Origin of the sequence: uncultured Dysgonomonas sp. (genome assembly GCF_900079725.1) — a bacterium.
Classification (GTDB): domain Bacteria; phylum Bacteroidota; class Bacteroidia; order Bacteroidales; family Dysgonomonadaceae; genus Dysgonomonas.
On sequence record NZ_LT599032.1, the window covers coordinates 2,305,944 to 2,421,286 of the forward strand.

The window sequence follows — 115,343 nt, forward strand, 5'->3', positions numbered from 1 at the left end:
TGAAAAAGTATGTAGAGATCAATCGTCCTTTCTATCCTGCCTTTAGTCAGGAGCAACTGGATAAAAATCTGGAGTGCTTCGAAATGGAGGCCGATGTGCATCTGAACGAACTTTCTCTTGGTCAAAAGAAAAAGGTCTTTATGAGCTTTGCTTTGGCCGCAAATACTCCCCTACTGCTGATGGATGAGCCTACAAACGGACTCGATATACCCGGTAAAAGCCAGTTTCGCAAATTTATAGCATCGGGAATGACCGATGAAAAAACGATCCTGATATCGACACATCAGGTACAGGATGTGGACAAGCTATTGGAACAAGTGATTATTCTCGATAATAACAAAGTGCTGATGAATGCTTCAGTATCGAGGATTTGTGAAAAACTCCGCTTTATGGAAAGCTTTAATGAAAAGGACGTGGCAAGAGCTTTATACGCTTCACCGTCCATACAGGGATATAAGTTAATCCTTGAGAACGAAAATAATGAAGAGACTTCCCTGAATCTGGAAACATTGTTCAATGCAACGCTAAGCAATACGGAAAAGATAACAGCAATACTACAATAAAATCTGATAAATTATGAATAATACATTTGATATAAACCGATTTGTCTTGCTGTTAAGGAAAGACATACAGGAAAACTGGAAAAAGTATCTTATCCGCATCCTTACAATTTATGGGGCACTCACACTTGTTACTACATGGAATTCTTTTCTTACATATTCCGAATTGGAACAGGGATTTGATCGTTTAAAATACCTGAATAGGGATTTGATCGTCTTCACGGCCTTCGTCTTTTTCATATTTGGTTGTATCAGCGCTTCCTTGACAATGGAGCCGATCAATAGTAAAACAAAACGACTCACATATTTAATGAATCCCTCATCATCTTTTGAAAAATACGTTTCCCGCTGGCTTATTATGACAATCGGCTACATCGTTGTTTTCTTCATCCTGTTCTGGTTGTCAGACGCTACGCGGGTAATGATATGTTCTATCCGTTTCCCTGACGTAGATGTGCAATTTATCCACTTCGATAAATTTATAGGAAAGGACAACTACGACTATGTTTTTAATAACATGACCAGGTTTACATTTTCAGTCGGCCTTTTCTTCTTTATCCAATCCCTGTTTATTCTGGGGTCGACATTCTGGCCGAAAAACTCGCTGGTAAAAACATTTTCGGCAGGCATCATCACCTTTATCACTTTTCTTCTGGTGTGCTGGTGCACAATCTCTCTTTTTTTCGAAAACGGCATGGATAATTTTGGAAATGCATTACAACAGAAAACATTTGGTGTTGAGGATTCTACTATAGTGGGATATATGGCAGTTGTCTTCATCATCTTCGCTGTGGTAAACTGGATATTAGCATTTTTCAGATTCAGGGAATCTGAGGTAATTAAACGACTCTAGCTTATGAATTTTAAAGAAAATAAAGCAATCTATCTGCAGATAGCCGACCGCATCTGTGATGAGATATTACTCGACAAATATAAGGAAGAAGAAAGGGTTCCGTCTGTACGCGAATATGCAGCTATTGTGGAAGTCAATTTCAATACCGTTATGCGTACCTTCGATTACCTCCAATCGATGGAGATTATCTACAACAAGAGAGGGATCGGGTATTTTGTAGCTCCTAAGGCGAAAAACCTGATACTCAAACTGCGTAAAGATACCTTTATGAAGGAAGAAGCTGAGGACTTTTTTAAACAAATATATACACTGGATATTCCGATAGAGGATATAGTGGAAATGTATAAAGACTATATTAAGAAACAATAATAATAAAAGATATGAGACTTACAACCAAAATAGTATTGGGTATTATAGCCGCGGTATTCTTATCTGCCATAGGTTATATATGCTATCTTTCGTTAAGTTATGACGGAGAGAAGAAAACCGGGCTTATACTAAAGGAAGAAACTGCTGGCATAGATATATCAGGGCAAAAAGTGATCGAGATATATGCAGATACAATACCCATGAAAGATGGCCGGGGGAATAAGGATAGGTATTATGTTATCTTCGATGGGCATATCAATATACAACCCGTGACGAACGAAGGAGAAAAAGGTAAACTGGAGATACCGGAACAATTGAAAGAATATCTGGAGATATCCACATTACATGATAAAACTATACTACGTGTGAAAACCGCAGAATTATTGGCGGATCACTACAAAAACGAAATTCCTTATCCTGCAGCAATAAGGGGGCTAAACATCACTGTATATGCAGATTCCTGTGTAGATATAAGAAGCAGGGTAGATGGATTAAGAGCTAATGTGCAAGGATTGAAAGCCGGATCTATCAATATAGATATACTGCGTGGAGATTTGAATATAGAGAATTGTGAAGCCGATATAATCACTCCTATAATTAGGGATTGGGGGAGCTTTGTAATGAAGAACTCCAAGACAAAGGTATTTAATGCCGATCTCGACTACCTGCAAAACTGGAGAATAGAACAATGTGATATAGATACTGAAAACCTGACAGGAAGTGGAAACCATAATATAATATTACCGGCCAGCGAATGCAGGGTAATGAACTGGAATCCAAAGAATGAAAAGGCCTCTCTAAATGTATCATTAGGGTCTGATACGGCAAGAGTAGTATTTCCATAGTGAAAGTAAAAGGAAGAGGCTACGCAATAGTAATCTCTTCCTTTATTATTTTTATCCTATGCTAAGACCGGGGGAAGTCCGGCTATCCAAAACAAAAGAATAGTGTCAGGGTTTATTGCGCCCTTCCAAAAAATCGGATGGTAATACTCCATACTGCTTCTGGAAACATTTGGCAAAATACGACGGGTTATTAAATCCGACCATATAGCAGACCTCGTTTACGCGGTATTTATTTTCATTCAATAGCTCTGTAGCCCTTTTCAGCCTTACCATCAGCAACAGCTTGTTCGGGGTGATGCCCGACAGGTTTTTAATCTTGGCAAATAAGCCGGAACTGCTGATATGAAGCTCTTCTGCTAAATGCTCAATAGTGAAATCAACATTGGCAATATTCTTTTCTATAATATCGTTTACCTTTGCAAGGAATTCTTCGTCTCCCCTGTTTCCTGCAATGCTTTTCAAAGAGGCAAATGGTGTCTCCGTAAATTTCTTCAGAAGGTTTCGCCTCGATTCGAGAAGGTTTCTTATCTGCACCGAAAGAAATGAGATCGAAAATGGTTTCTCTACATACGCATCCGCCCCTATCTCCAGCGCCTCAATCTTGGATGCAATATTGGTCTTGGCGGTCAGCATTATCAAAGGGATATGGTTCCAGAGTAAACTACTCTTTACCTTATTACAGAATTCTATCCCATCCATATTAGGCATCATTATGTCGCTTATGATCAGGTCCACTTCCTCCTTTTCCAATAATTTTATTCCTTCCATGCCATCATTTGCCAGAAGTACATTATATACTAGAACCAGATTCTTTTTGATAAACTCCTGCATATCAGGATTATCTTCTACAATCAGGATAGTTTGCCTGTCCTCTTCATGTAAAGACTCCTTTAAGTTAATATTTGGCAGAGAGGTATTCAGGTCATTTTTCAATACCTCTTCATGCGACTCTCTTTCGGGTTCAATCGTCTGGCCCATGCTTATCGTATTCATTGGAAGTGTAATAGACACAGAAAGACCTTTACCCGGTTCGCTTTCTATATCTATACTCCCGTTACAAGCATCTACAATCGTTTTTACCAGATAAAGCCCCAGTCCTGTTCCGGCTTTGTGGCTACCCGAAATCTGATAGAATGGTTTGAAAATCTTCTCCCTCTCGTTTTCGGATATACCATCTCCATTATCTTTTACGCATATGATATATTTATTACCTTCTACATCTGAGCGTAGTGTAAGCTCTATGTAGTCTCTCGTATATTTCGATGCGTTGTTGAGCAGATTACTGACCACCTTTGTAAGATTCTCTACATCTATTGCAGTACGAAAGTCCTTATTATCGTATGTATACAGGAATTTAATATGCTTATGCTCTACATAAGATTTGAAGCGGTCGTACATGTTCAATAAGAATTCATATACATTCTGATCCGATAAAGTAATCTGTATCGTCTCTCTTTCTATCTTCCTGAAATCGAGTAGTTGGTTTACCAGATTAAGGAGCCTTTGGCTATTACGGTCTATAATATTCAGATCTCCCTTTATATTTTCGGGCAAAGTATCCGAGGTTTCTATAATTTGTTCCAAAGGCCCTATTATAAGGCTCACAGGGGTGCGTATCTCGTGAGCAATGGAAGTAAAGAAGTTTATTTTAGAATCATAGGCTTCTTTTTCCTGCTCATTCCTGATTTTCTCTATTCTATCCTTATTCCTTTTTTCATCCCGGTTCCTTATATAAGTGAGAAAAGCTATCAATGCAGCCATAGCCAGCAATATATAAAAGCTGACAGACCATTTATTCCACCAGAACGGAGGAGTAATTACCAGTTTAATCTTCAGCCCCGTATCGTTCCATATACCATCATTATTTGATGCTTTGACCTTAAAGTAATATTCGCCCGGAGGTATATTCGTATAAGCTGCCTTACGCACTTTACCTACATAGTTCCAGTGCTTATCGAAACCTTCGAGCATAAAAGCATATTCATTTTTTTCAGGGGCAAAATAGCTTAGTGCTGTATATTCGAAACTAAAGCCATTTTTATTATAGGGCAATGTTATCTGACGGATACTATCTTCGCCATATGATAGGTAATCGTAAAAATTCACAGACTTATTAAACAACTGAAAATCCGTAACCTCTATTAATGGTATAGACCTGTTTATTACAATCTGCTTAGGATAAAAAGCATTGAATCCGGTTGCTGTTCCCAAATATATTCTGCCGGAAGATGTCTTTATCCCGGACTTTCCTGTAAACTGATCACTCAATAATCCATCACCTTTTGTAAAAATACGGTATTGGTTGGTTTTAGGATCGAAACTTACCAGCCCTCGGGTAGTGGCTATCCACAAGAAACCATTATCACTGAATATACTACAAATTGCATTACTCTGAAAGTTAACCGATACTTGTATAAAAGACTGAGTTACGGCATCATACCGGCACAAACCGCTATTTGTTCCTATCCATAACTGACCGGACTCATCGAGACAAAGACAAATAACATCGTTACTTATCAAAGAAGACTTATCCTCCGGATCAAACTGGTATGCATGCCATTGTTTTGTATCCAGATTGTAGGTATGAATCCCATCCCCAATAGTTGCTATCCAAATGGTATTGCCTACCTGAAGTATATCGAGAATTAAAGTATTCAATTTTTTCATACGTATGAAAGTATCTGATTTTTTCTCATAGATACTTACCCCCGTTGTAGTCCCAATCCAGAGATTATCACGGGAATCCTTATATAAAGCATATACATTATTAGCATCCAGAGAGGTCGAATCTGACGGATTGTTATAATAGCACTTAAACTTCTTTGTACGCAGGTCCATCACATTCAGCCCTCCCGAATATGTACCTATCCATAAATTATCATCGTATATACACAGAGCATGTACATTGTGATAAGAAAGACTGTTCCTGTTCTTATCGGGCTTATAAGAAATAAAGTTTTCTGTTTTTGTATTGAAGAAGTTCAGTCCCCCGTCATCCGTCCCTATCCATAGGTTACCGGATATGTCTTCACAAAATGTACTCACAACATTACCACTTATCGAATTTTCGTACCTGTCGTGCGTGTAACTTGTAAAATAGTTTCTGTTAGGAGATGCATAATTGATCCCGCCATAATAAGTACCTATCCAAAGCCCGCCTTCCCTATCCTTATATATAGGGTAAACAAAGCGATTCGATAATACCGGCTCCTTGATATGAGACTCCCTCTTATTACCGATAACAGGCGATATGCTGAAAGAAGTCAATCCGTCATTCGAACCTATCAACAGCTTCCCCGGCTCATATTCCATCAGGGAATGAATATGGAGTATTTTGTCTACATTCTCAGTGTTCAGATAGTTACCTTTAATTCCGGTTTTCTTATCTATTTCGAAAAGACCATTAGTCCATGTTCCCAGCCATAGCATACCGAAGGTATCTTCCAACAGTGTATAGCCTCGGAGTTGGCACAACAGATCGGAGTTGGTATCAGGAAATGCAGGAACAAACTCATCTTTCTTCTTATCTAATTTATATAACTGATATATCGTATTATTAACTAATGCCCATATCGTATTATCGCGGTCTTTATAAACACAGGTCGTAAAAACCGGCTCCTGTTTGTTTTTCACATATTTATCAAAAGAGTACAACTTTAACATATCTGTATGTCTGTTATAAAAAAACACTCCCTGCTTAAATGAACTTATCCATATATTCTCATTCTCATCGGATAGAATATTCTGTATCTTATCGTTGAGCGGAATATTCTCCTTCGTTCTCTTTGTAAAAGGACAAAAGCGGTCGCTTTGGTAATCATAAATAGAGATTCCGGTCTCAGTCCCTACCCACAGTTTTCTGTTTATATCTTCATAAAGACTGTAGATATAATTGTTCACAATAGATGTGCTATCCCTTGGTATATTCCTGTATGAATGAAAATTATATCCATCGAAACGGTTGAGTCCATCTTCTGTTCCTATCCAGATATAACCTCTCGAATCCTGCTCAATAGCGTATACAGTATTCGACGACAGTCCGTTCTCTACAAAGTAATATTTAAAATTCAGCTCAATTCCTGCAAGCGGAGAAGTAAAAAGAAAAAAACATACTATCACCAGGAATGTCTTTAATATCCGTGTTTTCATATAGTATAAAGGTTTTAAGTGTAAATATCGCACTTTTTCCGATAACACAAAATTTCAAAAAGATAGCACAATCCTACAAATGAATATCCAAACAACTGGTTTACTGAAATTTAATCTCAATTATTGCATCATAGTTAAAATATTAATTTGGATAAATTTCGCATTGTTCTGGAGATTCGTTGCATATGCCTTCAACATATTTTAACGTCTTTTGCAATAGAGGAATTGCCCGCTTCAATTCTTTGATTATTACCGGAATCTAAAACTTATTATAGTATGAAAAGCATTATCACATTCTTTTTATTATTTATAGGTATTTGTAATTTCTCCCTTGCCCAACAGGAATTCGGGAAACAAGACCAATCAGTCATTTCTGAATTTGACAAACTTGCCCAGACTCCCCCGATGGGATGGAACAGCTGGAATAAATTCGGTTGCAACGTCAGTGAAAGACTGATTAAAGAGATGGCCGATGCCATTGTTTCATCGGGAATGAAAGATGCCGGCTACGAATATGTGGTGATCGACGATTGCTGGCAAACCGGACGCGATGAGAACGGAAATATCATAGTAGATAAAGATCACTTTCCCAACGGAATGAAACCGGTTGCCGACTATGTCCACAGTTTAGGCCTCAAATTCGGGATATACTCCTGTGCAGGGAGCAAAACATGCCAGGGAAGGCCGGGCAGCCGTGGATACCAGTTTCAGGACGCACGCCAATATGCCGGATGGGGTGTCGACTACCTCAAATACGACTGGTGCTACAATGAAGGCCAGGATGCTAAAGCCGCCTATAAAACGATGAGCGACGCATTAAAGGCGTGTGGCAGACCTATCGTATTCAGCATATGCGAGTGGGGCGAAAACAAACCTTGGGAATGGGGTAAAGGCATAGGCCATCTATGGCGCATTACAGCCGATATACGCGACTGTTACGACTGCAAGTTCAACTGGGGTGGAGTAGGCGTCCTGCAAATACTGGACAAGGCTCTAACAATCACCCAATATTCCGGCCCGGGGCACTGGAACGACCTGGAAATGCTCGAAATCGGTAATGGAGGACAGACAGAGCATGAATATCGTTCACATTTTGCTATCTGGAGTATGATGTCTGCCCCCTTGATGGCAGGTAATGATATCCGCAATATGGACGCACTGACAAAGGAAATACTTCTCAACAAAGAGGCTATCGCAATCAATCAGGATAAGCGGGGAAAATCTGCATTCCGCTTTGTAGAGCTGAATGGAATAGACATACTAGTAAAAGCCCTGTCCGACGGTGATGTAGCATTCTTATTTATCAACCGCAACAATTTTAAGATAGATCTCAACTACAACTGGAACTTTGATACTGTATATGACCAAAGTCTCGAAAATGGCTCATTGTATATGAAACGCATGCCGAGAAGAATCAAAAATATATGGACACAGCAAGATATGGGTACTACTGATACCGCATTAAGCAAAGTATTGGAACCTCATGAAAGCCTGTTTCTAAGACTCAGGAAAATCTAATATAATACCAATGTATAACTTTAAAATTATGAAAACATGAAGATGAAGCATTATTTCCTTGCCATCTTGGCTCTTTTAATGAGCGCTTGCGGTGACCTCATGAACCCAATCCCCACAATTGACATAAATCCGGCATTTTCAAATTCCGGGTTTACAAATGCAACAATCATATCCCAGAACGAATCGGATACTTACAAAATGACTTATGCCAGAGTAAACGGGATATCCAGAGAACTTACAATGAATCTGACAGTTGACGAAAGTGCACTGAGCAAATACAATCAGGAAAATAATACGGATTATAAACTACTTCCTTCCGATTGTTACACAATGCCAGCAAATGCAAAGTTTGAAGTAAAATCGAAAAATGCAAACTTCGACGTCACCATTTATTCTAAAAAGCTATATGAAGCGGCCGGCTCCATTGATGCTGCGTCGAAATATGTTTTACCCATAAAAGGTATTACAGACGAAAAAGACGGAGTGGATGCAAATGAGAATAAAAACACAGTTCTGCTTCATATTAACATGCTTGCTTCAACTGTCACACCCAACATTCCTGAATCACCTGTAAATCTATATTTTGCAAAAGGAAGCGAAGCACAAGAGGAAATAACAATAGAGGCTGCGCTAAACTTTACAGGCATTGATGCAAACCTAATCTCGGTTAAGGTCGATGACAAAGCGCCATTACTCGAAAGCGGAGAATACAGCCTTCTGCCTGCGGCCAATTACAGCTTCGGGAAAGCTATAGTTGCTTCGGATGGTGGTATATCTATCAAAGGTAAAATAAATGCAATAGGCTTATCCGACGAGAATAAGTATATTTTACCATGTTATTTTTATTCTTCCGATCCTAAATATGCAATCAAACAAGACAGTCCTATATACTATTCTGTCAATGTTGCAGACCTTGAAGTTTCCATTACGGACGCAAGTGCTACAAAGGCTAAAGAAGCATATTCCAGCATCGCCAGCATTTCAGGCTCTGTAAATGTTACAATAAATACGATGATCGGCAGCGATCTCTCTATTAATTTCTCATACGACCCCTCTCTTATTTCGGCATTCAACACTAAAAACAATCAAAACTATCTGACCCTGCCGGAAGGCTCTGTTGAAATAACAAATGGCAAAATAGAAGCCGGAAACAAAGCAATAAATATTCCGTACAAACTAGATATTTCAAAATTGACACTGGCCGACGGCAAACATTATCTGGTGCCTTTGGTAATTCAGGAAGAAGACCTGGAAATGGGTGCTGTAACAGGATCAAAGGTTATCTATCTGGATGTAACAAAGACACTGGTAGGAGAATATAACCGGGAAGTCATAGTAAATCAAAGAACCCGTAACGTAGGAAATACCATTTGGGAAGCATCGAAATGCCAACGGGCAGGGGATGCTGCATGGGACGCTGTAATAGCAACAGCACAATACGGATTTGGCGGTGATGGCGACTGGTATGCCGTATTATTCTCTGTTACCGGCGAAGATATGACAGGAATGGCAAATTGTAAAAAGATAAAAATATTCACATTCTTAGAATTAATCGAAGGAGACGGAAGTAATAAGGTAACAGAGAATAAATCGTATTTCAATACCGTAACAGGAGAAGTATATATCGACTGCTATGTCTACGAAAGCTGGTTTGCCAAATCTTATAAAGAAACTTACTCCTTCAAGAGGAAATAATAGCTATGATTTATATATGGAAAAGAAAAACCTATAAAATATAAAAATGAAAAACATGAATAAACATCTAAAACTTCATCGAATATCACGTAAAGTTTTGTCTTACGCTTTATTCCTTTGTTTACTTCCGGTAGCAGCTTATCCGGTAAATACCAAGAACAATGTTTCTTCTCCGGACGAGATCTTGCAAAAGGGAACTGCAATAACCGGAACGGTACATGATTCAGGCGGTACGCCTCTTATTGGGGTTAGTGTAACAGAAAAAGGAACTACAAACGGGACATTGACAGACTTAGACGGTAAATTTTCCTTGACTCTGTCCCGTGACAATGCTGTACTCGTTATTTCATATGTGGGGTTCACTCCTGAAGAAATCGTGGTAGGCAATAACAAGCAGTTTTCAGTAATATTAAAAGAAAATATGACCGGGCTGGACGAAGTTATTGTTGTCGGTTACGGATCTCAGAAGAAAGCGACCCTTACCGGCTCTGTTTCACAAGTTGGAGGCGACGATTTAGTAAAAGTCGCAGCAGCGAACCTTACTAACACACTTGCCGGTAAAACAGCAGGCGTTATCGCCAATGTACGTTCCGGTGAGCCGGGAGAAGACAATGCCAGTATCCTGATTAGGGGAAAAGGGACTACCGGAAATACATCCCCTCTCATTATCGTCGACGGAATCGCCGACCGTGGATTTGCACGCCTCAATCCGGAAGATATAGAATCCATATCTGTATTGAAAGATGCTTCGGCTGCTATCTACGGAGCCCGTGCGGCAAATGGTGTTATCCTGGTAACTACCAAGCGCGGAAAAGAAGGGAAAATAAAAGTAAATTATAGCGGTAGCGTTTCTTTCTCTCAACCAACACGTATTCCTGAGATGCTCAATTCATATCAGTATGCTACGTATGTTAACGAATATGACCGCCGTCATGGGCTAACCGAAACTTATTCATCCGATGCCCTCCAGAAATTACAGGACGGTTCCGACCCTATGAATTATGCAAATACCGATTGGTGGGGATCCGTAGCTAAAGACTGGACTAACAGGACACAACACAGTATCGCCATCAGCGGAGGTTCGGATAAGGTATCTTTCTATACTTCGGCTCAATATATGTGGCAGGATGCCATATATAAAAACAGCGCACAGGATTACGGGCAATACCAGTTCACGACAAATCTGGATGCAAAAATATCAAGTAAGATACGTTTTAGTATGGATATACGCGGACGTAAAGAATCACGTCAACGCGGGGTATATGATACAGACTATCTGTTCGGTTACTTCCTTACTACCAATCCGATGGCTGCCCCATATTATCCTAACGGATTACCCCGTGTAGGATATGACGGAGTGACACGCAACGCGGCTGTAATGGTGACAGATGCTCCCGGAACAAATAAATACACATACAACATACTAAACATTAAACCTACACTGCATATCGATCTGGACATTATCACAAAAGGGCTTTATGCAGAGGGTTATGCCGCGCTGGACTATTCTTTCAATAACGGTAAAACAATAAATCACCCCTACGACCTGTTCGAATACGATCCGGCTACCGATAAATACAATAATATGAGATCGGCTACAGGAGCAATCTCCCTGAATTCGTGGGCCGACAACTCTGACAGAACAACTATAAACGCCCGTATAGGATACAAAAATACTTTCGGAGACCACAAGATAGATGCTTTTGCTGCTTACGAACAGTTTAAATATAACTACAACAATGTTTCTGCCTACAGAACCAACTATCTGTCGACAGCAATAATGGAGATATTCGCCGGAAGCGATAATCCCGAGGACATGAGTAATGGCGGATATGCAGGTGTAGACGCACGTCAAAACTTTTTCGGCCGTGTAAACTATGGTTATAAAGACAAGTATCTGGCAGAAGTGACGATGAGATATGATGGCTCTATGAATTTCGCACCGGGCAAACGGTGGGGCTTCTTCCCTGCATTTTCGGCAGGCTGGATAATCTCGGAAGAAAGTTTCTTCGAACCTATCAAATCTACTGTAAACTTCCTTAAGCTAAAGGGTTCATGGGGTATGATGGGAAATGACAATGTAGGCGCATTCCAATTCCTTTCGCGCTACAAATTCATTGCATCCGACGATGCAGTAGAGCACAAAGCGGGCGGCGTTATGTTTGGTGATAATGTATATAAGGGATTATTCGAAGCACTGACTAAAAATCCTGATATAACATGGGAAACAGCCAAAACTACGAATGTCGGTTTTTCTGCCCAGTTCCTGAATGGCAAATTCAATTTGGACTTCGATTATTTCTCATCTCGCAGAAGTGATATTTTACGTACACGTAATGCATCCATCCCTTCATACGCAGGACTAGTACTTCCTGCCGAAAATATCGGGAAGGTTAACAATCATGGTATTGAACTCGTTGCCGGATATAAAGGTTCTTCGGGAGACTTTACATGGGATGTAACAGGCAACTTTACTTATGCCGAAAACAAAGTGAAATATGTTGACGAAGCAGCTTCCACCCCGGCCTGGCAAAAGTGGACAGGTCACCCGATAGACGGTCTTGTTCTCTATGATGCCATAGGTATATACCAGACACAGGAAGAAATAGATAATACGCCCCATATTAAAGATGCAAAACCCGGTGACCTTATATATCGCGACACGAACGATGATGGTGAAATCACCTGGGATGATGCTATTCGCCTGAATGAATCCGCTACACCGAAGATCATATATGGATTTACGCTGAATGGCAGCTGGAAGGGACTGGATCTGAATATCTTCTTCCAGGGACAAGCCAAAGCCAAGATACTGGTACAGCCTACAATGAATATGATGACAGACTTCTACGAAGGAAGATGGATAGAATCGAATACTGCCGAACAAAACGCTCAGGCCAAATGGCCACGGGCATTTATCAAGCAGACCTATGGTGATGATTTCAATGGAAAGTCTTCTACCTGGTGGTTACGCGATGCTGCCTTCCTACGTCTGAAATCAGTTGAATTGGGCTATTCTATCCCTAAAAATATAATACGGAAAATCGGCCTTGAAAATGTAAGGATATATGTAAACGGAAACAACTTATTCACAATCGATAAGATCAAAATATTCGACCCGGAAATTTCCGTAAATGCAACTAATTATCAGGCTAACGGTATCACAGCTTACCCTCTGCAACGTACGATTACTACAGGCTTGAATGTTACTTTCTAATTCTAAAAAACTAAATCATTATCACTATGAAAATGAAGAAATATATAATATACGGACTAGCTGCAGTTATCACCTGCTTCGGTACTACATCATGTGATATTCTGGATGTAGATCCTGTAGATTCGTTTACGGATGCAGCTGTATGGAACGACCTGGCGCTGGCCGAGTCCTATCTGAACTCTTCTTATACAAGGATGAAAGCCGAAGCGGAGAAAGGTTCCCGCTTTGCCAGCTTAACCGACGAGATTTATCAAATGCATACTTACGGAACAGAAAACGTACGTCAGGGTTATTTGTCCAACGATAATTCCAGCTTCGGATGGGAGCAGGATATGTGGAATCCTTGGCATTATTACTACAGATCTATCAAAGAAGTAAACCTGTTTTTACAGAATATAGATGCAGTTCCTGCTCCTAATAACGGAGATGACAAGTGGAAAGACCAACTGAAAGGACAAGGCTATTTCCTCAGGGCATACTTCTACCATCAGCTGTATAGCATGTTTGGACGCATTCCTATCATCAAGCAAGTACATAGTCTCGATACAGAAGAATACACTGAAACAAGAGCCTCGGTAGAAGATGTTGCCGACTTCATTGCTGCCGATTGCGACGAAGCAGCCGCACTTCTCCCCGAAAAATACGCCGACGCCAACGATTATGGCAGGGCTACGAAAGGAGCTGCTCTTGCTCTGAAAGGACGCACACTTATGTTCGCAGCCAGCCCGCTGTACGACCCCAACTATCCTACAAGAGAAAAATGGGAAAGGGCAGCTAAAGCAAACAAAGACGTGATAGACCTGAATATATATTCTTTGAGTACTGTTTCTAACGCTGATGAATATGCCGCACTATTCTTTGATGCAAAGAATCCGGAAGTAATCCTTGTCAAACAGTTCGATTCGAAATGGGTAGCCGGAAACAACAGCACATTCCTGCATCAGGCTCCATGTGGAACCGGAAATGGATTTGGCGGTTGGGGAACATTGCAGCCAACTCACAACCTGGTATCCAAATTCCAGAAGAAGGATGGCAGTGCATACACACCGGGAGCCTCGAACGTAAATCCATGGACAAACAGGGATATACGCCTCTCTGCTACTATATTCGTGGACGGTGACAAATGGGGTTTCGGCGATGAAAACCGTACAGTAGAGTTTTTCGTAGCAGGAGAATCGGATGTCACAGCAGGCAAAGACAGCCGCGAAGGTCCAAGCTGGTGGAATGGCACACAAACAGGCTACCAACTTAAGAAATTCCTTGATCCCAGCTTCGATGCATACGGTACAACAGCAAATACAACTCCTTGGATATACATGCGTTTGGCTGAAGTATACCTGAATTATGCCGAATGTGAAATAGAATTGGGTAATAATGCAGAAGCACTGAAATACATCAATTATGTAAGAGAACGTGCCCTACAACCGGCAGCAAAAGGAACTAATATACGTGCAGAGTATGAATATGAGCGTCAGATAGAACTCGTATTCGAAGGGCAACGCTGGTTTGATATACGCAGATGGAAAAAAGCCGAAGATGTTTACAAAGAACCTATTCAGGGAATAAGTATAAAGATGTATAAAGATGGTTCCAAAACTTATGAAGTGAAAGCTGAACCAATAGAAACCCGTAAATTCTATGCACCGAAAAATTACTGGATGCCTATCCCACGCGATGAGTTGAGAAAAGCTCCGCAGCTGGATGCCCAGCCTTATGAATAAAATAACTTGCAGATCCGGGTATCCTAAAATATACCCGAATCTGCATTAAACAACAACTCTTTATTTATTGAAACAAATAAAAAGAAAATATGAAAATCAAGGAACTATTGATCATTCTTCTTCTAACCCCACTAATGCCCCTGTCGGCTTGCGGAGACTCTAATACTCCCGAGATAGAGGCCCCCGATCCGGGAGGCAAAGAAGATCCGGATCCAGATGACTCAAAGGAGATTTATTACCCTTCTTCAGTATGGAATGTGGCTGAAAACAACAATTATCAGAGTGAAAGCAGCCAATTCAGTATTCACAGGATGAGTAAAACGCCTAATCTGGTTGCTTTTTGGGAAAAGGGCTTCGGAAATGACCCATCTTCTACTAGTGATACGAAATTCCGCTTTCCGCTCAAAGATATGATGGAAGAAAGCGACAAAATGTTTATATTCTTTCGCGATAAATTAAAATTTGTAGAGAAAGGGAAATCTCTCACCGACAAATACAAAATGACATTATATATCTACTATAATGAAGATGGAACAGTATATGGAGGAGGTGCCGACAATAAAATCGGAGTTATGTGGTTATCACCGGGCAGAGTAAAAACCAAACCTTACGGCGCCATGGCGCACGAAATGGGGCATGCATTCCAGTATATGGTATCAGTTGATGGAGGATGGGGATATTCGAGCAGTCCTGCTGGAAGCAGAGGCCAGGCTATCTTTGAAATGACTTCACAGTATATGTTATGGCAATATTACCCAGACTGGATAACATTTGAGAACTACCATCTTGAAACATTCATGACCAATACACACAAAGCATTCCTGCACGAAGACAACCGATATTGTTCGCCGTTTGTTCTCGAATATTGGGCAGATAAGCACGGAGTCGACTTCATAGGGAAGCTATGGCGCGAATCGAAGCAGGGAGAAGACCCTGTAATGACCTATAAGCGCTTAACAGAAATCGATCAAGAGAAATTTAATGACGAGATACTCGATGCCGGACGCAAATTTATAACCTGGGATATGGAACGGGTAAAGGAAGCCTCTGCTGCTTATATAAATAAACATACATCAGCTTTCACCTCTGTAGGGAACGGCTGGTATCAGATCGCCGAAAAAAGATGTCCGCAAAACTATGGATACAACGGTGTTCAGCTCGAAGTACCAACCGCAGGCACAGAAGTTGTTTTGGACTTTAAGGGTGTCGCCGGAGCTTCCGGGTTCAGAGATGTAAATAAAGATAAGGCGGGTTGGAGATATGGATTTGTTGCATTGAAAGAAAATGGAGAACGCGTTTATGGAGATGTATACTCCAAAGCAACAGGACAAGCTAAATTTATAGTTCCGGAAAAAACAACTCACTTATGGTTAGTTGTAACGGGAGCCCCTACTCAACACTGGGAGCATATATGGGATGAGAATACAGGAAATGATGAGCAATGGCCATATCAAATAAAACTGACAGGAACCACTCTTCATAGTTCTGTACAGAAATAATAATTAATTGATTAGTAAAAGGTAAAATAATGATAAGGAAAATAAAGAATTTTTTATTATGTACAGCCATTCTAATAACGAGTGGATGTAATACTCTTCAGGAGGAACCTTCAGGAGTAAAACTGGGCGAAATTAAAGAAGTCCCGTTCACTGATGTTCACTTTACGGACGAATTTTGGTTACCACGAATGGAAATCAACAGGACTGTATCCATTCCATCTGCTTTTCACCAATGCGAGATCAATGGAAGGTTCGATAATTTTGCGCTGGCAGGGGGATTAATCAAAGGCGAACATAAGGGAGATTTCTCTTTCGACGACACTGACCCTTACAAAATTATAGAAGGAGCATCTTATTCTCTCGCTGTAAAATACGACCCTAAACTCGATGCATACCTCGATAGTGTAATCACCTTGATTGCAGCAGCACAGGAACCGGACGGCTATCTTACGACCTGCGTCACGAATAAATGTACGCGTCTTTCGGGCTGGTGGGGCAGCTCGCGCTGGGAGAAAATAAACAGTCACGAATTATATAACAGTGGCCATCTCTATGAAGCAGCCGTTGCTCATTATCAGGCTACACAAAAGAGGACATTACTGGATGTAGCGATCAAAAATGCCAACCTCGTGTGCCAGGTGTTCGGCCCCAACGAAGGGCAGAAACATGTGCCATCCGGCCATCCGATCGTAGAAATGGCATTAGTAAAACTATACAATGTAACCAACGATAAGAAGTATCTGGATATGGCTCGTTACTTTGTTGACGAAACCGGACGTGGTACCGACGGGCACAGGCTCAGTCCTTACAGCCAAGACCACATGCCGATACTCAAGCAAGACGAAATAGTAGGACATGCCGTTCGTGCAGGTTATCTCTATTCGGGAGTTACCGATGTAGCATCTATGCAGCACGACCACAATCTTTTCGAAGCTGTAGACCGTGTATGGGATAATATGGCAAGCAAAAAGCTATATATCATCGGCGGTATTGGTTCTCGGGCACAAGGTGAAGGCTTCGGACCAAACTATGAGCTGAACAATTTTAATAACTATTGCGAAACGTGTGCATCTATAGCCAATGTTTACTGGAATCAGCGCATGTTCCTTGCCACAGGAGAATCCAAATACGTAGATGTGCTGGAGAGAGCACTTTACAACGGGCTTATAGCCGGAGTTTCCCTGAGCGGGGATAAATTCTTCTATGGAAACCCGCTGGCGTCGGATGGTGGTTTCGAACGTGCACCATGGTTCGGTTGCGCATGCTGCCCGGGAAATGTTACCCGCTTTATGGCTTCCGTTCCGGGATATGCATATGCTGTAAACAAAAAAGATATCTATGTAAACTTATTTGTTGAAGGAAATTCTAAAGTAAAACTTGATAACAACGAAGTAGAATTGGTTCAAAAGACTAAATATCCGTGGGACGGGGATGTAAGTATAGAAGTTGTGCCTTCAGTATCTGAAAAGTTTGCTGTGCTTATCCGTATTCCCGGCTGGGCAAAAAACAAACCTGTACCTTCCGACTTATATCATTATGTAGACGGAGCAACTCCTGATGTAAAGATATTGGTAAACGGACAAGATGCTAAAAAGAAAATCAGAGGTGGATATGCCGTTGTAGAGCGTGAATGGAAGGCCGGAGATAAAATCTCGGTACACATGGATATGCCAGTGAGAAGAGTACAGGCACATAAAGAAGTGAAATATGACGAAGGCCTTTTATCTATGGAGCGTGGCCCTATTGTTTATGCCCTGGAAAGTATAGACCAAAAGAAAGATTATTTATTTGATGTGGTGATTCCACGCGATTCGAAAATAGAATCACATTTCGAAAAGAGCCTGCTGAACGGAGTAATGGTACTGGAAGGAAACGCCTATTCGGTAGAAACGGATTCTGTAAATGGCAAAACTGTAGAGAAACCGTTTACATTCAAAGCCATTCCTTATAGCACATGGAACAATCGCGGACAAGGCCAACTTGTGGTATGGACTCCCGAAACTTCAGAATATGCTATTCCGAAACCAGAACCAACCCTTGCGTCTCAGGCTTGGCCGGTGGACGGATGGGGCTTCAACGACCAGTTCGAACCAAAATCTTCGGCAGACATCAATACACCATATCATTATTGGTGGCTAAAGGCGGGAACCGAAGAATCTATCGGATATAAATTCAAAACACCGGAAAAGATATCCAGTTGCGAAGTTTACTGGCTGGCATTCGAGCACTACGATGTAATCTACAAAGCACCCGAATCGTGGAAGCTATTATACAAAGATGGCAATTCGTGGAAAGAAGTAAAAAATGCATCTTCATACGGTACAGAACTGGATAAATACAATAAAGTAACATTCGATCCGGTAACTACAACCGAACTGAAAATGGTAGTACAACTACAAAGACCTAAGGCAGAAAAAGCATCTGACGAAAACGGCCCTCAGGTCGTAGATGTTGGCCGCAGAGGTTATTCAGGCGGAGTTATAGAATGGAAGGTTTACTAAACTAAATGTTCAACAGTGCTTTGAGAATAGGAATTCCAAGCACTGTTGATATTAAATAAAAACAGATAATATGAGAATAAATAGGATTTATATTTTACTTTTCTGTCTTATCCTTATTTTGACAAAATCGGAAAATGTATTAGGGAATAAAAAGATTACAGCGAAATCCCCTGATAACAAGATAGAACTAAATATCTCTTTAGATAAAGACGTTAGTTACTCCATATGGCATATGGGACAAAAAGTTTTGGATGATTCTAAAATCGCGCTTATCCTTTCCGAGAATAATATATTGGGAAATGAGCCTAAACTCTTATCGAAGAAAGAAAAGGTATTTCATGAAAATATAACATCACCTTTTTATCGCACTCAATCATTTTCTGTTGACTATAGAGAGATCAACCTCAAATTTAAAGGAGAATACGGCATCATATTCCGCATCTATAACGAAGGGGTAGCCTATCGTTTCTACACAACACAAAATAAAGAAATAGAAATACAGAACGAGATTGCAGAATTTAATTTCGATAAAGATTACAAAACTTATCTCGCCCATACTACAAATAAGAAAGAGCCGTTCGCGATGGCTTTTCAAAATACATACGAAGTAAAAACATTATCCGCAGCCGATACCAGTTTGGTATTCCTACCTGCAACAATAGATCTGGGAAACAGCAAGAAACTGACAATATTAGAATCTGATCTGGAGACATATCCGGGAATGTTTATCCATTCGTCAAAAGGAGAAAATAGCCTCAAAGGCATATTCGCTCCATATCCTAAAAGCGTAGATTATAACGCGTGGAGGCATCAGGAATATATCACCGAACGAAGTTCTGTTATCGCTAAAACGAAAGGAAACAGAAGCTATCCTTGGCGAATATTAGCTATTACAGAAAAAGACATAGACATGCCTCTCAACAATCTGGTATATGCCTTGGCCTCCCCAAACAGAACGGGTGATTATTCATGGGTAAAACCCGGAAAATCGGCATGGGAATGGTGGAACGACTGGGGACTCTACAATGTAGATTTTAAGGCGGGAATCAATATGGAGACATATAAACATTATATAAATTTCGCCTCAAAATTCGGACTTCAATATATAATACTCGATGAGGGATGGTACGACCCCAAAAAGGGGGATATGATGACAACGATACCTGAAATAGACCTCCCTGAACTTGTATCTTATGCAAAAAATAAAAATGTAGGGATTATATTGTGGACTGTCTTCAATGTTCTCGATACACAATTGGAAGAAGCTTGTAAACATTATTCCGAACTGGGAATCAAAGGTTTCAAAATAGATTTTCTTGACCGCGACGATCAGAAAGCAGTGGAGATGACTTATCGCATAGCTGAAGCAGCCGCACGTCACAAATTGATTTTGGACTTGCATGGATATTATAAGCCGACGGGTATAAACAGAACATATCCTAACATTATTAATTTCGAGGGAGTATTCGGGATGGAAGAAGCGAAATGGAGTACGTTGGAAAAAGACATGCCCCTATATGACGTTACCTTCCCTTTTATTCGTATGATGGCAGGTCCTGTCGACTTTACGTCGGGAGCTATGCGCAATGCGTCAAAAAAAGACTTTCAGCCGATCTATTACAATCCGATGAGTCAAGGAACTCGCTGCCATCAGTTAGCCACCTATATCGTTTACGACTCTCCACTAACAATGTTGTGCGACTCTCCCACCCTTTACGAAAAAGAAGAGGAATACACGCACTTTATTTCATCCATGCCTGTAAATGTAGATGAAACAAAAATATTATCCGGCGAAATAGGAGAATACATCGTTACAGCCCGCAGAAAAGGTAACAATTGGTACATCGGAGGACTTACCAACTGGACTGCAAGAGATTTACAGATCGATTTGTCTTTCCTGAAAGAAGGAAAAAAATATAAAGCAATAATCTATAAAGACGGAGCAAACGCGGAGAAACAAGCGGCCGATTATATACATAAAAATGCAAATTTAGATACAAACACCCAACTTATGTTGCATTTGGCTTCAGGCGGAGGTTTTGCTATAAGTCTCGAAGAAGAGACAGACTTTAATGTAAAACCTACGGCTGTTCCGCCAACCTTAGGTCTCGATGCATTCTATAAAAAATATGTGGATGCGGATGGGATTCCCATAGTATCATCGGATAAGGTAAATGACGTGGCACTCAATAGAGCCGCAAAAGTAATCTCGCAAGTATTATCTAAGCGGGAAGATGTAAAGAAAGCGATGATAACCAAAGGCTGTAAAGTAATGATAATCGGGGAGAAAGAAGAAGTATGCGAGCTTCCTGAATATAAGCATATCTGCGACACTCCCGAAAATACAGCATACTGGAACAAGCGAGCGCGCGGTTTTGGCGGTGCACCCGAACACGATTTCAGTGCCAGTTGCGGCGAAGAAAATGTAATTTGCCTGCCGGGCGACAGATATAAAGGGGAAAGTATACTTGTACACGAATTTGCACATATTATCCATATGGTCGGTATTCTGGGAGTTAATCCGGATTTCGACAACGAACTGGAAGCCTTACGTTTGAAAGCTATCGAAAAAGGCTTATGGAAAGGGACGTATGCCATCAGTAACAAAGAAGAGTATTTTGCAGAAACAGTACAATCATTCTTCGACTGCAACAAATATTCTGCCGAACCGAATGGCGTTCATAATGCTATCAATACAAGAGTGAAACTCAAAGAATACGACCCTGATATGTACAATCTGCTGTTACAATATTTCCCTGAAATAGAGCTGGACTTATGTCCTGATAACAGAACTAATCAATAACGACATGAAGAAAAGTATATATCTCATATTATTTATACTGCTTTTCGATACATTACACGGACAGGAGATAAAATATAATACCCCCGGCGCGGGAAACCCGATTATTCCGAGCTATTTCGCCGACCCTACCGTTCGAAAATTCGGAGATACATATTATATTTATACCACGACAGATGGTACAGGCTTGGGTGTAGGTCCAGCACAGGTATGGAAATCGAAGGATTTTGTGAATTGGACAATAGAACCGATGAACTGGCCGACAGCCAATCAGATATGGGCGCCGGATGTGATGCAGGGAACCGATGGCCGATATTACCACTATTACAGTCAAGCTTGTAAAATATTCTGTGGAGTATCGGACAATCCGACAGGCCCGTGGACTAATATACTCGGCCCGGATGAAGCAGTGCTTATACCCGACCGTTATGTGAAAATGTCCATTACCCTCGATGCACAAAGCTTTATCGACGATGACGGTTCTACTTACCTCTATTGGGGTACATGGGGCATTTATAAAGACCACGGTTGTGGTGTCGGCAAACTGAGCGCTGATATGAAAAGCCTTGTTGATACCACACTGATACCGAACACACAGGCCACCGATTTTTTCGAAGCGCCGTATGTATTCAAACGTAATGGCATTTATTACCTGACTTATTCATCGGGCTCTTGCCACGACCATACTTACCGCGTGCAATATGCGACCAGCAAAACAGGCCCGATGGGTCCTTTCGAATTTGCAGACAACAACCCTATACTGGCTACAAGTGCCGACAGCACTATTCACGGGCCGGGGCATCACAGTATATTGAAGGAGGGTGACGATTATTATATCGTTTATCACAGGCACAATATTCCACAATCGACCCGGGGCTTTTTCAGGCAGGTGGCAGCCGATAAACTGGAATTCGATAAAGACGGACGGATATTGAAAGTAAATGCCGGACATAAGGGGATCGGGTTCTTACAGAAAAATTCTAATCCGTATAAGAATATAGCGTTCGGAGCAAAAGTAAAAGCATCATCTCACTATGATGAAAATTTCAAACCTGAATATGCTATAGATGATAACAACGCCACATTATGGAGAGCCAAGAGCTGTTACAATGATGAATGGATAGAATTGGATTTAGGCAAAGTACAGAATATAAAACGTATCTGGACGCAATTCGAACATGCTACTTCATTCTATCAGTATCTTTATGAGACATCTGTGGATGGTAAGAACTGGACGGTTTTTTCTGACAAGCGCAATAATATACTTGCCGGAAGTCCGATGATAAATCGCAATGATATAAAAGCAAGATATATCCGATTAACAGTTACAGGAAATGAGAAAAACGGGCTATTCCCTGCCGTATGGAATATCAAGGTATTTTCAGCAGGAGAAGACCCATTCCCTGTCAACAGCCAACCTTTCGATAAGCAGGCAAAGACCGCTACTCCGAAAAGGCAAGGATTGCTCTTCGAAATCAATGCCAAAAGTTATCCTACAGGTTCTCTCGTTACCAGAATATTAAATGAGCAAAATAGGAAAGAAGGATTCGACGCTTTCTCAATGGCCATTCCTGTCGAAAGCTATAAGAATAAAGCAGCATTTGCTTTCAATGGATACCAGCAATTCAGGTCTGATTTCGGATTGCCCGAAACTATGACAGGCAATGCACCTTACAGCATTTCAGCATGGATAGCATCCGAAAACCCGAAAGAAAACGAATGTATACTCGATATCAACGAATCGTATGGCGAACTGGAGAAAATAATCTTCGGGTATGGAAGCAGTCCCCGCAGCGGAATCACCATGCATCACGGCTGGTACGAAGATATGGGAATCAAAGATATTAGAACCGACGGGGACTGGAAACATATAGTTGTTACCTTCGATGGATATAAGGAAAAAATATATATTAACGGTATATTTGTAAAAGAAAAGGATATTTTTCTGCGTGTAGGAAAAAGCGAAAAAATTACTTTAGGTACTAAATTTGATGGAGAACATCGTTTCACCGGATACCTCAACTCTCTCAGATTCTATGATACACCATTGACACAGAATGAAATATCGGAACTTTATAATCAAGGAAAATAATATAACAAAACAGATATAGCTATGAAAAAATTAAGTTTAGTCGTTCTTTTACTCACCTGCTACTGGCTAACAGGCTGGGGATGCAACCATCCCGGACACAACCATGTACATGAGCAGAAAGGAGACAATAAGGACTACCCTATCCAGCCGGTAGCCTTTACTTCAGTTAAATTCTCGGATAAGTTCTGGGCACCGCGTATCCGTATCAATCAGGATGTGACAATACCTATTGCTCTCGGCCATTGTTACAATACAGGACGGGTGGATAACTTCAAGAAAGCAGGAAAACTGATACCGGGCTATTTTGCGACTCAACTTACTTTCGACGATACCGATATTTATAAGATCATCGAAGGTGCGGCCTATTCCATTCAGATGTTCCCGAATAAGGAACTGGAAGCTCGCATGGATACATTGATTTATTATATACAAAAGGCACAGGAGCCTGACGGATATCTATATACAGCACGCACAGCGGGAGAACCGGGAAAACTGCACGAATGGGTAGGTGAAAAACGTTGGGAGAAAGATCCCGACCTCAGCCATGAACTATACAATTGCGGACACCTTTACGAAGCGGCAGTCGCTCATTATCAGGCGACAGGAAAACGCACATTGCTCGATGTGGCTATCAAGAATGCCGACCTGTTGGTAAAAGACTTCGGGCCGGGTAAACTGGCTTACGAACCCGGACACCAGATCGTAGAAATGGGACTGGCAAAGATGTACCGTGTGACAGGTAAAAAAGAATATCTCGACCTTGCCAAATATTTCCTCGACCTGAAAGGACACGGACACAGCGGTGAGTACAGCCAGACACACAAGCCTGTTATCGAACAGGATGAAGCCGTAGGGCATGCCGTGCGTGCTGCCTATATGTACTCGGGGATGGCTGATGTGGCTGCTCTGACAGGAAACGAAGCCTATCTGCATGCCATAGACAAAATTTGGGACAATGTGGTTACTAAAAAACTGTATATCACAGGAGGTATAGGGGCGACAGGGCATGGCGAGGCTTTCGGCAAGAATTATGAACTACCGAATATGTCGGCTTATTGCGAAACTTGTGCTGCTATCGCCAATGTGTACTGGAATCACAGATTATTCCTGCTTCACGGCGATTCGAAATATTATGATGTACTGGAACGTACTTTATATAATGGTTTGATTTCGGGTATAAACCTTGATGGTAACCGATTCTTCTATCCTAACCCGCTGGAGTCGGTGGGGCAACACGGACGCAGCGAATGGTTCGGCTGTGCATGCTGTCCGAGCAATGTATGCCGCTTTATGCCGTCGATACCAGGATATGTATATGCTAAGAAAGATGATAAGATATATGTGAGCCTTTTTGTAGAAAGCGAAGGTGAAATAGAATTGGGTAAGAATAAAATCAATCTGTCACAGAAAACAGGCTATCCGTGGGATGGAAATGTTATTATCAATGTAGACCCTGCCAAATCGGAAAAATTCGATGTACTGGTAAGAATACCGGGATGGGCATTGAATAAACCTGTACCAAGTGATCTTTATACTTACCTTAATCCGAAAAAGGAAACTGTAAAGATAAAAGTAAATGGCAAGGATGTAGATTATACAATAGGGAGTAATGGTTATGTAACCCTTTCTCAGAAATGGAAAAAGGGAGATAAAATAGATGTATCGTTCCCTATGGATGTTCATAAAGACGTTGCAAACGAAAAGGTGGAAGACGACAAGGGAAAAGTAGCTATTGAGCGTGGCCCTATTGTATATTGCCTGGAATGGGTAGACAATAAAGACCGTGTGCTGAACGCCGTACTCGAGGACAATGTAACATTCTCCGAAACCTTCTTGTCCGACAAATTGAGTGGTATCCTGCAACTGGAAGCAAATGCCAAAAGTGCATCGAGAGACAAGGACAATAATGTGCTGGTAGAGGATAAACAACTGACTGCAATACCGTATTATGCATGGTCGAACCGCGGAGCGGGCGAAATGGCTGTATGGATTCCGCGTACTGTAGAATCGACACGCCCATTGCCACCTCCTACTTTCTGTACGAATGCGAAAGTATCATCCTCGTCTCCTAACAAATCGATGAGCAGTGTAAACGACGGTTACTGGCCAAAAGATTCGAATGACAGGCATGTACCGTTCTTTACCTTGTGGCCGAAAAATAATTCGCAGGAATGGATTGTTTACGATTTCGACAAGCCTGAAACATTTTCTACTGCGTCGGTATTCTGGTACGATGATGGGCCTTGGGGAGGCTGCCGTATCCCTTTGTCGTGGGGTGTACAATACAAGGATGATAAGGGTGAATGGGTGGATGTAAAAGCCAAAACTCCGGCTAAACCGGAAAAGAATGCCTTGAATGCAATCGAATTTGAACCTGTTACAAGTCAAAGTGTTCGCTTATTGTTTCAGCTACCTGTGCAAGAATCGGTAGGAGTATATGAGTTTGAAGTGAAATAGCACATGTAGATTATGATAGAGGATATGCAGAAACGATTTGTAAAGTTTTAGTACGCATATCCTTTTGTTTTTTGATAAAAGTTTATCTATATGGTAAGCTATTAGCCTTTAGCTTATAGCTCTTTGAAGAAATGGGAAGGATTTAAAGATTCAATGTTTAATAATTTAAAAAATGGAAAAGTAACAAAAGAAAAGTGGCAGTAAAAAAAACTTGGAAAAAGTGTCAGGTTTGTCAAGTTTTGAAATAGTAGAGATGATCTACACAGAATACAAAAGGTGTTACCTTTGTCACTTTTTTACCACAGAGCAAAAAGAATAACACAGAGTTTTTAATAAACGGGATGCCTCGCTCTGCTCAGCATGACAAGACACAGCACTGTTAACTGATGACTGCTAACTGTTCACTGATATTCCTGTTACTTCTGTTACTTTTTAACTATATATCGTTAATATATGTAAATAAATATACAATGAGAAAATTACTTTTTTTTGCTTTACTTATTTCTTCTTTTGCCTACGGGCAAACTATCGACAGCCTGTACAAACAAGCTGACAGGTTCCGGGATAAATATGCTAACAAGTTCTATTACGGCTTGTCGGATATTAAGCCTATAAATGAGTCTCACAGCTTTTGGTATCTAACGCGAACGCCGAAAGGGAGTGAATTCTTTCTGATAAATGCAGATAAAAAAGAGGTAAGTCCGGCCTTCGATAAGCAGAAGCTGGCTACAGCTTTAGCCAAAGTAATCAATAAGGAAACTGATCCGTATAAGCTACCGTTCAAGACATTACAATACAGTAAGAATATGGATTCTATCTACTTCTCTATAGATGAAACCAAATATAACTGTCTGTTGGCCGACTACACCATCTCCAAAGATAAAGACCAGACTCCCCGCAATGATTATTATTGGGGCGGAGTCTTTAAAGAAGACAGGAAAGATAAGGTGAAATCACCTGACGGAAAGAGAGAGGCTTACATTTCGGAAGGTAATCTCTGGGTGACAGATTTGACTACAAAAGAGAATAAGAAAATAAGTATCGACGGCTCTGTTTCTGAATACTATTCATCCAACATCTATTGGTCGCCCGACTCAAAAAAGATAGTATGCTGCAAATACCGTCCTGCCGAAACACGTAAATTATTACTTATCGAGTCTTCTCCCAAAGATCAGCTACAACCAAAAACGGAAGAATATGATTATCCGAAACCCGGTGATGCACTGCCAATCAGACGCCCTGTAGCCTTTGTTATAGATGAAGGAAAAGCCATTGAATTTAAAGTCCCTGATGTGGAAGCGCAATTCAGTCTGGACGATATAAAATGGGATAAAGAGAGTCGCTACTTTACATTCAATTTCAATAAGCGCGGGCATCAAGAGTATGTTATTTATGCAGGAGATATCTCGACAGGGAAAGTGCGTCCTGTTGTAGATGAAAAAAGCCAGACATTCGTTTATTACAATGCATTGTACCAACATTGGTTCGAAAACGGAAAAGAACTGCTATGGATATCCGAACGTGACGGCTGGCGGCATATCTATCTCTATGATGTCTTTACAGGAATGGTGAAGAAACAATTGACAAAAGGCGAGTGGGTTGTAAAATCAGTTGTCAATGTAGATGAAAAGAAACGGACACTGATATTCAAAGCCTGTGGCATGGATAAAGGGGAAGACCCGTATCTGGAAAAGTATTATTCATTAAATATAGACAATGGCAAGATACAGCCGCTTACGCCTGAGAATGCCAATCACAATGTGACCTTCTCTTCCGATTATTCTTACTTTGTCGACAATTATTCGCGCGTCGACCTGCCCCCTACCCTTGTCGTACGCTCTGCTACAGACGGAAAGGTCATATTGAAACCTCAGCAACAACCAGATATAACTAAAGCTGTAGAAGCAGGATGGCGTATGCCGGAAGTATTCTCGGCAAAAGGTCGGGATGGACAGACTGATATATGGGGAGTAATTATACGCCCAACGAACTTTGACCCGAATAAGAAATATCCTGTGATCGAATATATTTATGCAGGTCCGCACGATTCGCACGTTCCAAAATCGTTTGCCATCAGCCAACGGTGCAGCGAACTGGCCGAACTGGGCTTTATAACGGTGATGATCGACGGTATGGGCACTGCTAACCGTTCGAAAGCATTCCACGATGTATGTTGGAAAAACCTGAAAGATGCAGGTTTCCCCGACCGCATCGCATGGATGAAAGCGGCAGCAGCCAAATATCCGGAAATGGATGTAGAGCATGTCGGTATCTACGGAGCTTCGGCAGGAGGACAGAATGCGATGGGTGCATTGCTATTTCATCCCGAATTTTATAAAGTGGGTGTAGCTGCCTGTGGTTGCCACGATAACAGAATGGATAAAATATGGTGGAACGAACAATGGATGGGCTATCCTATAGGTAAAGAGTACGAAGAATGTTCGAATGTGGTGAATGCTAAATTGCTGCAAGGCAATCTGATGCTGATACTCGGCGAACTGGACAATAACGTAGACCCATCGAGTACGCTACAGGTGGTAGATGAACTGATAAAGCAGAATAAAGAATTTGAATTTGTAATGCTACCGGGAATAAGACATACTTTAGGAGGGGATTACGGGGAACGTAAGCGCCGCGACTTTTTTGTAAAGCATCTGCTTGGGGTTGAAGCTCCAGTGTGGAATAAATAAAAACAAAAGCAGAACGACACGATCAAATTGATACTCTATACTGTCATTGGCTCCGCTTCGCTCTGCCGAACGTTGTTTCTGAACGAAGTGAAGAATCCCAACTCTTAAAACGGGATATTTCACTCCGTTCAATATGACAAGAGGCTGTCTAAGTATTTTTAGACAACCTCTTAAATTCTTATATAACTATTTATTTTGCAGGTTGTATCCTGAACGAATAGCTTAGATTCTGATTAGCCGGAATCATATATTCAGGCAGAGGCAGAGGCCCGCAGCTTGCATTGCCAAGTCCTTGTTGGATGCAATCCAGACTGAGATAAGTCTCCGGTTTACGGATCTCATCCAGCTTGAAATCATGTATAGCTTCCCACAGAGCCTGATCGGTAAAATGCAAAGCACTGAATCCCAGTCTGTCTTTGGATGATATCTTCAATCCCTGACCACTTCGGTTTGTAATGCTGACCCATCTTACGTCATCACGGTTACCCATACTCTGAGCACGTACATAATGTTCTTCCTCCATACCCTTTACAGTTGTGGCATACTGACCGAAGAATGCGGAATGTTTCCTGTCCCAATAGTTCTCATGTGGGCCACGGCCATAGTAACGGACATTTTCCATACCTTCAGGCAGTACAACCTGTAGCCCCAGACGATGTATGATCCGTCCGTCTTGTGGAGAAGTGAAACTGGCATCCACATCTATTGTACCATCGGCGTAGATCACATATTTCACCAGATACGGTACACGAATCGGTTTCTCACTGCTGATGGTGGCCGTAGTACTGGATATCACTGTAACCGACTTGCCATCAGCAGCCGTTTGATAAGTAAACATCGGCTTATCGTTTGTTGTCGGATAGTAATTCTGATCGGTATATTTGTCATTGTTCACACTGCGATACCAGTTCAGGTTGAAGCCGTTGTTATTGAATATCATCTCTTTGGCATTGTATTGCAATGAGGTCATAATTCCGGTCTGAGTGTTGAATACGGTCTTGAAATCTGCGCCACCGATAGTCAGATTATCTCCGTCTACACTAGTGACAACATTCTGCATCGTCGAAGTATTCACTGCCGCCAACGGTAGTCTTCTGTTCAGGGCAAATTGCTCGGCAGCAACTGTATGCCCGGCTTTAGCCCAGCTTGCATCCTTTCTCAAAGAGAAAGACAGATTGAGGAAATATTCGCTGCCTGCATCCAGACTCTTATTGTAAGGGATTGTTATCACTGTCTTTTGATTAGGAGCCAAGTCAATAGGGTTCATTTTGCCCGACTCCACTTTTACTCCGTCTTTGATAACTTCCCATGTGATATCGAACTCGTTCAGGTCGGTAAAATCATACTTGTTCTCAATTTCGATCTTACCTGTAGCTAACGACAGGGCTTTGAACTTAATGTACTGGTAAACCTTTTTCACCTCCAACAGCTTGGCAGTAACCCGGCGGTCGGGAGTAGTGAGTCCGTTGTTTACAAAGTCGAAATCATTGGGTTTATCCCCGAAGTCTCCACCCAGATAGTATTGGTTGGCAGGCTTTCCGTACATATTCAGTCCTTGGTCTACCCAGTCCCATACACATCCGCCAATCATACGCTGCGACTGATTTTCGATATAATCCCAGTATTCAGCGAGATTGCCCGGAGCATTCCCCATAGAGTGGGCATACTCGCAAAGGAAATACGGCTTATCGGAATCTTGCTGGTCAAAAGCTGCCATCCGAGCCATATCGGGATACATATGTGAATCTATATCCGCTACTTCATTCTTACCTTCATAGTGTATCGGACGCGAAGGATCAAGCGCCTTCGCCACTTTATACATTTCATCGAAGTTGTCGCCATTTCCTCCTTCATTACCTAACGACCAGAAGATTATAGACGGGTGATTCCTGTCGCGTTTCACCATCCGGTCCATCCTATCCTTATATGCAGGAGCCCAACTTGGCATACCACTGATAGAATGATTACCATGATTTTCGCAATCGGCCTCATCCATCACATACAGCCCGTAATAATCATGCAAGGCATACATACGGGGGTCGTTCGGGTAATGACTTGTGCGGATTGTATTCAGGTTGTGCTGCTTCATCAGCAGGATATCCTGTATCATAGACTCTACAGGAACGGCTTTGCCGAACTGAGGATGAATATCGTGACGGTTTGCACCTTTGAAGAACACCTGCTCATTGTTTACATATACACGCTTGTTCTTTATCTCAATCTTACGGAAGCCAAACTTAGACGACATCGCTTCCACTACATTTCCATTGTTGTCTTTGAGGGTGACAACAGCCGTATAAAGATTCGGCTTTTCCGCCGACCATAGAATAGGTTTGCTTATTGTAGTCTGCAGATCATAAACCTGTTCCTGTCCGCCTTTCAGAGCCTCTACAGGTTGAGAAAGGCTGGCCACCTCTTTGCCTTCCATATCAAGCAAGGATATATTTACGGTCGCAGGTTGGGACGCTTTCTTATCATAGTTCTTTACTGAAGCATTGACTTTAAATGCCGCACTACTGTAGTCGTCCCCCTTAAACTCGGACTGAAGGAAGTAGTCACGCACATGTACTTTAGGAGTTGCAAACAGGAATACACTCCGATGGATACCACTCAGGCGGAACATATCCTGATCTTCGATATAGCTACCGTCCGTCCAGCGATATACTTCCGCTGCAATTGTATTGTCTCCGGTTTTTACATAGTCAGTGATATTAAATTCGGCCACGTTGTTTGCACCCTGGCTATAGCCCACTCTCTTTCCGTTTATCCATACATAAAGTCCGCTATATACTCCGTCGAAATGGAGGAATATCTCTTTTCCATCCCAATCGGCAGGAATTGAGAAATCGCGGCGATACGATCCTACAGGGTTTACTTCTATCTCGTTGGTATATCCTCTTTGCGGCTGTATAAACGGAGGATTGTTTCTGAAAGGGTATGTTATATTGGTATATATAGGAGTCCCGTAGCCGTGCATTTCCCAATTGGAAGGTACAGGTATCTCTTTCCACGAAGAAACGTCATAATTCATCTTGTAGAAATCAGCAGGGCGTTCCGACGGCTTTTTCACCCAGTGAAACTTCCAATTGCCATTCAGAGACTTATATAAAGAAGATGCCGGTTCTTCCCAAGGTTTGTCAAAAGTTTTATCCGCTTTGAGACTTTCCAAGGAAGGGAAAGTATAATAAGTAGCATGTCCGGGCTCTTTATTGATGGCAAAGATAGTCTCGTTTTCCCAATCATATTTACTTGGTTTCTGCTTTACCTCTTTCGGAGCCTTTATGTTGGACGGCACTAATCTCCATACCTGTGATGATGCCGGCATTTGAAATACACGTGCACCTACAGCATCTTCTCCGGTAAAAGCAATTGTAAGGCCACTGCTTCTGTGGGAGATAGCGTATGCGCCGGTTCCGGTGATAGTAAACTTCCATTGCTGGTTTCTGTTTGTCGGATTAGCATCCCATTGTATAATAGGATTTCCATTGCCAGCCGGTTCATTATCGTTATCAATGCTTTTATTGATGAACGGATTGGTTATAGTATAGTAACCACTAGCCAACTTGACTATCTTCCATACCTGACCACGACTATTCTTCACATCTTTGGCCAAATACATATTTGCCGAATTGTCAGGTGCATCACGGTTATCGAGAACCAGACCCGAAGGGCTTACCAACTTGTATAAAACATCAGGGTTGATTTCCTGAGAGGACACTTTCGTGCTGATAAACAGCAGACTTATCACAAATAAAAGGTGATAGATTGTTCGTTTTCGCATGTAATTAATTTTTGATGATTCCGGGTTAATAAGGTTCGTTCACTATTGGACAAACAAAGATAATCTTTTAACAATTCATATTCAAAAACTTCCCTCTTAATCTTACCAATTGATTATGAATTAAGCAGATTATAAAATAAAGCCCTATAGTGTATAAGTGGGATTTTTATCAGAAATTTTATCTATAGGTATAAGCAGTATGGAAATTACTCGTTTGTCGTTCTTTGAAAAAAATTAATCAGCGAATAAATGAAATAGTATAACCGTTTAGCCCCTCCAACCTCTCCGAGGGGCAGGGCTGTTAAGTTCTTTGCTTTATTCTATTATTTTCTGCAGTCATTCTTCACTTCGTTCAGAATCCCGACCCTGAGAAACGAGATGTTTCACTCCGCTCAACATGACAAAGAGGATATAAGAATTCAGAACTTAACAGCCCTGCCCCGAGGGGAGGCGACAGAGAGTAAAAGCTAATTAGCTCCACTGACCGTTAGTTCTTAATTTTTTATTCTTAATTATTAAGTGCTCCCTCTGTTACCTTTGTTACCTTTTGTAGATTTTAGCGGACACGCCCCTTTAGTGTTTCGGGCTTATTGACTCAAAGTGACATACAAAAACTATGTCATAGAAGTAAAAAAGTAACAAGAAGAAAAACCTGAAAAAGATGTTACTTTTGTTACTTTTTACATATAGTTCCTATCTATTCAGATAGAAAAGGTTATTGCCAATCAATAAAGTCCAGAGAAACCCTGTTAAGGAATGCTACTGTTTTATGTATCTCTTTGTACATCACAATGTCGTCATTGATAAAAGCCACTTCTTTCCTGTATTCCTTTAGGAAGTTTTCGAGTATAGGCGATGTTTTTGCGGGACGGCGAAAATCTATTCCCTGCGCGGCATTCATCAACTCTATGGCCAGAATATGATTCAGGTTATCCATTATCTTAAATAATTTGACCGCTGCATTTGCCCCCATACTCACGTGGTCTTCCTGCCCGTTAGACGATACGATGGAATCGCTTGATGCGGCATAGCAGTACATCTTATTCTGGCTAACCATCGAAGCAGATGTATATTGTGGAATCATAAAGCCGGAGTTGACACCCGGGTTAGCGACAAGGAATTCAGGTAGTCCGCGAAGCCCCATTATCAACTGAGCCACACGCCGCTCTGAGATATTACCCAATTCTGATAACGCAATTGCAAGGAAGTCGTAAGAGAGTGCCAATGGCTGTCCGTGAAAGTTTCCGCCCGATACGATCTTATCCTCATCCGGAAATATAGTCGGGTTGTCGGTCACCGAATTTATCTCAGTTAACAAAACTGATGCCACATAGTTCATCGCATCCTTTGTTGCCCCATGTACCTGCGGAATACAACGGAAAGAGTATGGGTCTTGTACATGCGCCTTTTCCCGTGAAATAAGCTCACTGCCTTCAAGTAACTGGCAGAAGTTGGCTGCTGTACTGATCTGACCCTGATGCGGACGCATCTTGTGTATGCCCTCATAGAACGGATCGAGACAACCATCGAAGGCCTCCAACGAGAGAGCTGCTATTAGATCGGCTTTCTTTGATATGGCAAATGCACGGAGAATAGCAAAAACTCCGTTAGCACTCATAAACTGTGTCCCATTGAGTAATGCCAGTCCTTCCTTACTCATCAGGCGGATAGGCTTCCAGCCGAACTCATCCAGTACACTTATTGCCTCACGCTTTTTTCCCTGATAGTAAACATCTCCCGCTCCAATCAGAGGGAGGAAAAGATTAGCCAATGGAGCCAAATCGCCCGATGCGCCGAGTGAACCACGGTCGCAAACAATAGGGATAATATCATTGTTGAAAAAGTCTATAATACGCTGAACCGTTATCACCTGTACTCCGCTATATCCGAGAGACAAAGCATGCGCCTTGAGTAACATCATCAGTTTGACAATGACCGGAGATATCTCCTCTCCTACACTACATGCATGCGATTTTACAAGATTCTCCTGCAAGCGGGTAAGTTCGTCGGGAGATATATTCTTGTTGCAGAGCGAACCGAACCCTGTGGTAATACCATACATAGGTGTTTTCTGCGACTTGATTTTCTCATCGAGGTAATCGCGGCATTTCTGTATACGGTCTTTGGCTTCGGGAGCAAGCTCCAATTTCAGATTCTTGTTTATGATTTGCTCCAGTATCTCAAAGGTTAGCTCACCCGAGCCGACATAATAGACGTTCTTCATAGGTTATAGTGTTTTATTTACCTTTTCCAGCAAAGCTTGTTCTTTAGCTACAGCCGCCTTTTCCAACTGGCCGCATTCTTCTCTCATACGTGCGACATACTCTTCATCTTTCAATGCAGAGAGATTTATCTTCACATTCAGTATCGCACCCAATACGGCTGTACGCGCAGTCATCATACTTACGCAAGCATCTGTTATAGCATTCTGGTTGCCATGTTCGGCAACTTCCTCTATGACCTCCATTATAGCAAAAGCTTTACGTGCGACATCCATAGGCACGTCGGCAGCTATCGTAGTGGTAGCCTGTATCTGCTTGCTACGCTCGGCTTTTTCCTCATCAGTTTCTTTCGGGAGTTTGAATGCAGCAAAGACTTGGTCGTAAGCATCCGAATCGGCATCTATATCGTGGATAAAGAGTGCACGATAGTTGTTTGCTGATGCTGCAAGCTTTTTCATCATCTCTTCTTTATCTTCATACTTCTTCTTGCCAATGGTAAGGTTAGCAACCATTTCGGCAAGGGCCGCTGAAATTGCGGCATTCAATGCGGCAATACTACCTCCTCCGGGAACAGGATCGTTGCCGGCGGTTTGGGATAGGAATTCTTTAACAGTTAAGTTTACTAACATGACATTACTTATTTAGTTTGTTTAATATTTCGTTAATCTCATTCTGCACCCTTTCCGGGTGTTGCTTTTTGTTATAATGAGATGGATTATCCATTAGTAGAAGTAACTCTACTATTTCGGAATCGCCCAATTCATTTATATTTTGGATGTCGATATTTTCATCCTTAATCTTTTTACGGATATAATAATTCAGGCATTCTTCCTGTGTTGTATATTTCTCTACCATCGTTATAATCGGTATTATATCCCAAGCCTTTGTATAGAAAGGATATAATCCTGCATATACAGTTTCCCGACAAGCACAATAACGATTCTCTCCCGCCTGATGATTTATAAAATGCATCAACGACTTAGGTTCTAAAGAATGAGGATATATGATATTGTATATTGTATAAAACTTTTCAGGGAGCTGAGGGCTATTTTTTATCTCAGAAATGAATTTTTCCCTTTCTGATTTATCTATAATGAAAAAGCCTCTAAAATGGAAAAAAGAGAACAGACCAATAATAAAAATTACTGATATCAAAAAAAATATTTTTATTCCCTTTTTCAAATTAATAACTTATGAAACGACAACATTTCCCTTTTTTATTACTTTTTCCACAATATTCATCCCTATATGATATGGCAAGAACTTATATGACGGATATTCGAGAATCACAAGATCACCCTGTTTTCCGACATCTATACTGCCGATTCTGTCAGCTTTTCCTACTGCTGCCGCTCCGTTTATGGTTAAAGCGGCCAAGGCTTCTTCGGGAGATAGCTGCATATAGATAGAAGCCAAAGCAAAAAGTAAAGGAATGGAGTTCGTGAAACTGCTTCCCGGATTCAGGTCAGTAGCCAAAGCCACTGCACAACCGGAGTCTATCATATAACGTCCCCGCGCATAATGTTCCTTTAGAGAAAAAGCTGTACATGGAAGCAATGTAGCCACTACTCCGCTCTCGGCTAAATCCTCGATTCCATTGTCCGAGGCTTGTAGCAGATGATCGGCAGAAAGGGCTTTCAGTTCGGCTGCGAGTTCTGCACCGCCCAGAGTGACAATCTCATCGGCATGTATTTTCAGCTTGAAACCCAGATCACGGGCGGCCGTAAGATATCTTCGTGATTGATCTATATCGAATACATTCCTTTCGCAAAAGATATCACAACATTCGGCAAGGCCTTTCGACTTTACTTCGGGCATTACCTCCTTAATCATATAATCGAGGAATTCATCTTCCCGTCCTTTATATTCCGTAGGAGTAGCATGTGCCCCCATAAAGGTGCTGACAATATCTACGGCATGCTCTTTATTCAGCGATTTCATTACCTCAAGCTGCTTCAGTTCAGTTGCCTTATCCATGCCATATCCGCTCTTCCCTTCAACGGTAGTGACGCCCATTGCCAGCATGCTGTTGAGACGTTTCCGGCCCGAATTTTTCAATTCGTCGAACGAAGCATTGCGTGTCGCGGTCATCGTGTTGTGAATACCACCTCCACGCTCCATGATAGACATATAGCTGTCACCACGCATACGCCACGAGAATTCTTCTTCGCGGTATCCTCCGAATATGAAATGGGTATGGGAATCCACGAAGCCCGGAAGTACAGCCTTACCTGTAGCGTCAACCACTTCATGGTCAGGAAAATCGGACAGCGGCGGGCAATTAGCATCCTTTCCCACATAGGTGATGATGCCATCGGTAATGATAACCGTTCCGTTCTCTATCACTGAAAGATCGGACATCTCCTTTCCTTTCTTCGCTGAGAATCCGCTACACGTAACTAATTGCGTTACGTTCTTTATAATGATATTACCTTTTTTCATATCAGCCCCTCCAACCTCCCCAAGGGGAGGCTTTATGATAGTATATATTTATTCAAAATGTGTCTCATTCTTAATTACCCCCTTTGGGGGCAGGGGGCCTACTCCATCAGATGGGTTTCTAATACCTGCTTTGTAGAAAAGCCTTCTAACCCGAGGTAATAGGCAGCCGTATTTATCAGTGCATCCATAGGAACAAGTCCGATAATTTCCGCACCTACAATACTTACCCCATAGCGGTTAGCTTCGATGCGCACCAGCTCATGAGCACGATAAATGGCAGTCTTGGTATAATCGGTCAGGTTCATCGATACCTGTACAATACCCCTGTCGGTAAGCTCCACACCCATCGCCTTACAGAAACGAAGCCCGCCACCGAGGAAACGTACTTTTTTGGCAATGGCATCAGCTATTTCCAGCTTGTCCGTATTCAGGTTCACATTGTAAGCTACTAACGGCATACGTGCGCCTATAACGGTCGCACCTGCTGTCGGATGTGGCTGTAAATGGCCGAAATCGGGTTTCCACTCGGGTAATTGCATTTTATCTTTCAAGCCTTCAAATTCACCTTTGCGGATAGTAGCCAGGTTTTCGCGATGTGGCGCAGATGCAGCTTTCTCGTATAGATAAACGGGTAAGTTGTATTTGTCTGCCACTTCTTTAGCTACTTCTTTGGACAGACTGATTGCCTCTTCCATCGACACATTGCGAATTGGGATAAACGGCACTACATCTACTGCTCCCATACGCGGATGCTGTCCCTTGTGATGGTTGAGGTCGATAATATCCACTGCAATGCCGATAGCTTCTATTACAGCTTTCTTTAGTGCTTCGGGTTCGCCTACTATGGTTACGACCATGCGGTTATGGTCTTTATCTGTACTGTAATCGAGTAGCTTTACGCCTGCTTTTGCACGGAAAGCATTCGCTATCTTTTCTACCTTTTCCAAATCGCGCCCTTCGCTGAAATTGGGTACGCATTCTACGATTTTGTTAGTGCTCATGGTATGTTGTTTTTTATTCTATATATTTTCTAGATTACTAAAGAATTGTTTATCTGTTTGAACAATTTCAACTAGTTCATATATTTGAGGATCAAGGGCTGAAGAATCTATGATTTTTAGATATTCATCTACAATATCCTTATCAATATAAATTTTGCCACTACCAGCCCAATGCCTATCCTGTCCATTCTTCTTAATGCCGGATATCCAATAAAGCTCTCCTGTTTGTATATCTCTTGCATATCCATGCCCATTCCCCTTAAACGCTTGTCCATTAAAATAGATAGTTTTTCCAGTTTTAGAAAACTCAACTTTTCCAATCCAAGCAGGGCCATTATCCGAATAGCCGGATTTCAATTCAATGTATTTAATTTGAGGTATCATTCTTTAATTTCTTTCTTTAATTTTTCATAATCATCCCTTGTCATTATAACAAGTGATTCACTCTCGCAGTCCCATATACTTACATAATATCGGGACATTACAATATGCTGCTTCCAACCGGCAAACTTTGCATAAAGCATCAGCGTACATATATCGGTGGCTGTAATAAATTCATCCGTTCCTTCTGCATGGGAATGCATTGAAGCAATAGCCTCTTGTTCATCATCAATCTTAATAGGAATCAGGTTGCGATGAAGCTTTTCTTTCTCTGTCAGATTATTATCTTTGTCGAAGACCATCAGGTAATCGTTCCCGAAAAGGACTGTACCCGTTACTTTAGGCGCTGTGAGGGCATATACGATTTTCTCTCCTCCTTTGTTTGTAGGGATCAGATTCAGACTGGTATTGTTATATGCCTTGAACAATGTATCCTGCTGCACTTCTTCAAAAGCTTTTGTGCGGATGGTATATAACTCTTTTTCGAGGGCTTTGAAATCCCTTTCCTTAAAGTCTATTGTGGCTGTTTCCACTATACTGATATCACCAAAAGATACAACACCCAGAACCCTCGGATTATTCCCTTTGGAAAAGACCAGGCATTTGGGTTTATTACCATCCATAAAGGAAAAGTAGCCTCCTATCCGGTGAGGTTCTTTATAGCTTTTAGAGAATATATCTGTCCCGCTCCACGCTGCCTTTTCGAGCTGATACAGGTATTTTCCTTCTATAGTAATATCCATGGCCACTTTAGCCAGATCCAGTTGGGAGAAAGAGTTCAGTGAAACAAACAATAATATCAGGGTTACTAGTTTCTTCATTATTTACAAAGTTGCTTTATATATTCATCATCAGCCAGATAAGGCATCGTGATATGGTATTCGTCTTTATGGGATTGGTTGAACGATTCGCAGGTTTCTATTGCATTCCCGTTTCTTGCCCACGAACGGCGGGCAACTCCTCCCATTACATCCCACAACATAGATGAACGAATAATACCATCGATTCGTTCACTACCATCGCAAACTAATCCGAATCCTCCGTTTATCGACTTGCCAATTCCGACGCCTCCTCCGTTGTGAAGTGCAACCAGACTCATGCCACGGGCGGCATTTCCGGCAAAACACTGCACAGCCATATCGGCCATTACATTACTGCCGTCTTTTATATTTGCCGTTTCGCGGAAAGGGGAATCAGTACCGCTTACATCATGATGATCGCGACCGAGCATGATAGGCCCGACTTCACCATCGCGTACCAGCTGGTTGAATCTCAGGGCAATATTCATTCGTCCTAAAGCATCCTGATAAAGGATACGCGCCTGTGTACCTACTACCAATTGGTTTTTCTCGGCATCGCGAATCCAGTCGTAATTGTCTTTATCCTGCCCTCTTCGTGTAGGATCTATACATTCCATTGCCGCATGGTCGGTCTTTATCAGGTCTTCATGTTTTCCGCTCAGGCACACCCAGCGGAAAGGACCGTATCCGTAATCGAATAATTCGGGGCCCATAATATCCTCAACATAAGATGGCCATATAAATCCGTCTTTTTCATCTATACCGTTTTTAGAAATCTCTTTCACTCCGGCATCATATATTGCTTTCATAAAAGAATTACCATAGTCAAAGAAATAGGTACCACGGTTCACGAGTTTACGAATCACTTCGAAATGACGCCTCAACGATTCATCCACCAACTTACGGAAAGTACCCCTGTCCTTTTTCAATAAACGTGTACGCTCCTCAAAAGATATTCCTACAGGACAATATCCCCCTTCGTATGCAGCATGACATGATGTTTGATCAGACAATAAATCGATGTGTATCTGATTTGTCTGAGCATATTCGAGCAGATCGACAACGTTGCCAAGATAGGCGATTGAACAAGACTTACGTTCCCTTTTGGCTGTCTTAGCTAATTTAAAGGCTTCGCCCGCATCCAAAACAATATGATGCACCCAACCCTGATTATAACGGGTTTCAATCCGTGAATAATCCACCTCAGCCGTAATAGATACCGCTCCTGCTATATCGGCAGCTTTTGGCTGAGCGCCGCTCATACCTCCGAGACCGGAAGATACAAAGAGATAGCCATTCAGGTTTTTGTTCTGCGAAATACCCAGTTTCAACCGTCCGGCATTCAGCAGCGTATTAAATGTACCATGCACAATTCCCTGAGGCCCAATATACATCCACCCTCCGGCAGTCATCTGTCCATAATTAGCGACACCCATCTGTGCGGCAACCTCCCAATCGGCTTGGTTGTCGAACATGCCGACCATCATCGAATTGGTAATGATAACACGGGGTGCATCCGGTTTCGATTTGAACAAACCTAAAGGGTGTCCCGATTCTATAACCAGGGTTTGCTCCTGCGTCAATATCTCCAGATATTGCTTTATCAGGTGGTACTGCATCCAATTTTGACATACCTGTCCGGTTTCTCCATATGTAACCAGTTCGTAGGGATAAAGAGCTATGTCGAAACACAGATTATTATCTATCATCACCTGAAAGGCCTTTCCTTCTATACAGTTTCCTTTATACTCATCTATTGGCTTCGGATAAATATCTCCTTCAGGACGGTAGCGGTATCCGTATATACGTCCCCGGGTTTTCAATTCTTTCAGAAATTCGGGAGCTATAGCTTCATGAAGTTCATTAGGTATGTATCGTAAAGCATTCTTGAGAGCAATTTTTGTTTGGGCAGGAGTCAGTTTATATCCCCGGTCGGGAGCACGGCGTATTCCTTCAATGAAAGAGGGATATGCAGGCAGCTGGTTATTGAGTCTGATTTCCATGATTGTTTATTCTATATTGTATTTTTCGAAGATAAGATTTATATTTTTCCCGATGAAAATATTTGATATATTTCTAAGCATGTTTAACGACAATTTTCATAATAAAAAAGCTCCAATTGAATATTTTAATAAAAACAAAGGCTGGTATCAGTAGATACCAGCCTTCAAATATATCAAAACGTCAAAATATCACTTGAGATTTTGTAGATATTCCGAGAGATTTATATCCCTGTCGAGATTCATCTTCTTTCGTAATCTGTATCTGTTTACCTCTACCCCACGTGTAGATATATTCAATAAAGGAGCTATCTCTTTGGTTGAAAGGTTCATATACAAGTAGGCACACAATATTTTATCATTCCGGCTCAGCCCCGGAAAGCGCTCATCCAGCAGCCTGAAGAAATCCTGATGCACAAGGTCGAAATTGGATTTAAATACTTCAAAATCCGTATCATGTTCTATATTGCTATTGATTTGGCTTATAAGCCTTACTACCTTTTGTTTTATTATGTTTACTTCTTTCTCTTCATCTATAGATTTTGATATACTCAAGGCATTCTTTTTAACATCTTCAAGAATTTCATTTTTGCGGATTACATTTAGCATATACCCACTGAGTTCCTGAGTTTTATATCGCAATTCAGTTTTCAGATTTTCATTCTGGAGTTCATATATTTCCTGATCTTTCAACTTGGTTTCCTCTTCATAACGCTTGGTTTGTGCTATCAATTCTTCACCTTTCTGGTATATTATCTTCTTTTGCTTACTTATTGTCTTTTTATACAGAACAAATAAGAAAATGATAATTATCAGAAAATACAATATATACGCCAGGGAAGACCTATACCATGGGGGAAAAATCATGAAGCTGACAGAGGCCGTATTTGTCGGATCCGTATTCCCATTTACAAATGCCTTTACTTCAAACACATACTTCCCTTCTGACAAATTGGTATATTCTTTCGATGCGATGGATGAGGGCAAGCTCCATTCATCATCCACACCCCTAAGCCTGTATACATATAGTATATCTGATGTTTGCGTGAAATCTGTTGCAGCAAAATTTATCTTTATCGAATTTAAGGAATAGGGTATGGATACGAGAGAGGTAGCCTGCCCCGTACTGATAATGCTATCATTCCGGCTACTGGAAAGGCTTTTTATATAAGTCTTTATATTTTTTAGCTTATGAATATCTTTGGTTAAGTCTATCTTTATAAAGGCATTATCTACAGATATAATTGCAGATTTAGGATCGGGAAGGTAAACATTCTCATGATTAATAATCAGCTCATTAGACAGTCCCCAATTGTATATGGAAGCATTGTAACCATTAGGCGAATATTTCCTGAATTTCAGCTTGCTGTCTGTCACAAACCATATATTCTTTAGTTTATCTACAAATAAGAACTCATAATATCGGGGCCCTTCAAGCATGGATTCGAGTTGCGTATATTTGTCGAAGCTATCTGTGATACGGCTATATTGGTAAATTCCATCCAGTCCGCAAATAATAAGATTATTATCAACCTTCCGGAAAAACAAATTTTCACTCGTTCTCGAATTTCCCAGTGTATATTCTTTTCTGTTGGTTATGCCATAGAATACAGAATCGAAAGTTATCTTTTCCACTTTCTGTTTATCATTTACTAACCAGAAACTATGCGGATTTTCATCATCTTCAATGAATCCCCGACTCGAATTGTTAAAATTCTCCACCCTATGCGAAGGCACCCATCTGCCGTTTTTTTTCTCTATTATATCCAAACCGAAATAACTTCCTGCTATCAGCTTATCCTTATCCGGAGCTATCGGATGAGTTTCCCATATACCGGGTATATTTATCTTGTATGTTCCTGTAGCATCTATAACCATAATTCCATTATCTCCGGAGCAAAAAAGAGAATTATCATATTCCAGCATTGACCATATCTGCCCTTCCGATCCCTTTATTAATCGGCAAGTGCCATCGGGTTCCGATTTATATAATCCCTGGTTGGTACCCAGGTAAAATTCATTTCTGTAAAGGGCCGAACAATATCCGGTGCCAATGGGAGAAACAGTCGCATAAAGGTGGCTTACGGGAGTATTCAGATCTATAAGGCCAATACCTTTGTCGAGCCCCAGCCAAAGGTTATTGTCTTTATCGAAAAATGAACTCAGAATAGTATTGTTCTTCAGGCCATTATCAAGATTATAAATTTCTTTAAATCGAGGATTCTTTAAATCGAAAAGCAGAGTTCCGCTCTGGACTGAGCCTAACGCAACCACCGAACCGAGTATAGAGGTACTGAACATCTGGTTGGCAGAGATAAAATCATCAGCAATAGAATGTACCCGTTGTATACTATTATTATCCAGTAAATACAGGCCAAATTGAGCAGTGGTTACCAACAATCGATTCTCGTATGGAAGGATACTGACTAGCTTATGAGACAATAATGAAGAAGATGTGGATAGAAATTCCATCTTATTTTCTTTATTCAAAAAAAAGATTCCCTCTGTAGTGCCTATATATAACTTCCCTCCTACTATACCCGAACAATCTATCTTTTTATCTATAGCTATAGTCCTTATCCCGAGACCGTCTTTATACATATGTATATGCATATCGCTGATGAAATATATAATATTATCGTTCAGTAATATTTTCCACACTTCTCCTGTCCAACCGGTAATCTTTTCTGATAAAGACTTGTATTCCAGAAATCCCATCTCATTGGGTGCGAAGTAACCAAATTCAGAACTTCCACCTACGAATATTTTATTATTGACAATTTTTAACGAACGTAAAATCCGGTTCCTGATTGGATATAAAGACCAGTTAACTCCATCAAATTCAAGCAGACCGTTATTATTTGCACAGTATATCCATCCGTTTTCAGATTGATCTATCATCCAGTTCTGAGGCCCCGCCTCATACTGCCCGCGTTCGTAATTGATAACTTTTCGTTTCCATACCGGGTTTGCATAACTATATGCAGACACAAGAAAAGCTATGATAAGAATATATATATATTTCATGTCGATTTAAGATATATGCACAAAAAACCTTGTTCCAAATAATTTCTTCAACTATTTGGAATAAGGTTTTCTGATAGTGTACAACTCGTATTTACTCTCTCTCTCTCTCTCTCTCTCTCTCTCTCTCTCTCTCTCTCTCTAACAAAAAGTATTTAATCGCCAAATTATCAGCAAATAAAATGGCAGAACAAAATGTCGTATTATTCAATTTTTGCCTCATTAATATATAAATCGTTATTTATAGATTTGGTTACACATCTAATCATTATGACTGCCGATAGTCTGATTTAACCCTCAAAAATAGTCATAATTTGTAGTCATTGCTATTCAAAGAGATTTCCTTAAACTACTATTTGAATCCTCTCGAATCCAAATATACAATATTAATTGTTAAATAAAATACAAACAACAGAATTATTTACATAACTAGTTATTTATCAATAACAAATAAAAGTGATGTAGTAGTATTGTAGTATTCATTTATATTCATTTTTGAGTTTTTGATGTATTAAAAAATTATAAAAAAAAATAGAAGGGAAGTATGTTTGCAAAAGATTCTTGAAAAGGCTCTAAAAACTATTAATTAAATCAACCTTAAATTAACAATCATGAAGAGAGAACCCATCTTTTGGAAAATTTTATTCATTCTTCCTCTATTTCTTTTTTCTTCCTTGGCTGTATTCGGACAGACGTCTGAAATAAAAGGAACTGTAACAGATGCAGCTACAGGAGAAACGTTAATCGGTGTATCAGTCTCCGAGAAGGGGACCACAAATGGTACTATGACCGATCTGGACGGTCAGTATTCTATTAAAGTTCCATCCGGAGCTACGTTGATATTTACATATGTCGGATATGTAACTCAGGAAAGGCCCGCTACGGGAGGTACAATAAATGTAGCCTTAAGTCTCACTCAACAGATGCTGGATGAAGTAGTGGTCATCGGCTATGGCGTTCAGAAAAAAAGTGTGGTTACTGCGGCAATCAGTAGCGTAAAGTCTTCTGATATCGAAAAACTGACGCCTTCTCGTATCGAAAATGTACTGAAAGGCCAGGTATCCGGTGTACAGGTTACACAAGGCTCAGGACAACCCGGTAGTGGTTCTACTGTCCGCATACGCGGTATCGGTACTACCGGCAACAGTGATCCTCTATACATCGTGGACGGAATGGCTGTAGACGGAGGTATCACTAATCTGAATCCTTCCGATATTGCATCAGTAGAAATATTGAAAGACGGTGCATCGGCTGCTGTATACGGATCGCGTGCAGCAAATGGTGTAGTTCTGATAACAACCAAAACAGGAGTAGCAGGTAAACCTAAAATCAGCTATGACATGAGTTATGGATTCCAAAACCCATGGAAGAAAAAAGCGGTGCTCAACTCGGAACAGTACATGGTACTGGTTAACGAACTGTATTTAAACAATGGAGAAGCACTTCTCTACTCGTCCAAGGACATTGCCGATGCACGGGCAGGACTAACTCCGAATACCGACTGGCAGGAAGAGGTGTTCAATAAAGACGCTCCGGTACAAAATCATCAGATCAGTATCTCCGGTGGAAATGACAAAATTTCATATTATCTGTCTTTCGGTTACTTTGATCAGGAAGGTATTATCGGTGGCAACTATAATGCTTCAAATTACAAACGCTGGAGTGTTCGTAGCAACAATACTTACGAAGTATACAATGCGGAAAAAGAGCGCAGCTTCCTTAATAAATTGAAAATTGGCTCAAACGTAACTTATTCCCGAGGTAAAAAAATAGGGATAGGTACAAACGATGTATTCGGAACAGTATTGGGTAGCGCAACGACTTTACCCCCTAACCTAAGCGTATATCTGTCTGAAGATGATGGAAAAGCATTACTCGAGAAACATCCGTATGCAGTAAAAGCAAAAGACGGCCGTGTATTAAATCCCGCTCCCGCTTATTTCCAGGAAATCCGGAATCCGATCGGTTTAATGTTACGCCCGGACAAGAGCTTCGATAATGAAGACAAATTCATCGGAACGTTCTGGGGCGAATTAAATCTGTATAAAGGACTAACATTTAAAAGCAGCTATGGTTTCGACCTCGCATTCTGGGGCAATGACGGCTACAGATTCCCTTATTATCTATCGGATAACTCAGCTGCATCGAATGAAGACCCTGCCAAATCGGAAGTATGGTCGAGCATGAACCGTGGAGCTACATGGCAGATAGAAAATACGCTGAACTATAACTTCAAAATAGGAGAAGACCACTCCTTCACTATCCTTGCAGGACAATCGGCCCGGGAATATTCTGTACGTGCCGTTAGCGGTAGCGGATATGAGCATATCTCTTACGACCCTTCCATGATGGTGATCGACGCCACGCGTGGTGATGCTACAAAAGGAGGCCGCCGCAGTGGAGGTAGCGCATCCAGCACAACTCTGGCCTCTTATTTCGGGCGTTTAGATTATAACTTTGCCGAGCGCTATATGCTTCAGGCAACAGTACGTCGCGATGGTTCCGACAAATTTGGTAGTAACAACAAGTGGGGAACATTCCCATCCTTCTCTGTAGGTTGGAATGTCCTTAACGAACCGTTTATGAAAGATATAACTCCTGAGTGGTTCCACAATATGAAGCTGAGAGGCAGTTGGGGTGTCAACGGTAATCAGAGAATCGATGCTTATGCATACATGAGTCTGATGGATGGTGGCCAAAATTACTATTTCGGAGAAAATATGTATTACGGTATAAGCAGCGGACGCCTTCCAAATCCGGACCTAAAATGGGAAGAAAGTAAACAAACCGATATAGGTCTCGATCTAGGCTTTCTGAGAAATTCCCTTACACTGACAGTAGACTATTACAAGAAACGCACTGTAGGTATGCTTCGCGAAAAGCCAACTCCTAGCTATGTAGGTCTACGTGCACCTTTAGCCAACTCAGGTACGATGGATAATTCCGGTTGGGAATTTGATGTGAGTTACCGTGGCGAGATACAAGACGTAAACTTTGGCGTCAAAGCGAATGCATCTTATATGAAAAATACATTGGTGGATTACGGTAATGCCAGTGGTGAGAATTCATGGGGAGGTGTTGGTGCTGCCGGTGTTGAGAACTTTATCTATCAAAAGAACGGAATGCCTAGTCCATATTTCTACGGATATCGTACCGATGGAATATTACAGACCCAGGAAGAAGCCGATGAATATAACTTCAAATACGGAGAGAATGCCAAACCAGGTGATGTCCGTTTTAAAAACCTCAACGGAGATGATAAAATCGACGATGAGGACAGAGATATGATAGGTAAACCAAATCCGGACTGGACATTTGGTCTTACTCTCAATGCAGAATGGAAAGGATTTGATTTCTATGCGTTCTTCCAAGGAGTTACCGGAAATAAAATTTTTGATATCTCGAAACGTTCAGATATTCCTCGGCAAAACTTACCGTCATGGATGCTCGACAGATGGACCGGACCAGGTACTTCAAACAAGATTCCCCGCCTTGTTGCAGGAGAAGACAACCGTAACTGGCGCGCTTCAGATCTTTATATCAAAAACGGTGCATATTGCCGTTTGAAGAATATACAGTTGGGATATACTATTCCGGCAGCCATTACACGAAAAGCCAGTATCGACCGCCTTCGCATATATGTAGCGGCCGAAAATCTCCTCACCTTTACCAAATACGATGGTTTTGACCCTGAGATCGGAGATGGAGATATGGGGGTTGACAAAGGCATATACCCACAAGCACGTACTATAACATTAGGTGCCAGCATTTCCTTCTAATTAAGAACCATGAAAACAATTACAAATATGAAACATATATTTTCGAAAAAAAGCAAATATACAATGCAACGCATTTGTACATGGGGACTAGGTGCTCTCCTCTTGGCGTTGCCCTCTTGTGGAGAAGACTTCCTTACTGTCTATCCTACAAATCAGGTTGCAGCAGGCGCTCCTGCCACAAAAGACGTGATTGAACAAATGCTTACTTCCTCTTATCAGATTCTTCTGATGGATAACTATGCAAATGGATCTATTGCCAGCGTAACTATTTTCGGAGATTTCCGTTCCGACGATATCTACAAAGGGGGAGGTGATGCTACCGACCAGCCGCCTTACTATTATATGTCACAATATAAAAGTACATCTGTAGATATACCTACAGGATGGTGGAGCATCTATTATACAGGTCTGCAACGTTGCAACAGTACATTACAAGCCTGTGACAATGCAATAAGCGGATCAGCCGCAGAAATAAACCGGCTTAGAGCAGAAACACGTACACTACGGGCATATTATGTACATTTACTATGGAAAGCATGGGGTAATATCCCTTATTATGAAGTTCCATTGGCACCTCCTTATCTGGCTCCTCAACTTTCTGCCGACGACGTGTATCAAAAAATTATAGCAGACCTGGACGCCGCTATTAATACAGAAGAATTGCCAATGAATACTACAGGGGCAAATGCCTCGCGTATCAACAAAGCAATGGCTATGATGACCAAGGCCCGTGTGGTTATGTATCAGAAAGACCAGACAAAATATGCTCAGGTACTTGAAGATATGAAAAAGATCATTGGTAGCGGAGAATTTGATCTGATCAAAAAAAGTCCTGATGCAAAACTCACTGACAATCCGATAGAATGGATGTTCCTTCGTGAAGGTGAATTCTGTAAAGAATCCATCTTTGAAAGCAATCAACTTTCCGAAGGTAAAACATGGGGTAATTCATGGGTTGGGTATGGTACTTATTTGCCAAGGGTAATCTCGGCACGTTCTCTTAAAGATTCGAAAGGCACATTTGCTTTTGGTTGGGGCTGGTGTCCTGTACAACCGGATGCTTATGCTATTTTCAATGAATCGGGAGATTATCGTAAAGATGCAAGCGTTATCCAGTGGCCGAGTGGGACATACGAACCTGGTTACCAAAATACCGGCCTGTTCTTACGCAAATATACCGCCCGTGTGGGATATAACCAGAATACAACCGGAGATGCCGACCTCAATTTCGACAACAACACGCGTATATATCGCTTGGCCGAAACTTACCTGAATGCAGCAGAACTTAGTTTCTACGCAGGAGGCGAAGGCGCAGCAAAACCTTATCTGGATGCCATACGCGACCGCGCTTTCGGAGATGTGAACCATCGTATACCTGCTACCCTTAACAATATCAAACTGGAGCGCCGTCGCGAATTATTCGGTGAAGGTAACCGCTTCTGGGATCTTGTACGTTGGGGTAGTGACGAAAAAGGACGTGATATAAAAACTGTACTTTCCGTAACCGACGATACATACAAAATGAACCGGACATGGGATGATACAAAAAAATATCTGCCATTGCCTAAAAACGAAATAGATGTAACCAAGGGTACAGAATTTGAGATAAAACAAAATCCCGGATGGGAATAATTATTCAAAATGAGAATCATTATGAAAACATTAAATAATTTCCACATTAAATATAAAAATATGGTACGCAATATTACCACCGGGATCATAGCCTTGTGCTTTCTCCTTACAGCCTGTTCTCCCCAGGAGGACGACAGCTATAAACTCGGAGGCTCACAAGTAGAGATACCTCAAAACCTAAAGATAACAGCAGTTGACAATGATAATGAAGTAGTTATCACGTTCGACCCTATGACCATAATAGATGGCGATGATGTGCTGGCTGTACAATTCTCTTCTGCCGAAGCAGGAATTAATTTTACTGTAAAAGATGCCAGTACAACCGTTCTGAAGAAAAAAGTATACCGCAGTGGCGAATACACCCTCTATGTAGCAGCAATAACCCGTGCAGGAACAGGCACACCACGCGAGATACCATTTACTGTAGCTAAAAACCTATTGCTGGAAACATTAAGTGAGAGTGTATTACCCGAAGTAGTGAAATACAACATTACTGATGCTGCACATCAGGAAACATTCTACAAGAATGAACTTTATATAGAAAAGAATAGTATAATCACACTTGCCGGAGCTATCGGAAACGAAGATGTTATTGTGAATCTCGATTTCTTCGAAAGAGAGAATGCTACTTCAGCCAAATTTATAGGTGAAAGTGGTGTGTATTCTATCTATTGGAATCCTGTACGCAAAAATGTTATTATCGAGCCTACAATTGCGATAGAAGCTCCTAATTATTATGTATTCACAGGACCAGGCATCGGTTATCCAACCACTGTATCATCAGAAGATATCAAAACTGCCTATGGGGCTGGCGATGGCCGTTACACGACTGAATGGGATCCGGGTAAGAGTATCCGCAGCCGCGTGGTGATGCGTAGTACGGGAGAGAATACATATCAGGCGACCATCTGCATTAATGAAGGTGCAACTTTCAAACCTTTCTCAAATACCAACTGGGGTAATGATGTATTCAAAGCCGAAAATTGTACATTCACAGGTTCCGCAATATTTAAAGATGCAGGCGACTGGTCACCTAATGGCAATCTGGATAAAGACGCTTATTATCGTATAACATTGAATTCATCAACGAAAGCCGTAGATATCAAAAAGGTGAGTGCTACCGGCGAAGTGCTACCGGATGATACAGAAGAACCGTCAAGTCCCGACACACCAATCGTTTCAAGCATCTTTAGCGTAACAAATGCTACAAGTAAAGAAATAGACGGAGAGGCAATTCTATCCATGTTCCATACATTGAAAAACGGTGACGAATATACCCCTAGCGGAGGATTGGCTAAAGCCTTATTTAATGTTGATTTCTTTACAAAAACAACAGATGGAAAGCTGAAGTTCTTAGGAGAAGATGGTAACTACCGCTTATTATACAACCCTATCCGTAACAATGTAATCATAAGCGCGGAAGAACCGAAACATCCTGAATATATGTTCATATCTGGTGTCGGACTCGGTTATCCGACAAAAGTATCCGCTGCTGTAATCAGCTCGGTTTATCCAGACAAAGGAATCGCAACCCTTGATAACTGGGACTTTAGCAATGCAATGGAATTTATCCTCATGCGAAAGGTAAGCGACAATGTCTATCAGGCTACCGTAATGATGCCTTTCGAGAAAAAATATTGGTGGGATGGAGGACCTTATGCTTCATTCAAGGTTTATACAGCTCCGGCTGCTGAAGCTGCAAATGAAAAAGGTGCGAAATTCTTCTCCGAAGCAGGAGGTATTACAGGAACTGCTACTGGTATAGTTACAGAAATTCTTGACATTCCCGAAGACAACAATATGGATATTTTTGCTAAATTATCGGCTGCTACATTGCGTATCACTGTTGATATGAATGCAAAATCGATGAAAGTAGACAATATCGTATTACCATAAGGACACAACTAAATCATTCTTCAGTAAGGTATTGAATACCTTACTGAAGAATTTTAACCCAATAATAATGAAACATATATTTTTATTCATATCAGCCATTCTATTATGCTCATTATCCGCTTGTGGTAAAGACAGTTTCAACGGAGAAGAAGAACCTGAAAAAACGGACGGATATGCACCGAAAGGCTACAGTCTGGTATGGAGCGATGAGTTCGACAATACTCCTAACGGGCTACCTGACAATAAATGGTGGTTCGAAACCGGGAACAACGGCTGGGGCAACAACGAACCTCAATACTATATCGACAGGGTATTGGGAAATGATACCGTAGCTAAAGTACGCAACGGAATGCTGACCATCACAGCTCATAAACTGACTACACCACATGAAGGGGCCGATATCATCTCGGCACGTATGAATACAGTAGAATCATGGAAATACGGCTACTTCGAAATGAGGGCTAAAGTACCCGGAGGAAAAGGTACCTGGGCTGCCTTCTGGATGATGCCGAAAAACTTTCAAAGCTGGCCTCTGGATGGAGAAATCGACATTATGGAATATGTAGGTTATCGTCCGGATGTAACACAGGCCTCGGTACACACCAAGGATTACAACCATGTAGCAGGAACAGAAAAAACGGCTACACGCACAGCTCCGGGAGCCGAGCGTAAATTTTATACTTACGGGCTGCTCTGGACAGAAGACAAGATAACAGCCTATATCGACGGTGTCGAATATTTTTCATTTGACAATGACCATGCAAACAACAAGAACACATGGCCGTTCGATGAACCATTTTATTTAAAACTGAATCTCGCAATAGGCGGCAACTGGGGAGGACTGGAAGGAATAGACCCGAATATATTCCCTGCCCGCTACGAAGTAGAATATGTCAGAGTATATCAAAAAGCAAAATAAATAATATGAACTATATGATCAACATATCAATCCTGTCTCTCACTATCGCATCTTTATTTGCATGCAGCGATGGTTCCGAAAATCCCCCGGTTGAAGATCCGAAAGGCGACGTTTCAATGTATGTAACTACCAGCAACCGCTCGCAGGATTTCAAGAAACAGGCTGTGGACTTCAGCGATGAGCAGTCTGCAATGTCTATCACATTGAAACCTACGGAACGTTTTCAGACGATGGACGGATTCGGGGCGGCAGTAACAGGATCCAGTGCATTCAACCTATTGAAAATGACAGCTGAGAACCGTAAAAAATTTCTTACAGAGACATTTTCTCCTACAGAGGGAATGGGATACAGTTATATCCGTGTTGCCATCGGTTGTTCCGATTTTTCACTGAGTGAATATACCTGCTGGGACGATAAGGAAGCCGGATTTGGCTTGACTCCGGAAGAAACCGACTATGTCATCCCCGTATTGAAGGAAATAATCACTATCAACCCTACTATAAAGATACTGGCATCTCCCTGGACTTGTCCCATATGGATGAAAGAACGGGTAGACGATAATCCTTGGACAGGCGGACACCTGAAAAAAATGTATTACGCAGACTATGCAGATTATTTCATTAAATGGATACAGGCTTTCAAGGCTCAGGGAATAAATATTACATCCGTTACTCCGCAAAACGAACCTTTGAATGATGGCAATTCGGCATCACTCCATATGGACTGGGAAGAAATGGGCGAATTTGTTAACCTGCATCTCGCTCCCAAAATCAAGGCGTCGGGATTAGGCACAAAAGTCTATCTGTATGACCATAACTATGATGTAGCCGATTATCCGCTCAATATTTACAAAAGTGGAGTAGACAATGACGTAGTGGCGGGAGCGGCATTCCACGATTACGGAGGGCAGATAGATGCGCTTAACTACGTTCATCAGCAAGCCCCCGGCAAGGAGCTTATCTTTACAGAAACATCCATCGGCACATGGAACAACGGACAGGACCTCTCCGTTCGCCTGATGGCTGATATGGAATATGTGGCTCTGGGAACAGTAAACCGTTGGTGCAAAGCCGTGATTGTATGGAATCTGATGCTCGACAGCGACATGGGACCTAACCGTCCGGGAGGTTGCCAGACCTGCTATGGCGCAGTAGATATTTTCAGAGGTAACTTTAAGGATATTAAACGGAATTCGCACTATTATATCATCGGCCATCTGGCCTCTGTAGTGAAGCCGGGAGCTACACGAATCGGTTCGGAAGGTAATACCGAGTCGGGCATTATCTATTCGGCTTTCGAAAATACCGACGGTACATATGCTCTGGTACTGATGAATAATACCAGCGGAAACAAAAAGATTACGGTAAACAGTGGCTCTAAAAAGTTTACTTACGAAGTTCCTTCGAGAGGTGTAGTATCTTATCGTTGGGCAAAATAGAGCCTCTTACAGGCTATCCCTAAAGAAGTAAATTATAGTAAAAAATAATAAGTTATGAAAGTAAGGAAACTAGGATTATTAGGCGCATTTATCCTATCCGGGGTATTCTCGGCAGGATATGCCCAGAATGATGTTGAAAAACGGGTCGAAGATCTTTTATCCAAGATGACGCTGGAAGAAAAAATAGGGCAAATGAATCAGGTCAGCTTCTTCGCCGTCGATGATAAAGCAATCGCCCAATACAGTGACGATGACATGGATACTTTCCTTGTCAGAATGGGTATTGCCGGAGGACAAGGACAGAAGAAACCTTCCGAAATGACCAAGGCAGAAAAAATAGCCCTCATCAAGGCAGAGGCCGCCAAGATGCTCGACAACAATATAACCCAACCTATCAGGAATGGTAAAATAGGCTCTTTGCTGAATATTACCGATCCTGAGATGATAAACAAACTACAAAAAGCCGCCTTGGATGAAAGCCGTCTTGGAATACCAATGATTATCGGGCGCGATGTCATCCATGGATTCAAAACGATATTTCCTATTCCGCTGGGGCAAGCGGCTTCATTCAATCCGCAACTGGTAGAAGACGGCGCTCGCGTAGCTGCCGTAGAAGCGCGTTCGACAGGTGTAACCTGGACCTTTGCTCCTATGCTCGACATCTCGCGTGATGCACGCTGGGGACGTATTGCCGAGAGTCTGGGAGAAGATCCATATCTGGGTGGGCAGCTCGGAGCTGCTATGGTTAGAGGGTTTCAGGGCAATGGTAATCTAGGCGATCCCAATGCTATCGCAGCCTGTGTAAAACATTTTATCGGTTACGGTGCAGCCGAAGGCGGGCGTGACTACAACAGCACAAATATACCTCCGCACCTGATGCGCAATGTATATCTGCCTCCTTTCCACAATTCCATCAAGGCGGGTGCCGCCACACTGATGACCTCGTTCAACGACAATGACGGAATCCCGGCATCGGGGAACGATTATATTCTGAAAAACATCCTTCGTGACGAATGGAAATTCGACGGATTCGTTGTATCGGACTGGGCTTCGATAGGTGAAATGATCGCTCACGGGTTTGCCAAAGACGACAAGCAGGCGGCTGAAATATCGGCTAATGCCGGTCTGGATATGGAAATGGTAACGGGTGCTTATCTCAAATACCTGCCCGAACTGATAAAAGAAGGAAAAGTGCAGATAGCAACAGTGGATAATGCTGTCCGCAACATCCTACGCATCAAATTCAGAATGGGATTGTTCGAGAATCCGTATGTAGATACCAAGAAAGCTTCTGTAATGTATGCAGATACCCATATGAAAGCCGCAAGACAGGCTGCTGTGGAATCTGCCATATTACTAAAGAACGATAATAATACATTGCCGTTGGCCGAAAATAAGAAAATAGCAATCATCGGACCTATGGCAAATGCTCCGCACGACCAACTTGGAACATGGATATTCGATGGAGACAAGAATCATACAGTAACACCGATAGGTGCCCTCAAAGGGGATTACAAGCATATTAGGTATGTGTATGAGCCGGCTCTGGCCTTTTCGAGAGAGAAGAATACTGCTAATTTTGAGAAAGCAAAACAAGCTGCGGCATCAGCCGATGTCGCTGTTGTTTTCCTGGGCGAAGAATCTATCTTGTCAGGAGAGGCTCATTCTCTATCAAATATCAACCTGATAGGAGTGCAATCAGAACTATTAAAAGCGGTAAAAAGTACGGGTAAACCGGTTGTTTTGGTTATCATGGCAGGTCGTCCTTTGACTATCGAACGCGATCTGCCTTTCGCTGATGCTGTGTTGTTTAATTTCCATCCCGGAACAATGGGTGGTCCTGCCATCTTCGACCTTTTGTTTGGAAAAGCAAATCCCAGTGGTAAACTTCCTGCTACATTTGTCCGCGAAGTAGGACAGATACCGATGTATTATAATCACAACAGCACAGGACGCCCTGCTCCCGAAAAAGTAATGGGTTTGGACGAAATAGAACTGGAAGCAGGACAGACTTCTCTGGGAAACACTTCTTTCTATCTGGATTCGGGTAAAGATCCCCTTTATCCGTTCGGATACGGACTCTCTTACAGTACGTTCGAATATTCGGGACTTATTTTGTCTTCGACCTCTATCCCGATGAACGGAACACTGACAGCGAAAGTGACGTTGAAAAATACAAGTAATGTAGATGGTACGGAAGTTGCTCAACTTTATGTTCAAGATATTGTAGGCTCTGTGGTACGCCCGGTAAGAGAACTGAAAGGATTCCAGCGTGTTGCATTAAAGGCAGGAGAAAGTAAAATAATAGAATTCAAATTATCGGCAGACGACCTGGCATTCTATGGTCGCGATTTGATTAAAAAAACGGAAGCGGGCGATTTTAATATTTGGATTGGTGGTGACAGTAACGCCCCGCTTAAGAGTACTTTTTCTGTGACAGAATAAAGTGGATTAACAAAAGGCATAGGAACACACATATATTTTTTCATAGTCATTTATCCTATGCCTTTTCTTTCATTAAAATAGAAAAGTTTATCTATAAGATATAACCAATGAGGGCGGGTTGTTAAGCTCTCCACTTGTCTTGTTATTTCCTGCTGTCATCCTGAGTGGAATGAAGGATCTCTTTCGGCCAAAGAGATGTTTGCCTCGCCTTCGCTTCGGCGATTTGCAATTCACTTCGCTCAACATGACAAAGAGAAAAAAGGAACAACAGGGAAAAAGTGAAAAATGTGTTACATATGTCACTTTTTTTAACAATTAAATATTTAAAGCAAAAGACCTTTATTTTATGAAAAAACTAATTTACATACTATTATTACCACTCATTCTCGGAAGTTGCCAGCCGAAAGAATCCTCGCCGGACAATACAGGGCGATTTCTGCGTGTGGACGGGCCTAACCTGATAAAACCGAATGGGGAAAAATTCCTTATACAGGGGATTAATCTGGGTAACTGGCTCAACCCGGAAGGCTATATGTTTTTCTTCGGGTCAGAAGCAGCCTCTTACAGGACGATCAACGAGGCTTTCTGCGAAATGGTAGGGCCGGATTTTACCAAACAGTTTTGGAAAGAATTTAAGAGGAACTATATTACGGAAGATGATATTAAATATATAAAACAGACAGGAATGAACTCCATAAGGATACCGTTCCATTACAAGCTGTTTACAAACGAAGACTATATGGGACTGGATTCTTCACATGACGGATTCGAACTTATCGACCAGGTAGTGGAATGGTGCCGTCAGCAAAACCTATATGTCATACTGGATATGCACGACGCTCCGGGCGGACAAACCGGGGATAATATAGATGACAGTTATGGCTTTCCCTGGCTGATGACGGACGAAGGCAGCAAGGCTCAATTTTGTGATATATGGAAGAATGTGGCTTCACACTATGCAAACGACACGATAATTTTAGGTTACGACTTGCTGAATGAGCCTATCGCACACTACTTTATGGAAGGTAATGCACACCTGAACGATTCACTGGAGCCTCTTTACAAAAGATGCGTGGAAGCAATCCGTACAGTTGACAAAAACCATATTGTCCTTCTTGGCGGTGCGCAGTGGAACGGCAATTTCAGTATATTCAAAGACTCTAAGTTCGACGACAAGCTGATGTATACCTGTCACCGTTACTGGTGCGACACATTACAGGCTAACATTCAGGACTTTGTACAATTCAGGGATAGTGTGAACTTACCTATATATATGGGCGAAACAGGAGAAAACACACATGAGTGGATAGCCGGATGGACCCGCCTGATGGAGCGCAATAACATAGGATGGCACTACTGGCCATATAAAAAAATGGTGCCTAACAGTTGTATGGTAACCATACCTAAACCCGAAAATTGGGATCTTATATCGGAATATACCAAACAAGACAGAAGCACTTTCGAGAAGATACGCAAAGTTAGACCAGATCAGGAATCGGTAAAAAAAGCAATGACAGATTTGCTGGAAAACATGAAGTTTAAGAACTGTACCAAAAATGAAGGATATACCCGAGCAATGGGAATGAAACCATAAAATAAAATGAGGTTCTTCACTTAAAGTGATGGGTTCATGTTAGATGAAGATTGGGAAGGGATTGTCTATAACGTAGGCAATCCCTTTTCTTATGAATATATTTGGAAAAGCTTTATCTATATATAGCTTTTAGCCGTTAGCTATTAGCTTATAGCTCTTTGAAGTTTTGGAATAAGTAGTAAGTTATATGAGATACAAGTAAACAAGACATGAAATACAAGTTGCTAACTGATGACTGTTCACTAATGAGATGCTTCGCTCTGTTCAGCAAGACAAACTAATTATTAATTTTTCATTCTTAATTATTAATTGTTTTTCCGTGTTACCCTTTATTGTCCTCTTGTTCTTTCTTATACGCCATCGACATGGCTATGGCAGCATATAATGTAAGGAGAGCTGCAATGAGCATCGTAACTACCCACCCGTTTATATTCATGAACAGAAGTACAGTAGATGCAACCATAAGCAATACGGCGAATATCTGGATATTGAAAAGCCGTTTACCGCGAAGGCTCTTGCCGGGATATGGAGTAATGACAGTAGTAGCGGCAAAACCGATTACACCTACAACCATTACATATTTGGCAATAGCAGCATCGAAGTAATAAATGATAGCAGCAAGAAGAATAAGGAGAGCCGATATCTGGAAAATGGAGTTCTTTAGTTTTGGATTTATTTTCATCAGTGGATTTATTCTATAAGGAAAACGTCCTCATCGGGTTTCTTCATCAGGTAATTCTCCCTGGCAAACTTCTCAATACGGTCTTTATCCGACTGAAGTTCCTGCAATTTTTGCTTATCTTCGATTGTTTTATTGCGATAATGCTCGATCTGGCTGTTAAGCTCCATGATCTTGGCATCGTAACTAAAACGGGCAAAAATACTGCTCTCGCTTATAAAGAAGCCAAATATAATGATAACCAGAATTATAAGTAGTTGAACTTTTGTATATCTGGATATAAGATAGTTGAATGCTGATTTCAGAATAGCCATAAGTTGAAAAGAGATTAAGTCAATACTGTTTGATTAAACTCACATTGCAAAGATATATATTTGTACTTATATTCAAGTATCGATGGAAACAAAAGATAACATAATAAAGAAATACAGGAACTATTTATTGCTGGAAAAGTCTCTTTCTCCCAATTCGATAGATGCATATATGACCGATCTGGATAAGCTTTCCGGCTTTCTGGAAAACGAAGTACTGAAAGCGGAAGAGGTGAAACTCGACGATTTGCAGCAGTTCATCGCCCAGCTTTACGATTTAGGAATCAATGCCCGGTCAGTAGCCCGCATTATATCGGGCATAAAATCGTTCTATAATTTTCTGGTTTTGGATGGCTATATGCAGGCAGATCCCACAGAACTTCTGGAAACGCCGAAAATAGGATTAAAGCTACCGACTGTACTATCACTTGATGAAATAGAAAAGCTGATGTCTGTAATTGACCTCTCCACAAAAGAGGGGCAACGCAACAGGGCTATCCTGGAAGTCCTCTATAGCTGTGGCTTGCGTATATCGGAACTTACGAAGCTGAAATTCTCTGATCTGTTTTTCGATGAAGGTTTTATAAAGGTGGAGGGGAAAGGTAGCAAGCAACGGCTCGTACCCATCTCTCATACTGCAATAAATGAAATCGAAAAATATCTGTACTACCGAAGGGAAATGGACATAAAGAAAGGATCGGAAGACATTCTCTTCCTAAGCAAGAGAGGGACAGCCATTTCCCGCATCATGGTGTTCCATTTTATAAAGCAATATGCAGATCAGGCCGGAATAAAAAAGACAATTAGCCCTCATACTTTCCGGCATTCATTTGCCACACATTTGCTCGAAGGGGGAGCTAATATACGGGCTATACAGTTGATGCTGGGCCATGAGAAAATCACAACAACCGAGATATATACTCATATGGACAGAGAATATCTTCGCCAGGAAATAATAGAACATCATCCTCGCAATAAAAAATGAACCTCCAAGTTTATTAATATATTTTTATTATATCTTTGTTCAGATGTTTAATTAATCACAAGCACAATTTTATGAAAAAGAGATTCTTTTCAGTGGCTGCAATAGCTCTTGCAGGAACACTACTATTCAGCTCATGTATTGGTTCATTCAATCTTTCGAAGAAAGTATTGGCATGGAACCAGACTATAGACAATAAGTTCGTTAACGAGGTTGTATTCGTTGCATTATGGATCGTACCTGTGTATGAGGTTTGTATGCTGGCCGATATCCTGGTTATCAACTCCATTGAATTCTGGTCGGGTGAGAATCCTGTTGAAGCGGGGATTGTAAAAAAGGTTCAGGGTGAAAACGGAGTTTATACCGTTGAAACACTGGATAACGGATACAATATCAAGAATGAAGAAGGACAGGAAATGGAACTTGTTTATGACAAGACTACCAATACCTGGAGTGCAGTCGCTAATGGCGAATCAACCAAGGTTCTTAAATTCGAAGACGAAAAGAATGCTATCGTCTATCTTCCAAATGGAAAAGAACAAAAGGTGGAACTTTCCAACGATGGAGTTCTTGCTTTTCGTCAATCCATTGAAAATGCAGTATTCGTTGCAGCAAAATAAGATCGGATAATCATTCTTAAATTATAACCGCCCCATACTAAATCATAGTCGGGGCGGTTTCTTTATCCTTGATAATCTTTTAATCTCTTTGTGTAATTCCTTTCAGACTGTCTGTCCTGAATGGAGCAGCAGGAAATCCTTCCGAATTGAACAAGTTTACATCCGGATTATTAGACCAGCTGTAACGAACAGATACAGGCTTAGATATATTATCGGAATAGACAATAACCTTATCTCCCTCAATATAAGTTTTAGCCCACACAAACTTGTTATCTGCTCCGGCGATTGCAAATCCTTCTATGTAACCGTATTTGCTTGTAGATTTGAGCCCTTTTCCTATATTGTTGAAATGGATGGTAGCCTTATTGCCATTTATTTCCATCGATTTGAATGTAGGACCGGAATAGATTACCGTTTTGCCGTAATCTTTGTTCAAAGCATTCAAGGCTAAGCGAAGTCCCACATCCTGCTTGTTACGAGGATGGATATCGTTGGCTTCCCCTATATCTGTAATCACTGCCTCACCTGTCTTTGGTAGAGATAAGGTCATACTTTGAGCTTCCCGTAATTCAGCCCAGTTACTATCCTGAGGAACATCGTCTTTTGCCATAAAATTGGCCAGTTGTACCCAGTAGAATGGAAACTCATAACCCCATTTTGTTCTCCAGTCTGTAATCATATTCGGGAAGAGCGTACGGTAATTATAAGCCTGTCCTGCGTTATTCTCTCCCTGATACCAGATAGCACCCTTAATGGCATATTGAATAATCGGATTTATCATTGCATTGTAGAGCAGGGATGAATACATATTCGGAGAAAATTCTACATAGTTGAAAGCTTTATTGCTTACCGCTACCTTGTACAACCATTCTCCGGCCAAAGGATATGACTTTCCACCGGCATCCAGAGTAAGCTCTTCAGGTTTTCCATATAAGCCACCGCCACCGGCATTATCCACAACTTTTACCGTTATGATATTTTGTCCTGCTTTAAGGACATTTGCCGGAACTGTATACAAACGATTGATATTATGTCCGTTCGTCTCTCCAACTTTGATCCCGTTTATCCATGTTACATCATTATCATCGATAGGGCCTAGCTGTATTGTTCCGGATTTTCCTTCAACACTCTCCGGAAGTGTGAGAGTGTATCTGAACCATAAAATACCATCTACAGCAGCTAATTCTCCATCCCAAAGTTTCGGTACCTGCATTTTCTCCCATGTGCTTGTATTGAGAGAAGGATTAAACCATGATTCCACTATTCCGGGGTCATTAAGCATAGCTTGAGTAAATGCTTTTTTCCCCTCTTCGCTTTCTTTAGCAAATTTGTCAAAATCTGTGATATTAAGAGCCTTGTATCGTTCTTTAAAGATATCACCCAACTTACTAAAAGATTCGGGACTAGTCCATGTTTCTATATCTGTACCTCCCCACGATGAATTAATTATTCCAATCGGAACATTCAGTTCCTGATACAATTTGCGGGCAAAGAAGTACGCAACAGCTGAGAAATCACCTACAGTTGCAGGAGAGCATACCTCCCATGAACCATTAAGATCAGATTTAGGTTTCATATTCAAATCTTTCACAACATTGAATGCACGTATTTCAGGAAAATCGGCATTGCTGATCTCTGATTTCGCATTCATCGAGCTTTTTACCTGCCATTCCATATTCGACTGTCCGGAACAGAGCCAGACCTCTCCGATAAGAATATTTTTAAAGGTAATACTATTATTTTTCCCTTTCACCTGCATAGTGTATGGTCCTCCGTGAGACACAGGCGTTAACAATATAGTCCAATTGCCGTTTTTATCGGCTTTTACCTTTTTTTGCTGATCGAGAAAACTTATTTCTACCGTTTCATTCTTATCAGCCCAGCCCCATACCTTTATGGGCTTATCACGTTGGAGCACCATATTATCTGAAAATATGCGAGGTAGTTTCACTTCTGCATGCAGAACAGAAAAAGTAATGCTAAAAAAACAAATGAGAAAAGTGAGATTTTTTTTCATAATGTAAATTGATATTAGATAATGTAAAATAAGTACTAAATAATTATTTTACCAAATACATAATAAGCATATTTAAAGTAAACTCCGTTAAATATTTGATATTTGTATATATCAAGAATCAGAAAAAGTAAAAGGTAACACGGAAAGCAATTAATAATTAAGAATGAATAATTAACAATTTTTTCCCTCGTAACCCGTAACTGCCCGACGGGCGAAGTAACTCGTAAATAATTTTACAGTCATCAGTTAGCAACTCGTATCTTGTGTCTCGTCTACTCGTATCTCATATAACTTTCAACTTTCTACTTATCCCAATACTTCAAAGAACGCTAAACTATCAGCTATATCCTATAGATAAAGATATTCAAGAAAGATAGGCCTATTTTATATATAATCGCCCTCAAAGTAATTTTCCAGTCTGATATATTCTTTCTAATTTTATTTCTCATAATTAAACAATATGCTACGGGATTTTGCAGCTATAGATTTTGAAACCGCCAACGAGCAAATGTCAAGTGTTTGCAGTGTGGGTATCGTAATTGTCCGGAACGGAATTATCTGTGACCGCTTCTATAGCCTTATACAACCGGAACCAAATTATTATACTTACGGAAACAGCAATGTACATGGCCTTACATATGAGGATACTATAAATGCTGATATTTTCTCAAAAGTATGGATGCGGATAGAGCCTTTAATTGGAGAACTGCCCTTGGTAGCCCACAATAAAGGATTTGATGAAACCTGCCTGAAAGCCGTATTTAAGACCTATCGAATGGATTATCCCGATTACAGGTTTTATTGCACGCTGGCCGCATCGAGGCGTCAGCTACGTCATCTGCCCAACCATCAATTACATACCGTAGCCGATGACTGCGGATATATACTTACAAACCATCATAATGCACTTGCCGACGCTGAATCCTGTGCAGAAATTGCTTTACAGTTATTATAAAACCATGCATTTCGTGCATGATGATTACACCTGAAAATGAAAGCCTGAAAATGTTTTTCATAAAAAGACAAGCAACATTTTTCAAAAAACCGTATATTTGATAATAACTAACAATTGAATATATGGTTCCAAAATCGGATATGAAGCTGGCAGTCCTTATAGATGCCGATAATATACCCTACTCCAATATAAAAGGTATGCTCGACGAAATAACCAAGTTCGGAATACCAACCATTAAGCGCATCTATGGCGATTGGACAAAACCTTCTGTCTCGGGATGGAAACAACCCTTGCTCGAACATGCCATAACCCCGATACAACAATATAGCTACACTACAGGAAAAAATGCAACAGACTCTGCTATGATCATAGACGCAATGGATATATTGCATAGCGACAAGGTCGACGGTTTTTGTCTTGTATCCAGCGACAGTGACTTCACCCGCCTGGCGGTACGATTGAGAGAATCCGGTATGTTCGTTCTCGGATTAGGCGAAAAAAAGACTCCTAATCCTTTTATCGTAGCCTGTGACAAATTCATTTACATAGAAATACTTGAGAATTCGGATAACCAGCAGAACACGCAATCACCCGGAACATCGACAGAAACCAAGGGCAATAATATCGAACCTGTAAATAAAAAACTTATCCAACTACTCAAAAGCACAATACGTGATGTAGCTGATGATGATGGTTGGGCATATCTCGGCGAGGTCGGTAACCTGATCATCAAGAAGCGTCCCGATTTCGACTCACGTAACTATGGCTTCCCAAAACTAACCCCTCTGATAAAATCGCAGAAAAAGGTTTTTGAAATAGATGAACGTGACATAGACAAAAGCCGAACAAAGCTCATTTACGTGAAAATAAAAGAATAGAATTCTTCTAAATTTTATAGCTTTGATATCGTTGAATAAATATTTACTGTTTTTATTCAACAGCACATCATTTGTTTTCTTGTAACTTGCAACAACCCACAGACAAAGTAACTTATGATTATTTTGTTAAAACCTGACATATCTGACACTTTTGCACAGTTTTCATAATATCAATTTCCGCTTCTTAATCCGTTAATTTTCAAATTTTCTTCAACTCTCTCATAGAATTCAAAGACTGCCTGCATTAACATATTTGCTCATTGATATATTCATCAATCGGTGCATTAAAATAATATAGATAATTGGTTTAGGAAAAAATATGAGAATAAGGAATCTTAGTGGCAAAAGTCGAGAATTGATCAGGTTTACAAATGTTATAATATTATAAAATATGTAACAGAGCCTTTAGCCAGCCCTGCTTCCAGCATTATTTTCCGTATATTGTGAAAAATCAACAAAATATATCAAATTTTTAACATTAAGATGGACAGAGTATTGAAATCATATACTCTCCACAACTTCCTTTCCATTCCCCAGATAGCATCGTTATCCGAGGAAATGGTAAAGGATATCGAAGTTGTAGGAAGAGTATTACCATTTAAAACCAACAACTATGTGGTGGATGAACTGATAGATTGGGATAATCTTGACACCGACCCTATTTTTACATTGAACTTCCCAAGACGGGGCATGCTAGAGAAGAAGCACTATACAGCAGTGGAAAGGCTTCTGAACGAGCAGTCTGATGGAAAAGAACTAAATGAGAAAATACAACAGATACGGTTATCCCTCAACCCTAATCCGGCAGGACAAGAACACAATGTGCCTTATTTGGGAGAAATAAAGCTGAAAGGTATTCAGCATAAATATCCCGAAACGGTCTTATTCTTTCCCAGTCAGGGACAGACCTGCCATGCGTATTGTACCTTCTGTTTCAGATGGCCGCAGTTTTCAGGAATGAGCGGACTGAAATTTGCAATGAAAGAAGCCGACTTGCTCTTCAAGTACCTGCGTCTGCACAAAGAAGTCACCGATATACTATTTACAGGTGGTGATCCCATGATAATGAATACCTCCACGCTGGAGGCTTATATAAGACCTCTCCTTGAACCGGAGTTTGACCATATCCGAACTATCCGTATCGGCACAAAATCTCTGGCATACTGGCCATACAGATATCTGACCGATAAAGACAGCGATGATATTATCCGCCTGTTCGAGTTGGTAAATCGTTCGGGGAAGACTCTTTCTCTTCAGGCCCACTTCAATCATCCGAGAGAACTATCTACCGAAGCCGTCAAGCAAGCCATCGCCCGCATTCGTTCGACAGGATCGCAGATACGCACCCAGTCCCCTCTCCTGCGCAATATCAATGACAAGCCCGAACTATGGGCCAAAATGTGGCGCAAACAGGTCGATCTGGGATGTATCCCGTATTACATGTTCATTGCACGCGATACCGGATCGAAACATTATTTCGAATTGCCACTGGAAAAATGCTGGCAAATATTCCGTCGCGCCTACAGGCAGGTTAGCGGTCTGTGCCGTACAGTAAGAGGTCCCAGCATGAGCGATCATGCAGGAAAGATACAAGTACTGGGCGTGCAGGAAATAAAGGGAGAGAAAATATTCGTCCTTCGCTTTATACAAGGGCGAAACCCTAAATGGGTGGATATCCCCTTCTTTGCCGAATACGACCCGAAAGCAACATGGTTCAATCAGTTAAAGCCTGCCTTTGGCGAAGAGAAATTCTTCTTTGAAGAACAACGGACTAAATTGGAAGCTACTAAGCCATTCTTATTCGAATAGCCACTGCTTAAACATAAAGGGCAGCTTCGTGTATTATAGCGGAAGCTGCCTTGTTTTTATTTCGTTTGTACAGGATACCTGTTTCCTTTATAGCTCTTGAGGATAGCACGTGTAGAACCAATATTCAACTTGGAATCCAGCCTCACCGGCATACGGTTGTTATCATTGGTAATATACACTTTCATAGCTTCTTTCTTATCGCTGAATGCATCATCCATAATACTCAGGGTCAGCTTTATACAGCTATATTTTCTATCATCATTAGCCTCAACGGTTTCTATTCCCTCATATTCTATCACCATATTAACTTTCTTCTTACCCGAAATAAAGTCTACCTTGGCAGTCTCCCCTTTCTTCATTGTGGAATAATTAAGGGTACGGGCATAGTATACGACACTCATCATATCATAAATACACGACTGGGATGTCAGAGTCTCGTTAAATTTAAAGTCTCCGTTTTTATGCCTTATTGCATTTATATTTACTTTATCACCCGTATAGGTATATGTTACTCTTTCCTGTGTATAGTCTTTTCCTTCTGCTGCATTCTTAATGTAAGCAAGAGGTACTAAATCTTTTGTCAGATAACACGACAGAGTATCGCTCAGGCTGAATATTTTCCTTACAGTACCCGTCGACTGAGCCATCAGTGTCATCTTAAGGGCATCCGTATTATTATACCTCTCTGCTACAGTCTTCAGTGTAGATATTCCGGCTTTTGTATGTATAAGACCGTATTTGAAGTATAAGTCATAAGTCATTTCTTCACCTGCCTGAAAGTAAATGTTATTTATTTTACACTTACCTTGGGCCTGCGACTCTATGCTGACTAAAACTAATAACATCAGCACTATTCCTGTAATTCTTTTCATCATACTCTTATTATTTAATCCGATCGGCATTAGTATCCACTGTTCATATTCTGTCCACTATTGCTTCTCGCCCCATATTGGGAATTATTGCTTCTGCTCGAATTCGGATCGGTCGAATTTCTCGATCTTTCTCTATTCTGCTGATTTTCTTGTTCTTCTTTTTCTTCGAGTTGCTTCCTCCTCGATTCTTTTTCCTGAGGCTTCTGCTTAGTTATTTCCAGAGGTTTCTGCTTCCCTAATGTAGCAGGGTCTATCACCCAGGCGTCATCGTCATAAACCTCCGAATAAGCCCTTACTTTATATTCCTTTGGAGAATAACAAACCATTTCCGGCTGTAAGCCTTTCTGGAAATCACCTGTATCCCATATTCCGTTATTATTGCTGTCCAATACAATGCGTACATAATATGACCCCGGATCAAGGTCTTTAAAGACTGCAATATTATCTATGACTCGTGCTTTACGAATTGGTTTATCCGACTTATCTAAAAGTTCCATAAAAGAAGGAATACTATCTATACCCGCAACCCTTATAGCAAGCTGTCCATACTGATCTTCGGCTTTTACTTTAAATTTCTGGTCGATCTTATTATTCCATAGTCCGTATATACTATATATAGAAGCTGAGTCTATTTGTATACGGTATTCATTATTATAACCCCATTTATTGCGGATAGTATATTTTCTCGGATTCACACTATCGGCTTCCAGTTGGAACGGAATATCATAATACACAGTGTCCCTCAACTGCTGCAATTTTATTTTGTTGGATAAAGTATCTGTAATAGGTTCCTCAAACAACAACGAAATACTTTTATATGTATCCCATGTAGAAGAAAGGTTATTTGCTATGTTCAGGAAAGTAATTTCAGGTTCGTCACTTTCTCCATCTTTTTTCTTTTTTTCTTTCTTCTTATCTTCTTTTATCGGCTTTCGGGTTCTGTCCATAAAGGTCAGGGTATCGGTTACCGGAAAGGATTGATTCAGCGTATCTGTCTTCAGGTAAGTAAGCCGGATAGACAATGTATCTATTGCCATCACCTCTTTATCCTTGATCCAATATGTAATAGTATCGTTCTTAGGGGTCCTCTCCATTATAAACCAGTCTCTATTTCCGTCAAAGTTCAACGGCTCCATCTGAGGCATCTCCGTAGGTGCTCCGAAGAAGAGAGACAGCTTATGCTGAATACGTTCATGTTTTTGTAAAAACTGACGCTGAAACCCTGACTTGAACGTCCGCAATACTATATTGTCGGGCAAAAAACGAGTATATTGTACAGCCACAATAGTATCTACTACTTTCTTTTCTTTATCTACATAGGTGGTATCGAAACGTGAAGCCCTTTCGGATGCCGGCTCTATGATAGTTTCCATAAAAGCAATGGCTTCTGACGGATTATCGTACATATAGTCACGGTTAGAATCATCCAGCGCATACAGCTTATATTTGCCGGGAGCAACACCGCGAATGGTAAAGTCGCCGGATTCATTTGTACGGGAAATGCGTTCAAACTTGGTTTTGGTAAAAGCGGTATCATTCAAGTTAGAATGAAGCCCGACATACATACCCTTTACAGGCTCCAGGTTATCTGCAGTCAACACTTTGCCCGATACGGCCATAGAGTCTACCACATCGCCAGTAGAGAAAGAAAAGGAAAAATTCTCTATCGGGTTCTTCTCATTGTTATCTACGATCGAATTTGTAAAGTCAATTGTATATGTAGTATTCGGTAATAAAGTATCTCTAAGCTCCACATTTACTTTCCTGTTTACGGTATTGATGACAGGGAATGCCTTCTGGGGCGGGGTAATGATTACATTTTCCGAAGGCCTTTCTATGGTAACATTTTCATCAAACTCGATGACTATCTTCCCTTTTTTCACTTGAGTTGCATTAAATCCGGGATTACTCCTTACTACCTTAGGGCCTTCCAGATCATAAGCACCTCCCGTTGGTGATGCCATATTGGCACAAGCTACTGCAATCAGGGAAATTGCAACTAAAATAAGCGAAAATAAGATATGCCTTTTCAAAAAATGTAACATCTGTTTTTCCAAGTTTTACGCAAAAATACAACGTTTTATACATAAATATGTCTCAAAGGACATAAAATAGCTTAAATCAGTCTCTAATCAGAAGCCCCCGAGCACGGAAAGCAGAAAATTCATGTGATCTATGCAACTGTCTAAAAGGTAACAAAAGTAACACAGAAAACAATGAATAATTAAGAATGAATAATTAACAATTTTTTCCTCGTAACCCGTAACTGCCCGCAGGGCGAAGTAACTCGTAACTAATTTTACAGTCATCAGTTAGCAACTTGTATCTCGTGTCTCGTTTACTCGTATCTCATATAACTTTCTACTTATTCCTAAAACTTCAAAGAGCTAAAAGCTATCGGCTATAATTATATAGATAAAGTTTTCGCCAAAACTCATATTCTTTTCCTAGCTGAATCCGCAAGTATTATCTGGCTTTCATTTCCCATATTAAACAACAAATCGATAATACTCATATTGGCAATGAATCCGAATTTTTGCCCAAAGACCTGATAATACGGTACAGGTAAGAAATCCGCATCCAACAGTTTCCAATCTTTTTTGGGATGGATCAGCTCCCTGAAATCGGATTCCGTATCCGTAAATTCGGTCTTATAAACTGCCGTGTGTTGTATTCGGGGAAGATTTATGTCCAGCAAGCGAAGAATCAGATTATTCAATTCTTCATTATAATCGAACAGAAAAGAGTATTTTTTATGATAGAACGGATAGAAATCATCTTGGTAATATTCGAAAAAAGGTGTCGAATTATAAGCCGATACAATAGCATTCCAGTGCATGTGTTGCCAGTTACCATGTTGGGCAATCCTGATATCTTTCATCAAAGTCTTATCTTTTGATGAATGTTCGACAGGAATAGACAGGGATATTTCTCCATTTGCCGAAACAATGGTACAACGGTTACGATATGTTTGCTTAATATAATTGTCGTTTTGCTCGATAAGGACACGGCCGGCAAGAAGAAACTTGGTATAATACTGAACCGGGGCAAGGTATGCTGAAGAAAGGTATATATCATTTAATCCCATCTGTCACTTATTTTATAGAAGAAAAACAACGTTCCGTCCTAGTACCGTTTTCATCCGAGCTATGCCAGATCAGGCTAGCCTTACCTACAATACTACTGAACGGAATGAATCCTATAGACCGTGAATCTATGGAATGAATACTGTTATCAGACAACATCCAGTAATAACTGTCTTCGAAAGTATAGTCGATCTGCTTTATTCCATCTATAACCAGTTCCCCGTTCTCTATTTTTACATCTTTTCCTTTCTGTTCCTGCAAAATCATCTGCTTATACATAATAAGGTTATTTTCATCCATATCTATTATTTTTCCTTTAAAGGGAATAAGGAACGTATGGCTTTTGAGCGTATCTTTTTTGCAGAGAACAAGTGTAAGCGAATCCGATAAACTTTCATTCAGCACAAATGCATCATATCTGCTCAGATGCGTAATCACACTATCACCCTGCACGGTGCCCAGAGGTACGGATATATGCAACTCTTTAGCTATGTCGTCCAGTTCTTTTTTGGCTGATACCTTAAAACTATATTCTTCCATTGTATTAGGGCAGCCCGAATACGGCCTTCCATTGATAATAAACAAGCCATTCTCTACCTGCAGAGAATCTCCGGGCAGAGCGACGCAACGGCTGAGCAAAAGACTCCGCTTATCCAGCGGTTTATCTGTCTCCAGCGGATTATTGAAAAGCACGATATCGTGCCTGCCCATACTGCGTGCAAAAAACCTTTTGTACGGCGCTTGTAAAGCTGCGGAGTAAGACTGAATACCGAATACGTTATCGAAGGTGAACGGGATACTCAATAAGGTTACCGGCATACGGATGCCATAGGCTGTTTTATTAATGAGAATCTTATCTCCTTTCAGCAATGTCGTCTCCATTTGTGAAGAAGATACAGAGAATGATTCTAGGAAGAATGTACGTACCAATAAAACAATGAGCAAAGTAACAAGAATTACTTTGCCCAAATAAACGTATATATTTTTCTTTTTTGAAGACATTATTTCATTCCCCAATTTATAGCCGGGTTTTATTTTTTGTTCCCCGATGTAAATAATCTGTTCCAGCGAATCTTACCACTAAACCATCCTTTATCCTTATCCAGAGACAACCATATAAATAATGGTTTACCCACCACATGGTCTTCGGGAACAAATCCCCAGGCACGTGAATCGGCTGAATTGTCACGGTTATCACCCATCATAAAGTAATAGTCGTATTTGAATGTATAAGAATCGGCCTGCTGCCCGTTGATATACACTTTGCCGTCACGGTAGTCAAAATCATTATGTTCATAATTTTTGATGCAACGGATATAAGCCGCAACTTTGTAATCCACATCAGTATCAAATTTTATAGTTTCGCCGCGCTTAGGAATCCACAGTTTAGGAAAATCACCCGAATAGCAATCCTGAGTCCATGTAAGAGGATATACATAGTCGCCGATATTAGTATCACGCTTAATCCCCGCTTTTTTCTTAAATTCATTCATTGGGAATACAGCCAGCACAAAGGGTTTTTCCTTTATTTTACTTACCATTGCTTTTGTCAGAGGAATCTGATATGCTAGTCCGAAACCGCCATTATTATACTTAAATCCGAGACTGGCCAGCCTCAGGCTGTCTGCACCGTCTATCCCCATGGGGTTAAAAGAATATACCATCTTCTGCCCCATACTGTTGGTATACAAATAGTCATCCTCGCTGGCTCCTAATTCTTCCAATATCTTTGGAGCTATCTCAGTACCGTCTGTCTGGATAAAATACAATAGCTGCATATTTTCCGGGTTGGCAATCGGCTTATCATTTATGTGAACAATATCATTTATTAGTTCTATAGTTTCTCCGGGTAATCCGACACACCGCTTCACATAATTTTCCCGTCTGTCTACAGGTCTGTATACTATATCTCCATATGTCCTTTTATCTCTCCAGACTATATCTCGTCCAACCCTCTTAGCCAGCGTGTAATAATCTCCATTCTGATAATTAAGTGCTACCGTATCCCCGGACGGATAGTTGAACACAACTATATCGTTGCGCTCTATGTGCCCTATACCTGTAAACCGTTTATATTCCAACTGCGGTTTTTCCAGATACGACTTAAATCCGCCAACAGGAAATGTATGCTGCATCAATGGAAGTGAAAATGGAGTCATCGGAGAACGCGCACCGTAACTAACCTTACTTACACAGAGGAAGTCTCCGACTAAAAGTGATTTTTCGAGAGACGAAGTCGGTATCTGGTAATTCTGGAAAAAGAATGTATTAATGATCCATACACCTACCAATGCGAAAACAATAGCATCTACCCAGTCGAGCACTTTCCTCACATGCGGATTCTTGGCATTGCGCCATGCTCCCCACGGGATAAATTTCGTAATATAGATATCTATAAAAACGGGGATAAGAATCAATACTCCCCAGTAACCTGTCCAGATAACAAATAAGACACACAATATGCAAGCAAGGATGGCATATATCCATTGTCTTACACCGGGTTTTCGTTTTTGCTGTGTGCTATCTTTTTTTGTGTTATTTTCCATATTGTAAGCAAAAGCAGGTCTACGACCTTATTTTAAAATTTAAGCATATCATCCATTCCCAGAAAGCCTTTTTTACCTTTGGTAAATTCGGCAGCAATCACTGCACCCAAAGCAAGCCCTTTCCGGCTTTTCGAATCATGTTTGATGCTTATTACATCAACTTCCGATTCGTATGTTATCTCATGTATTCCGGGAACTTCTCCTTCACGGATACTATGAATCACCAGATCTTCTTTATTTTCGGCTGTTTCCAGTGCCCAACGATCTTTCCACCCTATGTTTTCCAACACACCTTCGGCCAATGTAATAGCTGTCCCACTGGGAGCATCCAGTTTATGAATGTGGTGGGTTTCGTCGATTTTCACATCATAGTCGGGATAACTATTCATTATCCGTGCCAGAAACTTATTCAATACAAAGAAAATATTTACTCCCAGACTATAGTTCGATGCATAGAAGAAAGTCTGTCCTCCTTCCGAACACGCTTTTTTCACTTCATCCATATGTTCGAGCCAGCCCGTTGTGCCTGCCACCACAGGAACGTGTTCCACAAAACATTTCCTGTAATTATCTATCGCACTGTCAGGCGTAGAAAATTCAATCGCCACATCGGCACTCTTAAAAGCAGGAGAGTTGAAATCGTCCGGATTATTAACATCTATGATAGATACAATATTGTGACCTCTCGAAACAGCTATCTTTTCTATTTCATGTCCCATTTTACCATATCCGATGAGAGCTATATTCATATTTGAGTATTTGTTAAATTAATCTATAAAGCCTACAAATATACATAAAAACTTATTTCCAGAGGATTTCCCTTTTAATTAATCCTTGATTATAAGCTTTTTTAAGGCCAGAGGCTTATATACTTGCCCCCTAAGTAAATCGGTCAGAATAAGTTACAAACAGATACCTATCTTTAAAATCCGGGTACCAGTTAGTTAAGCCACCTAACCTACATACAAAAGGTTAGTCGCCCAGACTTCCGATTTCTTACATCGATTAGCTATTCTTAACACTACGACGCGCTCACTGTATCTTCTGGAAATCAGAAAATCTTTATCCCCAGATCTTTGATCTTCTTTATCTCCTTCACACTCTTCTTCCGAAAAACGAGAGCTGCAATGCAAATACCAATCGCCAGACAAAACAATAGTGAAGATGTAAGGATAAAATTGTATGCTGTATCCTGCAACAAAGACGAGCCTTCATCACTCGTTCCTTCTTCATATATCCTGATGCAACCAAGCATTGTGCGATAGGCGTATAATCCGGGAATCATCGTAATACAAGCCGGAAGCGTAAATACAACAGGCGGTGTATGTATGCGATGAGCACAATATATACCGGCAAGCCCGATGAACACAGTCCCACAAAGTGTAGAAGCGACCAAACCATAATCCGATTGCAACAGTGCAAAACGGATGCAATGCCCTACCCCTCCCAACAATCCTGCAATGAGCAAAGCTTTCCGGGGAGTCTCGAAAAGAAGCGCGAAGCCTATTGCCACAAAAAAGCTCAAAAATGCATCCCTTACTATATCTGTTATCATCTCTAAAAATTATTGATACCGATTAATGACATACTCATAAACATACCGATAGCTATACATAGCAAAATAAAGCCGCCGAATGCTCCACGCGCAATACCTGTGGGTATATACCCCTCCAGCAAATCTATAATACAATTTATCAACGGGACACCCGGTATAAGGAACAGCACAGCTGTTGCTACCGATATATCCGGCGATAAGCCGCAACCGAACAATACATTCATGCCGGAAACGGTTGTAGTCACAAAAGCAGAACATACAATAGCAACCATCAGATTAAATTTTTTCTTTATCATCTCCTGACGTACAGTAAGCCCCATAAGTGATGCTATAAAGGCAAAAGCCCCATCCACCCAGTCGCCTCCGGCAAGCAAACACAGGCAACCACATGCTACCCCTATAAAAACACGTATCAGCCATACAGGATGTTTCGGTGCCACTTTTATCTCATTCAGGCAATTTTCGAGCTCATCCAACGATATTTTATTCTCGAAAAGATCCCATGTGAGCAAACTGGTATTGGTCAACACACCGAAATGTGCCCCGTGATGTCTCACCCGCCTGTTTCCTGTCACTGTATTTTCGGGATTTTTACGATCTGTAACCGTTACCGATACAGCAGTAAAGGTGAGAAGTATCTCCACCTTATAGCAAGTCGTATCGGCAATACGCTGCACATTGCGGTTTATACGTTCACAGTGAGCTCCCGATTCCAGAAGAATTGTACTTACTTCCAAAATCAGATCTACAAATCTTGTAACGGACATACCTTTGTCCTCTGACGAAACATTTTCCATTTTGTTCGCTTTGTATAAATTAATCTCGTGGAGAATAAATAATTCAGTTAATTGTCTTGTGTAGTGCATCCTGTTATGCATACATAACTAAATAATACAACCTCAATAGTTGCATAAATCAGTTTTATCCGAACATGAATTTTTAATTCTCCGACTTGCCTCTAATCCTCGAAAGACAAAATCATACGATCATTGGCAGGTCTTCTGACTCACTCTTGTTTCTTGCAGCCTTCCCATTTTTCAGCTAACTTATAGCTTATCAAAATAGTGGCATTGGGTATCGCTCGAAACTATTCAAAAGAGTTTACAGCAGCGGGTCTGTTCAGGACTTACACCTGATTCCCTTTTCATTACTTATCCGAAGATGCGGACTTGTAACACCAATAATCGGATACAAAGTTGGAATAAAAAATTGAGATATTTTGAGATTATGAGAACAATTTTTCCGTATTCTTTAATTAATTATGAGGAAAACATTCTTTTATATCCTGATTATCAATACTATAATTCGTAAAGAAACCACTAACCAGAGTCAGATATTCAGGCAATAATCCGTTATTGCTCCATTTAAGTTCAATGTGAAGTAAATCCGTTGTCGTTTTCGCGATATCAAAGCCAAAAGATTCTAATGAGTGACGTATTTTATCAGGATAGCGGCATAGTTGCCCTTTAATCCGTGTACAATCGTTATCGGGACAGAGATGGCAAGTACCCGCAAAGAATGCTTTACTATCCGGATACTTAGATTCGAGCTTCAATAGCTGCTTATCTAGTTCGTGCCTTACATCAGCAATGATCCCAGCACCTGTCCGACGGCTTATTTCAGCCTCCACACATTTCAACCGTACATTTTCCGAGAGACTTATCTTCGTTCCTATAATATATACGCTTTCATAGCCGGATAGATAACCATCCATATCGAAATCATAGGGAGGACATGCCCAGCAATTATTATACTTATTGCATTGTTTGCAGAATACGATAAACTTACTTACATCCCTGTAATTTGTTATATAATCCGTTGCAGAAATATTCGATACAAAATTATTTATCAAGTACATCCTTTTATTAAAAAAGTTTTCAACAAAGGTATATTTATTTAAATCAATCATACCATTTAGAAAACTTTTCAACAATACCCAAAATTTATTTAGCTGATAATATGAAACTTAAAATTAGTTTTGGAAAACTTCAGTATTATTTTAAGATAAATAAATCTCATTTCTGAAAACCATATAAAAAAATAATTTACCTTTGTTGTCATATACGGTTCTGAAATAAAATCGGATGAAAAGGGAATCAGGTGTAAGTCCTGAACTATCCCCGTAGCTGTAAATTTCAAGAAAAAGCGAGGCTCTCACGCCACTGATTAACAGACAACTGAATATTGGGAAGGCGCCTAGCAGAGAAATGAGTCAGAAGACCTGCCGTGTATACATTCGTAGCTTTCGGGAGAAAAGCGATAGAATAGGATATGCGGTGACTTTACATCATTAATCTCTCTTCGCCTATTTTGCTCTCTTTCCCCGTCAGTTACATTGAAACAATGTATCATTAATTAACAATTGACTACGCGAAAGCGGGTCGAATACTTTCTTTTACTTATAACATAATACAACCATGATCCAGACAGTTGTAAAAAGAGACGGACGCATCGTCGGCTTCAATGAAGAAAAGATAATGGCAGCCATTCGCAAAGCCATGTTACACACCGAACAAGGAGAAGACTCTTCCCTGATAAGACGCATCACGGATTTTGTTTCTTGCCAGGGAAACGAACAAATGACTGTAGAACAAATTCAGGACATGGTAGAGGTGGAGCTGATGAAAAGCCCACGCAAAGAAGCCGCCAAGAAATATATCGCTTACCGCGATCAGCGGAGTATTGCCCGAAAAGCCAAGACCCGCGACATGTTTCTCGAAATCATAGAAACCAAATCGAACGATATCACACGCGAAAACGCCAATATGAACGCCGATACCCCGGCAGGAATGATGATGAAATTCGCGAGTGAAACAACCAAGCCTTTTGTCGACGACTACTTGCTGCTGCCGGAAGTAAAAGAAGCCGTCCGCCGAAATTATTTACATATTCATGACAAGGATTATTATCCGACCAAAAGCCTCACCTGCGTACAACACCCGCTAGATAAGATACTTCAACATGGATTCAATGCCGGACATGGCGAATCACGCCCTGCTAAACGTATTGAAACTGCAAGCATGCTCGGCTGTATATCTATGGAAACAGCCCAGAATGAAATGCATGGCGGTCAATCCATCCCTGCTTTCGATTTTTATCTGGCACCTTTTGTCAGGCGCAGCTTTATTGAAGAGATAAAAGTGCTGGAACAGATAAACGGACTTGACTACAAACACCTTTACGAAACACCGATAGAAGATTACCTATCAAAAAATTTGACAGGATTACAGGGTGACGAAAAAATTGTCCAGCATGCCATAAACCGTACTGTGAGTCGTGTACATCAGTCGATGGAAGCCTTCATCCACAACATGAACACCATACACTCCCGGGGAGGCAACCAGGTGGTATTCAGCTCTATCAATTATGGAACGGATACTTCTGCCGAAGGAAGGTGCATCATGCGGGAACTGTTAATCAGCACAGATGAAGGCGTGGGCAACGGAGTAACAGCCATTTTCCCGATACAGATATGGAAAAAGAAGCGGGGAGTAAGCTATTTACCAACAGACCGGAATTACGATTTATACCAACTGGCATGCAAGGTGAGTGCGCATCGTTTCTTCCCTAACTTCCTGAATCTGGACGCGACATTCAACCAACATGAAGAATGGAATGAGAACGATCCCCGCCGCTTTGAGTACGAGGTGGCAACAATGGGCTGCCGTACCCGTGTATTCGAAAACCGCTTTGGAAAGAAAACTTCGGTAGGCAGAGGCAATCTTTCTTTCTCTACACTCAATCTGGTACGCATTGCACTAGAATGCAGAAACATAGAAAACGAGAAGGAAAGAATCGTCTGTTTTTACAGGCAACTGGATCAGATGCTCGATCTGGCCGCTCTCCAATTACATCGCCGCTTCGAATTTCAAAAGACAGCTGCTCCCAAACAGTTTCCGTTACTTATGTCGGTGCTGTGGGAAGGATGCGAACAACTGGCAGGCGAGGATACGATAGAGAAAGTTATCAATCAGGGTACATTGGGCATAGGTTTCATCGGGCTTGCCGAGGCTTTGGTCGCCCTCATCGGCAAGCACCACGGAGAAGATGAAAATGCGCAGAAACTGGGTCTGGAAATAATAACATATATGAGAGACCGGGCAAATGAGTATTCTGATAAATATCAGCACAACTATAGTGTACTGGCTACTCCCGCCGAAGGGCTCGCCGGAAGGTTTACACGACGCGACAAAAAAGACTTCGGACTTATCGAAGGAATTACAGACCGGGAGTATTATACAAACTCAAACCATGTACCTGTATATTATCCATGTAGCGCACATCAGAAAGCCAAGGTTGAAGCTCCATATCACGATCTCACACGTGGTGGACATATATTCTATGTTGAAATGGATGGCGATGCCACTCATAATCCCGAAGCCATTATGACTGTCGTAGATATGATGGATAAATACAATATTGGCTATGCTTCGGTGAACCACAACCGGAACCGTTGCCTGAAATGCGGATACGAAAATGCTGCTACACAGATAAATGAGTGCCCTCGTTGCGGAAGTATGCAGATAGACCGTCTGCAACGCATAACAGGCTATCTGGTAGGTACTACCGATAGATGGAATAGTGCAAAACTAGCCGAACTTAACGACCGCATTGTCCATGAATAATAATATATCGATACTGAATATCATACGCGACACGACTGTAGATGGCCCCGGATTCCGGACTGCCATCTACGCTGCCGGATGCACACACCTTTGCAAAGGGTGCCACAATCCCCATTCGTGGAATATTGAGCACGGTAAAACATATCCTATCGATAATTTATTGGAGGAAATTAAAGAATCGGAGTTTGCGAATGTGACTTTTACAGGAGGTGATCCCTTTATGCAGGTAGAAGGGTTTACAGAACTGGCCCGACGGATCAAATCTGAAACAGATAAAGATATCTGGTGTTACACCGGGTATATATATGAGCAAATCATAAGGTCAGAAAGGCTATCCCGGATACTTCCCTATATAGATGTACTTGTAGACGGGCGATATGTTGAATCACTGAAAGACGAATCCCTTATCTTCAGAGGCAGCAGCAACCAACGGTTAATCGATGTCGAAAAATCATTAAAAAGTGCAACGGTCGTTATTTGGAATAATCGCCGTATAGAATTATCGCATATACATATGCAAAATAAATTTTCTACTGCCAGTCATATAGCTATTTAAGATAAAATAGCTACCTTTGTCACGGTTTTGGTGTCATCCTTTATGTTCTTGAAGGATGGTGAAAAGGGAACCGGGTGAGAATCCCGGGCAGACCCGCTGCTGTAAGCTCTTTTCAGTGAACTGTTAATACTAATCACTGATATTTTTGAACAAAACTTATAGCCACTGATTAACAGCCATCGATCATCAGTTATTCGTTATCATTTTTGTTAACTGTTAACTGCTCACTGTTGACTGAATATTGGGAAGGCGATTCAAAAACGGAGTAAGCCAGAAGACCTGCCAGAATTGATCAATTAAAAAGCTTTCGGGAAATAAGGCTTGAGAACCATAAAAAGATTCTCTCACTACAAGGTGAGGATTTATTATTATTTTTTCTGTTTCCTTAAGTTCCGAGAGCCATGTTTATTCTTTTTTAGAAGAAATTGGGCATGCTTTTTGTGATTTATATATGTGTCCAGTTTTAGATTATTGAAACGCCAAATTGAATTTAAATAATAACAAATGGAAGCATATAAAGATTTTAAAGGAACCAAGTGGAAAGAAAAAATCGAAGTAAATGATTTTATCTTAAAAAATTATACAGAATATACAGGGGACGAGTCTTTCCTGGAAGACGCAACAGAAGCTACTACAAAGCTATGGGATAAGCTAAGCGAGATGTTCAAGGTAGAAAAAGAAAAAGGTGTGTATGATGCCGAAACTAAAATCCCTTCACAGATCGATGCTTATGGTGCTGGCTATATCGACAAAGATCTGGAAAAAATAGTAGGTGTACAGGCCGACAAACCTCTCAAAAGGGCCATCTTTCCTAACGGAGGCCTCCGCATGGTACAGCAAAGCCTTGAAGAATACGGCTACAAACTGGATCCCGTTACAACAGAAATATTCTCAAAATATCGTAAAACTCATAACGAAGGAGTATTTTCGGCATATACCGACAGTATCCGCCGCGCCAGAAGCAACGGCTTATTAACGGGCCTACCCGATGCATACGGACGTGGTCGTATTATCGGAGACTATCGCCGTATCGCACTCTATGGCGTAGACCGGCTGATTGCAGAACGTGATAAGCGTTACAAGGAATGTGATCCTATCGTTATGACAGATGATTTGATCCGTCTTCGTGAGGAATTGAATTCACAGATTCAGGCATTGAAGGCATTGAAACGCATGGCTGCTGATTATGGGTTCGATATTTCAAATCCCGCAACTAATGCACAGGAAGCTATCCAGTGGACATACTTTGGATATCTGGGTGCCATTAAAGACCAGAATGGCGCAGCAATGAGTCTGGGGCGTGTAACCACATTCCTCGACATTTATATCGAACGGGATTTGAAGGAAGGCGTTATCACAGAGAAAGAAGCTCAGGAGATGATCGACCATTTTGTGATGAAACTCCGCATTGTTCGCTTCCTTCGTACAAATGAATATAATGAACTATTCTCAGGAGATCCTGTTTGGGTGACTGAATCTATCGGAGGTATGACAAATAACGGGCGCACGATGGTAACCAAAAACAGTTACCGTATGTTGCACACCCTGTACAATTTAGGTCCTGCACCGGAACCGAATCTTACAATCCTGTGGAGCGACCGCTTACCCGAAGCATGGAAAAAATATTGCGCGAAAGTATCTATCGACACATCTTCTCTCCAATACGAAAATGACGACCTTATGCGTCCGCAATTGGGAGATGACTACGGTATCGCATGTTGTGTATCGCCAATGCGTATCGGACAGCAGATGCAGTTCTTCGGAGCACGTGCCAACCTGCCTAAAGCATTGCTTTATACTATTAACGGAGGTAAGGATGAGAAAACAAAAGCTCAGGTATTGCCAAAACACTGGGTAGAAAAGATTTCGGGCGATTATCTTGAGTTTGATGAAGTATGGGAAAAATTTGACCGTACTCTCGACTGGGTTGCCGAAACTTATGTGAAAGCACTGAATATTATCCACTATATGCACGATAAATACTCTTACGAAGCTCTCGAAATGGCTCTGCATGATGTAGATATTGTACGCACACAAGCCTTTGGTGTATCCGGCCTATCTATTATCGCAGACTCGTTTGCCGCTATTAAATATGGAAGAGTACGTATTGTTAGGGATGCTGACGGAGATGCGGTAGATTATATACAGGAAAAAGATTATGTTCCTTTCGGAAACAATGACGATAATACAGACCAGTTTGCCATAGATATCGTAGAAACGTTTATGAAAAAAATCCGTAAACGCAAGATGTATAAAGATGCAATCCCTACTCAATCGGTATTGACGATCACATCGAATGTCGTTTATGGAAAGAAAACGGGAAATACGCCTGACGGACGCCGCGATGGTACTCCTTTTGCACCGGGTGCTAATCCAATGCACGGACGCGATACCAGAGGAGCAGTAGCATCATTGTCGTCTGTTGCTAAACTTCCGTTTGAGCATGCAAACGATGGTATATCTTATACATTCGCCATTACTCCAAGTACACTGGGCAAGAACCGCGAGGAAGAAGCTCAGAACCTTGCAGGATTGATGGATGGATACTTCTTACAAACAGGCCATCACCTGAATGTAAATGTGTTCGACCGTCAACTACTGGTGGATGCAATGGAACACCCTGAGAAATACCCTCAATTAACAATACGGGTATCGGGTTACGCGGTTAATTTCACCAAGCTGACTAAAGAACAGCAGCTGGATGTTATCAACAGAACAATCACAACTACTTTTTAAGTCCATATACAGCTAATAAATCAGGCAGTTAGAAATTTTCTGCCTGATTTTCTTCAATATGAAAGGTCATATTCACTCCCTTGAAACATTCGGCACCAAGGACGGGCCGGGCATCCGCTTTGTATTCTTTATGCAGGGTTGCCCTTTGCGTTGCCTCTATTGTCACAACCCCGATACATGGAAGCCAAATGAAGGGAAATATGAACTAACACCTCAACAGGCTTTAGACGAAGTAATGAAGGTGAAAGCATTTGTAAAAGGAGGTGTCACCGTTTCGGGCGGAGAACCTATGCTTCAACCGGAATTTGTATTGGAATTATTCAAACTGTGTAAAGCCGCTAACATACACACAGCCATCGATACGTCAGGATTTTTATTCAACGACAAGACGAAGGAGATCCTTACCTATACCGATCTTGTCTTATTGGATATCAAGCATATAAATCCCGATAAATATAAAGAACTAACAGCAAGGCCTCTTGAGCCAACCCTCAACTTTATAGAATATCTCGCCGAAATAAATAAACCGGTATGGCTAAGGTATGTCCTTGTCCCTCATTTTACAGACAACGAGAAAGATTTGCATCAGTGGGCACAATATGTAAGCCAGTTCAAGAATGTGGAACGGGTAGATATCCTGCCTTTTCATCAGATGGGAATACATAAATGGGAGCAGATCGGGCAAGAATACAAGTTGAAGGATATAAATCCTCCATCAAATCAGGAATTGAACAAGGCGGAAGCGATTTTCAAAAGTTATGGACTTAATGTATAACCTCTATTCTTAATTTAAGTAAGATACGAATAATGAAGAACTACAACACTCCGAAAGAAATCACAGTGGAGTTTGCCAATTCAGGTATTTATAAAAGTAATTTACCATTATCTAAATTCAGTCTGATAGCCATACTAGGCGGTGTATTCATCGCTTTCGGCGGATTACTATCTATTATGGTCGCAGGAGGAATGCCCGGAGTAGGTTCAGAAAACCCCGGACTAATCAAGTTTATTGCCGGAGCACTTTTCCCTGTGGGGCTTATTATAGTGTCTATCACCGGGGCAGATTTATTTACCAGTGACTGTACTGCGTTTACACTTCCCTTATTGGAGAGGAGATTAAAGGCTTTTACCTTTGTTAAACTTCTTATCCTTTCTTATCTGTTCAACTTTATCGGCTCCCAGGTAGTCGCCTACCTGCTCTCTTCAGGAGTCGGTCTATTTGACAAGGACCCCTGGCAGCATTATCTGCATCACTATGCAGAAGTAAAGGTAAACCAAGACTTCCTAACTGTCTTTATCAAAGGAATCGGAGCTAACTGGCTGGTTTGTCTGGGAATGTGGATGGGATATGCAGCAAAAGATATTATAGGGAAATGCATCGGTATATGGATTCCTGTTATGCTCTTTGTTACTCTGGGTTATGAACACTCCATAGCCAATATGTTCTTTATCCCTGCCGCTATTTATTCGGGTGCGGACATTCTTTGGAGCAATTTCATTCTCCACAATTTAATTCCTGCTACATTAGGAAACCTTATTGGAGGAGTAGTGTTAGTCGGATGTGTTTATTGGTATCTGTACACCAGAGAAAAATAACCTCCTATTTCATTAAATATCTAAAAAACAGGCCTTTTATTTACACATAAAAGGCCTGTAAATATATTTAATCTTTCAGTAAAGGCAGTTTACTAAGCATATTTCTGATTTTAATAGCTACACGTGGCATCGGCTCTGCAACAGTAAGGCCTACAATATCATATTCGGAAGCTATATCATTGATAACACGTACAGCCTCATCGATCTTCATTCCGTCGGGGTCTGTACCTACAGCGGCAATTATCTCGGCAGGGTCTAATACATCCATATCAAAATGGATAACAACTTTAGATACTCCGACCTGTTTCAGCCATTCCATTACTACAAAACTATTATCAGACACTTCAGCAGGGGACAAACCTTTTATTCCTAATTTATTTTGTCTCTCTTTCATTCCCTTATCCCATGAACGTACTCCTACTAACAACGCTTTAGAGGCATCTACCTTTCCGGGTAATACGTTCATTATTTCTTCATCACCTATTCCAAGGCAAGCAGTAAGCGCCATTGCATGATAACCTTTATAGTCGTCATAAGGCAGACTTACATCAGGATGAGCATCTATCCATACAATAGCTACATCATCCGGATATTTTGCTGCCAGATATGTGAAAGGAACAACACTGACAGCACAGTCACCTCCAAGAGTTATGATTCGTTCCGGAGTCTCGTTATTTAGTATTTCAAGAGCAGCTTTAGTTTGTTTCAGGATAACCTGATACGAGTTTATCCCTTTCTCTGTTTCCCTGTCGTTTATATCCAGTGATACAGGCACTTCAATCATTCTTTGTCCTGTATCAGGAGCCAGAAAATTTAATAAATATGCGCCTAAATAATATCCACGTGATGCATCATCAGGAGGGAGGTCAGGCATCCAGTGAGCTACTATTCCTCCCTGCCATTGAGGATATATAAGGCGGAGTGCAGATGTTTTATTTGTCATGTTTTGGTTGTTTATCTTTATTTTTTCATTTAGATAGTGGGGAAAAGAACTTATTATATACTGACTTAATATAGTATTATTCTACTAATTAATCTGTTTTTTTAATAACGTTCCTAGCCAATTCTATCTTATACTTTTTCCCTTTCATCTTCTCATCCTTAATATTAGCCAGAAGAGTTTTCACAGCCGAAGAACGGACAGCTACAAAAGAGATAAAGTCTTTCACTTCTATCAATCCCAAATCGGCTTTATCCAGTTTTCCTTTCTGTAAAAAGAACCCGACAATATCACTTTTATTCAGTTTGTTTTTCTTTCCTCCACTCACATAGATTGTCTTGTATTGGGGATGCTTTGGCAAAGATTTTACAGCTTTTAGCTCTAATATATCCGTATCTTCAGGAATGTAGTCCGGAGTTTTATCTTCTTTATACATTATAATATATGCTGTACCGGAAGCATGCATACGAGCTGTACGCCCATTACGATGGACAAATTCACTCCCTTTGGAAGGAAGATGGTAATGAATCACATGTTTCATTTCGGGGATATCCAGTCCTCTGGCTGCCAAATCTGTTGTAACCAGATAATTCAGACTGCCATTTCTGAATTGAATAAGAATTTTTTCCCTGTCGTCCTGATCCATTCCTCCGTGATAATATCCGGTCTGAATTCCTTTCTTATTTAATAAATCGCTGATGCGTTCGGCTACTTCCCGGTGGTTACAGAAGATAAGCGCCGGCTCGGAATCGAGAGAACATATAAGCTGAAACAATGATTGGATCTTATCTTTTTCAAGAGACAGGACAAGCCTAATGGAAAGAGCATCGTTCTTTTCTTCTTGTGTATAATCAAGGACTGCAGGTGATTCCATCTTTACAAAATCAGGGATTTCCACATTGGATGTTGCGGAAAGTAAAACCCTCTTCTGCAAGTTTGGGAATTGACCTATAATTGTATTCATATCATCCTGGAAGCCCAGTTGCAGGGATTTATCAAACTCATCCAATACTAATATTTTCGCCGAACCGGTATCAAAGGATTTCCGCTCCAAGTGGTCTTTCAGCCTGCCCGGTGTTGCTATAAGTATAGCCGGAGGATTACTCAGATTATTAAGTTCCGTCTCAATGGAATGCCCTCCATAACAAACATTCACTTTAAATTTTGTTCCCATCTTTTTCCAAACCTGCTCTATCTGGAGAGCTAATTCACGGGAAGGGACAATAACGAGACATTGCACGCTTTTTACATCTTCCTTTAATAACCGGAGAACAGGCATTAAATAAGCAAGTGTTTTCCCTGAGCCCGTAGGGGATAACAGGATTGTATTTTGCTTATTGATAATTGCATCCTCAGCGGCAATCTGCATTTCATTCAGGGCTTCAATTCCCAGATTAGACAATATGCTGTTTGTTTGATCTTTTGTTTTCATTATGCAAAGGTAAGGTATTAACCAATCAATAAAAATTAATGGCATATTTTTCAATACTAAGTATATAGATAAAAATAATCAGCCCATCTTGTACGTTTAAGTGGCAAGATGGGCTAAGCTATTTCATTGATATAACGTTCTATTTCCCTTTCAGAAGAAACACTTCGGCCCGTCCGGGACTCATCAGTTCCCATAATGAAGCGACAACCCACCCCGGAGCAAAAATATCATTATAGAACCCTTTCCCGTTTTTACCATAATCCCAATTGGTATGCTGCACTACTTCGGGGTAATAGCCGACCTTGGCAATACCGCACATATGCCCTTCATATGGAAGCAGTTGCCCCATAGACGAACGGATAACCTTGATAAAGTTTTCGAAACGAGGTTCTTTAAATTCCATTGAGAGCCAGTCTAATACTGAACCGAACTCAAAAATGAATACATCGATATGATTGTTCTCTACAGATACATTACCCCATCCGCGGGTCTTCAATCCGATATCCCCTAACATCTGTCCTTTGGCAAAAGGAACATCCCACAGATAGTACCATGACAGCGTGAAATATGCAGCCTTCCTACACAAACCGGCATAATATTGCCTTTCCTTACCCTCCGAAACAAGCGCTAGATAGTAAGTGGCAGTGGCTGCATACAAGGAAGCCTCCTTATCTTCGCAATTAGCATCGAGTGTAGATGAGAAATAATCGGCCTTATCTATCAACTCTGTTTTCAGATATTCGGCTGTCTTTTTCGCACTCTTCAGATATTTAGCATCACCAAAGTATTTATAGGCCATTACCAGCGGAAGGGTTGCCGATGGAGTGCTACCGCCGCTCTTGTCGACAATACTAAAATCATCCTTAAATTTACGGGGAAAACTACCGTCTGCATTCTGCAAACGGAGTATCCTATCCAAAATAGTTTTTATGCGGGCTTCCCATTCCGGATGCTTTCGCCCTTTGTTTTTCTCATATTGCAGATAATGAAACATAGCGTATATGCCTTCAGACTGCCGACGTATGCTGAAAACATCTGTTTCCTTTCCTGCATCCTGATCGACATATTCCCTGAAAAAGCCATTCTTAGTAAAACCATGTTCTAAATAGCTCGCAAATACTGAATTGCTATTATTCACCAGATCGGGCCGTCCATTGAGTTCTCCATATTCATAGGCATTGAATGAATTAAGTAATACCCGCCCGATAAATCCGACCTCCGCAATGCCATTCTTCTCACAGGTAGCAACCATAAGATGTGCGCCGGAAGGGAATTTCAATTCTTTCTCGCTAACAAAACTGTCGGCAAAATACGAAACTATCGTTTGTTTCATCTTTTCGGGAGTAAAAGAATATTGGGGGGCGAGCGGCTTTGGCTGATAGGTGTCGTAACTATATTCCCACACCTGCTTCACAAAATCGGAATAATCGGTGGCTTGCCCCATAAATACTTCCCACTCCAGATTGATAGTTTCCCCTTTCTTTATTTCCTGAAAAGCTTCTATAGACGGAGCTAATGTCAGTTTCCTGATATAGCTTTTAGGAGTTTCCTGAAAAGGATAGCCGAATGAAAGATTTGCATTGCCGTTTATCTCTTCAAAGCCGGTATAGCCCAGAGAGGTTTTTCCCGAAACAATAACTTCTCCTTCTTTATGGGTAGTGAGAGCATCATATTGGGGAAGATCGATACGTGTTACTGACATATACATCCCGTTTCTCTCATTATAGATACCTGTGAGCGGTGTGCTCAGGCGGTCTTCCCTCACTGTCCAACCGAACGATGTATGAAACGAAGGAGCTTCCTTCGGAGATAATAAATTGCGGCGATACCAGAATCCGGGCATCAGAAACTGGCAATCGGAATGTAAATATCCTGTGGATATATTCTGTGAATATTTAAAGTATGTATCTTCATCGGCCGCAATAGATACTTTGATCCGTATTTTATTATCCATTTCATTTACTTGTCCCGATATATGTATAGGTAACGATTCGACGGGTTCCATACTATAGTTTCCGTTACCGGCATCATTCATCTTTAACTCATAGGTCACAGCAGGATTACCCGGAACTTTCACAGACAGGCTTGCGTCCAATCTGAAAGGATGATGCGTCGTGGCATAACTTGCACATACAGTCAATAGACCGGTACAAAAAATAAATAATTTTGTTAACATATATCGATTATGAAGTTTGATTCCCCCGATGTCTTTCGAAGGAACTATTAATATTTCTTTTCTTTAAAAACAGAAATCCGGGCAGGTCGTGATGGGGATATGTCTCGCGCGCAGTATAACCTGTATATACAGCCCATAGACCCTTGCGAAAAGTAAATAATCTTGTTGACATAAATATATCAGTATGAAGTTAAATTGCCGGATTCGATTACCTGCCAGGCCTTTCACGCAATTGCTTTCACAAAAAGCAATTAAATCCCGTATAGAGTAATATTATCAGTCGGTTATCTTATTTTAATAGTCTGAATTGAAACAGGTATTTTTCAAAATATTTATACAATTAAATTGCCTTACAAAGATGAAAAATAGGAGACAAGCAATACAACATAATTATTCCAATTGATACAACATTTGTTTCACCTACTCAATCTCTAGACATTTGCTTCTTACTAGTGACAAAATCTTTGGGTAAAATACCAAATTGCTTCTGAAAACATTTGGCAAAATATGAAGGCGAATTGAATCCAACCAAATAACAGACCTCATTAATACGGCTGTTTCCGGCAAGTAATAATTCAGCAGCTTTTTTCAGGCGTTCGAGACGTAAATATTCATTCGGGTTCATATTCAGGATTCCCTTGATCTTCCTGTAAAAAACGGAGCGGCTCATATGCAGTATTCCAACCATGTCATCCATATTAAATTCAGGATTATCTATATTGTCAAGTATAATTTCATTCATCTTTTTCAAAAAGTCTTCGTCAGCCTTGGTAAATGCCATGGAGTTGGCAGCCACAAGAGGTGAATTGACAAAAATTTCTTTCAGCTTTATCCGATTATGTATCAGATTAGATGCGCAGGCTCTCAAGTACTCTACCGAGAATGGTTTTTCAATATACATATCAGCACCGGCTTCCAGCCCTTCTATCTTGGACCGGAGGTTGGTTTTTGCCGTGAGAAGGATAACGGGTATATGGCTATAATCGATATTTGACTTCAATATGCGGCATAATTCAAAGCCATCCATATGGGGCATCATAACGTCAGTTATAATCAGATTCACAATGTTAGAGTCGAGCACATTTAATGCTTCTTTTCCATCTGTGGCCGTAAATATAGTATATGCCGATAGTTGCTTAACAATAAAAGCGAGCAATTCCGGGTCATCCTCGACAATCAGGATCGCCAATCTGGAAGAAGGGTCTTCCGGCTGAACGATAGCGGGAAGTGGAAGCGCCTTTTCATCATAAGCGGTCGTAGGTAATACCAGGCAAAAACTGTTGCAATCTATATAGTCTTCGATATACAGACCCCCTTGATGAAGTTTCGCCAACGAACGAGATAAGGCCAATCCTATTCCCGTCCCCGGAAGTGGCTTAGAGGTTTCAAGATTATTGAGCCTTACAAAAGGCTTAAAAACTTCTTCCCGCATGTCCGGCGAGATGATATTTCCATCATTCTTTATAACCACCCGCAACTCTCTTTTTTCATCATCAACATCCAGTTTTACCTCTATATACGTCTGCGCATACTTCATTGCATTACTGAATAAATTACTGATGATCTTGGTAAATGCTTCCTTATCTATATGAGCATACAAATCCTTGTCCGGCAAGCGAAGCATAAAATTCAAATTCATCTGTTGGGTAGATAGTTTGAATTGCAGATAACATCCCCGCAAAATATCAGAGATATTACATTCGGTAAAACTGAGCTGAAGTCCTTTACTCTCTATTTTCTGGAAGTCAAGCAACTGATTTGTCAGATTCAACAGACGATCTGTATTATGATTCATAATATTCAAATCATCCCTTATCATATCGTCTATATAATCTGTTAACAGAATATTTTCCAGAGGCCCCTTTATTAGTGTCAGAGGGGTTCGTATTTCATGTGCAACATCGGTAAAAAAACGGATCTTGGCATCGTATATCTCCAATGCTTTCCGCTGTTCGAATTTCTCCATTTCCCTTCGTTCACGCATTGTCGACCGCTTTCTTATATTATATACAGTATAGTAAACAAAGGAGCCAAATATCAGAACATAAAAGACGTATGCCCATGGCGACAAATAGAACGGCGGTAAAATCCTTATAAAAAGTATCTTCTCGTTCCCTATTGAAGGCATTGTGGGATCAGATATTTTCAACCGAAATACATAATCCCCGTATTTGAGATTAGAATAATTGATTAGCGGGCTTTCTGTCATCGACAGCCAATCCTTATCGAACCCTTCGAGCTTGTACTTTAAAATATTTGTATGAGGAGACAGATAACTCAAAGCAGCTACCCTGAAGCTGAATGAATTTTGCTTCGAGCTGAGAATAAGGCTGTCTGTATAGATAATACTCCGGTACAAAGGAGATTTCCTCTCCCCTACACTAACCCTTTTGTTATACAATAGAAAATCTGTTATAACGGGGGTGGGCTTATATTTACTTTCGGAAAAATCTTTCGGCTCGAATCTTATAAAACCATCTATACTGCCCATAAAAAGGCTTCCGTCGTCAGACTTAAATCCTGACCTGTAATTGAATTGATTACTCAGAATCCCATCTACCACTGTATAGTTTTTTATAAAATTATCACTCGGATTGAAGCAAATGAGCCCTTTATTAGATGTGATCCAGAAAAAACCTTTGTCGTCTTCTACAATCTGATATATAACATCGTTAGGTAAGCCGTTTCGCTCATCATACCTTATAAAAGTTTCTGTTGACGGATCGAACCGGCAAAAACCACGGCCTTGTGTGGTGACCCATATCTGGTGGCGGCTGTCTTCAAATATACTGGTCACCTTATTGTAAGGTAAACTATGCTCGTCCGCTTCATTATGCAGGTAGTTTTTCCATTTCTTCTTATTTATATCGTAACAGAAAACTCCATCGGAATAGGTTGCCAACCAGAGATCGCCGTGCCTGTCTTCTTTAATATCATATATGAATTTACCATTCAGTTCAGGAATTGCAAAAAAATCGTCAGTAGTCCTGTTATATTTGAGCAGCCCGAACAAAGTTCCCAAATAAATAGTTCCGTCGGATGTACGCAGCATGGCAAAAATATTGTCATCGTTCAATGAATTGGGTGTATTTCCTTTATTATAAGATTTTATATGCCCTGTATTTCTGTTTATTACTTTTACTCCTTTCGAGAATGTACCTACCCATAGGTTATCACCATCGGGTAAAAGGCATTGAACATTGGAAAAAGCCCTGCTGGGTTCAAAAAACGAAATCTTATTTGTCTGTGGATTATAGTTGCTAAGTCCTCCGTCTTCTGTACTGATCCAGATAAGCCCCGAAGAGTCTGCGCAAAACTCCCTCACTCTCTTTCCCCGCAGGCCGTTAGAAGTATCCGTAGGATAATATTTGTTGAAATGTGTATATTGCTTCGGATAATAATTCAGACCGCCGAAGTATGAACCTATCCAAATACCTTCTTCCCTATCCTTGCACAAACAATAGATAGCATTGTCTGACAAAGAATAGGGATCGTAAAAAGAACTCTCCAGATGCAGATAGCTATTGGTTCGCAAATTATAGACATATATACCCGATTCGGTTCCCAGCCACAATTCATTATCCGAATTTATCATTATATCGCGAATGAAAATCTTCTCGTTGTTATTATCTATTTGCAACAAATCGCGCACCTTTCCGGAAGAAAGGCTTAGTTCCTTAAGGCCTTCTTTTACCGAGCCTACATACAAACAATTATATGCTCCCGAGATAATTTTGAGAATAACGTCGTCGCGAAATACCTTTTCACCTTTATCATCTGTAAACTCACGAATGGTTTTCAGATTATCCTTTGAGTAAAACAACCCTTCCCCGTAGCTTCCCAGCCATAAAACACCATTTCTGTCTTCTTTAAGGCATTCGATATTAGAGGATATATCATGGCTTTTGAGATCAAAGTTTTTGAGTAAACCCGACTGTACATCGTAACAAAAAATTCCCTGCGATTCGACTGCGATCCAAATATATGACCCATTGCCTTCTATTGCCGATATCGTCTTATTAATAATTACTTTATTATCCGCCTGCACCAAAAATTGATTAAATTGCTCTGTATACGGATCATATACATATATACCGGCATCGGTTCCCACCCATATTTTGCCCCTATTATCTTCATGCAGAACCTTTATATAATTATTACCAATACTGTTTTTGTCGAGAATATCGCGTTTAAATGTGCGAAAAGAAAAGCCATCAAACCGGTTTAACCCATCTTTAGTTCCTACCCATAGAAAACCTGTCCGGTCTTGCAGTATAGCATTCACAGTATTTTGCGAAAGCCCTTCCCGTATTCCGTAATGACTAAAATAATATTGCGTCGATTGAGAAGAAAGACCCGTAATAACAAAACACAGTGACAGGCAGAGAAAAAACTTCAGAGTATTCAATCTCATAATCCGGTATAGATTATATATTAGCTATTTACATTAATTTCATCCAGACTGAGGCAGATCGATGGGAGATTTTCCAATTAGGTGGTCCGGATATTTCTGCGTTTCAAATACAGATTGTTCTAAAAGAGTGATTTGGCCGTTGTCTTTTTCTTTTTTGATTCCTTTCTCCCTTCGTCTTTCATTTAGCCTACACTATATGGTATAAAAAATAAGACATGCGATAAATAAATTATGATTTCCACATTATTATTTTCATTTGGTTAACGATATTCGCATAAATGAGTATATACAAATGTATTGTTATATATTATCCCAAAATGAAAATATCATCCCTTATAATGAAAGTTTCATCCCATACCGACCCTGGTCTATCAACTCTTCAAAATTGAAGGATTGATACATCAACAAACAGGTTAAATTTGATATTACCTTAGATCAACCTTTTATATTTTCACCAGATGCTTTATAAAATGAGAGATTATCTATTTTTATATTTCTCCCGGGGCAAGTTTTGAGAAACCGCCTATAAAAAGATAAATACTTATTCTAAAAAGAGGCTTAGCCAAGAGCCACTTTAAATTTTATCAAAATATTTTAAATGAAAAGAATTTTATTTCTGTCTCCATTATTCGGCCTATCATATTACTAAAATTTGTCAGGACAAAGATACCTATCCGAAGAATAACCACGATATTTCTTCATTAAATTTATAGGGTAGACCAAAATTTAACCTTTTCTGAAAAAGTTTATCTATATAACTATAGCCAGTGGCCTTTTGCTGTTAGCTTACAGTTCTTTGATGTATTGATCTGCAGATTTGTGAATTATTGAATTAGTATATTAACAAATGAGTAAAAAGTGTAACCTTTTAGCCCCCTCCAACCTCCTTGAGGAGCAGGGCTGTTAAGTTCTCTGCTGTCATTCTGAACGAAGTGAAGAATCCCGACCTTGAGAAACGAGATGTTTCACTCCGTTCAACATGACAAAGAGGGTATAAGAATTCAGAGCTTAACAGTCCTCCCCAAAGGGAGGCTACAGAGAGAGTAAAAAGCTAATTGGCTCCACTGACCGTTGGCTCTTAATTTTTCATCCTTTCGTCCTTTCGGATTTGCAATCCGAAAGTTATAATGGCGGATTTAAAATCCGCAAATAACAAATCATCGGATTACTAATCCGATGAAACGGAAGTATAAAGAAGTTCTAATTGTTGACTATTTACTGATATATGTGTAACCTTTGTTACTTTTTAACTATATATGGTTAATTAATGCAAAACAGACTGCGTGAAAATAGTAAGAAATGTGTCAGAAGTGTCAGGTTTTAACGTTATTGAGTTAACTAACGTTAAAACAAAGAGAAAGCAACTCCACATTTCAATACTCCTGTTACTAAAACAGAGTACTTTTGATATCTATCATTTTTTAGTATCTATTTGAAGACCGGAACTACGTCAATTGAATACGAAGGGGTACCATTGCCTACTATAGGCCATCCTTCATCGTCCCATTTTACTCTATCCAACATTAAATTGCGCTGGCTACTACCATTATCGATATAAGCATGATAAAGCATCCAATCTATTCCATTATCATCAGTTATAATCCTTGCGTTATGCCCGGGTCCGCCAAATGTAGCATCTCCCTTCACTACAACAGGCTGGTAGTTAGAGGGATTCCATGCATCGAATGTTTTCATGTCTGTTCCTGTCTTATTCAGATATGGACCGGACAGACTTTCGGACCTTCCGACCATTACTTTATATGAACTGGTCATACCTTCGCAACATGCCCCGGTAGATACAAACAAATAGTAGTATTTCCCCCTTTTATGAATATAAGGAGCTTCAAATGATTTGCCCGCAATCAGTGTTTTCTTTGTTAAATCTTTCACTGCCATGCCATCTGCCGTTAATTCTGTCATGTATATTCCATAGAAGCTGCCCCAGAATAAATAGCGCTTGCCATCTTCTTCGACGAAACAAGGATCGATCGAGTTATGAACCCCTATTTCAGCACTGACAAACAGTTTTCCATTAGAATTGCCTGCAGGCGGCACAAAAGGCCCTTCAGGTTTATCTGAGACTCCCACGCCTATACCACATGTAGCGCCTCCGCTCCACTTAGATATAGCATAATACATCACATATTTTCCATCATAATAATTAATATCCGGAGCCCACATTCCTGTATCGTTCACATCATCATCCGTGAAATCGGGCCTTTTATCAAATACCTCACTTTTACTGCCTCCGATGCGGGGCCAGTTTATCAGATCGGTAGATTTGTAACCCCTCACTCTTCCTGATGTCACATATAGGTAAAACTCTTTTCCTACACGGATAACTGTAGGATCAGCATAACTGCCCACAATGACAGGGTTTGTCAAGATAGCCTGATTTCCTTGTTTTAACGTCACTCTGTATTGTTTCGATGTACCATCCTCTCCTTCTATATTATATGTAATTGGCTTAGTGAAATCATGCCTGGCGTTTCCGCTTTTTTGCACTACTCCGTTTACCTTAACGACCGAACTTTTTTCGGATGTAGTGAATTCGGGTTGTAAAGAGGTAATATCTATATTTGACGGAATTTCATTTCCATTCGAGATTTCCCCGGTTTCAGTATTTATTGCCGGTTGATACTGCTCCATTTGTTTTTCAGGAAAGGTAAATGTCTGAAAACTATTCGATAATTGAGGTTTGGTTATTTTGACTGTATATGACTTCTGCTTGGTATCGCCTACGTAAAGATCATAGATACATTCCTTCGAAAAGTCATTTTTATTACCTCCGCTTTGCTGAACCTTACCGTTAAGCTTGAGTATCACATCTCCGGTATTGACTTTGAATTCTATAAGCAGTTCCTTAAGATTGACATATGTGGGGAGCTCTTCTTTATTACTGATGACATTATTCACATTATCGACATGAAGTATATGATTAACCGATTTCTGGTCCCATACAGAGAAGCTAGTAATTTCTCCTTCAGTCATTTTATTCTCCGAATCTTTACACGAATATATATGCGACGTGAAAACAATCAGAAACAGCTGATATATAAATATTCTTTTCATAGATTTTCAATTATAGTCAGTTTATTTCAATTGAACTTAGCAAATCCTAATTGCCGGGTTATTTTTATAAGTAGTAAGCGTGTGAAAATGGGCTTCGCGATACAATCCATTGGTTCTTTGATTGAAAGCGAAGTAGAAGCAATACTGGTAATTGTTTGAGCATTTGCGCCTTCACAGGCATCAACCTTACCAAAACATACCGATAAGGATTATACGGGGTTACCAATTATCTTAAGTAACCCCATATTGCTAAAATGTATACCGTTCTTCTACCATTGGATCTGTTGGTCTTCGTCCGGAATCAATGTATTCAGGTCACGCTGCATTGACAATATCCCTGTTACTGTATATTTAAGCGGAGTACCGGAGATTGTCGTATAGTCTTCAAATGTATAACTCAATCCCAAAGTAATATATATATGCTTCATATATACCTTTGTAGCATCCATTTCTTCTTCTACTGTATAATATGGTTGCCCTTGTACATTTAAGTTTATCTCCGGATTATCAGTATAAATCTCCAGCTTCTTTTTCTGGATATCAATCATCTCATCTGTAAACCTGATAAATATCTTATATAGTTTCCTATCCAGGTAGTCTATATCCCTGATTCCGGCATAAAGGAAGATAGTGTTTTCGTCCACCACATAAGTCCTTACCGACGACATATTCAATGCTGTTTCCATATCGGGAGCCAGATATATTTTGTATAAGGTGCCACTGTATGTACCCGAATAATCATTGAACGGATTAATATGTAACATAGCCCTCTGATAGTACTTATGGGGGTTAGCCTGATAATTGTATGAAGGGTCACTCAATATCCTCAAAGGTAATACCCATTTATCAGTCTGATCCAAATTCCCTAGTGTAAACTCGATAGGAACGGTGGTAGTGTATTTATCCGCAGGAATATCTATCGTTTCCGACATACCATAATAGGTTGTCCCCAGTTGCTTAAAATACAGCTCATTACGATGACCATATGCTTCTTGATTCAATACAGCCAGCGTATCGGGATCCAGACCGATATGTACAGTACGGTTTTGAGAATTCATTGTCGAACCACTGATAATGACCGGAAGATTATAGACCACTTTCCCCTCAGACTTATAGCGTACATACACAGGAGTTACCCCCAGGCTGTTAGGAATGGCTTTGAAAGAGGCTGTCTGTATATATTGCTCATCTTTCCATTCATCGTTGCATGATACACAACACATTATTGTGAACATGGCTAAAAACAGATAATATATATATTTCATTTTCTTCGAATTATAAGAGTTATTCAGGATTAGTCCAGCCCGGATTTTGAATTAGTTTCGAGTTACGTCTCAACTCGGTATGATGAATAGGTAAAAACCACATCTTACGGGCAAATATAGTAGGCAGCGAAGGCACTACGACAGGAGTATGGAAAGCCTCAGGCATATCTTTAGTTGCATATGCATTACATCCGTAAATCTGAGCTGCTTCTTCTACCGGAGCATCCATCCAGCGGCGAAGATCGAAATAACGGTGTCCTTCTGCAAACAATTCAATCTGCCGTTCACGTTTCAGTTTCTCACGGAATTTATCCTGATTGCCATAAACATCTTCTGCATAATCAGGAACTCCGGCACGAATACGAATTGGCTGTATACCTTTCTTTAATTCACTGGTAGTACGGCTTATCAAATGCGTCTTAGTCCCATCCCATGATGGCACATTATATTGTCCATTCAACTCATTCAACGCTTCTGCATAGATTAACAGTATCTCAGCATAACGAATGGCCGGGTCTACCTTTTTTGTAAACCGTGATTTATCATAAGCTGTAGAAGTTGTGTTGCTTATATCATACGGACTTACATATTTTTTGATCCCTATGCCAGTACGCAACCAGTAAGTAGCATTCGTGTACCCATTCCCACTTCCGCGATAATAAAACACCTGCTTGTTACTTTCCTCATCTTTATCCTTTTCGGCATTCAGCAAATTCCAAGTACATCCATTGTATGCTACGGATGCGTAGAAACGCGGTTCACGATTCACATATTGTTTTGATACTCCTACACCCAAAGGACCTAGTTCCGGATAATTGGATAATTCTCCTGAAGTAACCAAACCTGCTTCACGGGGACGGCTATCGTAGCGGCCGGCATATCCCGGCACTGCCCCATACATAGAGTTCATACCCGGGCAGTCTGTGCCATCTGCCATATAATAGGCATCACATTGTTTCTGAGTCATACCATGGGAGCTATATCCTTTCCCATAAAGGCGAGGTAACTGGTGAAGGACCAGAGTTGACACATCTTCTCCAGAGCCATTCTGACCACGGGTAAAAATAAGTTCAGGATTCTCGTGAGCAAGAACATCCCCATTAAACAAGGCACGATACGATTCGAGCGGGTCTATGTTTTTATAGCCATTCGGCCAATCCTGATTTACAAAATTACCATCATTATAGGGAGTGATAGTGGCCGGATAAGCAATATCTCCACTACTCTTAGAATATGCGAAATATAAGCTATAATGGTTCATATCCATGACATCCTTGGCTGCAGCGGCGGCTTTAGCCCATTTAGACTCATCATAAGTCTCCGGAAGCAGACGCTTACTTTCTTTGTCTATCAGAGCTGCAGCAACATCAGCCGGAGCTTTCCCATTATATAACGGACTGGCAGCAAATAACAGTACCTTTGCACGGAGTCCCAAAGCTGAACCACGAGTAGGACGAGCTAGCTCCTGTACTGCACGGGAGGTGGTTGGAAGCAGTTCTGCCGCTTTCACCAAATCCCCGATGATATAATCCACACATTCGTCATACGTATTTCTAGCTTGAGCCACTTCATCGTATTCTTTCATATAGTCTACTGTTTCATCCGGTATAATAGGCACAGGACCATATAAGCGTAGCATGAACCAATAGAAATAAGCTCTTAAAAAATAAGCCTGGCCTTTTAAGTCAACAATCTCCGATGTGCTAAATTGTTTGTTTTTATCAATGTTATTCACAAAGATAGAAGCCTGACGGATTCCCCTGTAAGCATTCTGCCAGATATATTGGGTTTCATTATGATCGCCACTTTCAGAGTAACGCCCACTTTTCCATCTCATGTATCCATCCGATTCATCTCCGTAATACATATCGTCAGCAAAATTGAAAGGGATATTCTTTTTACTGGATACATCTTGTAAATAACCATTTCCTAAATAGGAATAAGCCTGAGCCAGCCATTCATTTGTATAGTCTCTATTCTGGAAGACATCTTCTATAGACATACGTTCGTCAAACAGATAATCCGAGTCCAGATAATCCGAGCATCCGCCAAGGGCCAAACCCAATCCTGTTACTATAGATAAAATTATAATTATTTTCTTCATATGCATTTATGATTATAGATTAACTGATATTCCTAATGAAATGGTTTTGCTAAGCGGGTATTTTTTTCCATCAGAACTTCCCATTTCCGGATCCCATAACTTGAATTTAGAGAATGTGAGTAGGTTGGTACCTATAAAGAAAATGCGTACATTACTCATATGCATTTTATTCACTAAAGCCGTAGGAAATGTATAACCGATATCCAGCGTTTTCAGTCGTAAATACGAGCCGTCTCTGAGCCAATATGTAGAACTTTGGTAATTATTCGAATTAGCGCCATAGGTCAGACGCGGATATTCTGCATTCGGATCTTCATTCTCACCTAGTATCCAACGATTCGAGTTAGCCAAGTCGCTCAGTATATTACCCCACCCGTCACCTAAACTAAACATATGAACGGAAGAGCCTCCGATTTGGAAAGTCGACTTCCCAACTCCCTGGAAATGCATGCTCACATCCAATCCTTTCCACTTGGAAGAAATACCAAACCCATAAGTAAGGTTCGGTTTCGTTGTTGCACCTATAGCAACCCTGTCATTGTCATCAATTCTTCCATCACCATTAATGTCCTTGTATTTTATATCTCCGGGCATCACGTCGCCAAAAGTTTGTGTCGGGCTGTTACGTATCTCTTCATAATCTTCAAACAACCCCAAAGCAACCAGCCCACGGGCTTGATTCACACGATGTCCTTTCTGTAGCTTATACCAATAAATAGAGTTTTCCTCATCTCGTTCAATTATCTCATTTTTGCTGTAGGTCATATTACCACGTAAAGTAAAATCAACATTTCCGGCTTTTTGTTTGAAAACGAAGTTTCCATCAAATCCCCGGGCTTTCACTTCACCTACATTCGCATAAGGATTACTCTCTACGCCTACTGACCATGGGAGATACGCACGTTCCATATATATACCCTTACGATGTTCATAGAAATAATCGATTGTTCCTGATAATCTGTTTCCTAAAAAAGAGAGGTCTATTCCGAGATCCTGTTTGGTCGCAATCTCCCAAGAAACATTTGTAGAAGCTATTTCAGAATAGTATTTGCCGGCATATTCTCTGTTATAGCCATAGTCCCCAAAGTTATAGGCATTGTTTGCCGTTGTATTAATCGTGTAGAGATAAGGGAAGCGAATATCTTTATTATCCTTTTTACCTAAATTGTCACTACCTGTTTTTCCCCATGAATAACGTACTTTGAACATATCCAACCAGCTGATATCTTTCAAGAAAGGCTCTCCAGCAATATTCCATGCTCCTGAAACAGCAGGAAAGAAACCAAACCTGTGATCTCTGTGGTAGTTCTCAGATCCTGTATATCCAAAGTTGAAATCGACAAAATAACGACTCGACCAGTTATAATGGACTCGACCGGCCAAACCTTGATTACGACGGGCTATACCTTGTTTAAGGTCATCTCCAATATCTACTGTTTGCGTTTTAGATGCTTGGGTGTATTTTAAAACTCCACCAATATTATGGTTGTTAAATCTGCGGTCGTAACGAAGTTCCCATTCAAAAAATTCATTTCTTTTTCCTCCGGCTCCAGAAGATTGTGTCATTGGAAACTCCTTTACAATCTCATTAAATACAAGGTCTCCGTTTATATCCCGCGATTTTTCTGCCTTATGCATTGCAGGATATTTATATCGCCTGATCCAATTACTATTCTCGGTATCATATCCAAATCGTCCGGTAAAGAAGAGACCTTTCGTAATAAAGTCCAGTTTCTGATCCAGGACTACGCTAGTCTGAATATTATTATCCCAGTTTTCCCGGTATCCGGTCATCGTGGCCTGCACCCATGGGTTGAAACGGTCTCCGTTATCATTACCATAGGCAGGTACAAGTCCATTAGAATATAATATAGGAGCCATAATCGGGTTATATCCCATTAATGCTGTCCAGATAGCATCACTTCCTATTCCGGCATCATTTTGTTTGCGCAACGAACCTGAAACACCTACTTTCAACAAGGTCGTTTTTGTAATATCGATATCGACATTCATACGGTAAGTATATTTTCGGAAGTTGGCATTCGTATTATAGTCTTTCAATGACTTATCCACCTTGTACATGCCTTGCTGATCCTGATAGCTTCCCGATACAAAATAACGCGCAGTTCTTCCTCCTCCACTCATATTCAACGTAGCACGAGAACTCCAAGATCCATCCCGCAAGAGAACATCCATCCAATCTACATCCGGATACAAATCCGGATCCAATCCTAAACGAAATATTTCCAACTCTTCAGGTTGATAGAGGACATCCTGATTACGTGTAGTCTTGGCTTCATTAGCCAGGGATGCATATGTATATCCGTCTGCAAAATCCGGTACTTTAGTAAGCATACTATAGAATCCTTCCAGCTTTGCACTAATATTAATTTTCCCTTCTTTCCCCCGTTTCGTATTAACCAAGATAACACCATTAGCTCCTTTACTACCATAAATAGCTGTAGCAGAAGCGTCTTTCAATACGGTAAAGGACTCTACATCTTCAACACTGACTTCATTTAAATCACGTTCGAAACCGTCGATCAATACTAATGCCGCATTACTGCCACCAAACGTAGAAATACTGCGTATCCAAAACTCGGAAGTACTACCTGGCTTACCGGATGTCTGCATTGCCATAATACCCGGTACAACGCCTGCCAGACCATCTGCTATAGATGAGGTCGGATTTGATTTCAGTTCCTCAACATCGACAGTTGTAATAGCCCCGGTCACAGCAATTTTCTTCTGGACTCCTGTTCCGGTAACAACTACTTCGTTAAGTACACTTCTGTCCGACTCCTTCATAACTATATTGACTACACGCTGTTCTTTTACTAATACCTCCACTTTATCAAAGCCGACATAAGTAAAAACCAGTGTATGGTAAGGTGTCATATTAATCTTATATTTTCCCTCTATATCGGTAATAGTCCCCAATCCCGGCATATTACTTATGGATACACTCACTCCGATCATAGGTTCATTATTCGTATCGGTCACGATACCTGTTACTTCTATAGTTTGCTGAGCCAAGGCACTGACCGAAAACGTGAGTAACAACATACATGTTAATAAAAAGTTTCTCATATCAATATGTGTCTATCATTTATTATTCTTCATAAGCAACTTTGCGGATACGACGATTATTGGAATCTCCGATATAGAAACATTGCCTTTCTTCATCATATGCTATTCCGGCCGGATAAGCAAAACGGGCATCCAGACGTAGATCTCCATCTCTGTATCCACTAGCTTGAGGTGTACCGGCAAATGTGGAGACTCTTCCCTGAGGAGTCATAATACGGACCACATGATTCGCTTTATCACAGAAATAGAAATCATATTCATCTTCCTGGCCTTCATATTCCGGATTTTTCACAAAAACTCCCTGCTGGGGCTCATTTACACGAGCATAACTACCCACTCCATCTGCATAACCTCCGGTTTGATCTTTTCCGGCTATCAGATAAGGCTCAGTAAAATTTTTGGTCGCCCAATTATAATCGGAACGCATAATATACTGCCTGTTATTCACTATTATATATGCATAGTTCCCCGTAGGATGAATGATAATAAAAATCCTTACCGATGCATTCGGAACCCTGAATATATTCACACCTTCTTTTGTGCCTACCTCACCTCTCCATACCATACCCGTATTATAGAATGCATAATAGTACTCTCCATTTATCGGATGCACAGCAGCAGCTCTGGTTCCACGACCGGCAGCCATTGGAGTCAGGCTTTTAAATCCCGATTCACGGGTGAGCAGATAATTTCCCGGTTGAGTATCATTAGATTGGTCATGTGTGACAATCATATCGCCTCCCAATGTCCAATTAATACAAGGAATTCCATTTTTATTAGGATTAGGTATACCTGTATTGAAAGTGCTTACATATTTTTTCTCAAAATCGATAAGCCTACATGATTTATCATAACCGGCGACATACAGATGGTTGTGGTTCAGAGGATCGAATACTAACCACTCCATTTTTTCGAATCCCCCGCAGTCGTCAAACGGGCCATCCTTTACATCAAACTTCGTATTATTTTCATATGTTTCCCCCAAGAAAGAACTGACAAGCATTTTCTTTTGATAAGCATAATGTTCTCCGGCTTCTGCATAAGCAATCTTTTCGCCACTCTCGTCAACGATACTTACTTCAATATCTCCATCGTAAGCTTTTGCAGGGACAATACAATATAAAGATTGATGATTAACTCCGATTATCCTTGCATTTTGCCCACCAATAGTAACTTTGATCTTAGAGAGGTCATTTCCAAAGTTTTCACCATAAATAATCATTTTCTGATTGGCACCTCCCTCTTTCGGTGCGAAATCAGAGACCACAACAGGCTTCGAAGGATCGAAGGCTTGCGAATCCGTGTCGGATTTATCGTCTTTGCACGATACGCAAAGAACGATCAGCAGCATCAACCAATGCTGAATTTTCATTCTGTTTTTCATTTTCATAAGAATAGGGTCTGAATTTAGTTTGTTAAAACATTTCACAATTGCATCCAAATACAGCATGAGCTGTCTTATCTGCATGTTTATCGTAAATTAAGTATTTGTTAATTTCCCTTATTTCCTGGCTTTTTTCAATTCAATTAAATGGGCGAGACGTATTTTATCGGTATTTCATAGATTGTAATTTATGATTTGTTAACGTCACAAAGGAATGGGAATTTAAATTAGAAAGATGACAGAAAAGTAGCTATAAATAGCACATTTTTCCCATTCGTCGTTTTAGAGGGAAAATAAGACTAAGCAGAAAGCAAGTATTGCGTTTTCAGCTTCTTATAAATGCAGATGTGGATAGTTGTGTAGGTTTGGGTTGTGGATAAACTCCGGTTATGAAATAGAAGTAAGTTTATCAGGAGGGAATCATGTGGAATCTCCAATTTCACTAAAAAGAACAATCCTGCCCATATCATTATCGGCAGGATCGTTTATCTAATGTCCTAGATTAAATTTATAACAGTAAATAACGGATGATTACTTTGTCGAGATAACAAGCTCCTTCCCTTCTTTCAATTGTTGGTGCGTAATAAAATAACTATCTATCTTCTTACCACCATAGCTTATATCGGTAATTTTTTCTCCTTTACCCTTTCTCTTAATGGTAAAGTTCTTCCCATCCAGATTAAATACTACTTTATCAAATAATGGCACAGTGATTATATACTGCGGATCTGCAGGAGAATAGGTATATAGACCAATCGCATTCAGTACATACCACGACGACATTTCACCTGCGTCATCCATGCCGCAGTATGCTAACCGTTCGGGCCCCATACGATATTGTTCGTTCAGTATCTTATTCAGTATCTTTTGGGCTTTTTCCTGTTTATCAATAAAATAATACATATACGGAATACTATGTCCCGGCTGATTACCATGGCAATACTGCCCAATGAATGTAGTCAGATTATGTGCCTCATAGTTTTTCCATGGAATAACAAATAAGGAATCGAGTTTTGTCTCAAAGGCCTCTTTATTTGGGTATAAAGCAATAAATTCTTCAGGATTATGCAAGGCAAAGAATGTCGACTGCCATCCGTTGGCTTCACGGTACATGTATTCATAAAAAGGACGTTCAGGGTTGAAAGGCGTTATCCATTCTCCATTTTCCAGACGGCCACGCATAAGTTGGGTAGACGGGTCGAACAGATGTTTGTAACTTTCTGTCCTTTTCATCAGTCTATCGTAGTTTTCCTTATCTCCGAGTTCCTTTGCCAGCAATGCCGTGGCATAATCGTCATAAGCATATTCCTGGGTTTTAGTCACAGCCGCTTTAGCTACGGTCTCCAATTTGGGGTCTTTAATATCCATTTCGGATATCCATCCCCGCTCCATATATTCTTTTATGTGCGGACGTCCACCCTTGCCCTCAACAAAAGCATTGTTGAGAAGTAATTTGTATGCCGCCTGCACATCAAAGTTCCGTATACCTCTCAGATAGCTTCCTGTAACAAATGTAGAGGCATGGTCTCCATGAAAGAAACTCGGCATGAACCCTCTGATCTCACCCCGGTCTGTAATAGACCTGATAACATCGGCTGCAACATCCGGTGAAATCATTCCCAGCAAAATCAGTTTATTACGGTAATCGTCCCAAAAAGACGGATCACTGTAATAGCGGAATCCTTTGTTTACTACTTCACCTCTGTCATTTACAAACTCTCCGTTGACGTCACTCAATAGTATCGGCCACAAGAAAGCACGATAGAGAGTAGAATAGAATGTTTCTCTCTGTTCATCGGTACCACCCGATACCTGTATTTTCGATAGTAAGGTATCCCATGTATTTGTAGCTTCATTTCTTACCTGATCAAAATCTTTAGCAAGCATCTCTGCCTCAAGATTCATTCTGGCATTTTCGATACTCACATAGGAAAAACCGACTTTCATCTCCAGCGGATCGTTTATATCCTTATTGTCTAGGAAATTAACAATGCTGACTTCCGCATCATCCTCTTTCAGTTTTTCCACATCTTTTATCTTATGGTTGGTCACAGCATAAAAATAAAATGTAGGGCCGGTTTGCTGATAGCCTGTGAATACATTGTCTGTCGTTTTTTCTATTTTCCAATCCCTTACATGTTCGTTAGAACGAGCCAGATCTGCCAGCAGCCTTTTATTTTTCCCTTTTTTATAAGTGTATCTGTGAAAGGCACATCGCAACGTAGAGGTCACTTCTGCATTTATATCATATTTTTGGAGATATACCTGATAGTAGCCCGGACTGGCCGACTCCTTGTCATGGCTGTAAGCCGAGTAATAAGACTTAGGCGCAATCTCTCCGCTAACAGCAACAAGAGGAACATAACAAAGATTCCAATGCCCCTTGCTGGTATGGGCAAAAGCATATATAACCGTATCTTCGTATTGGTATCCTGAGCCACTTCGCCACATGGTGACAGGTGTTACCTGAACCATCGAATTTGGTACTGATGCTCCCGGATAGGCTTCGGCTCCCCATGCCCTGCGGGTTGGCTTATACCCAAGATCGATACTGTCCCAAAGGGTGGTAGTACCAATAAACGGATTGACATAACTGGTTAGACGTTTTTTACTCTCCTGAGCATAACATCCAACTATAATCAGCATTATTGCTCCGATGATGATAAACTTATTTTTTTTATACATACTCTTTTTTTTAAGCAGGTGAAAACCGAAGATTCTTTAAAGTCTGTTTAAGGCTAAATATAATCTAAACAGGCTCTATTGCCTCTTACTTTAATGCAAATTTGTATTTATGCTCTCCTGAGCCTACATTATACTTATTATCTCCGGCATAAATAGTTGCAGTAGATCCTGCCGGAATTTTCACGGTCATTTCTATATTTTTCCCGTCAGCCTTCCATTCAGAGGATATTTTTCCGCGTACAGAATTATATTCGCCTTTTACCCATTCCAGATCGGCAATGAAATATGGCTTTATAATGATATTTTCGAATCCGGGCTTGGATATATCGTAATTAATGCCAGCCAGATAGCTGGACATCCATGCACTGACATCACCCATAAAGACATGGTTTAACGAGGCGTCGTGGAATTCGGGACTTAACAGCCATGTTTCGGCAAGTGTTGTATAGCCTTGGGTCTCTACCCAGTATCCCCATGAGGGAGCTTCTGTTTTGGTTGCCATTTTATAGGCATCCTCCACATAGCCATATTTACTCAGCATGCGAAGAACTGTTTTGCTTCCAAGCAATCCGAAATCAAGGAAATGATTATTCTCCGCCACAATTTTTTGAAGATAATCGGCCACCGCCTGTTCTTTACCATCCGGAACTATCTCCAGATAAAGGGCTATTGCCTGTGCTGTCTGAGTACCATTTGCATAAACTGCCGTTTCGGGGTTGAAGAACTTGTCGTTGATTATTTTTTTCAGCGATTCCGCCTTTTCTTTATATATACTTGCATCTTTGCCCAATATAGTTGCAAAACGTGCCATAAGCATGTAATCGAGATAATAATAAAGCGTGGAGGTATAATCGTTAGGGGTCTGAGCTTTGTAATATACCCAATCACCTAATCCGAAAGTAAGAAGCCCGTCTTTTTCCTGATTCTTCAGATACTCCAGATAATTTAGCATTGTAGGATATAGCCGTTCTATACAGCGTTTGTCTGCATAATAATCGTATAATGCATTCGGTACGATAAACAGTGCGGCATCCCACACAGGACCCGGCCAATCGCCAAAGCCCCATCCCGATGATGGTATGATACCCGATATACCTCCGTTAGGACGCTGGTTATCTATGAAGTCGTTCATCCATTTCTCGTAAAATGTAATACCATCGAAATTGAGAAGAGCCAGATCCATGGCAATATGTGCGTCGGCAGTCCATCCATTCTTCTCCCGTTGAGGGCAATCGGTAGGTATGCTATGAATATTCCCCCGGTAACTTTGATTGGTTGCAGCCCATATTTTGTTCAGTAGCTCGTTGGAACTGCTGAAATGTCCCACTTGCGGTATATCCGTATGCAGGAACAGCCCCGTGATATTATCTTCAGTAAACGTTACAGGGTGGTCGGTTTTTACTTCTACATATCTGAAACCATGGTAGGTAAATTGTGGTGTAAATTCTTCTTGCTTACCAGAGCCTTTTAGTATGAATATATCTGTCTGGAACACCTCTCCCGGTTTCTCCGGACGATAATAGACATCGATATTGCCCGGTTGCAAGCGGCCATCGTCTTTCAGCAATTCTCCATGCTGCAGAGTAAAGGTTGTCCCTCTTTCTCCTTTTACATTCAGACGGCATACTCCTGCTATATTTTCTTTTAAGTCAAAAACAAAGACGGTATCACCAAAGGATTTTAATAACACAGGCTTTATTTCTTTTGTTATACGTATCGGCGGCATCTGCTGGGAAACTATTAATGGTGCAGGACTGTCTGTTATCTTAGCTGTTATCCAGTTTTTTTCATCGAAATCTGTATTGTTCCAGCCTTCCTCTTCCAGGCGACCGTCGTATCTGTCACCACTGTATATATTGTTATAGATATACGGGCCTGTATTGGTCTTCCATGTGTCATCCGAGGCAATTACGTCCGTAGTACCATCTGCATAAGTAATTCTTAATTCGCATAACAAACGAGGACGGCCACGCCAGTCGGCCCTTTCAAAATCCCAAACAGCCTTGCTCTGGGAGTTATAGAAGCCATTACCTAATACTACGCCTATGGCATTGCCGCCTCTGTTTATTAATGACGTGATATCGTGAGTCGCATATAATATGCGTTTGTTGTAGTGTGTATATCCGGGATCCAGATAACTATTGCCTACCCGATCTCCGTTGAGAAACATCTCGTAATAAGCAGTTCCTGAAATATAGAGAGTAGCATGGGCTATATTTTTTTCTACTTTGAATTCTTTTCTGAAAAGTGGCGCCGGCTCGTATTCTTTATCGTGGGTATCGGATATCCAGCTGGCAACCCAGTCGGATTGAGATAGTTTTCCCATACCGAACATATTGATTGAAGAAATACAAGAGTCTCCCTTATTGCTCCAGACAGTGACGTCCCAATAGTAACGCTGATGTGATTGCAGCTTTTTATTTCCAGAGTATTCTGAAGAAAGAGACTGACCGTTAGTCATTCCGGAATCCCATATATCAGGAGTACCGGACAGTAATAATGAGGAATCAGTAGCGATTCTGATGCGATACGTTTCCTGAAGAAAGTCTTTAGCATCATTGAGCTTCCAGTTGAACCGCGGTTGAGGTGTATCCAGACCTAGCGGGTTATTGAGATATTCGCATTGGACATTTGTAATTGATACTGTTGCATCTTTCTGGCAAGAAGCAAATAAAATCGCTATACATATAGCTAGTATATTCAGATGTATCGACCGGATATTTGTCATGGTATTTTAGGTCTTCAGTATTATACGATAAGTGACAGGAGGTTTTTCCCGCTCCTGCCACTTTGGTATTCTGTTTATTTAATGCTATTCAGTAGTTCCACTTTCCCTTCATTAATCTGCTTCAAAATCAACTCTCCGAACAGAGTGTTTTGCCATGCAAACCAAGAGCGGGTAAAGTTTTTCGGATCATCTTTATGAAAAGATTCATGCATAAAGCCTGTACCTGCATCGGTATTCATCAACATTTCTATGCATGTCTTGATTTCTTCATCGTTTTGGCTGGTAAAAGCCTTCATCATAATACTCATCGGCCAAACCATATCGTAGCCAATGTGAGGTCCTCCAATTCCTTCTCCAGCGGTACCTTTAAAGAAATATGGATTGTCTTTGCTCCATACAAATTTCCGTGTATTCTGATAGATAGGATCATTAACATCCATATCTCCTAAATAGGCCAAAGATAAAAGGCTGGGAGCATTAGAGTCGTCCATCAGATACTGGTTGCCAAATCCATCTACTTCGAAGGCATAGATGGTACCGTATTTCGGATGATTGTAAGTTGCATATTTCTTCAAGGCTGTTTCAACTTCCTGGGCCAAGTCGCGACATTCCTGAGCTTGTGCGGGACGGTTACTTACCTCGGACAATATCTCGGCAGCTTTTCTGAGCGATGTTACAGCAAAGAAATTGGAAGGTACCAGAAACTGGAACGTCGTAGCATCATCAGACGGACGGAAACAGGAGACAATCAGTCCTACAGGATTTACAGGATTACCTAATCCGCCATTGTTCAAAGTATCTAACTGGCGTTCGGTTTTCCTTTGGAATTTGTAAGGCCCAACTCCATCTTTACGTTGCTGTTCTTTGAATGTTTTCAGAATATTTGTGATAGCTTGCAACCATTCTTCGTCAAATATACTGGTATCGCCTGTGGTTTTCCAATAGTGATATGCCAAACGGAGTGGGTAGCAAAGAGAATCTATTTCCCATTTTCGTTCATGCAATTCCAGCTTCATATCTGTCAGGTCACTCATCCACTGGTGATCGGGATTAGGATCGTGCGGATCTATAAAAGCATTGGCATAGGGATCAATTATAATACATTTGAACTGGCGGCGGATAACACCCGCAAGCATCGCTTTGAGCTCAGTATCACTGTTAGCCAGTTGTACATAAGGCCAAACCTGTGCTCCGGAATCGCGCAACCACATGGCATGAATATCACCGGTATATACCACTGTATCGTCCTTACCATCTGTTTTTCGGTAACGAACAGTTGTATCCAGCGTATTAGGAAAACAATTTTCGAACATCCAGGCCAACTTTTGGTTGGTGAGCAATTTTTTTACGCGAACAATTTCATTCTCCACCGCGTTCGACTTAAAAAAACGTTCTTTCTGAGGAGGACGATTAGTCTTGTATTTGCTGTCCGCTTTAAAAATATTCTCGATATTCGTATTGTCTTTAGGGAGAGCCAACGCATTCGAAGCATGTGCTTCCCCAGCCATAGAGAGTGCTGCCACTACACTGCACAATAGTGTAAGCTTTTTCTTTTTCATTTTGCTTGATTTGATTAATTGCTATTAATAACGTTACTTATATTTTTTTCAGATTAGCCAGACGCCCATACATTTCAACTATGGCAGCTTGTGTCAGCAACCATTTTTTAGCATCTTTATTTTCACCACTAAAATCTGTACTGAACAAACCGTTTTCATCCCTGGCATTATTCCACGCATAGTCTAAACTTTTGTCGAAGGCTTCGATATATGTTTTATTATTATCCAGATTATATAATTCAATAAATCCTCTTAACATGACTGCAGTAAACCAAACATCGCCTTTCTTTATCATACGGAATTTTTGGCCGTCTTTTCCTGCGAAATCTGAAAAGAAATAATTGTAACAGCCCTGCGCTATGTTTTGCGCTTCGACAAGATATTTTTTGTCATTTGTCAGTTTATATAATAGTGCTGCCGATTGCATCATCTGGCCACTATTGTATGCATATTTGGCTTTGCTTATTTTGCCGTCTAAACTGATATTATCAAAATATAAATAGTCTGTATCCTGCAAATGGAGTTTAGTCCATTCATACAGTTCTTTTCCCTTATGGAAATAAACGCTGTCATTTGTCGCCTGAAAAAGCTTAAATGCATACACAGCCCCGGGAGCATTGGAACATGTGTTTTTTGACTCTTTTTTTTGTTCGCACCAGTAAATTCCTCCATCCAGCTTTTCATCAGTCCCGCTTAAAATAAATTCCCATATCAGTTTGGCTTTATCAAGATAAGCTGGTGTTTTAGTTAACATATAAGTATCGGTGAAGTCAATTCCCAACCATACATTGTCGTCGTAAAAGCGGTCGGATACTGGAGCCGAGCTTATATAAGAAGCATAACCATAGGGAGCTCTCTTTGTATCGAAATATTCTTCAAGCCCCGGTAATACCTGCTTCTCGAGAATCTCGTGGAATTTGTTCTTATCTCCGGCTTCCATCATTACATTGACGGCAGAGAATGTGCCTGAATAGGGCCAAAGATACGAATATTGATTCGGTCTATTATTTTGCTCATCCGCAGCAAGATAAGTCGCAGTATATTTATTGTCGAAGGGAAAGGTCTCGTGCAATAAATGAGTATCGGGCGCTGAATAGTTTTTATAAAGAGAGTCCAGTGTAACCTGGGCTCTCTCTAAGTTTTTATTTCCAGTACCTGCATCATTTACTCTGCCTGCACAACTTATCAGTGTGAAAACACTAAGAAATGAGAGAAGAGCATAGGAAATTCGCATAACGCTAGTTTTTATTATGTTTTTATAAAATACCTTTCTTTTCCAGCAAAGCCATAGCTTCGATTGTAGTTGCAGCGCTTATTGCTGAACGAAGATCACCCCATGCCTCTGTTTCTGCCGGCGTTAACCACCAGGTATAACTAAATTTAATATCCGGAGTTTTTTGAGTCCCCTTAATCCATAGGTATTCCGCGTTATTTTTAAGGAACGCCACATAACGGGCTTTATCCGACTGAGAAAGATCGGGATGCTGGATCAGAATGGTGAAATAACGCACAAATATCCCTTTGAACAGATTACAGTCATGACCTCCTCCATTATCTGATTGTTCGCCATAATCTCTCATTATTCCATTTGTCTTATTTATATTATAAGTAATATGGTAATTGGTAATGCTAAGTGCGTCGTTCCAGTAAGTCTTATCGCCCGTAATATCATACAACTCCAATGCTGCTCCAAGATATGTACCCACATCGTAAGAATAATCATTGTTGGTATCATTTACATTTTCAAATACCCTACCCGAAGAAATTATTGTACGATAATATTTCATCCAGTTATATATCCTTTTGGCCCATTCAAGATCGTTCAGTCCTTCTACTACTTCATCCGGATATTTCTTGTATCTGCGGGCAGCGATAATAGCAGCAGGGCCATTGGCTGGAATTCCTTTACCATCACCTTTTATATCAGAATCTTTGCGCCATTGAATACCACCTCCTTCATAATCGGTCCATCCTTTGGCAATCCAGTTCCATAAGTCTCTTGAAGATGCTTCGTATCTTGTATCTCCGGTAGCTTCCAAGGCTCTCATATGAGCCAGCCCATGCCAGCCCATATCATCATAATATTCATTCTCCCAATTATTGCTATACCAGTTTTTTTTCCTTACTCCTTCATACCAATCATAAATAGCCTGCTTGTATTTATTGTCATTGGTACGCAGATAGGCATCTACCAATACATCCAAGCCGTGTGCTTCGGGCCAATAGTCGTTCCATGTAACCTGCCCATCATAAGTATTATTGAAGCAATGACTCGTCGTATTCCAATATCTATTCACAAACGAAGTGGTACTACTATCTACTGCCGCAGTCCAGTTTATGTTATATTTATCAATCTTGGGCGTTTCCATTATAGGATCATCGTAATCTACACAAGAAACCAGACTCAATAATATGAAGCTATATAGTAAAAACAATTTGCTTTTCATATATTTTTCTTTTTTAAGAAGGGATACAACCTTTACATAAAGGCCTGTATCCCTTTATGTTTAGATTAATATTTCTTTACTATTTCGTTGGTATATCCTTTCTCGGCATTCATATAGAATATCATATCAACAACTACCGATCCCGGATTTGAAGTTCCGTCATTTCTAAAAGATTGGGGGAATTTGAAACAATAATCCCAGTCATTACTATCCAGTCCGATATATCCGATATTGAAGTAAGCACCACTAGTTGAACCCGGAGCCGAACTATCTTTATCTTTATTACCTGCTTTGTGTTTCACTCCATTTATATACATAAAATAGAAGTAACGGTCATCATCCCAATTGGTTTTGAAATCTGGTTTCAAATTTTCACCTTTCCAAACACCATTTCCAATATAAGGTAAATCTATTACTTGTTTAGGGGTACACATATTGAATTGAACCTTATCAATCTTGTCTACTTTACCTCCTTTGGATGTAAAATCAAGGCTAATGCAATAAACAGCTTCTTCCGAAACAGATGATGTTTCGTTATTGTCTGCATCAGCTAAACTTCCTGCTGCATCAATGTAATATTCTTCAGGATTTTCTGTAAGTCTGTCTACGAATCTGTAAGTCCCCTGATTGCTCAGTTTTGTATAGATTTCAAATTTACCATCATCTATTTTTCTCAGCACCATTGCATTTGAAATATCAGCACCTCCTTCTGTTGCATCACCAACGATATATACATTATTGGGAATAACTTCAAAACCTTCTAGGCGTGTTACAACCAGCTTGTTTTTCTGTTGGCAAACCTCAGAACTGATTCCACGCCAGGAAACAACCGACCAATAGATTACACCTGTCTCGCCTGTCGGAACTCCTGCAGCAGAAGCTGCTTTATTTATATCAATATGTGAAATATTAGCAAATAGCTCCTTACCATTATTATCAGAAGATATTCTATAAACAGGATTCTCTTTATCTGACTCTTTATAGAAAACAACTTCATATGCAACAAGTTGTCCATCCTGAGCGTGGCTTTGAGACCATTGGAAACGGAATGATGCACCCTGTTGAGAGCTTAGCTGCAAATCCTGATTGTCTACAGGTGCATATAAGTTGTCTACAGGCGTTACTTTCGGGTCATGATATTCCATATCATCACTTTTGCAGCCAACCATTACAAGTACGGCAGAAAATAAGATAAGAGCTTTATATATTATAGTTTTCATATTATTTTATATTTTAATATTTATTTAAATAGCTTATAACTAATATTAATATCCTGGATTATTCGGTTTAAGATTCGGATTTATATCCATTTGCGACAATGGTACAGACCATAAATAATCACGGGTATTATTAAATTTATATTCTCCCGCACGCAGGTAACCGCCATCGATACTTGAGGAAGAGCCTCCAAACTTAAATCCATGCAGATATCCATTGAGAACCTGATCCCCTATCTTCCAGCGTTTGATATCGAACCAACGCAGACCTTCGAGAGCAAGCTCGACACGCCTTTCATTCCTGATAATGTCCTGTAACTGCTGCTTACTTTTTGCACCAGGATAATCCAGGGCAACTGCAGTTGTATGCCCGGCCCGTGCACGGATAGGTTTAATAGTAAGTCCCCAGTCTTCCGAACTGATTTTATCTAATTCATTACATGCTTCGGCATACATCAACAGTACATCAGCATAACGAAACATGATGATATTCGTACTATTTTTCATATTCGCTCCCATGTTCCAGTCGTAATACTTGCGTACATAATATCCGGTTTTGGTTTGCAGTTCCAACATTCCTTTGTAAGAATCGCTTGTTCCTGAACCCAGTTTTGTTTTTATAATATCAATAGAGCCATCTTTATTGAGCCACTCGTAATTATCATACACTACTGTTCCCCACAAAC

71 protein-coding genes, 1 pseudogene and 3 riboswitches (2 of these 75 cut by a window edge) are annotated in these 115,343 nt (G+C 40.7%); of the genes and pseudogenes, 31 read left to right on the forward strand and 41 right to left on the reverse strand.

Translation table 11 applies throughout. From position 1 onward, the window contains the following. The 4 genes in view from QZL88_RS09550 to QZL88_RS09565 are tightly spaced (at most 13 nt apart) and all read left to right on the forward strand, a layout consistent with a single transcriptional unit that may run on beyond the window. Positions 1-563: the 3' portion of an ABC transporter ATP-binding protein gene (locus QZL88_RS09550; RefSeq protein ID WP_296940515.1), read on the forward strand. 268 nt of this gene lie to the left of the window's left edge; 563 of the gene's 831 nt are visible here — the last part of the coding sequence; its start codon lies beyond the left edge, outside the window; its stop codon occupies positions 561-563. A gap of 13 nt (positions 564-576) precedes the next feature. Then, the gene (locus QZL88_RS09555) at positions 577-1,413 is read left to right on the forward strand and encodes a hypothetical protein (protein ID WP_296940517.1); all 837 of its coding nucleotides are present in this window, start codon (positions 577-579) and stop codon (positions 1,411-1,413) included. A gap of 3 nt (positions 1,414-1,416) precedes the next feature. After that, complete coding sequence (locus tag QZL88_RS09560; RefSeq protein ID WP_296940518.1) at positions 1,417-1,782, forward strand: GntR family transcriptional regulator; 366 nt, start codon at positions 1,417-1,419, stop codon at positions 1,780-1,782. 11 nt (positions 1,783-1,793) lie between these two features. Continuing rightward, a complete protein-coding gene (locus tag QZL88_RS09565; protein WP_296940521.1) occupies positions 1,794-2,627 on the forward strand; it encodes a hypothetical protein in 834 nt (277 codons plus the stop codon). 56 nt (positions 2,628-2,683) lie between these two features. Here QZL88_RS09565 and QZL88_RS21200 read toward each other — a convergent pair whose 3' ends face one another. Both QZL88_RS21200 and QZL88_RS09570 read right to left on the reverse strand, forming a co-directional pair. Continuing rightward, positions 2,684-2,803, reverse strand: coding sequence for a hypothetical protein (locus QZL88_RS21200; protein ID WP_363927412.1), 120 nt, complete (start codon positions 2,801-2,803; stop codon positions 2,684-2,686). Further along, positions 2,763-6,776, reverse strand: a pseudogene (locus tag QZL88_RS09570) (two-component regulator propeller domain-containing protein); the annotation flags it as partial. The pseudogene QZL88_RS09570 and the gene QZL88_RS21200, both read right to left, overlap by 41 nt. A gap of 276 nt (positions 6,777-7,052) precedes the next feature. On the opposite strand from QZL88_RS09570, the gene QZL88_RS09575 reads away from it, so the two are divergent. The 10 genes from QZL88_RS09575 to QZL88_RS09620 all read left to right on the forward strand — a co-directional run bounded on the left by QZL88_RS09575 (position 7,053) and on the right by QZL88_RS09620 (position 28,966). Continuing rightward, complete coding sequence (locus QZL88_RS09575) at positions 7,053-8,294, forward strand: glycoside hydrolase family 27 protein (protein WP_296940526.1); 1,242 nt, start codon at positions 7,053-7,055, stop codon at positions 8,292-8,294. 36 nt (positions 8,295-8,330) lie between these two features. Beyond that, positions 8,331-9,989, forward strand: coding sequence for a DUF1735 domain-containing protein (locus QZL88_RS09580; RefSeq protein ID WP_296940528.1), 1,659 nt, complete (start codon positions 8,331-8,333; stop codon positions 9,987-9,989). A 55-nt stretch (positions 9,990-10,044) separates the two neighbouring features. Further along, positions 10,045-13,206, forward strand: coding sequence for a TonB-dependent receptor (locus tag QZL88_RS09585; protein WP_296940531.1), 3,162 nt, complete (start codon positions 10,045-10,047; stop codon positions 13,204-13,206). Positions 13,207-13,232: 26 nt separating this feature from the next. Next, a complete protein-coding gene (locus QZL88_RS09590; RefSeq protein ID WP_296940533.1) occupies positions 13,233-14,927 on the forward strand; it encodes a RagB/SusD family nutrient uptake outer membrane protein in 1,695 nt (564 codons plus the stop codon). A gap of 89 nt (positions 14,928-15,016) precedes the next feature. Further along, positions 15,017-16,426: a DUF6055 domain-containing protein gene (locus tag QZL88_RS09595; protein ID WP_296940534.1), complete on the forward strand. Its 1,410-nt coding sequence runs from the start codon at positions 15,017-15,019 to the stop codon at positions 16,424-16,426. Between the two features lie 29 nt (positions 16,427-16,455). After that, positions 16,456-18,927, forward strand: coding sequence for a glycoside hydrolase family 127 protein (locus QZL88_RS09600; protein ID WP_296940536.1), 2,472 nt, complete (start codon positions 16,456-16,458; stop codon positions 18,925-18,927). Between the two features lie 70 nt (positions 18,928-18,997). Continuing rightward, the gene (locus tag QZL88_RS09605) at positions 18,998-21,730 is read left to right on the forward strand and encodes a glycoside hydrolase family 97 catalytic domain-containing protein (RefSeq protein ID WP_296940539.1); all 2,733 of its coding nucleotides are present in this window, start codon (positions 18,998-19,000) and stop codon (positions 21,728-21,730) included. 4 nt (positions 21,731-21,734) lie between these two features. Then, positions 21,735-23,819 (forward strand): family 43 glycosylhydrolase, encoded by a 2,085-nt coding sequence (locus tag QZL88_RS09610; RefSeq protein ID WP_296940549.1) that lies wholly within the window; start codon positions 21,735-21,737, stop codon positions 23,817-23,819. 21 nt (positions 23,820-23,840) lie between these two features. Continuing rightward, entirely contained in the window at positions 23,841-26,276 is a 2,436-nt protein-coding gene (locus QZL88_RS09615) for a glycoside hydrolase family 127 protein (protein ID WP_296940557.1), read from the forward strand. Positions 26,277-26,746: 470 nt separating this feature from the next. Continuing rightward, positions 26,747-28,966, forward strand: a complete 2,220-nt coding sequence (locus QZL88_RS09620; protein ID WP_296940559.1) for a S9 family peptidase — start codon at positions 26,747-26,749, stop codon at positions 28,964-28,966. Between the two features lie 190 nt (positions 28,967-29,156). Here QZL88_RS09620 and QZL88_RS09625 read toward each other — a convergent pair whose 3' ends face one another. The 11 genes from QZL88_RS09625 to QZL88_RS09675 all read right to left on the reverse strand — a co-directional run bounded on the left by QZL88_RS09625 (position 29,157) and on the right by QZL88_RS09675 (position 44,840). After that, positions 29,157-32,747, reverse strand: a complete 3,591-nt coding sequence (locus QZL88_RS09625) for a glycoside hydrolase family 2 TIM barrel-domain containing protein (RefSeq protein WP_296940560.1) — start codon at positions 32,745-32,747, stop codon at positions 29,157-29,159. A 715-nt stretch (positions 32,748-33,462) separates the two neighbouring features. Further along, positions 33,463-34,971, reverse strand: coding sequence for a histidine ammonia-lyase (gene hutH, locus QZL88_RS09630; protein WP_296940561.1), 1,509 nt, complete (start codon positions 34,969-34,971; stop codon positions 33,463-33,465). Between the two features lie 3 nt (positions 34,972-34,974). Further along, positions 34,975-35,598 carry a cyclodeaminase/cyclohydrolase family protein gene (locus QZL88_RS09635; protein ID WP_296940562.1) on the reverse strand — a complete coding sequence of 208 codons (624 nt, stop codon included), beginning with the start codon at positions 35,596-35,598 and terminating at the stop codon, positions 34,975-34,977. A 4-nt stretch (positions 35,599-35,602) separates the two neighbouring features. Then, on the reverse strand, positions 35,603-35,941 hold the full coding sequence (locus QZL88_RS09640) for a hypothetical protein (protein WP_296940563.1): 339 nt from the start codon (positions 35,939-35,941) through the stop codon (positions 35,603-35,605). Between the two features lie 219 nt (positions 35,942-36,160). Next, positions 36,161-37,411, reverse strand: a complete 1,251-nt coding sequence (gene hutI / locus QZL88_RS09645; RefSeq protein WP_296940564.1) for an imidazolonepropionase — start codon at positions 37,409-37,411, stop codon at positions 36,161-36,163. Positions 37,412-37,509: 98 nt separating this feature from the next. Next, on the reverse strand, positions 37,510-38,412 hold the full coding sequence (ftcD, locus tag QZL88_RS09650; protein ID WP_296940565.1) for a glutamate formimidoyltransferase: 903 nt from the start codon (positions 38,410-38,412) through the stop codon (positions 37,510-37,512). A gap of 18 nt (positions 38,413-38,430) precedes the next feature. Next, positions 38,431-38,796 (reverse strand): hypothetical protein, encoded by a 366-nt coding sequence (locus tag QZL88_RS09655; protein WP_296940566.1) that lies wholly within the window; start codon positions 38,794-38,796, stop codon positions 38,431-38,433. After that, positions 38,793-39,614, reverse strand: a complete 822-nt coding sequence (locus QZL88_RS09660; RefSeq protein WP_296940567.1) for a hypothetical protein — start codon at positions 39,612-39,614, stop codon at positions 38,793-38,795. Before QZL88_RS09660 ends, QZL88_RS09655 begins: the two co-directional genes overlap by 4 nt. Continuing rightward, positions 39,614-41,596, reverse strand: a complete 1,983-nt coding sequence (locus QZL88_RS09665; RefSeq protein WP_296940568.1) for a urocanate hydratase — start codon at positions 41,594-41,596, stop codon at positions 39,614-39,616. Before QZL88_RS09665 ends, QZL88_RS09660 begins: the two co-directional genes overlap by 1 nt. Before the next feature lie 189 nt (positions 41,597-41,785). Further along, positions 41,786-44,620, reverse strand: coding sequence for a triple tyrosine motif-containing protein (locus QZL88_RS09670; RefSeq protein WP_296940570.1), 2,835 nt, complete (start codon positions 44,618-44,620; stop codon positions 41,786-41,788). A 91-nt stretch (positions 44,621-44,711) separates the two neighbouring features. After that, positions 44,712-44,840 (reverse strand): hypothetical protein, encoded by a 129-nt coding sequence (locus tag QZL88_RS09675; RefSeq protein WP_296940571.1) that lies wholly within the window; start codon positions 44,838-44,840, stop codon positions 44,712-44,714. A gap of 388 nt (positions 44,841-45,228) precedes the next feature. Here QZL88_RS09675 and QZL88_RS09680 point away from each other — a divergent pair, with 388 nt between their 5' ends. The 7 genes from QZL88_RS09680 to QZL88_RS09710 all read left to right on the forward strand — a co-directional run bounded on the left by QZL88_RS09680 (position 45,229) and on the right by QZL88_RS09710 (position 58,321). Continuing rightward, on the forward strand, positions 45,229-48,396 hold the full coding sequence (locus tag QZL88_RS09680; protein WP_296940573.1) for a TonB-dependent receptor: 3,168 nt from the start codon (positions 45,229-45,231) through the stop codon (positions 48,394-48,396). Positions 48,397-48,423: 27 nt separating this feature from the next. Continuing rightward, positions 48,424-50,028, forward strand: a complete 1,605-nt coding sequence (locus QZL88_RS09685) for a RagB/SusD family nutrient uptake outer membrane protein (RefSeq protein ID WP_296940574.1) — start codon at positions 48,424-48,426, stop codon at positions 50,026-50,028. A gap of 21 nt (positions 50,029-50,049) precedes the next feature. After that, complete coding sequence (locus tag QZL88_RS09690) at positions 50,050-51,924, forward strand: hypothetical protein (protein ID WP_296940575.1); 1,875 nt, start codon at positions 50,050-50,052, stop codon at positions 51,922-51,924. A 67-nt stretch (positions 51,925-51,991) separates the two neighbouring features. Then, entirely contained in the window at positions 51,992-52,843 is an 852-nt protein-coding gene (locus QZL88_RS09695) for a glycoside hydrolase family 16 protein (protein WP_296940576.1), read from the forward strand. A 14-nt stretch (positions 52,844-52,857) separates the two neighbouring features. Then, entirely contained in the window at positions 52,858-54,282 is a 1,425-nt protein-coding gene (locus QZL88_RS09700; protein WP_296940579.1) for a glycoside hydrolase family 30 beta sandwich domain-containing protein, read from the forward strand. Between the two features lie 54 nt (positions 54,283-54,336). Beyond that, positions 54,337-56,727 carry a beta-glucosidase BglX gene (gene bglX / locus QZL88_RS09705; RefSeq protein ID WP_296940581.1) on the forward strand — a complete coding sequence of 797 codons (2,391 nt, stop codon included), beginning with the start codon at positions 54,337-54,339 and terminating at the stop codon, positions 56,725-56,727. A 346-nt stretch (positions 56,728-57,073) separates the two neighbouring features. Further along, positions 57,074-58,321: a glycoside hydrolase family 5 protein gene (locus tag QZL88_RS09710; protein ID WP_296940583.1), complete on the forward strand. Its 1,248-nt coding sequence runs from the start codon at positions 57,074-57,076 to the stop codon at positions 58,319-58,321. A gap of 322 nt (positions 58,322-58,643) precedes the next feature. On the opposite strand, the gene QZL88_RS09715 is transcribed toward QZL88_RS09710, so the two are convergent. Together QZL88_RS09715 and QZL88_RS09720 are read right to left on the reverse strand one after the other, a co-directional pair. Next, positions 58,644-59,003 carry a hypothetical protein gene (locus QZL88_RS09715; RefSeq protein ID WP_296940584.1) on the reverse strand — a complete coding sequence of 120 codons (360 nt, stop codon included), beginning with the start codon at positions 59,001-59,003 and terminating at the stop codon, positions 58,644-58,646. A gap of 8 nt (positions 59,004-59,011) precedes the next feature. Next, entirely contained in the window at positions 59,012-59,314 is a 303-nt protein-coding gene (locus QZL88_RS09720) for a septum formation initiator family protein (protein ID WP_296940586.1), read from the reverse strand. Between the two features lie 82 nt (positions 59,315-59,396). Between QZL88_RS09720 and xerD the strand changes: the two genes are divergently transcribed. After that, positions 59,397-60,296, forward strand: coding sequence for a site-specific tyrosine recombinase XerD (xerD, locus tag QZL88_RS09725; protein ID WP_296940589.1), 900 nt, complete (start codon positions 59,397-59,399; stop codon positions 60,294-60,296). Between the two features lie 71 nt (positions 60,297-60,367). Next, positions 60,368-60,913, forward strand: a complete 546-nt coding sequence (locus QZL88_RS09730; RefSeq protein ID WP_296940591.1) for a DUF3332 domain-containing protein — start codon at positions 60,368-60,370, stop codon at positions 60,911-60,913. Positions 60,914-60,992: 79 nt separating this feature from the next. Here QZL88_RS09730 and QZL88_RS09735 read toward each other — a convergent pair whose 3' ends face one another. After that, entirely contained in the window at positions 60,993-62,930 is a 1,938-nt protein-coding gene (locus QZL88_RS09735; RefSeq protein ID WP_296940596.1) for a sialate O-acetylesterase, read from the reverse strand. A 460-nt stretch (positions 62,931-63,390) separates the two neighbouring features. Here QZL88_RS09735 and QZL88_RS09740 point away from each other — a divergent pair, with 460 nt between their 5' ends. The 3 genes from QZL88_RS09740 to QZL88_RS09750 all read left to right on the forward strand — a co-directional run bounded on the left by QZL88_RS09740 (position 63,391) and on the right by QZL88_RS09750 (position 66,572). Beyond that, on the forward strand, positions 63,391-63,885 hold the full coding sequence (locus QZL88_RS09740; RefSeq protein WP_296940599.1) for a 3'-5' exonuclease: 495 nt from the start codon (positions 63,391-63,393) through the stop codon (positions 63,883-63,885). Positions 63,886-64,007: 122 nt separating this feature from the next. Beyond that, positions 64,008-64,763, forward strand: coding sequence for an NYN domain-containing protein (locus tag QZL88_RS09745; RefSeq protein WP_296940601.1), 756 nt, complete (start codon positions 64,008-64,010; stop codon positions 64,761-64,763). 483 nt (positions 64,764-65,246) lie between these two features. Then, positions 65,247-66,572, forward strand: a complete 1,326-nt coding sequence (locus QZL88_RS09750) for a lysine 2,3-aminomutase (RefSeq protein WP_296940603.1) — start codon at positions 65,247-65,249, stop codon at positions 66,570-66,572. Between the two features lie 56 nt (positions 66,573-66,628). On the opposite strand, the gene QZL88_RS09755 is transcribed toward QZL88_RS09750, so the two are convergent. From QZL88_RS09755 to QZL88_RS09795, 9 genes are all read right to left on the reverse strand, one after another. After that, positions 66,629-67,447 (reverse strand): DUF3108 domain-containing protein, encoded by an 819-nt coding sequence (locus QZL88_RS09755; RefSeq protein WP_296940605.1) that lies wholly within the window; start codon positions 67,445-67,447, stop codon positions 66,629-66,631. Positions 67,448-67,473: 26 nt separating this feature from the next. Next, positions 67,474-69,489 (reverse strand): Ig-like domain-containing protein, encoded by a 2,016-nt coding sequence (locus tag QZL88_RS09760; protein ID WP_296940606.1) that lies wholly within the window; start codon positions 69,487-69,489, stop codon positions 67,474-67,476. A gap of 389 nt (positions 69,490-69,878) precedes the next feature. Next, positions 69,879-70,532: a WbqC family protein gene (locus QZL88_RS09765; protein WP_296940607.1), complete on the reverse strand. Its 654-nt coding sequence runs from the start codon at positions 70,530-70,532 to the stop codon at positions 69,879-69,881. 7 nt (positions 70,533-70,539) lie between these two features. Next, entirely contained in the window at positions 70,540-71,499 is a 960-nt protein-coding gene (gene lepB / locus QZL88_RS09770) for a signal peptidase I (RefSeq protein WP_296940608.1), read from the reverse strand. A gap of 62 nt (positions 71,500-71,561) precedes the next feature. Further along, positions 71,562-73,076: a S26 family signal peptidase gene (locus QZL88_RS09775; RefSeq protein WP_296940609.1), complete on the reverse strand. Its 1,515-nt coding sequence runs from the start codon at positions 73,074-73,076 to the stop codon at positions 71,562-71,564. A gap of 32 nt (positions 73,077-73,108) precedes the next feature. Beyond that, positions 73,109-73,825, reverse strand: a complete 717-nt coding sequence (gene dapB / locus QZL88_RS09780) for a 4-hydroxy-tetrahydrodipicolinate reductase (RefSeq protein WP_296940612.1) — start codon at positions 73,823-73,825, stop codon at positions 73,109-73,111. A gap of 302 nt (positions 73,826-74,127) precedes the next feature. Next, on the reverse strand, positions 74,128-74,631 hold the full coding sequence (locus QZL88_RS09785) for a threonine/serine exporter family protein (RefSeq protein ID WP_296940613.1): 504 nt from the start codon (positions 74,629-74,631) through the stop codon (positions 74,128-74,130). Between the two features lie 2 nt (positions 74,632-74,633). Continuing rightward, positions 74,634-75,428: a threonine/serine exporter family protein gene (locus QZL88_RS09790; protein ID WP_296940615.1), complete on the reverse strand. Its 795-nt coding sequence runs from the start codon at positions 75,426-75,428 to the stop codon at positions 74,634-74,636. A 176-nt stretch (positions 75,429-75,604) separates the two neighbouring features. After that, a riboswitch (cobalamin riboswitch) is annotated at positions 75,605-75,828 on the reverse strand. 58 nt (positions 75,829-75,886) lie between these two features. Beyond that, on the reverse strand, positions 75,887-76,489 hold the full coding sequence (locus QZL88_RS09795) for a DUF2284 domain-containing protein (protein ID WP_296940617.1): 603 nt from the start codon (positions 76,487-76,489) through the stop codon (positions 75,887-75,889). Between the two features lie 189 nt (positions 76,490-76,678). After that, positions 76,679-76,875: riboswitch (cobalamin riboswitch) on the forward strand. Positions 76,876-77,048: 173 nt separating this feature from the next. On the opposite strand from QZL88_RS09795, the gene QZL88_RS09800 reads away from it, so the two are divergent. The 5 genes from QZL88_RS09800 (at position 77,049) to QZL88_RS09820 (ending at position 84,144) form a co-directional block, all read left to right on the forward strand. After that, positions 77,049-79,256, forward strand: a complete 2,208-nt coding sequence (locus tag QZL88_RS09800) for an anaerobic ribonucleoside triphosphate reductase (protein WP_296940619.1) — start codon at positions 77,049-77,051, stop codon at positions 79,254-79,256. Continuing rightward, positions 79,249-79,812, forward strand: coding sequence for an anaerobic ribonucleoside-triphosphate reductase activating protein (gene nrdG, locus QZL88_RS09805; RefSeq protein WP_296940621.1), 564 nt, complete (start codon positions 79,249-79,251; stop codon positions 79,810-79,812). Before QZL88_RS09800 ends, nrdG begins: the two co-directional genes overlap by 8 nt. A gap of 11 nt (positions 79,813-79,823) precedes the next feature. Next, a riboswitch (cobalamin riboswitch) is annotated at positions 79,824-80,114 on the forward strand. Positions 80,115-80,316: 202 nt separating this feature from the next. After that, positions 80,317-82,548 (forward strand): formate C-acetyltransferase, encoded by a 2,232-nt coding sequence (gene pflB / locus QZL88_RS09810; protein ID WP_296940623.1) that lies wholly within the window; start codon positions 80,317-80,319, stop codon positions 82,546-82,548. Between the two features lie 58 nt (positions 82,549-82,606). Further along, complete coding sequence (pflA, locus tag QZL88_RS09815) at positions 82,607-83,323, forward strand: pyruvate formate-lyase-activating protein (protein WP_296940625.1); 717 nt, start codon at positions 82,607-82,609, stop codon at positions 83,321-83,323. 32 nt (positions 83,324-83,355) lie between these two features. Beyond that, positions 83,356-84,144: a formate/nitrite transporter family protein gene (locus QZL88_RS09820; protein WP_296940626.1), complete on the forward strand. Its 789-nt coding sequence runs from the start codon at positions 83,356-83,358 to the stop codon at positions 84,142-84,144. Between the two features lie 67 nt (positions 84,145-84,211). Here the strand turns inward: QZL88_RS09820 and QZL88_RS09825 are convergent, their stop codons facing one another. The 16 genes from QZL88_RS09825 to QZL88_RS09900 all read right to left on the reverse strand — a co-directional run. After that, the gene (locus tag QZL88_RS09825) at positions 84,212-85,087 is read right to left on the reverse strand and encodes an arginase family protein (protein WP_296940628.1); all 876 of its coding nucleotides are present in this window, start codon (positions 85,085-85,087) and stop codon (positions 84,212-84,214) included. Between the two features lie 88 nt (positions 85,088-85,175). Next, positions 85,176-86,516, reverse strand: coding sequence for a DEAD/DEAH box helicase (locus QZL88_RS09830; RefSeq protein ID WP_296940629.1), 1,341 nt, complete (start codon positions 86,514-86,516; stop codon positions 85,176-85,178). 139 nt (positions 86,517-86,655) lie between these two features. Then, a complete protein-coding gene (locus QZL88_RS09835; protein WP_296940631.1) occupies positions 86,656-88,692 on the reverse strand; it encodes a hypothetical protein in 2,037 nt (678 codons plus the stop codon). 424 nt (positions 88,693-89,116) lie between these two features. Continuing rightward, entirely contained in the window at positions 89,117-93,106 is a 3,990-nt protein-coding gene (locus QZL88_RS09840; protein WP_296940635.1) for a hybrid sensor histidine kinase/response regulator transcription factor, read from the reverse strand. A 1,428-nt stretch (positions 93,107-94,534) separates the two neighbouring features. Continuing rightward, positions 94,535-96,178, reverse strand: a complete 1,644-nt coding sequence (locus QZL88_RS09845) for a family 43 glycosylhydrolase (protein ID WP_296940637.1) — start codon at positions 96,176-96,178, stop codon at positions 94,535-94,537. A 269-nt stretch (positions 96,179-96,447) separates the two neighbouring features. Beyond that, a complete protein-coding gene (locus QZL88_RS09850; RefSeq protein WP_296940639.1) occupies positions 96,448-97,443 on the reverse strand; it encodes a DUF4973 domain-containing protein in 996 nt (331 codons plus the stop codon). Positions 97,444-97,462: 19 nt separating this feature from the next. Continuing rightward, positions 97,463-99,547: a RagB/SusD family nutrient uptake outer membrane protein gene (locus QZL88_RS09855; RefSeq protein ID WP_296940643.1), complete on the reverse strand. Its 2,085-nt coding sequence runs from the start codon at positions 99,545-99,547 to the stop codon at positions 97,463-97,465. Positions 99,548-99,559: 12 nt separating this feature from the next. Further along, positions 99,560-102,637, reverse strand: coding sequence for a TonB-dependent receptor (locus QZL88_RS09860; RefSeq protein ID WP_296940645.1), 3,078 nt, complete (start codon positions 102,635-102,637; stop codon positions 99,560-99,562). A 22-nt stretch (positions 102,638-102,659) separates the two neighbouring features. Then, positions 102,660-104,009, reverse strand: coding sequence for an IPT/TIG domain-containing protein (locus QZL88_RS09865; protein ID WP_296940646.1), 1,350 nt, complete (start codon positions 104,007-104,009; stop codon positions 102,660-102,662). Between the two features lie 543 nt (positions 104,010-104,552). Then, the gene (locus QZL88_RS09870; RefSeq protein ID WP_296940648.1) at positions 104,553-106,706 is read right to left on the reverse strand and encodes a GH92 family glycosyl hydrolase; all 2,154 of its coding nucleotides are present in this window, start codon (positions 106,704-106,706) and stop codon (positions 104,553-104,555) included. Between the two features lie 85 nt (positions 106,707-106,791). Further along, entirely contained in the window at positions 106,792-109,434 is a 2,643-nt protein-coding gene (locus QZL88_RS09875) for an alpha-L-rhamnosidase (RefSeq protein WP_296940650.1), read from the reverse strand. 74 nt (positions 109,435-109,508) lie between these two features. Then, on the reverse strand, positions 109,509-110,993 hold the full coding sequence (locus tag QZL88_RS09880; protein WP_296940652.1) for a glycoside hydrolase family 125 protein: 1,485 nt from the start codon (positions 110,991-110,993) through the stop codon (positions 109,509-109,511). A gap of 37 nt (positions 110,994-111,030) precedes the next feature. Then, positions 111,031-112,227, reverse strand: coding sequence for a glycoside hydrolase family 76 protein (locus QZL88_RS09885; protein ID WP_296940654.1), 1,197 nt, complete (start codon positions 112,225-112,227; stop codon positions 111,031-111,033). A 22-nt stretch (positions 112,228-112,249) separates the two neighbouring features. Then, entirely contained in the window at positions 112,250-113,440 is a 1,191-nt protein-coding gene (locus QZL88_RS09890; RefSeq protein WP_296940656.1) for a glycoside hydrolase family 76 protein, read from the reverse strand. Positions 113,441-113,505: 65 nt separating this feature from the next. Further along, on the reverse strand, positions 113,506-114,660 hold the full coding sequence (locus QZL88_RS09895; protein WP_296940658.1) for a SusE domain-containing protein: 1,155 nt from the start codon (positions 114,658-114,660) through the stop codon (positions 113,506-113,508). 45 nt (positions 114,661-114,705) lie between these two features. Next, positions 114,706-115,343, reverse strand: partial view of a RagB/SusD family nutrient uptake outer membrane protein gene (locus tag QZL88_RS09900; RefSeq protein ID WP_363927430.1) — the final stretch only. The gene runs 1,021 nt beyond the window's last position; the window shows 638 of its 1,659 coding nt (coding positions 1,022-1,659); its start codon lies beyond the right edge, outside the window; it ends in the stop codon at positions 114,706-114,708.

Excerpts from the sequence above, each read along its gene's own strand:
- QZL88_RS09555 (WP_296940517.1), top strand. The coding sequence starts at position 577 with ATGAATAATACATTTGATATAAACCGATTTGTCTTGCTGTTAAGGAAA.
- QZL88_RS09560 (WP_296940518.1), top strand. The coding sequence starts at position 1,417 with ATGAATTTTAAAGAAAATAAAGCAATCTATCTGCAGATAGCCGACCGC.
- QZL88_RS09565 (WP_296940521.1), top strand. The coding sequence starts at position 1,794 with ATGAGACTTACAACCAAAATAGTATTGGGTATTATAGCCGCGGTATTC.
- QZL88_RS09575 (WP_296940526.1), top strand. The coding sequence starts at position 7,053 with ATGAAAAGCATTATCACATTCTTTTTATTATTTATAGGTATTTGTAAT.
- QZL88_RS09580 (WP_296940528.1), top strand. The coding sequence starts at position 8,331 with ATGAAGATGAAGCATTATTTCCTTGCCATCTTGGCTCTTTTAATGAGC.
- QZL88_RS09585 (WP_296940531.1), top strand. The coding sequence starts at position 10,045 with ATGAATAAACATCTAAAACTTCATCGAATATCACGTAAAGTTTTGTCT.
- QZL88_RS09590 (WP_296940533.1), top strand. The coding sequence starts at position 13,233 with ATGAAAATGAAGAAATATATAATATACGGACTAGCTGCAGTTATCACC.
- QZL88_RS09595 (WP_296940534.1), top strand. The coding sequence starts at position 15,017 with ATGAAAATCAAGGAACTATTGATCATTCTTCTTCTAACCCCACTAATG.
- QZL88_RS09600 (WP_296940536.1), top strand. The coding sequence starts at position 16,456 with ATGATAAGGAAAATAAAGAATTTTTTATTATGTACAGCCATTCTAATA.
- QZL88_RS09605 (WP_296940539.1), top strand. The coding sequence starts at position 18,998 with ATGAGAATAAATAGGATTTATATTTTACTTTTCTGTCTTATCCTTATT.
- QZL88_RS09610 (WP_296940549.1), top strand. The coding sequence starts at position 21,735 with ATGAAGAAAAGTATATATCTCATATTATTTATACTGCTTTTCGATACA.
- QZL88_RS09615 (WP_296940557.1), top strand. The coding sequence starts at position 23,841 with ATGAAAAAATTAAGTTTAGTCGTTCTTTTACTCACCTGCTACTGGCTA.
- QZL88_RS09620 (WP_296940559.1), top strand. The coding sequence starts at position 26,747 with ATGAGAAAATTACTTTTTTTTGCTTTACTTATTTCTTCTTTTGCCTAC.
- QZL88_RS09625 (WP_296940560.1), bottom strand. The coding sequence starts at position 32,747 with ATGCGAAAACGAACAATCTATCACCTTTTATTTGTGATAAGTCTGCTG.
- hutH (WP_296940561.1), bottom strand. The coding sequence starts at position 34,971 with ATGAAGAACGTCTATTATGTCGGCTCGGGTGAGCTAACCTTTGAGATA.
- QZL88_RS09635 (WP_296940562.1), bottom strand. The coding sequence starts at position 35,598 with ATGTTAGTAAACTTAACTGTTAAAGAATTCCTATCCCAAACCGCCGGC.
- QZL88_RS09640 (WP_296940563.1), bottom strand. The coding sequence starts at position 35,941 with ATGCATTTTATAAATCATCAGGCGGGAGAGAATCGTTATTGTGCTTGT.
- hutI (WP_296940564.1), bottom strand. The coding sequence starts at position 37,411 with ATGAAAAAAGGTAATATCATTATAAAGAACGTAACGCAATTAGTTACG.
- ftcD (WP_296940565.1), bottom strand. The coding sequence starts at position 38,412 with ATGAGCACTAACAAAATCGTAGAATGCGTACCCAATTTCAGCGAAGGG.
- QZL88_RS09655 (WP_296940566.1), bottom strand. The coding sequence starts at position 38,796 with ATGATACCTCAAATTAAATACATTGAATTGAAATCCGGCTATTCGGAT.
- QZL88_RS09660 (WP_296940567.1), bottom strand. The coding sequence starts at position 39,614 with ATGAAGAAACTAGTAACCCTGATATTATTGTTTGTTTCACTGAACTCT.
- QZL88_RS09665 (WP_296940568.1), bottom strand. The coding sequence starts at position 41,596 with ATGGAAATCAGACTCAATAACCAGCTGCCTGCATATCCCTCTTTCATT.
- QZL88_RS09670 (WP_296940570.1), bottom strand. The coding sequence starts at position 44,620 with ATGAAATATATATATATTCTTATCATAGCTTTTCTTGTGTCTGCATAT.
- QZL88_RS09675 (WP_296940571.1), bottom strand. The coding sequence starts at position 44,840 with ATGAGGCAAAAATTGAATAATACGACATTTTGTTCTGCCATTTTATTT.
- QZL88_RS09680 (WP_296940573.1), top strand. The coding sequence starts at position 45,229 with ATGAAGAGAGAACCCATCTTTTGGAAAATTTTATTCATTCTTCCTCTA.
- QZL88_RS09685 (WP_296940574.1), top strand. The coding sequence starts at position 48,424 with ATGAAACATATATTTTCGAAAAAAAGCAAATATACAATGCAACGCATT.
- QZL88_RS09690 (WP_296940575.1), top strand. The coding sequence starts at position 50,050 with ATGAAAACATTAAATAATTTCCACATTAAATATAAAAATATGGTACGC.
- QZL88_RS09695 (WP_296940576.1), top strand. The coding sequence starts at position 51,992 with ATGAAACATATATTTTTATTCATATCAGCCATTCTATTATGCTCATTA.
- QZL88_RS09700 (WP_296940579.1), top strand. The coding sequence starts at position 52,858 with ATGATCAACATATCAATCCTGTCTCTCACTATCGCATCTTTATTTGCA.
- bglX (WP_296940581.1), top strand. The coding sequence starts at position 54,337 with ATGAAAGTAAGGAAACTAGGATTATTAGGCGCATTTATCCTATCCGGG.
- QZL88_RS09710 (WP_296940583.1), top strand. The coding sequence starts at position 57,074 with ATGAAAAAACTAATTTACATACTATTATTACCACTCATTCTCGGAAGT.
- QZL88_RS09715 (WP_296940584.1), bottom strand. The coding sequence starts at position 59,003 with ATGAAAATAAATCCAAAACTAAAGAACTCCATTTTCCAGATATCGGCT.
- QZL88_RS09720 (WP_296940586.1), bottom strand. The coding sequence starts at position 59,314 with ATGGCTATTCTGAAATCAGCATTCAACTATCTTATATCCAGATATACA.
- xerD (WP_296940589.1), top strand. The coding sequence starts at position 59,397 with ATGGAAACAAAAGATAACATAATAAAGAAATACAGGAACTATTTATTG.
- QZL88_RS09730 (WP_296940591.1), top strand. The coding sequence starts at position 60,368 with ATGAAAAAGAGATTCTTTTCAGTGGCTGCAATAGCTCTTGCAGGAACA.
- QZL88_RS09735 (WP_296940596.1), bottom strand. The coding sequence starts at position 62,930 with ATGAAAAAAAATCTCACTTTTCTCATTTGTTTTTTTAGCATTACTTTT.
- QZL88_RS09740 (WP_296940599.1), top strand. The coding sequence starts at position 63,391 with ATGCTACGGGATTTTGCAGCTATAGATTTTGAAACCGCCAACGAGCAA.
- QZL88_RS09745 (WP_296940601.1), top strand. The coding sequence starts at position 64,008 with ATGGTTCCAAAATCGGATATGAAGCTGGCAGTCCTTATAGATGCCGAT.
- QZL88_RS09750 (WP_296940603.1), top strand. The coding sequence starts at position 65,247 with ATGGACAGAGTATTGAAATCATATACTCTCCACAACTTCCTTTCCATT.
- QZL88_RS09755 (WP_296940605.1), bottom strand. The coding sequence starts at position 67,447 with ATGATGAAAAGAATTACAGGAATAGTGCTGATGTTATTAGTTTTAGTC.
- QZL88_RS09760 (WP_296940606.1), bottom strand. The coding sequence starts at position 69,489 with ATGTTACATTTTTTGAAAAGGCATATCTTATTTTCGCTTATTTTAGTT.
- QZL88_RS09765 (WP_296940607.1), bottom strand. The coding sequence starts at position 70,532 with ATGGGATTAAATGATATATACCTTTCTTCAGCATACCTTGCCCCGGTT.
- QZL88_RS09775 (WP_296940609.1), bottom strand. The coding sequence starts at position 73,076 with ATGGAAAATAACACAAAAAAAGATAGCACACAGCAAAAACGAAAACCC.
- dapB (WP_296940612.1), bottom strand. The coding sequence starts at position 73,825 with ATGAATATAGCTCTCATCGGATATGGTAAAATGGGACATGAAATAGAA.
- QZL88_RS09785 (WP_296940613.1), bottom strand. The coding sequence starts at position 74,631 with ATGATAACAGATATAGTAAGGGATGCATTTTTGAGCTTTTTTGTGGCA.
- QZL88_RS09790 (WP_296940615.1), bottom strand. The coding sequence starts at position 75,428 with ATGGAAAATGTTTCGTCAGAGGACAAAGGTATGTCCGTTACAAGATTT.
- QZL88_RS09795 (WP_296940617.1), bottom strand. The coding sequence starts at position 76,489 with ATGTACTTGATAAATAATTTTGTATCGAATATTTCTGCAACGGATTAT.
- QZL88_RS09800 (WP_296940619.1), top strand. The coding sequence starts at position 77,049 with ATGATCCAGACAGTTGTAAAAAGAGACGGACGCATCGTCGGCTTCAAT.
- nrdG (WP_296940621.1), top strand. The coding sequence starts at position 79,249 with ATGAATAATAATATATCGATACTGAATATCATACGCGACACGACTGTA.
- pflB (WP_296940623.1), top strand. The coding sequence starts at position 80,317 with ATGGAAGCATATAAAGATTTTAAAGGAACCAAGTGGAAAGAAAAAATC.
- pflA (WP_296940625.1), top strand. The coding sequence starts at position 82,607 with ATGAAAGGTCATATTCACTCCCTTGAAACATTCGGCACCAAGGACGGG.
- QZL88_RS09820 (WP_296940626.1), top strand. The coding sequence starts at position 83,356 with ATGAAGAACTACAACACTCCGAAAGAAATCACAGTGGAGTTTGCCAAT.
- QZL88_RS09825 (WP_296940628.1), bottom strand. The coding sequence starts at position 85,087 with ATGACAAATAAAACATCTGCACTCCGCCTTATATATCCTCAATGGCAG.
- QZL88_RS09830 (WP_296940629.1), bottom strand. The coding sequence starts at position 86,516 with ATGAAAACAAAAGATCAAACAAACAGCATATTGTCTAATCTGGGAATT.
- QZL88_RS09835 (WP_296940631.1), bottom strand. The coding sequence starts at position 88,692 with ATGTTAACAAAATTATTTATTTTTTGTACCGGTCTATTGACTGTATGT.
- QZL88_RS09840 (WP_296940635.1), bottom strand. The coding sequence starts at position 93,106 with ATGAGATTGAATACTCTGAAGTTTTTTCTCTGCCTGTCACTGTGTTTT.
- QZL88_RS09845 (WP_296940637.1), bottom strand. The coding sequence starts at position 96,178 with ATGAAAAGAATATTTATATATCAGCTGTTTCTGATTGTTTTCACGTCG.
- QZL88_RS09850 (WP_296940639.1), bottom strand. The coding sequence starts at position 97,443 with ATGAAATATATATATTATCTGTTTTTAGCCATGTTCACAATAATGTGT.
- QZL88_RS09855 (WP_296940643.1), bottom strand. The coding sequence starts at position 99,547 with ATGAAGAAAATAATTATAATTTTATCTATAGTAACAGGATTGGGTTTG.
- QZL88_RS09860 (WP_296940645.1), bottom strand. The coding sequence starts at position 102,637 with ATGAGAAACTTTTTATTAACATGTATGTTGTTACTCACGTTTTCGGTC.
- QZL88_RS09865 (WP_296940646.1), bottom strand. The coding sequence starts at position 104,009 with ATGAAAATTCAGCATTGGTTGATGCTGCTGATCGTTCTTTGCGTATCG.
- QZL88_RS09870 (WP_296940648.1), bottom strand. The coding sequence starts at position 106,706 with ATGTATAAAAAAAATAAGTTTATCATCATCGGAGCAATAATGCTGATT.
- QZL88_RS09875 (WP_296940650.1), bottom strand. The coding sequence starts at position 109,434 with ATGACAAATATCCGGTCGATACATCTGAATATACTAGCTATATGTATA.
- QZL88_RS09880 (WP_296940652.1), bottom strand. The coding sequence starts at position 110,993 with ATGAAAAAGAAAAAGCTTACACTATTGTGCAGTGTAGTGGCAGCACTC.
- QZL88_RS09885 (WP_296940654.1), bottom strand. The coding sequence starts at position 112,227 with ATGCGAATTTCCTATGCTCTTCTCTCATTTCTTAGTGTTTTCACACTG.
- QZL88_RS09890 (WP_296940656.1), bottom strand. The coding sequence starts at position 113,440 with ATGAAAAGCAAATTGTTTTTACTATATAGCTTCATATTATTGAGTCTG.
- QZL88_RS09895 (WP_296940658.1), bottom strand. The coding sequence starts at position 114,660 with ATGAAAACTATAATATATAAAGCTCTTATCTTATTTTCTGCCGTACTT.